General features: G+C 71.8%; 102 protein-coding genes, 1 pseudogene and 1 riboswitch. Of the genes and pseudogenes, 47 read left to right on the forward strand and 56 right to left on the reverse strand.

Annotated features, from left to right (window positions below):
* Nucleotides 1–339: 339 nt before the first annotated feature.
* Complete coding sequence (cofE, locus tag EW117_RS18770) at nt 340–1128, reverse strand: coenzyme F420-0:L-glutamate ligase (protein WP_129788243.1); 789 nt, start codon at nt 1126–1128, stop codon at nt 340–342.
* Nucleotides 1129–1285: 157 nt separating this feature from the next.
* Here cofE and EW117_RS18775 point away from each other — a divergent pair, with 157 nt between their 5' ends.
* Nucleotides 1286–2833 (forward strand): serine/threonine-protein kinase, encoded by a 1548-nt coding sequence (locus EW117_RS18775; RefSeq protein ID WP_165362771.1) that lies wholly within the window; start codon nt 1286–1288, stop codon nt 2831–2833.
* 44 nt (nt 2834–2877) lie between these two features.
* Here the strand turns inward: EW117_RS18775 and EW117_RS18780 are convergent, their stop codons facing one another.
* Nucleotides 2878–3870, reverse strand: a complete 993-nt coding sequence (locus tag EW117_RS18780; RefSeq protein ID WP_277986478.1) for a TIGR03557 family F420-dependent LLM class oxidoreductase — start codon at nt 3868–3870, stop codon at nt 2878–2880.
* Between the two features lie 251 nt (nt 3871–4121).
* Between EW117_RS18780 and EW117_RS18785 the strand changes: the two genes are divergently transcribed.
* The 3 genes from EW117_RS18785 (at nt 4122) to EW117_RS18795 (ending at nt 6676) form a co-directional block, all read left to right on the forward strand.
* Nucleotides 4122–4370, forward strand: coding sequence for an alpha/beta fold hydrolase (locus EW117_RS18785; RefSeq protein WP_129788245.1), 249 nt, complete (start codon nt 4122–4124; stop codon nt 4368–4370).
* Entirely contained in the window at nt 4367–5017 is a 651-nt protein-coding gene (locus EW117_RS18790; RefSeq protein ID WP_129788246.1) for a class I SAM-dependent methyltransferase, read from the forward strand. The genes EW117_RS18785 and EW117_RS18790 overlap by 4 nt, the downstream gene beginning before the upstream one ends.
* A gap of 105 nt (nt 5018–5122) precedes the next feature.
* Nucleotides 5123–6676 carry a bifunctional AfsR/SARP family transcriptional regulator/alpha/beta hydrolase gene (locus EW117_RS18795; RefSeq protein WP_129788247.1) on the forward strand — a complete coding sequence of 518 codons (1554 nt, stop codon included), beginning with the start codon at nt 5123–5125 and terminating at the stop codon, nt 6674–6676.
* 24 nt (nt 6677–6700) lie between these two features.
* On the opposite strand, the gene EW117_RS18800 is transcribed toward EW117_RS18795, so the two are convergent.
* The gene (locus EW117_RS18800; RefSeq protein WP_129788248.1) at nt 6701–7582 is read right to left on the reverse strand and encodes a hypothetical protein; all 882 of its coding nucleotides are present in this window, start codon (nt 7580–7582) and stop codon (nt 6701–6703) included.
* A gap of 10 nt (nt 7583–7592) precedes the next feature.
* Nucleotides 7593–8378, reverse strand: coding sequence for a DUF6597 domain-containing transcriptional factor (locus EW117_RS18805; protein ID WP_129788249.1), 786 nt, complete (start codon nt 8376–8378; stop codon nt 7593–7595).
* Between the two features lie 125 nt (nt 8379–8503).
* Here EW117_RS18805 and EW117_RS18810 point away from each other — a divergent pair, with 125 nt between their 5' ends.
* Entirely contained in the window at nt 8504–12073 is a 3570-nt protein-coding gene (locus EW117_RS18810) for an ATP-binding cassette domain-containing protein (RefSeq protein WP_165362772.1), read from the forward strand.
* Between the two features lie 77 nt (nt 12074–12150).
* Complete coding sequence (valS, locus tag EW117_RS18815; protein ID WP_242504379.1) at nt 12151–14904, forward strand: valine--tRNA ligase; 2754 nt, start codon at nt 12151–12153, stop codon at nt 14902–14904.
* 108 nt (nt 14905–15012) lie between these two features.
* Here the strand turns inward: valS and EW117_RS18820 are convergent, their stop codons facing one another.
* The 3 genes from EW117_RS18820 to EW117_RS18830 form a co-directional block, all read right to left on the reverse strand.
* A complete protein-coding gene (locus EW117_RS18820; RefSeq protein ID WP_165362773.1) occupies nt 15013–15519 on the reverse strand; it encodes a DUF1877 family protein in 507 nt (168 codons plus the stop codon).
* A 175-nt stretch (nt 15520–15694) separates the two neighbouring features.
* Nucleotides 15695–16873 carry a baeRF2 domain-containing protein gene (locus tag EW117_RS18825; protein ID WP_129788252.1) on the reverse strand — a complete coding sequence of 393 codons (1179 nt, stop codon included), beginning with the start codon at nt 16871–16873 and terminating at the stop codon, nt 15695–15697.
* A gap of 200 nt (nt 16874–17073) precedes the next feature.
* Nucleotides 17074–17421: a chorismate mutase gene (locus EW117_RS18830; protein WP_242504380.1), complete on the reverse strand. Its 348-nt coding sequence runs from the start codon at nt 17419–17421 to the stop codon at nt 17074–17076.
* Between the two features lie 150 nt (nt 17422–17571).
* On the opposite strand from EW117_RS18830, the gene EW117_RS18835 reads away from it, so the two are divergent.
* A complete protein-coding gene (locus tag EW117_RS18835; RefSeq protein WP_129788253.1) occupies nt 17572–19407 on the forward strand; it encodes an AMP-dependent synthetase/ligase in 1836 nt (611 codons plus the stop codon).
* 205 nt (nt 19408–19612) lie between these two features.
* Here EW117_RS18835 and clpX read toward each other — a convergent pair whose 3' ends face one another.
* From clpX to EW117_RS18870, 7 genes are all read right to left on the reverse strand, one after another.
* Nucleotides 19613–20902, reverse strand: a complete 1290-nt coding sequence (clpX, locus tag EW117_RS18840) for an ATP-dependent Clp protease ATP-binding subunit ClpX (RefSeq protein ID WP_129788254.1) — start codon at nt 20900–20902, stop codon at nt 19613–19615.
* Between the two features lie 286 nt (nt 20903–21188).
* A complete protein-coding gene (locus EW117_RS18845) occupies nt 21189–21908 on the reverse strand; it encodes an ATP-dependent Clp protease proteolytic subunit (RefSeq protein ID WP_129788255.1) in 720 nt (239 codons plus the stop codon).
* A gap of 43 nt (nt 21909–21951) precedes the next feature.
* A complete protein-coding gene (locus tag EW117_RS18850; protein ID WP_422891198.1) occupies nt 21952–22590 on the reverse strand; it encodes an ATP-dependent Clp protease proteolytic subunit in 639 nt (212 codons plus the stop codon).
* A 232-nt stretch (nt 22591–22822) separates the two neighbouring features.
* On the reverse strand, nt 22823–24208 hold the full coding sequence (tig, locus tag EW117_RS18855) for a trigger factor (protein WP_129788256.1): 1386 nt from the start codon (nt 24206–24208) through the stop codon (nt 22823–22825).
* 244 nt (nt 24209–24452) lie between these two features.
* Nucleotides 24453–25310 carry a carbohydrate ABC transporter permease gene (locus tag EW117_RS18860; protein WP_242504381.1) on the reverse strand — a complete coding sequence of 286 codons (858 nt, stop codon included), beginning with the start codon at nt 25308–25310 and terminating at the stop codon, nt 24453–24455.
* Nucleotides 25307–26227: a carbohydrate ABC transporter permease gene (locus tag EW117_RS18865; RefSeq protein WP_242504382.1), complete on the reverse strand. Its 921-nt coding sequence runs from the start codon at nt 26225–26227 to the stop codon at nt 25307–25309. The genes EW117_RS18860 and EW117_RS18865 overlap by 4 nt, the downstream gene beginning before the upstream one ends.
* Entirely contained in the window at nt 26224–27528 is a 1305-nt protein-coding gene (locus tag EW117_RS18870) for an ABC transporter substrate-binding protein (RefSeq protein WP_129788258.1), read from the reverse strand. The genes EW117_RS18865 and EW117_RS18870 overlap by 4 nt, the downstream gene beginning before the upstream one ends.
* 181 nt (nt 27529–27709) lie before the next feature.
* Between EW117_RS18870 and EW117_RS18875 the strand changes: the two genes are divergently transcribed.
* The 4 genes from EW117_RS18875 to EW117_RS18890 are packed head-to-tail and all read left to right on the forward strand — an operon-like array spanning nt 27710 to nt 32165.
* Nucleotides 27710–28879, forward strand: a complete 1170-nt coding sequence (locus tag EW117_RS18875; protein ID WP_129788259.1) for an ABC transporter substrate-binding protein — start codon at nt 27710–27712, stop codon at nt 28877–28879.
* 13 nt (nt 28880–28892) lie between these two features.
* Nucleotides 28893–29768 carry a branched-chain amino acid ABC transporter permease gene (locus EW117_RS18880; protein WP_129788260.1) on the forward strand — a complete coding sequence of 292 codons (876 nt, stop codon included), beginning with the start codon at nt 28893–28895 and terminating at the stop codon, nt 29766–29768.
* Nucleotides 29768–31450, forward strand: a complete 1683-nt coding sequence (locus EW117_RS18885; protein WP_129788261.1) for a branched-chain amino acid ABC transporter ATP-binding protein/permease — start codon at nt 29768–29770, stop codon at nt 31448–31450. The genes EW117_RS18880 and EW117_RS18885 overlap by 1 nt, the downstream gene beginning before the upstream one ends.
* 1 nt (nt 31451) lies before the next feature.
* A complete protein-coding gene (locus EW117_RS18890; RefSeq protein WP_129788262.1) occupies nt 31452–32165 on the forward strand; it encodes an ABC transporter ATP-binding protein in 714 nt (237 codons plus the stop codon).
* Nucleotides 32166–32174: 9 nt separating this feature from the next.
* Here EW117_RS18890 and EW117_RS29485 read toward each other — a convergent pair whose 3' ends face one another.
* Together EW117_RS29485 and EW117_RS18900 are read right to left on the reverse strand one after the other, a co-directional pair.
* On the reverse strand, nt 32175–32363 hold the full coding sequence (locus tag EW117_RS29485; protein ID WP_165362774.1) for a hypothetical protein: 189 nt from the start codon (nt 32361–32363) through the stop codon (nt 32175–32177).
* Nucleotides 32364–32425: 62 nt separating this feature from the next.
* Nucleotides 32426–33469, reverse strand: a complete 1044-nt coding sequence (locus EW117_RS18900; protein ID WP_129788264.1) for a glycoside hydrolase family 5 protein — start codon at nt 33467–33469, stop codon at nt 32426–32428.
* Between the two features lie 227 nt (nt 33470–33696).
* On the opposite strand from EW117_RS18900, the gene cofG reads away from it, so the two are divergent.
* A complete protein-coding gene (gene cofG, locus EW117_RS18905) occupies nt 33697–36114 on the forward strand; it encodes a 7,8-didemethyl-8-hydroxy-5-deazariboflavin synthase CofG (protein ID WP_129788265.1) in 2418 nt (805 codons plus the stop codon).
* Nucleotides 36111–37598, forward strand: coding sequence for a flavin-containing monooxygenase (locus tag EW117_RS18910; RefSeq protein WP_242504383.1), 1488 nt, complete (start codon nt 36111–36113; stop codon nt 37596–37598). The genes cofG and EW117_RS18910 overlap by 4 nt, the downstream gene beginning before the upstream one ends.
* Before the next feature lie 59 nt (nt 37599–37657).
* Here the strand turns inward: EW117_RS18910 and EW117_RS18915 are convergent, their stop codons facing one another.
* From EW117_RS18915 to EW117_RS18925, 3 genes are read right to left on the reverse strand one after another with little or no spacing between them, the layout of a single operon-like run.
* On the reverse strand, nt 37658–38329 hold the full coding sequence (locus EW117_RS18915) for a response regulator (protein ID WP_129788266.1): 672 nt from the start codon (nt 38327–38329) through the stop codon (nt 37658–37660).
* Nucleotides 38326–39696, reverse strand: a complete 1371-nt coding sequence (locus EW117_RS18920; RefSeq protein ID WP_129788267.1) for a sensor histidine kinase — start codon at nt 39694–39696, stop codon at nt 38326–38328. Before EW117_RS18920 ends, EW117_RS18915 begins: the two co-directional genes overlap by 4 nt.
* Before the next feature lie 2 nt (nt 39697–39698).
* Nucleotides 39699–41765, reverse strand: coding sequence for a serine hydrolase domain-containing protein (locus EW117_RS18925; protein WP_242504384.1), 2067 nt, complete (start codon nt 41763–41765; stop codon nt 39699–39701).
* 241 nt (nt 41766–42006) lie between these two features.
* On the opposite strand from EW117_RS18925, the gene EW117_RS18930 reads away from it, so the two are divergent.
* The 15 genes from EW117_RS18930 to EW117_RS19000 all read left to right on the forward strand — a co-directional run bounded on the left by EW117_RS18930 (nt 42007) and on the right by EW117_RS19000 (nt 55867).
* Nucleotides 42007–42843: an alpha/beta fold hydrolase gene (locus EW117_RS18930; protein WP_129788269.1), complete on the forward strand. Its 837-nt coding sequence runs from the start codon at nt 42007–42009 to the stop codon at nt 42841–42843.
* 115 nt (nt 42844–42958) lie between these two features.
* Entirely contained in the window at nt 42959–43981 is a 1023-nt protein-coding gene (locus EW117_RS18935; RefSeq protein WP_242504385.1) for a proline racemase family protein, read from the forward strand.
* Nucleotides 43978–44922, forward strand: coding sequence for an ornithine cyclodeaminase family protein (locus EW117_RS18940; protein WP_129788271.1), 945 nt, complete (start codon nt 43978–43980; stop codon nt 44920–44922). Before EW117_RS18935 ends, EW117_RS18940 begins: the two co-directional genes overlap by 4 nt.
* 169 nt (nt 44923–45091) lie before the next feature.
* Nucleotides 45092–46363, forward strand: a complete 1272-nt coding sequence (gene urtA / locus EW117_RS18945) for an urea ABC transporter substrate-binding protein (RefSeq protein ID WP_129788272.1) — start codon at nt 45092–45094, stop codon at nt 46361–46363.
* A gap of 28 nt (nt 46364–46391) precedes the next feature.
* Nucleotides 46392–47273, forward strand: coding sequence for an urea ABC transporter permease subunit UrtB (urtB, locus tag EW117_RS18950; protein WP_129788273.1), 882 nt, complete (start codon nt 46392–46394; stop codon nt 47271–47273).
* On the forward strand, nt 47270–48349 hold the full coding sequence (urtC, locus tag EW117_RS18955) for an urea ABC transporter permease subunit UrtC (RefSeq protein ID WP_129788274.1): 1080 nt from the start codon (nt 47270–47272) through the stop codon (nt 48347–48349). The genes urtB and urtC overlap by 4 nt, the downstream gene beginning before the upstream one ends.
* Nucleotides 48346–49251 (forward strand): urea ABC transporter ATP-binding protein UrtD, encoded by a 906-nt coding sequence (gene urtD / locus EW117_RS18960; RefSeq protein ID WP_129788275.1) that lies wholly within the window; start codon nt 48346–48348, stop codon nt 49249–49251. Before urtC ends, urtD begins: the two co-directional genes overlap by 4 nt.
* Nucleotides 49251–49946, forward strand: coding sequence for an ATP-binding cassette domain-containing protein (locus EW117_RS18965; protein WP_129788387.1), 696 nt, complete (start codon nt 49251–49253; stop codon nt 49944–49946). Before urtD ends, EW117_RS18965 begins: the two co-directional genes overlap by 1 nt.
* A gap of 25 nt (nt 49947–49971) precedes the next feature.
* A complete protein-coding gene (locus EW117_RS18970) occupies nt 49972–50274 on the forward strand; it encodes an urease subunit gamma (RefSeq protein ID WP_129788276.1) in 303 nt (100 codons plus the stop codon).
* A gap of 8 nt (nt 50275–50282) precedes the next feature.
* A complete protein-coding gene (gene ureB, locus EW117_RS18975; RefSeq protein WP_129788277.1) occupies nt 50283–50687 on the forward strand; it encodes an urease subunit beta in 405 nt (134 codons plus the stop codon).
* Complete coding sequence (locus EW117_RS18980; protein WP_129788278.1) at nt 50687–52387, forward strand: urease subunit alpha; 1701 nt, start codon at nt 50687–50689, stop codon at nt 52385–52387. The genes ureB and EW117_RS18980 overlap by 1 nt, the downstream gene beginning before the upstream one ends.
* Before the next feature lie 9 nt (nt 52388–52396).
* Nucleotides 52397–53092, forward strand: a complete 696-nt coding sequence (locus EW117_RS18985) for an urease accessory protein UreF (protein ID WP_129788279.1) — start codon at nt 52397–52399, stop codon at nt 53090–53092.
* 52 nt (nt 53093–53144) lie between these two features.
* Entirely contained in the window at nt 53145–53900 is a 756-nt protein-coding gene (gene ureG / locus EW117_RS18990; protein ID WP_242504395.1) for an urease accessory protein UreG, read from the forward strand.
* 7 nt (nt 53901–53907) lie between these two features.
* Nucleotides 53908–54717, forward strand: coding sequence for an urease accessory protein UreD (locus tag EW117_RS18995; protein ID WP_165362775.1), 810 nt, complete (start codon nt 53908–53910; stop codon nt 54715–54717).
* A gap of 91 nt (nt 54718–54808) precedes the next feature.
* Nucleotides 54809–55867: a HoxN/HupN/NixA family nickel/cobalt transporter gene (locus EW117_RS19000; RefSeq protein WP_165362776.1), complete on the forward strand. Its 1059-nt coding sequence runs from the start codon at nt 54809–54811 to the stop codon at nt 55865–55867.
* A 1-nt stretch (nt 55868) separates the two neighbouring features.
* On the opposite strand, the gene EW117_RS19005 is transcribed toward EW117_RS19000, so the two are convergent.
* On the reverse strand, nt 55869–56255 hold the full coding sequence (locus EW117_RS19005) for a MarR family transcriptional regulator (protein WP_129788283.1): 387 nt from the start codon (nt 56253–56255) through the stop codon (nt 55869–55871).
* Nucleotides 56256–56344: 89 nt separating this feature from the next.
* Here EW117_RS19005 and EW117_RS19010 point away from each other — a divergent pair, with 89 nt between their 5' ends.
* The 5 genes from EW117_RS19010 (at nt 56345) to EW117_RS19030 (ending at nt 62151) form a co-directional block, all read left to right on the forward strand.
* On the forward strand, nt 56345–57400 hold the full coding sequence (locus EW117_RS19010; protein WP_129788284.1) for a substrate-binding domain-containing protein: 1056 nt from the start codon (nt 56345–56347) through the stop codon (nt 57398–57400).
* Between the two features lie 98 nt (nt 57401–57498).
* Nucleotides 57499–58839: an FAD-binding oxidoreductase gene (locus EW117_RS19015; protein ID WP_129788285.1), complete on the forward strand. Its 1341-nt coding sequence runs from the start codon at nt 57499–57501 to the stop codon at nt 58837–58839.
* A gap of 240 nt (nt 58840–59079) precedes the next feature.
* Nucleotides 59080–59235, forward strand: a riboswitch (cyclic di-AMP (ydaO/yuaA leader).
* Complete coding sequence (locus EW117_RS19020; protein WP_129788286.1) at nt 59236–60057, forward strand: C40 family peptidase; 822 nt, start codon at nt 59236–59238, stop codon at nt 60055–60057.
* Nucleotides 60058–60139: 82 nt separating this feature from the next.
* Nucleotides 60140–61570 (forward strand): purine-cytosine permease family protein, encoded by a 1431-nt coding sequence (locus tag EW117_RS19025; protein WP_129788287.1) that lies wholly within the window; start codon nt 60140–60142, stop codon nt 61568–61570.
* The gene (locus EW117_RS19030) at nt 61567–62151 is read left to right on the forward strand and encodes a cysteine hydrolase family protein (RefSeq protein ID WP_129788288.1); all 585 of its coding nucleotides are present in this window, start codon (nt 61567–61569) and stop codon (nt 62149–62151) included. Before EW117_RS19025 ends, EW117_RS19030 begins: the two co-directional genes overlap by 4 nt.
* A 25-nt stretch (nt 62152–62176) precedes the next feature.
* On the opposite strand, the gene EW117_RS19035 is transcribed toward EW117_RS19030, so the two are convergent.
* Nucleotides 62177–62821, reverse strand: coding sequence for a dihydrofolate reductase family protein (locus tag EW117_RS19035; protein ID WP_129788289.1), 645 nt, complete (start codon nt 62819–62821; stop codon nt 62177–62179).
* Nucleotides 62822–62966: 145 nt separating this feature from the next.
* On the opposite strand from EW117_RS19035, the gene EW117_RS19040 reads away from it, so the two are divergent.
* The gene (locus EW117_RS19040) at nt 62967–63947 is read left to right on the forward strand and encodes an ArsR/SmtB family transcription factor (RefSeq protein ID WP_207211937.1); all 981 of its coding nucleotides are present in this window, start codon (nt 62967–62969) and stop codon (nt 63945–63947) included.
* Between the two features lie 21 nt (nt 63948–63968).
* Here the strand turns inward: EW117_RS19040 and EW117_RS19045 are convergent, their stop codons facing one another.
* The 7 genes from EW117_RS19045 to EW117_RS19075 all read right to left on the reverse strand — a co-directional run bounded on the left by EW117_RS19045 (nt 63969) and on the right by EW117_RS19075 (nt 71259).
* Complete coding sequence (locus EW117_RS19045; protein WP_129788290.1) at nt 63969–64565, reverse strand: gamma-glutamyltransferase; 597 nt, start codon at nt 64563–64565, stop codon at nt 63969–63971.
* Nucleotides 64566–64754: 189 nt separating this feature from the next.
* Nucleotides 64755–65585, reverse strand: coding sequence for a helix-turn-helix transcriptional regulator (locus EW117_RS19050; RefSeq protein ID WP_207211938.1), 831 nt, complete (start codon nt 65583–65585; stop codon nt 64755–64757).
* Entirely contained in the window at nt 65582–66436 is an 855-nt protein-coding gene (locus tag EW117_RS19055; protein WP_129788291.1) for an SDR family NAD(P)-dependent oxidoreductase, read from the reverse strand. The genes EW117_RS19050 and EW117_RS19055 overlap by 4 nt, the downstream gene beginning before the upstream one ends.
* Before the next feature lie 128 nt (nt 66437–66564).
* A complete protein-coding gene (locus tag EW117_RS19060; RefSeq protein ID WP_129788292.1) occupies nt 66565–67350 on the reverse strand; it encodes a DeoR/GlpR family DNA-binding transcription regulator in 786 nt (261 codons plus the stop codon).
* Entirely contained in the window at nt 67347–68402 is a 1056-nt protein-coding gene (pdxA, locus tag EW117_RS19065; protein ID WP_129788293.1) for a 4-hydroxythreonine-4-phosphate dehydrogenase PdxA, read from the reverse strand. The genes EW117_RS19060 and pdxA overlap by 4 nt, the downstream gene beginning before the upstream one ends.
* A 23-nt stretch (nt 68403–68425) precedes the next feature.
* Nucleotides 68426–69739, reverse strand: coding sequence for a four-carbon acid sugar kinase family protein (locus EW117_RS19070; protein ID WP_129788294.1), 1314 nt, complete (start codon nt 69737–69739; stop codon nt 68426–68428).
* 2 nt (nt 69740–69741) lie between these two features.
* On the reverse strand, nt 69742–71259 hold the full coding sequence (locus EW117_RS19075; protein ID WP_207211939.1) for a GntP family permease: 1518 nt from the start codon (nt 71257–71259) through the stop codon (nt 69742–69744).
* Nucleotides 71260–71448: 189 nt separating this feature from the next.
* Here EW117_RS19075 and EW117_RS19080 point away from each other — a divergent pair, with 189 nt between their 5' ends.
* The gene (locus EW117_RS19080) at nt 71449–72342 is read left to right on the forward strand and encodes an SMP-30/gluconolactonase/LRE family protein (protein ID WP_207211940.1); all 894 of its coding nucleotides are present in this window, start codon (nt 71449–71451) and stop codon (nt 72340–72342) included.
* 206 nt (nt 72343–72548) lie between these two features.
* Here the strand turns inward: EW117_RS19080 and EW117_RS19085 are convergent, their stop codons facing one another.
* From EW117_RS19085 to EW117_RS19105, 5 genes are all read right to left on the reverse strand, one after another.
* Nucleotides 72549–73544, reverse strand: coding sequence for a DUF3039 domain-containing protein (locus EW117_RS19085; RefSeq protein WP_129788295.1), 996 nt, complete (start codon nt 73542–73544; stop codon nt 72549–72551).
* 70 nt (nt 73545–73614) lie between these two features.
* Complete coding sequence (locus EW117_RS19090; RefSeq protein ID WP_242504386.1) at nt 73615–74010, reverse strand: helix-turn-helix domain-containing protein; 396 nt, start codon at nt 74008–74010, stop codon at nt 73615–73617.
* Between the two features lie 101 nt (nt 74011–74111).
* A complete protein-coding gene (locus EW117_RS19095; RefSeq protein WP_129788297.1) occupies nt 74112–74606 on the reverse strand; it encodes a YbaK/EbsC family protein in 495 nt (164 codons plus the stop codon).
* A 144-nt stretch (nt 74607–74750) separates the two neighbouring features.
* A complete protein-coding gene (locus EW117_RS19100; protein WP_129788298.1) occupies nt 74751–75926 on the reverse strand; it encodes an alpha/beta hydrolase family protein in 1176 nt (391 codons plus the stop codon).
* A gap of 154 nt (nt 75927–76080) precedes the next feature.
* Entirely contained in the window at nt 76081–76653 is a 573-nt protein-coding gene (locus EW117_RS19105; RefSeq protein ID WP_129788299.1) for a TetR/AcrR family transcriptional regulator, read from the reverse strand.
* A 55-nt stretch (nt 76654–76708) separates the two neighbouring features.
* On the opposite strand from EW117_RS19105, the gene EW117_RS19110 reads away from it, so the two are divergent.
* Complete coding sequence (locus tag EW117_RS19110) at nt 76709–77530, forward strand: SDR family NAD(P)-dependent oxidoreductase (protein WP_129788300.1); 822 nt, start codon at nt 76709–76711, stop codon at nt 77528–77530.
* On the opposite strand, the gene EW117_RS19115 is transcribed toward EW117_RS19110, so the two are convergent.
* A complete protein-coding gene (locus tag EW117_RS19115; protein ID WP_242504387.1) occupies nt 77441–77950 on the reverse strand; it encodes a MerR family transcriptional regulator in 510 nt (169 codons plus the stop codon). The two genes, EW117_RS19110 and EW117_RS19115, sit on opposite strands and share 90 nt — an antisense overlap.
* A 488-nt stretch (nt 77951–78438) precedes the next feature.
* Here EW117_RS19115 and EW117_RS19120 point away from each other — a divergent pair, with 488 nt between their 5' ends.
* On the forward strand, nt 78439–80007 hold the full coding sequence (locus EW117_RS19120) for an RNA polymerase sigma factor (RefSeq protein ID WP_129788302.1): 1569 nt from the start codon (nt 78439–78441) through the stop codon (nt 80005–80007).
* 49 nt (nt 80008–80056) lie between these two features.
* Here EW117_RS19120 and EW117_RS19125 read toward each other — a convergent pair whose 3' ends face one another.
* On the reverse strand, nt 80057–81280 hold the full coding sequence (locus EW117_RS19125) for an ROK family protein (RefSeq protein ID WP_129788303.1): 1224 nt from the start codon (nt 81278–81280) through the stop codon (nt 80057–80059).
* A 126-nt stretch (nt 81281–81406) separates the two neighbouring features.
* On the opposite strand from EW117_RS19125, the gene EW117_RS19130 reads away from it, so the two are divergent.
* Nucleotides 81407–83068 carry a glycoside hydrolase family 13 protein gene (locus EW117_RS19130; RefSeq protein ID WP_129788304.1) on the forward strand — a complete coding sequence of 554 codons (1662 nt, stop codon included), beginning with the start codon at nt 81407–81409 and terminating at the stop codon, nt 83066–83068.
* 118 nt (nt 83069–83186) lie between these two features.
* On the opposite strand, the gene EW117_RS19135 is transcribed toward EW117_RS19130, so the two are convergent.
* Complete coding sequence (locus EW117_RS19135) at nt 83187–84032, reverse strand: sigma-70 family RNA polymerase sigma factor (RefSeq protein WP_129788305.1); 846 nt, start codon at nt 84030–84032, stop codon at nt 83187–83189.
* A 112-nt stretch (nt 84033–84144) separates the two neighbouring features.
* Between EW117_RS19135 and EW117_RS19140 the strand changes: the two genes are divergently transcribed.
* The 3 genes from EW117_RS19140 to EW117_RS19150 are packed head-to-tail and all read left to right on the forward strand — an operon-like array spanning nt 84145 to nt 85629.
* Nucleotides 84145–84663 carry a DoxX family protein gene (locus tag EW117_RS19140; protein WP_165362777.1) on the forward strand — a complete coding sequence of 173 codons (519 nt, stop codon included), beginning with the start codon at nt 84145–84147 and terminating at the stop codon, nt 84661–84663.
* Nucleotides 84660–85325 (forward strand): NAD(P)-dependent oxidoreductase, encoded by a 666-nt coding sequence (locus EW117_RS19145; protein WP_129788307.1) that lies wholly within the window; start codon nt 84660–84662, stop codon nt 85323–85325. The genes EW117_RS19140 and EW117_RS19145 overlap by 4 nt, the downstream gene beginning before the upstream one ends.
* A gap of 28 nt (nt 85326–85353) precedes the next feature.
* Entirely contained in the window at nt 85354–85629 is a 276-nt protein-coding gene (locus EW117_RS19150) for a hypothetical protein (RefSeq protein ID WP_129788308.1), read from the forward strand.
* A gap of 99 nt (nt 85630–85728) precedes the next feature.
* On the opposite strand, the gene EW117_RS19155 is transcribed toward EW117_RS19150, so the two are convergent.
* Entirely contained in the window at nt 85729–89142 is a 3414-nt protein-coding gene (locus EW117_RS19155; RefSeq protein ID WP_129788309.1) for a S8 family serine peptidase, read from the reverse strand.
* 496 nt (nt 89143–89638) lie between these two features.
* Here EW117_RS19155 and EW117_RS19160 point away from each other — a divergent pair, with 496 nt between their 5' ends.
* Nucleotides 89639–90178, forward strand: coding sequence for an SgcJ/EcaC family oxidoreductase (locus EW117_RS19160; protein ID WP_129788310.1), 540 nt, complete (start codon nt 89639–89641; stop codon nt 90176–90178).
* Here the strand turns inward: EW117_RS19160 and EW117_RS19165 are convergent.
* Nucleotides 90141–91583, reverse strand: a complete 1443-nt coding sequence (locus EW117_RS19165; RefSeq protein WP_129788311.1) for a sensor histidine kinase — start codon at nt 91581–91583, stop codon at nt 90141–90143. The two genes, EW117_RS19160 and EW117_RS19165, sit on opposite strands and share 38 nt — an antisense overlap.
* The gene (locus EW117_RS19170) at nt 91580–92335 is read right to left on the reverse strand and encodes a response regulator transcription factor (protein WP_129788312.1); all 756 of its coding nucleotides are present in this window, start codon (nt 92333–92335) and stop codon (nt 91580–91582) included. Before EW117_RS19170 ends, EW117_RS19165 begins: the two co-directional genes overlap by 4 nt.
* A gap of 121 nt (nt 92336–92456) precedes the next feature.
* On the opposite strand from EW117_RS19170, the gene EW117_RS19175 reads away from it, so the two are divergent.
* Nucleotides 92457–93182 carry an SDR family NAD(P)-dependent oxidoreductase gene (locus tag EW117_RS19175; RefSeq protein ID WP_129788313.1) on the forward strand — a complete coding sequence of 242 codons (726 nt, stop codon included), beginning with the start codon at nt 92457–92459 and terminating at the stop codon, nt 93180–93182.
* Between the two features lies 1 nt (nt 93183).
* Here the strand turns inward: EW117_RS19175 and fdxA are convergent, their stop codons facing one another.
* A complete protein-coding gene (fdxA, locus tag EW117_RS19180; protein ID WP_129788314.1) occupies nt 93184–93501 on the reverse strand; it encodes a ferredoxin in 318 nt (105 codons plus the stop codon).
* Nucleotides 93502–93822: 321 nt separating this feature from the next.
* Between fdxA and EW117_RS19185 the strand changes: the two genes are divergently transcribed.
* Complete coding sequence (locus tag EW117_RS19185) at nt 93823–94863, forward strand: TerC family protein (RefSeq protein ID WP_129788392.1); 1041 nt, start codon at nt 93823–93825, stop codon at nt 94861–94863.
* 117 nt (nt 94864–94980) lie between these two features.
* Here the strand turns inward: EW117_RS19185 and EW117_RS19190 are convergent, their stop codons facing one another.
* The 6 genes and pseudogenes from EW117_RS19190 to iolC form a co-directional block, all read right to left on the reverse strand.
* A complete protein-coding gene (locus EW117_RS19190; protein ID WP_129788315.1) occupies nt 94981–96075 on the reverse strand; it encodes a protein kinase family protein in 1095 nt (364 codons plus the stop codon).
* A gap of 54 nt (nt 96076–96129) precedes the next feature.
* Nucleotides 96130–97641, reverse strand: a complete 1512-nt coding sequence (locus EW117_RS19195) for a CoA-acylating methylmalonate-semialdehyde dehydrogenase (protein WP_129788316.1) — start codon at nt 97639–97641, stop codon at nt 96130–96132.
* A gap of 64 nt (nt 97642–97705) precedes the next feature.
* Complete coding sequence (gene iolD / locus EW117_RS19200; RefSeq protein WP_129788317.1) at nt 97706–99637, reverse strand: 3D-(3,5/4)-trihydroxycyclohexane-1,2-dione acylhydrolase (decyclizing); 1932 nt, start codon at nt 99635–99637, stop codon at nt 97706–97708.
* Nucleotides 99634–100644: a 5-deoxy-glucuronate isomerase gene (gene iolB, locus EW117_RS19205; RefSeq protein WP_242504388.1), complete on the reverse strand. Its 1011-nt coding sequence runs from the start codon at nt 100642–100644 to the stop codon at nt 99634–99636. Before iolB ends, iolD begins: the two co-directional genes overlap by 4 nt.
* Nucleotides 100641–101513: a Cgl0159 family (beta/alpha)8-fold protein gene (locus EW117_RS30850; RefSeq protein ID WP_207211948.1), complete on the reverse strand. Its 873-nt coding sequence runs from the start codon at nt 101511–101513 to the stop codon at nt 100641–100643. The genes iolB and EW117_RS30850 overlap by 4 nt, the downstream gene beginning before the upstream one ends.
* Before the next feature lie 126 nt (nt 101514–101639).
* A pseudogene (gene iolC / locus EW117_RS19210) lies at nt 101640–102590 on the reverse strand (5-dehydro-2-deoxygluconokinase); the annotation flags it as partial.
* Nucleotides 102591–102875: 285 nt separating this feature from the next.
* Here iolC and EW117_RS19215 point away from each other — a divergent pair.
* Complete coding sequence (locus tag EW117_RS19215; RefSeq protein ID WP_340641100.1) at nt 102876–104006, forward strand: transaldolase family protein; 1131 nt, start codon at nt 102876–102878, stop codon at nt 104004–104006.
* 126 nt (nt 104007–104132) lie between these two features.
* Complete coding sequence (locus EW117_RS19220) at nt 104133–104870, forward strand: GntR family transcriptional regulator (protein ID WP_129788318.1); 738 nt, start codon at nt 104133–104135, stop codon at nt 104868–104870.
* 69 nt (nt 104871–104939) lie between these two features.
* Here the strand turns inward: EW117_RS19220 and EW117_RS19225 are convergent, their stop codons facing one another.
* From EW117_RS19225 to EW117_RS19255, 7 genes are all read right to left on the reverse strand, one after another.
* Complete coding sequence (locus EW117_RS19225) at nt 104940–105947, reverse strand: Gfo/Idh/MocA family protein (RefSeq protein ID WP_129788319.1); 1008 nt, start codon at nt 105945–105947, stop codon at nt 104940–104942.
* Nucleotides 105948–105966: 19 nt separating this feature from the next.
* The gene (locus EW117_RS19230; protein ID WP_129788320.1) at nt 105967–106926 is read right to left on the reverse strand and encodes a TIM barrel protein; all 960 of its coding nucleotides are present in this window, start codon (nt 106924–106926) and stop codon (nt 105967–105969) included.
* A gap of 114 nt (nt 106927–107040) precedes the next feature.
* Entirely contained in the window at nt 107041–107913 is an 873-nt protein-coding gene (locus EW117_RS19235) for an oxidoreductase (protein WP_129788321.1), read from the reverse strand.
* On the reverse strand, nt 107910–109526 hold the full coding sequence (locus EW117_RS19240; RefSeq protein WP_129788322.1) for an MDR family MFS transporter: 1617 nt from the start codon (nt 109524–109526) through the stop codon (nt 107910–107912). Before EW117_RS19240 ends, EW117_RS19235 begins: the two co-directional genes overlap by 4 nt.
* A 101-nt stretch (nt 109527–109627) precedes the next feature.
* A complete protein-coding gene (locus EW117_RS19245; protein WP_129788323.1) occupies nt 109628–110290 on the reverse strand; it encodes a response regulator in 663 nt (220 codons plus the stop codon).
* Nucleotides 110287–111423: a sensor histidine kinase gene (locus EW117_RS19250; RefSeq protein WP_165362778.1), complete on the reverse strand. Its 1137-nt coding sequence runs from the start codon at nt 111421–111423 to the stop codon at nt 110287–110289. The genes EW117_RS19245 and EW117_RS19250 overlap by 4 nt, the downstream gene beginning before the upstream one ends.
* A gap of 175 nt (nt 111424–111598) precedes the next feature.
* A complete protein-coding gene (locus EW117_RS19255) occupies nt 111599–112573 on the reverse strand; it encodes a helix-turn-helix transcriptional regulator (RefSeq protein WP_129788325.1) in 975 nt (324 codons plus the stop codon).
* A gap of 94 nt (nt 112574–112667) precedes the next feature.
* Here EW117_RS19255 and EW117_RS19260 point away from each other — a divergent pair, with 94 nt between their 5' ends.
* Entirely contained in the window at nt 112668–113033 is a 366-nt protein-coding gene (locus EW117_RS19260; RefSeq protein ID WP_129788326.1) for a VOC family protein, read from the forward strand.
* Nucleotides 113034–113194: 161 nt separating this feature from the next.
* Here the strand turns inward: EW117_RS19260 and EW117_RS30670 are convergent, their stop codons facing one another.
* The 3 genes from EW117_RS30670 to EW117_RS19275 form a co-directional block, all read right to left on the reverse strand.
* Nucleotides 113195–113392 carry an ATP-binding cassette domain-containing protein gene (locus tag EW117_RS30670; protein ID WP_207211941.1) on the reverse strand — a complete coding sequence of 66 codons (198 nt, stop codon included), beginning with the start codon at nt 113390–113392 and terminating at the stop codon, nt 113195–113197.
* Between the two features lie 117 nt (nt 113393–113509).
* On the reverse strand, nt 113510–114409 hold the full coding sequence (locus EW117_RS19270) for a serine/threonine-protein kinase (protein WP_129788327.1): 900 nt from the start codon (nt 114407–114409) through the stop codon (nt 113510–113512).
* A gap of 8 nt (nt 114410–114417) precedes the next feature.
* Nucleotides 114418–114777 carry a hypothetical protein gene (locus tag EW117_RS19275; RefSeq protein WP_207211942.1) on the reverse strand — a complete coding sequence of 120 codons (360 nt, stop codon included), beginning with the start codon at nt 114775–114777 and terminating at the stop codon, nt 114418–114420.
* Nucleotides 114778–114953: the final 176 nt, after the last annotated feature.

A 114953-nucleotide genomic window follows, 5' to 3' on the forward strand; every position in this document is an offset into this window, starting at 1 on the left:
CGCCTGCGCCTGCGTCCTCAGCGGCGGCGTCACCATCCGCATCAGCGTCGGACACAACGTCGGCGTCGGCGTCGGACGCTGTCGAGGGCCGCGCGCCGGAGCCCGACTGGTCGGTCACCGTGACCCCGGAGGAACGGGACGATGTGCCGCCGGTGGCGCGAATGACGTCCCGTCGCCCCTCGCTGTAGGCCCGGCGGCCCTGGGAAATGTATACGCCCGCGCAGGGGTAACGGACATGTAGCAGTGCTACCTGTCCGTTACCGCCTCGCGGGCGTATACATTTCCCCGGCTCCACGTCGAGTCCCGGATCCGAGACGCGGGACGCGCAGCCCGGACCACTCAGCGGAAGTTCCCGCCGTCTGCCAGACCGCGGGCGTAGGCCTCCGCCGAGCCCTCGCGGAACAGGTCGTCGGCGCTGCCCCGGACCAGGACGCGGGCGCCCGGGCCGTCGTCGTCGGTCACGTGGTGGCCCATGCCGCGCACGACGGCGACGGCGCGTCCGCTCGACTTGCCCCGGACGAGCTCGGACGCCGCCGCGATCTCGTCGACGACGGCGGTGACCGTCACGTTGAGCGGGCGCCCGTGGGCGTCGGTGCTGCCGCGTAGGTCGTCGGTGGGCGTGATCCCGGCACAGCCGATCGCGATGTCGACGAGGGCGTCACGCCAGGGGCGGCCGGCCGTGTCGGTGACGACGACGCCGAGCCGCCGCAGGCCGAACCGCTGGCTCAGCGACGCCCGGATCGTGCGGGCCGAGACGTCCGGGTCCACGGGCAGAAGCAGGACCGTGCCCTCCGGGGTGTTGCTCGCGTCCACGCCCGCCGCCGCCATCACCAGCCCGAGCTTGTTCTCGACGATCCGCAGCGGCGGCAGGCCCGGGCGTTCGCGCTGCGCGACCACCCGGACGGTCTCGTCGGTGATGGCCTGCTCGCGGTCGTCGGCGTCCACCACACGCCCCTCGGCCTTGGACACGATCTTGGAGGTCACGACGACGACGTCGCCGTCACGCGGCCGGTCCTGCTCGTCCTGCGCCGCCAGGAGCCCGGCGATCAGCTCGCCGAGGTCATCGCCGGGAGTGATCTCGGGCAGCCCGTCGGGGGCCCAGACACTGAGTCGTTCCACGGGGACCATCCTCACACCATGACCGGGCGCGAGAGCCCAGCGTGGACATCCAGCGTCCGGTCGTGGCCGTTGTATCAAGGCGGTCGGCCAGGTCGGCGCGATACCCTGCCAGGCGTCCAAGCCACATATGTCTGATTCGCACTGCGATCGATGGGGGAAGCGTCCCGTGTTGCACGACCCGCCCGCCCAGAGGACGGTTCCCGTACCCGAGCCGGCGCCCTTGCGGCCGGGCGAGCCACGGACCATCGGACCGTTCCGGATCCGGAACCGCCTGGGCAGCGGTGGCATGGGCGACGTCTACCTCGGGACGGCGCGCCGCGAGCAGCAGGTGGCGATCAAGCTGATCCGGGGCGCGCAGCTGCACGACGACGAGTTCCGCTCGCGCTTCCGGCGCGAGGTGCGGGCCGCGGCCAAGGTGCGCAGCCGGTTCATCGCGAACCTGGTCGACGCCGATCCCGATGCCGAGCTGCCCTGGCTCGCGACCGAGTACGTTCCCGGGCCGACCCTCTCTCAGGCGCTGGCCGCGCACGGCCCCCTGTCGCGGGACGAGGTGTTCAGCCTGGTCGCCGGCGTCGCCGAGGCGCTGCACGCCATCCACCGCGCCGGGCTGGTGCACCGCGACGTCAAGCCGGCCAACGTGATCCTCGGCCCGGACGGTCCCCGCCTGATCGACCTGGGCGTGGTCGCCTCGCTCGATGCGACGCGGCTGACCATGACCGGGCAGCCCGTCGGCACCCCCATGTACATGGCGCCGGAGCAGGCCACGGGGAGCCGAGCGACGTCGGCCGCCGACGTGTGGGCGCTGGGCGCGCTGGCCTACTACGCCGCCACCGGCAACCACCTCTTCGAGGGCGATCATCCGGCCGTCGTGCTGTACCGGGTCTCGTCTGCGGACCCGTCCTACGAGGACACTCCCGCCTACCTGCGCCCGTTCCTCGACGCCCTCCTCGTCAAGGACCCGGAGCGCCGTCCGACGCTCGACGTGATCCTGCGCTCGCTCGGCGCTCCCGACCCCGCCGGCACCACGCTCCCCCTGGCCGAGCCTCGGCGGCTGCCCAGCGCCCGTCGCGACGCACCGCGGGGTGACGCATCACTGAGCGGCGCGGCGCGGGGCCGGCGACGGCGGACCAAGGTCGTCCTGAGCTCGGCGGTTGCCGGGACGTTGGTGCTGGCCGGGGCCGCGTTCGGCATCTGGACCTCGCTCAGCGGCGACGACCGGGACCCCATCGGCACCGGCCAGACGCTGACCACCGCATCGCCGCAGGGGAGCCCCGGTCCCCAGCCGTCGGGCGCCGTGGGCGCCGAGCCGGGAACGAAGCTGCCGGGTACGACCGCGGACGGAAGTCCGGCGCTGCCGTGGCCGCAGGGGACCGTGCAGCGCCTCAGCACCGACTCGTGCTGGCTGGTCAGCGTCGATCGGGTGCAGGGACGACAGGCCACGCTGACCGTCTCGTGCGATCAGACGGGGACCGAGGTGTACGGGCATCCGACGCCGAGCGCGTGGCTCCAGGTTTACGCCGTCGGGCAGGACGGGACCGTCGCGCCCAGCGTTCCCGCGGACGCCACGGCGACCGACACGTTCTGGTCGCAGGGCAATCTCACCGACACCGCGAGCGTGACCACTACCGTCACCCTTCCGGACGTCGGGCAGCTGGCCGCGGTGGCCGTGCAGAACAAGGACAACTCAGGCTGGCACTGGGACGCCACCGGCTGAGGCTCTCCGGAGCTACGGCTACGGCTCCAGGCACGCGCGGCAGGTCACCGCACCAGCTTGGGCAGCACGTCTCGGCCGAACGTCTCGATCCACTCGCGCTGGTTGCGTCCCACGTTGTGCAGGTAGATGCGGTCGAAGCCGAGGTCCACGTACCGCTGGATCGACGCCCGGTGCTCGTCGGGGTCGGCCGAGACGAGCACGCGGCCCTCGAAGTCCTCGGGGCGCACCATCCTGGCCAGCTGCGCGAAGTCGTGCGGCGAGCGGATGTCGGACCGCGGGAACCGCATGCCGCCCACCGGCCACTCCGTCAGGGCGTTCGTGACCGCCTCGTCGTGCGTGGGCGCCCAGGAAAGATGGAGCTGGAGCGCCTTCGGCATCTGCCCCGGATCACGGCCCGACTCGCGGGCGCCGTCGGCGAACCTGGTCAGCAGCGACGACATCCGCTCCAGGGGCGCCGCCTGTGTGATCAGGCCGTCGGCCGTCCGCCCGGCGCGGCGGGCGGTGACCGGACCAGCGGTCGCGACCAGGATCTCGGGCGCCGTCTCGGGCATGGTCCACAGCCGCGTCGACTCCAGCCTGAAGTACGTGCCGGCGTGCTTCACGTCCCGCCCGGCCAGGGACCCGACGAACAGCTTCTTGATGATCTCGACCGCCTCGAACATGCGGTTGATCCGCTCGGCTGCCTCGGGCCAGTACCCGCCCACCACGTGCTCGTTGAGCGCCTCCCCCGAGCCGACACCCAGCCAGTGCCGGCCCGGGTTCATCGCCGCGAGCGTCGCCGACGCCTGGGCCACCACCGCGGGGTGCCACCGGAACGTCGGCGCCGTCACCGGCCCGAGGTCGCCCGTCGTGTGCTCGGCCGCCGCCGCGAGCACGTTCCAGACGAACCCCGCCTGGCCCTGGTGCGGGGTCCAGGGCTGGAAGTGGTCGGCCGCCATGACGCCGGAGAAGCCGTGCGCCTCCGCGAGCGCCGCCAGCTCCACCGCCGTCCGGGGCGCGAACTGCTCGAGCATCGCGGCATAGCCGATATTCACCACGCCGAACACCCTAAGGCCCCGCGCAGGCGCCACTGGTTGTGGGCGCGATCGTTGCGCCTAAAACGGGCACATAGTCGCAACGATCGCGCCCACAACAAAGTTGGCTGCTGCTCGGCAGCCGGATGCAAGGCGGATGACAGTCGCGCGACAGGTGGGGCGGGGACCTTGGTGGCAGGCCGTTTCGAACGAGCACCACCAGAGGAGACATGATGCAGCGACGACCAGAGCCGGGCCGGGTGTAGCGCGACGGTGTGGGGATCGCGTACGCCAGGCTGCGCGGGCTGGCGGGCCACATCACCTGTCCGGTCCTGGTGATCCACGGCGACCGGGACGCCGTCGTGCCGCCCGCCTGGTCGGCCGCGCTCGCCGCGGCGCTGGACACCGCCGTCACTCCGCTGCCGGGCGCGGGCCACTGCCCCCAGGTCACCCGGGCCGCCCAGGTGAACACCCTGATCCGCGACTTCGCCACCGGTATCGAGACCGAGGGGGCGGCGGCATGAGCCGGCCGGAGCCGAGCGGGGAGCACAGCCTGAGCAACCCGGTCCGAGGGCGCCTGAACGCCGCCACGCTGCGCACGCTCGACCTCTATGCCCACCTGCTCGTCGGCGGGCGGAAGCAGGCCCTGTTCGCGGACCTGCCCGAGCGCGTCGTGGAGATCGGCCCCGGTACGGGCGCCAACCTGCGCTACTACCGGCCCGGCACCCGGGTCGTGGCGATCGAGCCGAACGTCCACATGCACGGCCCGCTCCGTGCCGCGGCACGTCGCCACGGCATCGACCTGGAGCTCCGCGCCGAGACCGCCGAGCGGATCGGGCTGCCCGACGCCAGCGTGGACGCCGCGGTGAGCACGCTGGTCCTGTGCACGGTGCCTGATCCGGTCGCGGCCGTACGGGAGGTACGGCGCGTGCTGCGGCCCGGTGGGCGGCTGCTGTTCGTCGAGCACGTCCGGGCGGACGGCGGTCATGGGCGCATGCAACGGCTGGCCGCCCGGCCCTGGCAGTGGTTCTTCGAGGGCTGCGACGTCCGCCGTGACACCGAACGCACGATCCGTGACGCGGACTTCGCCTCCGTGGACGTCCAGCGCTTCACCATGCGATCGGCGTTCCTTCCGATCAACCCGCAGATCGCGGGTACGGCCATCCGGTAGTGCCGGGCGCAGACCCCGGGCAGGCCGCCGGCGCACGGCTCGCGTCGCTGTCGACACCACATGAGACGATGACCGCACAACTACCATCAGCCAGGGACGCGGCGCATGAGGTTCTGGGTGCTCGGGTCGGTCGAGGCCGGCGATGCGGACGAGCCGCTTCCGCTCAGCCACCGGCAGCGCACCCTGCTGGCCGCGCTGTTGGCTCGTTCCGGCGAGGTCGTCTCGGCCGATCGGTTGGCTGACCTGCTGTGGGGTGATGCGCAACCCGCCGATCCGGTGGCCGCGCTGCACAGCCTGGTCTCCAGGCTCCGCCGGATGCTGGGCCCGGAGGTACTGGCGACCCGTCCCCCCGGCTACGCCCTGCGCCCGGACGAGGCGGAGATCGACGCCGTCCGGTTCGAGGAGCTCCTCGACCAGGCGCGGCAGGCGCCGCCTGCCGTGACCGTCAGCCTGCTCGACGAAGCGCTCGGGCTGTGGCGCGGCACCGCCTTCGCCGAGTTCGCCGACTCAGACGTGGCGAGGCTGGCGGCGATCCGCCTGAACGAGGCGCGGCTGGCTGCGGTCGAGGCCAGGGCCGCCGCACTGCTGGAGTGCGAGCGGCCGGCGGAGGCACTCCGGTCCCTGGAACCCTTCGTGGCCGAGCAACCGCTCCGGGAACGCGGCCGCGCCCTGCTGATGCGTGCGCTGTACGAGCTCGGCCGCCACGCCGAGGCCCTGCAGAGCTACCAGGCGTACCAGAACCACCTGGCCGACGAGCTCGGCCTAGAGCCGTCCGAGCCGATACGTCGGCTGGAGCTGGAGATTCTCCGGCACGAAGTCCTCGGCGCACCCGCGGACCCGCCGCCGCTCGCCGGCCTTCAGGCCCGCTACACGTCCGCCGGCGATCGGACGATCGCCTACGCCCAGATCGGCACGGGCCCACCGCTGATCGCGCTACCCGCCTGGGTCTCCAGCATCGAGGTGATCGCCTCCGGCCGGGACCCGCGCTCGTCGCTCCTGCAGCGTCTGGCCGGAAACACCCGCCTGACCCTGTACGACCGGTACGGCACGGGCCTGTCTCGCGGCGGCGTCCCCGGCGACTACGGCCTGGAGTCCAGCGTCACCGAGCTGGCCGCCGTAGTCCGCGCGATCGGCGGCCGGGCAAGCCTGCTGGCCATGTCGCAGGCGGGACCGGTGGCGATCGCCTGCGCCGCCCGCCACCCGGAGCTGATCGACCGCCTGATCTTCCTCGGCACCTACGCCAGCGGCCCGTCCGCGTTCGCCCACACCGACCTCAACCGCACCCTGGTCGACATGGTCCGCGCCCACTGGGGCCTGGGCTCCCGCCTGATGGCCGACCTGTACCGCCCCGGTGCCTCCGACGCCGCCGCGTTCCACTTCGCCCAGGTCCTGCGCGACTCGGCGCCCCGCGAGGTGGCGGCCGGCTACCTGGAGGCCGTCTACGACATCGACGTCTCCGAGCTCCTCCCCCAGGTCGCCGCACCTTCCCTGGTCCTCCACTACAACCACGACCACGTGGTCCCCTTCACGGGCGCCCACCAGCTGGCTACCGCACTCCCGCACGCCCAGCTGGTCCCTCTGGACGGCCCCTTCCACCTCCCCGACGCCAACGACCTGCCCACAGTGGTCACAGCCATCACAGACTTCCTCGAGTCCTGACCACCTGGGTCCGCTGACCGGCGTTCAAAGCCGACCGTGCAGCCGAAGGGACTGCAGCGCTCCGAGGGTGACGATGCCGCGCCACTCCACGGCTTGCCCCGGTGACCAGTGCAGGAAGGCGAAGTCCCACCCGCCGTCGTCCAGCTGCTCCTGCTCCAGCCGGTCGAGCTCCGCTGAGATCTGAGCTTCGGAGAACAGCGCCCGGCTGGGCGCGCCCGGCCTCGTGGAGAGCTCCAAGGGCCGGAGCTTCTCGTCCTCCTGGCCACCGTCGACGGGGATGGTCCCGTCCTCGCGCAGCAAGGGTCGCACCCGCTCGATCGCGGCGGCCGCGCGGTCCGGCTCGGGAACGGCGTCGAGGAAGTGGACGGCGAACTCGACCGTGTACCCGCCCACGAGAGCTTCCGCTCCTTCGATCTGTCCCCAGCACCAGGCAGTCGCGGCGTCGAGGAACGGGTGGTTCACCCCCAGCTCCCACAGGTGACCCGCGATCGCGTACGTGAGGAGGCCGTTGTCGCTCGGCTGGCTCATCCACGGCGCGGCCGGGTAGCCGACACCGGTCGGCAGCACGTGCGGCACCCGTCCGTCGGGCAGCGCCACGGAGGCCAGCCAGTCGGCGGTCTCGGTGACCAGCGGCGCGACCGCCGGGTCTGCAGCAGTGCCCAGCTCGGCGAGCACCTCGAGCGCTGTCAACGCACTCGAGACCTGGCTGTCCGGCCCGCGCAGGTCGGGCTCCAGGGCATGGCCCCATCCGCCGTCGTCGTTCCGGTAAGGACGCAGGGCGTCCAGAACACGTCCGCTCGGTCCGTCGTCGAACAGCGCCGCGAGGCGGTGCCGCTCCAGCAGGCGGGCGTCGTCGTAGATGAACCGCTTGGCGGCTCCGATGTCGATACTCGTTGTTGTGCTCATGACTCCGACGCTAGGCAGCGGTCAGGGCTGCGTCTTCCAGAAATCGGACGGGTGTGAGGCCGGTCAGGCGGCGCACCTCGTCGGACATGTGTGCCTGGCTCGCGTAGCCGGCCGCAGCGGCGCGCTCGGCGAGGGAGGACGGCGTGCCCCGCTCCGCGAGACCGGCCGATGCCGCGGTGCACCCGGCCATCGAGGCAGCCGCGGCGGTGGACAGCGCGATCAGCCGCCGCAGCCGGGCCACACGCCCCAGCATCTTGGGCCCGTAGCCGACGGCGTCCACGGTGCGCCGGTGCAGGTGCCGCTCGCTCACACCCAGGTCCCCGGCAACGCCTGAGATCCGCGAGCCGGGCACCCCGAGCCGCCGCGCGGCGGCCGCGACGAGCCCGTCACGCTCCGCCTTGCGCTGCAGCACCGTGCGCGCGAGCAGGTCCAGCCGCCCGGCCGGGTCGGCGACGCTGAGCGCGTCCGCAAGTGCCGGTCCGACGTCGGGCCAGACGTCGGCGAGTAGCACCCGCTGGTCGCGCACCTCCGAGGCGGGGATGCCGAGGACTGCGCCCGCCGCGCCCGGCCGCAGCCGGATACCGCTGGTGCGCGACGATGGCTCGGCGCCAGGTCCGGCGACCACCGGACCGGTGTCGGCGCCGACGACCACCAGCTCGCCGTCGAGCCGGACGATGTCCACACAGCCGTCCGGGATGATCCGCTGCTCGTGGCCCGGCGGCACATCGTGCTCCCACAGGCATGCGACAACCGGCAGCAGGCCGGTCGGCGGAGCGAGCTCTCGGTACGGGGTCACGTGAGCAACGCTACGGGGACCCCCTGACACTCGCCCGTGCCCGAGCACCGGGCCACCCGAGCGACCTGTGGGTCCGACGGGTCGTGGGCCGGTCGAGTGTCAGTGGCCGGTGGCAGAGTCGAGGCATGCCCCGCATCCCGGCTCGCCCGAGCCGTCGACCGGCCGCGATCCGCGATCAGCGCCACGACCCGTGGCGCCGTCGGGCGCTGCGAGTCGCCGCCATCGCGGTCCCGGCCGCGCTGCTGGCGGCCGGGGCCTCGTCGTACGCCGCGGTGGTCACGGGCCGGATGGCGGCGGACCCGGCCAGGGACACGCTGATCGTGCTCGCGGCGGTGAGCGCGGCCGTCGTCGTGCTGGACGCCGTGACCTGGCTGGTCGTGCAGCGCGCGGTGGCCCGCGCGGAGGCAACCCTGCGCTCCGACCTCGCCGCCGCGGCCCTGGGCCAGCCGCTGCCCGCGCTCGAGGAGCAGGCGGTGGGCGAGCTCCTGGACCGCGTGAACGGTGACCCCGAACGGCTCACCCGCGCGATCAGCGGCATCGGCATCACGCTCGGTCAGGCGGCGATCAGCCTGGTGGTCGGCTGGGTGGCGGCCGGCCTGGTGTGGTGGCCGGCGTGGGTGGCGTTCCCGCTGGTCGCTGCGGCCGTGCTGGTGTTCGCGCGCCGGTCGGCACGACCCTTGCGCGACCTGAGCCGCCGCAGCTCCGAGGCCGGTTCGGACCATATGGCGCAGTTCGAGGAGGCGGTGGCCGCCCGGGACGACCTGCGCACCGCCCACGGCCAGCGCTACGTGCTGCGCCGGTACGCCGAGCTGGCCGCGCGCCAGATCCGGCTCCGCGAGGAGTGGTCAGTGGCGTTCTCGCGCGTGCGGCTGCGTACCGAGCTGCCGCTGGACGCGCTGGTGGGCGCGGTCCTGGTGGGCGGGGTGTGGGCGGTCACCGGCGGCGCACTGGACGTCGCGCGGCTGGTCACGCTGTGGCTGCTGGTCACGGCGTTCGTCGGCCGCGTGGACGTCCTCGGCCGGCTCCTGCCGCGCGTCGAGGAGGCGATCGGCACCTTCCAGCGGGTGCGCGACCTGCTCGCGGCGCGCCAGGAGCCCGATGGTGGCGTGCCGTTCCCCGGCAGGGCCGGCTCAAGCGAGAGCTCCGGCGATGGCCGCCCTGCCGAGCCCCCATCCGTCCCGCCCACCGGGGTGGACGTAGAGCTGCGCAACCTGACCTTCGCCTACGGCGGCGGCTTCACCCTCGGCCCGCTGTCGCTGACCATCCCTGCGGGCAGCACGTGCGCCCTGGTGGGGCGAACGGGCTCGGGCAAGACGACGCTGACCAAGATGCTGTCGCGCGCGGTCGAGCCGCCCGCCGGGAGCGTCTTCCTTGGCGGCGGGGACATCACCGGGCTGGACGTGCACGAGCTGCGCACGCACGTCGGCGTGGTCGGGCAGCGCACCGAGATCCTGGCTGCGACACTCGCCGACAACATCACGCTCTGGGCACCCGTGCCGGCCGAGCGGGTCACGCAGGCGATGGACGCGCTCGGCCTGCGAGCCTGGGTGGAGTCGCTGCCGGACGGCCTCGACACGCGCCTGGGGCCGGACGGCGTGACGCTCTCGGCCGGTGAGGAGCAGCTCGTAGCCTTCGCCCGGCTCCTGGTCCGCGACGTCGACGTGGTGGTGCTCGACGAGGCCACGGCCCGCATGGACCCTGCGACGGCGGAGCGGGTCACGCTGGCCGCGCAGGCCCTCCTTACGGGGCGGACGGCGATCGTCGTCGCGCACCGGCTGCCCACCGCGCGGCATGCCGACGCCGTAGCCGTGCTCGACGGCGGCCGCCTCGTGGAGCACGGTCCCTGGGACCGGCTGGCGGCGTCGGACGGGCACTTCGCCCGGCTTGTCGCCGCGGCGGGGCTCAGGGACACGGGCACCGCGCCGGCTGGTGGCAGGCCGGCCGTCAGCGCCCGTACCAGCACCAGCAGTTCCTCGCGAGCGGACCGCTCGACCGCCGCGCCGCGGCGCACCTCGATGGTGCGGGCCGTGTGGAGCACCCTGCGTGCCCGGCCGCTCGGCCTGCTGCTCCCGGCGGTCGTCTGGGAGGTGACGGACTACCTCACCTCGACAGGGCTCGTCGTGGGATGGCTGTGGGCTTCGCTCGTCGTGGACCTGGAGCACGGTTCCACACCCTGGCTGCTGGCCTGCGCGATCCTCGCGGCGGTGGTCGCCAACACATTGCTGCCGATCACCGTCCGGCTGAGTAGCGCGCGCTGGTGGGCCGACTCGCGGCTGCGCCTGCGGCTCACCCTCCTGCGCGGACAGACGGCGCAGCGCCGGACCATCCGCGACGCCCCCGGCGAGATCGCGGCGCGAGCCCAGGAGGAGTACCGGCTCACGGGCCACACCCAGGCCTGGCGCGAGCTGCTCACGGCGCCGGTCACCCTCGCCCTGTTCGTGGTGCTGAGCGACAGCCTGCTGGCCGGTGCGATCGGGCTCGCCATGGCGGCGGTGATGTTCGCCACGCAGGTTCTGGGCAGCCGCTCGGTCGCGGCCGCCGCGCGGCAGGCGGGCGACGCCGCGGCTGAGCTGGGCCGCCTGCTCGGATCGGCCCTCGACTCCGTGCGCACCGTCAAGCTGGCGGCCGCCACGGACGGCGTGCTGGGACAGGTCGCGCGGGTCGACGGACGCCGGGTGCGGGCCTCGCTGCGTGAGGAGCAGACCAACTTCCTGGTCGGCCTGACCCCGTCCGTGCTGAGCCGCGCGGCGACGGTCCTCGCGTGGACGCTGCACCTGAACGGCACGTGGTCGCTGGCCACCACACTCCTGGTCAGCACCTCGATCGGCACGTTCAGCTGGATCGGGTACGGGCTGGGCGCCCTCGTGACGAGCGCCGCGTCCGCCCGGCGCTGGGTCGAGGTGACCTCCCGGTACGCAGGGACCGAACGTCTCGCGGACGTGCCCGACGACGTCGACCTGTTCGCGGGCACGGCCATCCCATCCGCCCCTGCCGGCGCCGCCCACCCGGGCACCCTGCGCGAGCTGCGCCTGGACGGCGTCAGCGCCACGCACGACGACGGCACCGTGGGCGTCGCGGGAGTCGACCTCACCGTGCGGCGCGGCGAGCTGGTGCTGGTCGTGGGCAGCGTCGGGTCCGGCAAGTCGTCCCTGCTCGGAGCTCTGTCCGGCCTTGTGGACGTCGGCGGACGCCTCATCTGGAACGGCACCGACGTCACCGATCCCGAGACGTTCCTGCGCCCGCCCCGCGTGGCGCATGTCGCGCAGGTGCCGCACGTGGTGTCGGGAACCGTCGCGGACAATGTGCGGCTCGACCACGACCGCCCGGTCGACGGTCCCGTCCGCGCTGCGGGGCTCGATCGCGACGTCGCCGAGGCGGGCGGCACCGGAACGGTCGTGGGACACCGGGGCCTGCGGCTCTCGGGCGGTCAGGTGCAACGGCTCGGCCTGGCCCGGTCGCTGGCCACGGGCTCCGACCTGCTCCTCGTGGACGATGTCTCCTCGGCCCTCGACGCCGTCACCGAGGCCGAGGTCTGGTCGGGCCTGCGCGCGGCCGGAACCACGGTGCTGGGCACGACGTCGCGCGCCGCGACCCTGGCCGTCGCCGACCGCGTGGTGGTGCTCGACGGCGGCCGCGTGGCCGCCGTCGGCCGGTGGCACGACCTGGCACCACGCTGGTCCCATCTGGCCGGCTGATCCGCCGCCGCAACCGCACCGGTCATCCTGTGGAAAACGTGCGCTTCGGCTTGCTCGAATCTGGGACACTGGTGCGCATGAGCATTCCTGCCTCCTCCGGGCCGACGGACCCGGCCGCGACCACACCCGCCCTCGACTCTCCGGCCGCCTCGGTAGCCGGCGCCGACGTCGTACGCGCGGTGGTCAAGGAGGTACCGGACAAGGTCAGCACCGACGGACTCGAGACCAAGTTCGACGAGCGCTGGAGCGCCGAGCAGACCTTCGCATTCGACCGCACCAAGACCCGCGACGAGATCTACTCGATCGACACCCCGCCGCCCACGGCGTCGGGCTCGCTGCACGTGGGGCACGTGTTCAGCTACACGCACACCGATATCGTGGCGCGCTACAAGCGCATGCGTGGCCTCGAGGTCTTCTACCCCATGGGCTGGGACGACAACGGCCTGCCCACCGAACGCCGCGTGCAGAACTACTACGGCGTGCGGGTCGACCTGTCGCTGCCGTACGACCCCGACTTCACACCGCCGTTCGAGGGCACCGGCAAGAGCGTCAAGGCCGCGGACCAGGTCCCGGTCAGCCGCCGCAACTTCGTAGAGCTGTGCGAGCGCCTGACGGCCGAGGACGAGAAGCAGTTCGAGGAGCTGTGGCGCCGTCTCGGCATCTCCGTGGACTGGGCCCAGACGTACCAGACCATCGGGGACAGCGCGCGTGCCACGGCGCAGCGCGCGTTCGTGCGCAACCTGCAGCGTGGTGAGGCCTACCAGGCCGAGGCACCGGGCCTCTGGGACGTCACGTTCCAGACCGCGGTCGCCCAGGCCGAGCTCGAGGCCCGGGACTACCCCGGCCACTTCCACAAGGTCGCCTTCCACCAGGAAAGCGGCGAGCCCGTCTACATCGAGACCACGCGACCGGAGCTGATCCCTGCCGTCGTCGCGCTCATCGCGCACCCTGACGACGAGCGCTACCAGCACTTGTTCGGCACCACGGTGAAGTCACCGCTGTTCGGTGTCGAGGTCCCGGTCCTCGCCCATCACATGGCCGAGCCGGACAAGGGCGCGGGCATCGCGATGTGCTGCACCTTCGGTGATCTCACCGACGTCCAGTGGTGGCGGGAGCTGCGGCTGCCGACCCGCTCGATCATCAACCGCGACGGGCGCATCACGCGCGAGGTGCCGGAGTGGCTCGCGGGCGGCCCGGGGGCCGGGCTGTTCGAGGCCGAGGTCGCCGGCAAGACGACGTTCAGCGCCCGTAAGGCGATCGTGGACGCGCTGGTCGCGTCGGGCGACATGCCGACCGAGCCGGTGGCCACCCAGCGCAAGGCCAACTTCTTCGAGAAGGGTGACAAGCCCCTCGAGATCGTGACCTCGCGGCAGTGGTACATCCGCAACGGCGGCCGCGACGCGGCGCTGCGCGAGGAACTGCTGGGCCGTGGCAAGGAGCTCGACTTCCACCCGGACTTCATGCGGGTGCGGTACGAGAACTGGGTCAACGGCCTCAACGGCGACTGGCTCGTCAGCCGCCAGCGCTTCTTCGGCGTCGCGATCCCGCTGTGGTACCCGGTCGACGCGAACGGCGAGGTCGACTACGACCACCCGATCGTGCCGGCCGAGGAGTCCCTGCCGGTCGACCCGACGTCGCAGGCACCCGCCGGCTACACGGAGGACCAGCGCGGCCAGGCCGGCGGTTTCGTCGGCGACGCCGACGTCATGGACACGTGGGCCACGTCGTCGCTGTCGCCGCAGATCGTCGGCGGCTGGGAGCGGGACAACGACTTGTTCGAGCGCGTCTACCCGATGGACCTGCGCCCGCAGGGCCAGGACATCATCCGCACGTGGCTGTTCTCCTCGGTGGTGCGGTCGCACCTGGAGAACAAGGTGCTGCCCTGGAAGAACGCGACGATCAGCGGCTGGATCCTCGACCCGGACCGCAAGAAGATGTCGAAGTCCAAGGGCAACGTCGTCACGCCGATGGACCTGCTCGTGGAGCACGGCTCGGACGCGGTGCGGTACTGGGCGGCCTCGGCCCGCCTGGGCACCGACGCGGCGTTCGAGGTGGGCCAGATGAAGATCGGTCGCCGCCTGGCGATCAAGGTCCTCAACGCCTCGAAGTTCGCTCTGTCGTTCGGCGGCGGCGCGGGTAGCGAGATCGCGCTCGACCCGGCGGCCGTGACGGTCGCTCTGGACCGGTCGATGCTGGGCGGCCTGGCGGGCGTCGTCGAACAGGCCACGGCCGCGCTCGAGACGTACGACCACACGCGCGCGCTCGAGCTCACCGAGACGTTCTTCTGGACGTTCTGCGACGACTACCTTGAGCTTGTCAAGGACCGCGCGTACGGCGCGGGTGCCGATTCGGCGGACGTCTCCCCGGATACGACGTCGGCCCGCACCGCCCTGGCGATCGCGCTCGACACCATGCTTCGGCTGCTCGCGCCGTACCTCCCGTTCGCCACGGAAGAGGTCTGGTCCTGGTGGCGCGAGGGTTCGGTGCACCGCGCGCCGTGGCCCGAAGCGGGGCCCCTGCGGGCTGCAGCTGGGGCTGCCGACCCGGCCGACCTCGCGGCGGCCGGTCACGCCCTCGCGGTGCTGCGCAAGGTCAAGTCCGAGGCGAAGGCGTCGATGCGTACGCCGATCGTGGCCGCGTCGCTGGCTGTTCCCGCGGGGTCGCTCGGCGCGGTCGAGACGGCGGTCGAGGACATCAAGGCCGCCGGCCGCGTCACCGGCACGCTCGAGCTCGTGACCACCAGTGAGGGCCAGGGCGACCAGGCCGTCCAGGGCGGCATGATCGTGACATCGAGCGAGCTGGGCGAGGCCCCGCCGCGCAACAAGGGCTGACCCCACTCTCTGCCGAGGTAGAACTGTGGCGAGGTAGAACTGGGGCGGGGGTCCTGATCAGCACCCCCGCCCCAGTCCTACCTCGCCACAGTTCTACCTCGGCAGCGGTCAGTTGAGCATCAGGACCACGGCGTCGCCGGCCTTGGCCGCCGCACCGTAGAACGCGGCGAGCTCGCCGTAGGCCTTACCGAGCCGCTCGGCGTCGGTCTCGGCCGCGTGCTCGCCCGGGTCCGGGCAGACGTCCTCGTCGCACACGTGGGCGGCGTCGGCGAGCGGTGCCAGGGTGTCGAACGAGGTGCCCACGAGGAACGCGGCGGCCTTCTCCACGTCCTCCGGTGACAGGTACCGCACCGGCTTGATCCCGTCGGCGGGACCCAGCTCGACGCCGCCCTGCACCGGGTCGACGGGCATGCCGCCGTGTACCTGCAGCACCGTGTGGAGCGGGCCCCACACGGTGCCGATGCTGAAATACCTCGCCTCCTGTGCCGGAAGGTCCATCTGGACCCATTCGCCGGCGAGCTCGTCGATGTGCTCGAGCGCCCAGGTCAGATCGGTCCGTGCCTTGTCGATGTCGTCGGCGGCAAGCCGCGCGTACTCACAATGAATCATCCCCATGGCCCGAGACCGTACCGATAATGCGTTTCCGTGTGTATGGGCAAAACGGACACATTCCAACGCAACAATTTCCCATACGCGGTAAAACGGAAATTCCATGCAGGCGGGCGTCCGTTCTGGGGTTTTGGTCCCCAGGCTCGGGCCGAGAATTCACACCGAATTCACGCGTGGGAGATCAGTGCAGCCGACGATCGTCGCCGGACATGCTCACGAGGGCCTCCGTGGGTGTGCCGTCGTCGCGCCAGCGGAGGGTCGCCGCGACGCCGTCCATGAGCTCGACGGAACCCTCGGGCGCGAAGGTCAGGCCGGCGTCCTGCCCGACCGCCGCGCGCACGAGTGCGACCGACGACGGCAGCTCCTCCAGCCGCTCCGTCACGCCGATGTCCTCGAGATCGGACCGAGACGCCGCGATGTGCATCGGGTCGGGGCCGATCCATAGCATGCGCCCGTTCCTCGGCGCATTGCCCGTGCCGTATTCCTCGGCCAGGACGAGCTCCTTGACCTGTCCGCGGGCAAGCACCGCGACGACGTCGTCCACCGAGGTCACGGCGTTCGACTCGCGACCCAGCTCCTGCCGCAGCTCCGCCAGCACACGTTCCCGACGCCGCTCCCGGTACGAGTCGAGCGCCTCGCCGACCCGCTCGGCGAACGCACCCTCGTGCACCCCGCCGCCGCGCCCGCCGCCCGGCACCTCGATCACCTTGTCCGCGGCCGGCGGCGTCAGCGCCGTGCGGGCCAGCGACACGGCCCGCTTGTCCCCCGTGAGCAGCACCAGCTCGGGCCTCGTCTCGGCCACGTGCCGCTCGATCTCTGCCGCGACGGCCGCCGCGTTGCGCTCCCACGAGTCCTCGGCGCGCGACTCGATGCGCGCCCGCTTCACCTCGTTGGACCCGGACTTCTCGATCTCGTCGTGCGGCGCCTGGAAGGTGCTGTGCACCTTGCCGCTCGGCCCCGAGCGGAGAAAGTCCGCCCCCTGCCGGTCCACCGCGACCTTGAGCAGCTCCACCGACTCGTCGGCGGCGAGCGCGGCCTGCAGCAGTGCGGGCACCGGCGCCCAGGAGCAGGTCGTACCGGTCGGCGGGTTGTTCACCACCCGGTCCACCAGCACTCCGGTGTCGTCGGCGATGACGACCCGGCCGTGCGGCCCCGGGACCCTCGTGGGCCTGAGCACCACCTCCGCGACGGCGTCCAGCACGGTGGCCGGTGCTCCTTGCTGCGCTAGCTCCTTGCGCGCCGCGTTCCATCGGCCTTCGACGTCGCGTTCGGCGGCCTGCTCGGACGGCGTCGCGTCCAGATGCAGGGTCACAAAGGGACCCGGGTGGCCGAGGAGGGGTTTGAGCCAGTCGATCTTCATTCGAACCTCCGCGTCTCCCGCCGAGGTCGAGGTGATGCCCTACCGCACACCTCGCCCCGGCGTTCCCTCCAGGAAACGACGAATTACGGGCGCGCGCCACCCCCGTGCCGGAATTGCTTGTGACCTGCACACCAAGTTCTTCCCACCCAAAGTTGGCCACTCATCCGCATTGGGTAAAGTCATACCAAGGGCTAACCTCTTCAAGCGTATGTGTCGACCTCAGGAAGGTTCTCGCCCTTGTGCTGGGCGGCGATCAGCTCGTGGTGGCGGATCACCTCGCTCACGATGAACTGGCGGAACTGTTCCGCGAAATCGGGATCGAGCCCCGACTCCTCCGCGATCCTCGTGAGGCGTGCGATTTGCTCCTGCTCGCGCGCCGGGTCCGCCGGGGGCAGGCCGCCGACAGCCTTGAGCTCGCCCACCCGCCGGGTCACCCGGAACCGTTCCGCCAGGAGATACACCAGCGCCGCGTCGATGTTGTCGATGCTCTCGCGGAGCCGGATGATCTCGGACGGCACCGGAACGCTGGTCGGTTCGTTGTCAGACACAGGAAGAGGCTATCTGCCCGAGGGTGCAACCAGCGAAGGCTGTTCCGACCTGCGACGTAGATCGGCTACAGTCTGCCGAGCAGGCACGCAACTTGGTGAATGCCCAGTACTGGGGCTTCACCTCTTCAAGACTTCAACGGAGAGCAGCAGATGACACTCGTCTCGTCGCCGGCCTTGGTGGAGGTGCCGGAGAGCACCAGCATCAACACAATCCTCAAGGACCGTGTGGCCCGCTCCGGAGACGAGACGCTCATCGAGCGGCGTGACACCGCCGACGGCCCGTGGATCAAGGTCACCGCCCGGCAGTTCGAGGACGAGGTGCTCGCCGTCGCGCGCGGACTCGTCGCTCGGGGCATCGAGGCCGGGGACCGCGTGGCGATCATGTCGCGCACCCGGTACGAGTGGACGCTCGTCGACTTCGCCATCTGGGCCGCCGGCGCGGTGGCCGTGCCCGTCTACGAGACGTCGTCGCCCGAGCAGGTGCAGTGGATCCTTTCGGACGCCGACGTCCGACTCGTGATCGTCGAGTCCGGCGCGCACGCCGAGACGGTCCGGAGCGTGCGTCAGCACCTGCCGACCCTCGCGGACATCCTCCTCATCGACGACGACGCCGTGCTCGACCTGCGCAAGGCCGGCACCAACCTCTCCGCCGGCATCGTGACCCAGCGGCGCGACGCCGTCCGCCGCGACGACCTGGCGACCATCATCTACACCTCCGGCTCCACCGGCCGGCCCAAGGGCGTCGAGCTCACACACGGCAACTTCGCGCACCTGGCGATGAACGCCGCCGTCGGCATCCCGGAGCTGCTGCGCGCCGAGAACGCCCGCACGCTCCTGTTCCTGCCGCTGGCGCACGTGTTCGCGCGCTACATCGAGGTCGCGACCATCGCCGGCCAGGCCGTACTGGGCCACGCCCCGGACATCAAGAACCTCGTCGCCGACCTCGGCACGTTCCGCCCGACCTACCTCCTGGCCGTGCCGCGCGTGTTCGAGAAGGTCTACAACAGCGCCGAGCAGAAAGCGTCCTCGGGCCTCAAGGCCAGGATCTTCGCGTGGTCCGCCCGGGTCGCGGAGAGCTACTCGCGGGCCCTGGACACGCCGTCCGGCCCGGACAGGGCGCTGAGGACGAAGCACACGATCGCCGACCGGCTCGTCTTCAGCAAGCTCAAGGCGACCATGGGCGGCCAGCTCCAGTGGGCGGTCTCGGGCGGCGCGCCGCTCGGCGAACGCCTCGGCCACTTCTTCCGTGGCTCGTGCGTGACCATCCTGGAGGGCTACGGCCTGACGGAGACGACGGCCCCGACCTCGGTCAACCTGCCGAACCAGACGGTGATCGGCTCGGTGGGCCCGGCCTTCTTCGGCACGGACATCGGCATCGCCGACGACGGCGAGGTGCTGCTGCGCGGCCCGCACATCTTCCGCGGCTACCGCAACCAGCCGAAGCTGACCGCCGAGACGTTCGTGGACGGCTGGTTCCGCACCGGCGACCTGGGCCGCCTCGACGAGCACGGCCACCTGCACATCACGGGCCGCAAGAAGGAGATCATCGTGACCGCCGGGGGCAAGAACGTCGCCCCGGCCGTCCTCGAGGACCGTATGCGCGCCCACCCGATCGTCAGCCAGGTCGTCGTAGTCGGTGACCAGCGTCCGTTCATCGGCGCCCTGGTCACGCTCGACGCCGAGATGCTGCCCGGCTGGTGCGCGGCGAACGGGTTGCCCAAGCTGTCGGTCGACGAGGCCCGCGTGCACCCGAAGGTGCTCGCCGAGCTCGACAAGGTGGTCGCCCACGCGAACGAGGCGGTCTCCAAGGCGGAGTCGATCCGCAAGATCACGGTGCTCGACCTCGACTTCACCGAGGCCAACGGCTACCTCACGCCGTCCATCAAGGTGAAGCGCGCCAAGGTCCTCGCCGACTTCGCGGGCACCGTCGACGCTCTGTACGGCGCCCCTGTGGCAACGGCCCATCCGGCCGCCAACCACCACTAGCCCCCGCGAGGTAGAACTGCAGCGAGGTAGAACAAGAGCGAAGTAGAACAAGAGCGAAGTAGAACTGGAGCGCACCCTCAGGATGCGCTCCAGTTCTACTTCGCCAGAGTTCTACTTCGCCCTGGTCCTACCTCGCTGCAGTTCTACCTCGCCAGGGTTCTACCTCGGCGGACGGGAGGGTTCGCTGCTGGGAGGTGTGTTGCGGTCAGGCGCTCTTCTCGCGGGGCTGGCGGCCCCGTACCGGGCTCTTGCGCGGCACCACGGTCGGGTTCACGTTGTCGAGCACCACGTCGCGCGTGATGACCACGCGTTCGACGTCGTCGCGGCTCGGCACGTCGAACATGACCTGCTGGAGCACCTCTTCCATGATGGCCCGCAGACCGCGCGCGCCGGTGCCCCGCAGCAGGGCCTGCTCCGCGATGGCGCCGACGGCGGGCTCGTCGAACTCGAGCTCCACGCCGTCGATCTCGAACATCCGCTTGTACTGCTTCACGAGCGCGTTCTTCGGCTCCGTGAGGATCCGTACCAGCGCGTCGCGGTCCAGCGGCGAGACGGACGCGATGACGGGCAGGCGGCCGATGAACTCGGGGATCAGGCCGTACTTCTGCAGGTCCTCGGGGCGGACCTCCGCGAACAGGTCCTCGTCGATCGCGATGGACTCCATGGGGGCGCTGAAGCCGATGCCGCGCTTGCGGGACCGGGCGGCGACGATGTCGTCCAGCCCGGCGAACGCGCCGGCCACGATGAACAGCACGTTCGTCGTGTCGATCTGGATGAACTCCTGGTGCGGGTGCTTGCGCCCGCCCTGTGGCGGCACCGATGCGGTGGTGCCCTCGATGATCTTCAGGAGCGCCTGCTGCACCCCCTCGCCGGACACGTCGCGCGTGATCGACGGGTTCTCGGCCTTGCGGGCCACCTTGTCGACCTCGTCGATGTAGATGATGCCCGTCTCGGCCTTCTTGACGTCGTAGTCCGCGGCCTGGATGAGCTTCAGCAGGATGTTCTCGACGTCCTCGCCCACGTAGCCGGCCTCGGTGAGGGCGGTCGCGTCGGCGATGGCGAACGGCACGTTGAGCATCTTCGCGAGCGTCTGTGCCAGATAGGTCTTGCCCGTGCCCGTGGGGCCGATGAGCAGGATGTTCGACTTGGCGATCTCTACCGGGTCCTGCTCGTCCGGGCTGATCGACCGGCCGGCCTCGCCGGCCTGGATCCGCTTGTAGTGGTTGTAGACCGCAACGGCCAGGGCGCGCTTGGCGGGGTCCTGGCCGATGATGTACTGCTCGAGGAAGTCGAAGATCTCGCGGGGCTTGGGCAGCTCGGTCATCCCCAGCTCGGCCGCCTCACCGAGCTCTTCCTCGATGATCTCGTTGCACAGCTCGATGCACTCGTCGCAGATGTACACGCCCGGCCCGGCGATCAGCTTCTTCACCTGCTTCTGCGACTTGCCGCAGAAGTTGCACTTCAGCAGTTCCGCGCCGTCACCGATTCGCACCACTACCTGTCTCCTCGCCTTGTGCACCCTCACGGAGTCCCGCACAGGCCGGCTGACCCAGCAGATCCGCAACGTCGAGCGGTCTCAGATCCATTCCACACCACCTGTGGCTCGTTGTCAGCCCGGCGACCCGGCGGGTCGCACGACCGACTTTCACCACATCATGACAATTTTGTCATGTTCTGTGCAGCGAGTCCCACAATGCCCGACGCCGGGGCTTGCCGTCCACCGGTAATGGTGGACCTGCCCCGGCGCCGGGAAGTGGTCTCGACGGAACCGAACGCAGTGGTCAGCTCGTCACGACCGCGACGGGCTTGCGCGACTCCAGCACCTCGTCGACCAGGCCGTAGTCCTTGGCCTCGGCGGCGGTGAGGATCTTGTCGCGCTCGATGTCGTTGCGCACCTCTTCCTGATCCTTACCGCTGTGGAACGCGAGAGTCTTCTCGAGCCACTCGCGCATGCGGATGAGCTCGTTCGCGTGGATCTCGATGTCGGAGGCCTGCGCGTAGCCGCCGCCCTCCATCGCGGGCTGGTGGATCAGCACGCGCGAGTTCGGCAGCGCCAGGCGCTTGCCCGGCTGGCCGGCGGCCAGCAGCACCGCCGCGGCCGACGCCGCCTGACCCAGGCACACGGTCTGGATCTGCGGCTTGATGAACTGCATGGTGTCGTACAGCGCCGTCATGGCCGTGAACGAGCCACCCGGCGAGTTGATGTACATCATCACGTCGCGGTCCGGGTCCTGGGTCTCCAGGACCAGCAGCTGGGCCATGACGTCGTCGGCGGACGCGTCGTCGACCTGGACACCCAGGAAGATGATGCGGTCCTCGAACAGCTTGGTGTACGGGTCCTGGCGCTTGAAGCCGTACGCGGTGCGCTCCTCGAACTGCGGGAGCACATAGCGGGCGGACGGCATGGCGCCGGCGGTGGCATACGGCAGCCCCATGCCCGAGTGGGCACGTGCGCCGGCAAGGCGCTCTGCGGCTGCGACGAACTGGGCTTCAGGACTCACGGTGGTCTCCTCGCGATAAAGGTCTGTATGCGTTTCCGGGCGGTCAGCTGTTCATGCCGCCGCCGCCGGAGACCGACGCGGCGCTCTCCACGACGTGGTCGATGAAGCCGTACTCCAGCGCCTCAGGGGCCGTGAACCAGTTGTCGCGGTCGTTGTCCTTGATGATCGTCTCGAGCGGCTGCCCGGTCTGCTCGGCGGTCAGCTCGGCCAGCACCTTCTTCATGTGCATGATGAGCTGCGCGTTGATGCGCACGTCGGTGGCTGTGCCACCGATGCCGCCCGAGGGCTGGTGCATCATCACGCGAGCGTGGGGCGTGGCGTACCGCTTGCCCTTGGCGCCCGACGACAGCAGGAACTGACCCATGGAGGCCGCCATTCCCATCGCGACGGTGGCGACGTCCGGCTTCACCCACTGCATGGTGTCGTAGATCGCCATGCCGGCCGTGATGGAGCCGCCAGGCGAGTTGATGTACAGCCAGATGTCCTTGTCGGGGTCCTCGGCCGCGAGAAGCATCATCTGCGCGCTGATCGCGTTCGCGTTCTCGTCGCGCACCTCCGACCCCAGCCAGATGATGCGCTCCTTGAGCAGCCGGTTGTAGATGGAGTCGTTGAGCCCGAAGCCAGCACCCTCCGTCCGTGCTACCGGCCCAGCATCCATCCGCAGCAGATCGTTCACGTCCATCTCCTCGGTTCTGACTCTCGTCTTTGGACCACGTCCTACGACGTCGTGTCGCTCGACCCTAACGTGCCTCAGCCCGCCGGAACTCCTGATTCGGCGCCGTTTTCGCCTACAGCGCACCGGTGCTGCCCACGGCGAAGTCAGGGGGTACGCAGACGGCGGCCCGCACCCCCGCGCGGAGGGTGCGGACCGCCGTCCGGCGTCATGCTCGAAGCCCTCTCGGGCCCGGTGTGTGTCAGGCCTTCGCGGGCTCCGGCGCCTCCGGGGAGGCCTCGGCGCCCTCGGCCTCAGCGGCCTCCTGGGCCTGGGCCATGGCGTCGTTGAGCGCGGCCTGGGCCTCGTCGGCCTCGGTCGAGCCGATGAACTCGCTCAGGTCGACGACGTTCCCGTCGGCGTCCTTGACCTCGATCTGGCGCAGCGCGACCGCGAGAGCCTTCGAGCGGGCCACCTCGCCGACCATGGCGGGGATCTGACCGCCCTGCTCGAGCGTCTGGATGAACTCGCTGGGCTCCATGCCGTACTGCTGCGACGCGCTCACCAGGTACTCGACGAGCTCACCCTGGCTCACCTGCACCTGGAGCTTCTCGGCGAGGGTGTCCAGCAGGATCTGGTTCTTGATCGCCTTGGTGGCGTCCTCGGTGACCTCGGCGCGGTGCTCGTCGTCCTCCAGGCGGCTCTCGGACTCGAGGTGGCGGTGCACCTCGGCCTGGACCACGCCGGTCGGCACGGGGACCTCGACGGTCTCCAGGAGCTTCTCCATGAGGGCGTCGCGGGCGGTGACCGCCTGGTTGGAGGTCTTGATGCCGGCGACCTGGGTCTTCAAGTCGTCCTTCAGCTCCTCCAGCGTGTCGAACTCCGAGGCGAGCTGGGCGAAGTCGTCGTCCACCTCGGGGAGGTCGCGCTGCTTGACCGAGGTGGCGGTGACGGTGACGTCCGCCTCCTTGCCCTCGTGGTCGCCGCCGGCCAGCGGCGCCTTGAACGTGGTGGTCTCCTCGGCGGACAGGCCGGTGAGCGCCTCGTCGAGGCCCTCGAGCATGTTGCCGGAGCCGATCTGGTACGAGACGCCCGACACGGAGTCGACCTCCTCGTCACCGATGACGGCCTTCAGATCGATGACCACGTAGTCGCCCTCGACGGCCGGGCGGTCCACGCCCACCAGGGTGCCGAAGCGCTCGCGCAGGGCTTCCATCCGCTCCGCGACGTCCTCGTCCGTGACCTGCGAGGACTCGACGGTCAGGTCGACGTCGGCCAGGTCGGGGAGCTCGATCTCGGGGCGCACCTCGACCTCGGCCGTGAACTTCAGCTGGCCCTCGCCGGCCTTGGCCGGGACGTCGGTCACGTCGATCTCGGGCTGGGCGAGCGGACGCAGGTCGGTCTCGCCGAGCGCGTCACGGTAGAAACCGGAGAGGCCGTCGTTCACGGCGTGCTCGATCACGGCGCCCCAGCCGACCCGCTGGTCGATGATGCGCGGGGGAACCTTGCCCTTGCGGAAGCCGGGGATGTTCACCTGCTCCGCGATGTGCTCGTAGGCGTGATCGATGCTCGGCTTGAGCTCGTCGTAGTCCACCTCGACGGTCAGCTTGACCTTGGTGGGCTCCAAGGTCTCGACGGCGCTCTTCACTTCGATGGTCTCCAGAATGTCGGGGGTGCGCGCACGCCGGCGTACTGCGTCCCGGGTGGCGCGGGGATGCTCAACTCAGTTGCAGCTGCTCGCTGACAGCCGTGTGCGGCAGGCGCACGGGCAACCCGTCAATGGTACGCCCCACGACCTCAGGCGCCGAATGCAAGCTGGTGGCGTGCCGCACACCGGCCAGCCTCCCACGACCGTCCTCGTTCACCGTCCGTGTTCGCCCCGAGCACAGCCGTCAGCGGCCCATCCCCGCGGTCAGACCGGCGACGATCTGCCGGGTCGCCACGAGGAACAGCACCACGAGCGGCAGCGTGGCGATGACCAGCCCCGCGAACAGAGTGGACCACGACGTCTGGTACTCCCCGAAGAACGTCGTCAGGCCCACGGGCAGCGTGTACTGCGCCCGGTCGCGCACGAGGATGAGGGGGTAGAAGAAGTCGTTCCAGATGGGCACGAAACGGAAGACCACCACCGTCGCGACAGCGGGCCGCACGAGCGGCAACAGCACCGACCAGAAGGTCCGCAGCGGGCCGGCGCCGTCGATCCGGGCGGCGTCCTCCAGCTCGTCGGGGAGCTGGCGCAGGAAGGTGGCCAGCACGAACACCGAGAACGGGATGGACACCGCCGCGTAGACCAGGATCAGGCCGGTCCGGGTCGAGGCGAGCCCGATCGTGTCAAGCAGGTAGAAGATCGGCACGATCATGAGGAACACGGGCATCATCAGGCCCGACACGAAGACCTGCTCGATCACGGCCATGAGCCGCGAGCGTGACCGAGCCAGCGCGTAGGCGGCAAGCAGCGAGACCGCGGTCGACAGGGCCACCGACGCCGTGGTGACGAGCACCGAGTTGAGGAAGTAGGTCGAGAACGACGCCTCGACCCAGGCCTCGCGGTACGCGTCGAGCGACGGGCTGACCGGCAGCCCGAGCGGGTCGGCCACGAGCTCCTGGTCGGACCGGAACGAGTTCCAGACCATGATCAGCAGGGGCACCAGGGCGACGACGGCGTAGCCCCACAGCACGACGTTCACCGCCGCCCGGTTCACCAGCACGCGGGCGGTGCCGGGACCGCGGACGGCCGCGTAGCGCCTCACGTGAGCCCCCGCTCGACGTGGCGGAACCACCGCGTGAACAGCACGGACACGCCGACGATCACGACGAACAGCACGATCGCCACGGCAGACGAGATGCCGATGGCGTTGGACGCCCCCGAGTTGAACGCCGTGCGGTAGAAGAGGAGCGACATGACGTCGGTCGCGCCCGCCGGGCTGCCGTTAGACCCGCCCAGGGCGTACGGGATCGGGAACGCCTCCATGGAGAAGATGAACGTCAGCACGCTCACCGTACCGATCACGGGCAGCAGCATCGGCAGGGTGACGTGCCAGAACCGCTGGCGGGAGCTGGCGCCGTCGAGCATCGCGGCCTCCTCCATCGTCGGGTCCAGCGACCCGAGCGCGGCGCCGTAGATCAGGAGCGGGAACCCTACCCACTGCCAGGCCGTCACCAGCACGACCACCCACAGGGCGGTGTCGGGGTCACCGAGCCAGGGCTGGGCCACCGACTCCAGGCCGACGGCGCGCAGAGCGGCGTTCACCGGGCCGAACAGCGGCGAGAGCAGCAACGACCACAGGTAGCCGACGACCAGCGGCGAGACCAGGTACGGCATCGTGTACAGCACCTGGAACAGGCGCCGGAGCCGGTCCCGCTTGTGCAGCGCGTACGCGAGCAGCAGACCCACCGAGTTCTGCACCACCATGGCGCCGGCGAACAGGAGCCCGTTGTGCGCGAACGCGCGGGGCAGCTGGCTGCGGTACGGCTCGGTCGTCAGCAGCGCGACGAAGTTGTCCAGCCCGACGAACGCTTCCTGCGCGGTGCCCCGCCAGGAGAACAAGGAGTACGTCAGCGCGGTCGCCATCGGGTAGAGCACGAAGACGGCGAACAGCGCCGCCGCGGGCAGCAGGAAGAGCAGTGCTACGGGTGTGGGCAGCGCCGCTGTGCGACGGCCGTTCACTCGCCCGGCGTCCACCAGGCCGACAGGCCGTCCTGGATGATGCCCGCGGCTTGCTCGGCGTCGGCGTCGCCGAGGAACAGCTTCTGCCCGGCCTCGCCCATCAGGTCGGTGCCGACCGGGTCGCCGTAGCGGAAGTCCACGAGCAGCAGGTAGGGCGCGGGGTTCTCCTGGTACAGGTCCCACATCTCCTGCTGGAGCGGGTCCGAGAACTCGACGCCGGGGATCGGCGAGAACTGCTTGAGCTCGTCGGCGACGAGCTGTCCGAACTCGGGCGTGGCCAGCCAGTTCAGGAGCGTCTCCGCCTCCTCGGGGTGCTCGGTGGTCGCCGACAGGCCCCAGTTGCCGTCCGCGTACCCTGCGCTCACCGGGTGGTCCAGGGCCGAGCCGGGCGGCGGGGGCACCTGGAACACGCCGAGGTCGAGGTCCGGGTTGGCCTCCTGGAAGAAGGCCTGCTCGTAGGAGCCGCCCGCGAACATCGCGGCCTGCTCGGAGGTGAACAGCACCTGCGCGTCCGTGTACGGCACGCCGGTCACGTCGTCCGGCATGTACTTCTGCAGGTCCTTGAACGTCTGGAGCGAGTCCACGTACGCCGGGTCGGTGAAGTCGGTGTCGCCGTCGCGCAGCGCCTGCTGGAAGTCGGCGCCGCCGTACTGGGCGGCGGTGAGGGCGTCGTGCACGGTGGGCACGAACCAACCGTCGCGCGCGCCGACCGCGAGCGGCGTGACGTCCTTCTCCAGGAGCGTCTCGTTGAGCGCTATGAAGTCGTCCCAGGTCTCGGGCTCCGCCAGCCCGTTCTCCTCGAAGATCGCCGTGTTGTAGTAGACCTGGATCGTCTGGGTGGCCAGCGGCACGCCGTAGACGGCGCCGTCCTCACGGCTGCGGGCGCCGTCGAGGATCGCCTGGTCGAAGTCGCCGAGCGCCGGCACGAGGTCCTCCAGCGGCTCCAGGTTGCCGCCCTCGATGAGCGGCTGGAGCAGGCCGTAGGAACGCACCTGGGCGATGTCCGGCCCGTCCGAGCCGGTCAGGCCCGTCCGCAGGATCTGGTCGTACTCGGTGTTGAGGTGGGCCTGGAAGTTCACCGTGATGCACGGGTTGGCCTCCTCGAAGACGTCGAAGATCTGCTCGTAGGTCTTGACGTCCTCGGTGCGCCAGGACCAGACATCGAGCGCTACCGCCTCGCCGTCGCACCCCTCCCCCGCGGCCGCCCCGGGTTCCGGGCTGTCCGACGACGGCGCGCAGGCGCCGAGCGTCAGTGCCACGGCGGCTGTGGTGAGACCTGCGAGGGCGGTTCGGCGGTTCATGAGCCGGACGCTGCCGTTCCGGGGTCGGCGTGTCAAGTATTTGCGCTGTGTCGAAATGTCGTGTCTCCGTTCGGCATTCGTGCCAGAATTTCCCCCGCTACTGGCTCGTACGGCTACTTGTTCCGAAGTCTCTGTTTGAAGTTCTACCGAAGCAAACGCATTCGTCCACCTGGAGACCCGCATGCCGCACCGTGCACTCGCGCTGTTCGCCGCCACCGCCCTGACCGTCACGCTCACGGCCTGCACCGCGGAAGGCGGGGGCGGGACGGACGGCGGCCTCGTCGGCGAGGGAACCGGCGAGGACTGCACCATCGGATCCCCCGTGCCGGTGGGCGCGGCGCTCAGCCTCACGGGCGCCGCGGGCAGCTACGGCGAGTCGCAGCAGAAGGGCCTGGAGCTGGCCGCCGAGCAGCTGAACGCCCAGGGCGGCGTCGAGTACGAGCTGACGGTGGAGGACGACCAGACGGACCCGCGGCAGGGCATCGCGGTCTTCGAGCAGCTCACGGCCGAGGACGGCGCGAGCGTGATCATCGGCCCGACCCTGTCCACCGGCGCGTTCCAGGCTCAGCCGATCGCGCAGGAGGAGGGCGTGCCGGTGCTGGCCATCTCCAACACCGTCGACGGCATCACCGCCCAGGGCGACTACATCTTCCGCGACTCGCTCACGGAGTCGCAGGTGATCCCGCGGACCGTGGCCGCCGCGAAGGCCGAGTACGGCCTGGAGAAGGTGGTGGTCATGTACGCGAACGACGACGCCCTGGCCGAGGCCGGCGGTGAGGTGTTCGCCGGTGCGCTGGACGCGGAGGGCATCGACGTGGCCGACACCCTCACCTTCTCGGTGGCCGACACCGACTTCCGCGCGCTGCTCACCGAGGCCAAGGCCGCCGACCCGGACGCGCTGGTCGTGTCGAGCCTGATCGAAGCGGCCATCCCGCTAGTCACGCAGGCCCGCGAGCTCGGCATCGACGTCCCGATCATCGGTGGCAACGGCTTCAACAACCCCAAGCTGATGGCCGACGCCGGGGACGCCGCAGAGGGCGTGGTCGTCGGGGCCGCCTGGAACTCCGAGTCCGAGAGCCCCGAGAACACGGCGTTCCTCGCCGACTTCGAGGAGAAGAACGGGACCCAGCCGGACCAGTTCGCCGCGCAGGCGTACACGGGCCTCATGCTGATCGATCAGGCCGTGCGGTCCTCGTGCTCCGGCGAGCGGGACGCGATCAAGGAAGGCCTCGGGGCCATCGAGGGTGTTCCGACGGTGCTGGGCGAGCTGACCATCAACGACGAGCGGGACGCCGAGCACGAGGCAGTGGTGCAGGTCGTCGAAGACGGCAAGTTCGCCGTCCTCGAGTGACCGCGCGACCGCCATGCAGCAACTTCTGAACGGGCTGTTCATCGGCTCGATCTACGCGCTCTTCGCCGTCGGCTTCGCGCTGGTGTTCGGCATCCTCGACCGGCTGAACCTGGCCCACCCGGCCGTGTTCGCGGCGTCCGCCTTCATCGGGATCGAGCTGGTCACCGTGGGTGGGCTGCCCTTCTGGGCGGCCCTGCCCGCGGTCGCCGTCGTGGGGGCGCTGCTCGGCCTGATCGTGGAGCGGGTGGCGTTCCGGCCGCTCAAGGGCCGTCCCGACGCCCACTTCGCCGGGCTGATCTCGTCGATCGCCGTGGCGGGCATGCTGATCGCGCTGCTCCAGTGGCGCTACGGCGCCGAGACCCGCCGCTTTCCCGCGGACGCGTTCCCGGCCACGCGGTTCGACGTGCTCGGCGCCCAGGTGACGCTGCTGCAGGTGGTGATCGTCGCCGTCTGCCTCACGCTCGTGGTCGGGCTGACTTGGCTCGTCGCCCGCAGCCGGCTGGGGCGCGGCATGCGGGCGGTCGCGGAGAACCCGACGGCGGCCCGCGTGCTCGGCGTGAACGTGGACCGGGTCACCGCCACCACCTTCGCGATCTCGGCGGCGCTCGGGGCGGTCGCCGGTGCCCTGTTCGCGATGAACGTGAACTCCGCGCAGCTCGGCATGGGGTCCGCGATCGAGCTCAAGGGCCTCGCCGTGATCGTGGTGGGCGGCATGGGCTCGCTGCCCGGCGCACTGGTCGGCGGCCTCCTGCTCGGGGTGTCCGAGGTGTTCGCCGTGCAGTACCTGGGTTCGGCGTGGCGCGACCTGATCGCGTTCGCGCTGCTGTTCGGCATCCTGCTGCTGCGGCCGCAGGGCCTGTTCGGCGGACGTCGGGCACGGCAGGTCTGATGCTCACCGAGTCCACTGTCACGTTCATCGCGCTCGGCGCGATCTTCGCGTTCTCCTTCTACGCGGTGCTCAACGCGGGCCAGCTCAGCCTGGGACAGGCCGGCTTCGCGTCGGTCGCCGCCTACACGTCGGTGCTCGTCGCGCCGGACCCCGACGTCGTTGGCGACGTCCCCGCGCTCCTGGTCGCCCTCGCGATCGGCATGACGGCGGGCGCGACAGCCGCCGTCGTGCTCGGACTGCCGACCATGCACCTGCGGGGCGTGTTCCTCGCCATCGCGACCCTCGGGTTCGCCGAGGCGGTGCGGATCTTCGTGCTCAACGCCGAGTGGACCGGGGGCGCGCAGGGCATGTCCGTGCCCAAGGTGGTCACGCCCGCCATCGCCTGGATCGTGCTCGCCGTGGTCGCCTACTGGTTCTGGCGGTCCGCGCCCACCCGGTACGGGCGGGCCCTGGAGGCCATCCGCGAGGACGAGCTCGCCGCCGGCGCCATGGGCATCGACGTCGGGCGGCACCGGCTCGGGGCGTTCGTCACGGCAGGCGCCGTGGCTGGGCTCTACGGCGTGCTGTGGGCCTACACCGTGCGGCTGGTCGGACCCGCCGACTTCGGGTTCACCGCCGCCATCGACGGCCTGGTCACCGCCATGGTCGGCGGCACCACCGTCTTCGTCGGACCCGTGCTGGGCAGTACCTTCCTCACGCTGGTCCCCGAGATCCAGCGCGCCCTGGGCGTCGAGGCCGGCTGGATCCGGCCGTTCGTCGCGGGGTTGCTGCTGCTCGTCGTCATCCTGTTCCTGCCCGGCGGCCTCGCCGGGCGGATTCCCCGCCGGCTGCGGGTCCCGGACATCGCGGCCGACGCCGACAGCGGCGGCGCCGACGGAGAGCACCCGGAGCTGCGCACGCGCGTGCACGCGCCACGCGGCGACGTCGTCGTACGGCTGACCGGGCTGAGCAAGGACTACGGCGGCGTGCACGCGGTCCGCGACGTCGACCTGGAGATTCACAGCGGCGAGCTGCTCGGGCTGATCGGACCCAACGGCGCCGGCAAGACGACCCTCGTGAACATGATCAGCGGGCTCGTGCCGCCGTCGTGGGGCGAGGCGAGCGTGCTCGGCGTGACCGCCGGACGCACCCCCGTGCACCGGGTCGCCGCCGCGGGTGTGAGCCGCACGTTCCAGCACTCCAAGCTGTTCGGCAGGCTCTCCGCGCTGGAGAACGTGCTGGTGGGCGGGCACCTCGTGACCCGGCCGACCCTGGTCCGGCGGTTGCTCTGGCTGCCCTCGGCACGCCGCGACGAGCGCGCCGCGCTCACCCACGCGGCCCGGTGCCTGGACCGCGTCGGCATGCTGGACGCGGCCACCACCCGGGCCAACGCCCTGTCGTACGGCGACCAACGGCGGCTCGAGATCGCCCGGGCGCTCGCGGCCGACCCGAGCCTGCTCATCCTCGACGAGCCGGCCGCCGGGATGAACCAGGTTGAGGCGGGCGAGCTCGCCCGCCTCATCCGCTCGCTGGCCGATGACGGCCTCGCCGTGCTGCTGATCGAGCACAACGTCGGGCTGGTGCGGCAGATCTGCGACCGGGTGGTGGTGCTCGACTTCGGCGAGGTCATCGCGTCCGGCGTGCCGTCGGACGTCGCCGCCGACCCGCGCGTGGTCGAGGCGTACCTCGGGACGGAGGCCTGACATGACCGAACCCGTGCTCGAGGTGGAGCGCCTGTCCGTGCGCTACGGCCGGGTCGAAGCGGTGCGCGACGTGTCGTTCAGCGTGGCGGAGGGCTCGCTCGTGACGCTCGTCGGCGCGAACGGCGCCGGGAAGTCGACGATCATCAACGCGGTGTCCGGCATCGTGCGGCCGCACGGCGGGCGGGTCCGGTTCCGCGGGGCCGACATCACACGAGCTCCCGCCCACAAGCTCGTGGCGCGGGGTCTGGTCCAGGTGCCCGAGGGGCGGCAGATCCTCGCCTCCCTCACCGTCGCCGAGAACCTCGCGATGGGCGGCTGGCACCGCGGACGCGCGGCGTCCCGCACCATCGACGAGATGTATCAGCGGTTCGGCGTCCTGGCGGAGCGGCGAGACCTGCCTGCCGGGACGCTGTCCGGCGGCGAACAGCAGATGCTCGCGATCGCCCGGGCGCTGGTCGCGGAGCCGGTGCTGCTCCTCCTGGACGAGCCGTCCATGGGCCTGGCGCCGCTCGTGGTGAACGAGGTGTTCGACGTCGTGGAGCAGATCCGGGCGGCCGGGACCACCGTGGTGCTCGTGGAGCAGAACGCGCGGCGCGCACTGCGCGCCGCCGACCAGGGGTACGTCCTGCGCACGGGCGAGGTGGTCCGGTCGGGCCCGGCGGCCGAGCTGCTGGCGGACGACGACGTGGTGCGCGCCTACCTCGGCACGGCCTGAACCAGCCGCTCAGCGGCCGTTTGTCACGTTCCGCGCGATCCGCCAGGCGTCGGACAGGTCCGGGAAGTCCGCCTTGCGGACGGGCACGCAGAGCGCGTCGACGAGGGCGGCCGGCAGATGGCGGATCAGCAGGCCTGTGTACTGCGCGGCCCACGGCCCACGGTTGCGCGGCACGATGTGCGGCGGCCCCGGGCCCACCTCACCATCCGGCCGTCCGGGTTCTGCGACACCCGACCGGCAGGCGCGCAACGCCGACGACCTCAGAAGTCGTCCGGCGTCCTGATCCGGTCGCGGATCCACGCCCCGGCCTCCTTGAGCCGGTCCGTCCCGAACGAGCCGCCCGCGCAGGTCCCCTCCGTGAAGACCGCGCCCGACCGGTGATCGTCGGAGAAGTTCCAGTTCACCCAGCTGATCTTCTTCGAGGCCGCCAGGTCGAGGTACCGCTGCGACATCGCGAAGTCGTTGGCGCCCTCGCCCGCGTAGTCCTGGGTGCCGAACTCCGTGATGAACATGGGGATCCGGTCCGCGGCGCGGGAGAGCGCGTCCAGGTACTCCTGCCCGTGCGACGCGGCGTAGAAGTGGAACGTGTACATCACGTTCGAGGCGTCGACCGGGTCGTTCACGACCTCGGACTCGTCCGAGCCGTCGGAGACGCCCAGCGAGGACCAGGCTCGTGTGCCCAGCAGGACGACGGAGTCCGGGTCCTGCGCGCGGATCACGGGGACGATCTGCTCGTGGTAGCTCATGATCGTCTGCCACGACACCCCGTTGGGCTCGTTCGCGACCTCGTAGATGATGTTGTTGTTGCCGTTGTTCCGCTCGGCGATGGCGGTGAAGAACGCCTTGGCGCGCTCCAGGTTGAAGTTCGGGTCGCCCGGATCGAGCATGTGCCAGTCGACGATGGCGTACAGGCCACGCGCCGTGAGCATGTCGATGTAGTCGTTCACCAGGGCGGTGAACCGCGCCGGGTCGGTCTCGTAGCCGTCCTCCTGGACGTAGGTCGAGATCCGCATGACGTCGGCGTTCCAGTCGTACGCGAGAGTGTCGAGCGAGGCGTCGGTGAGGCACTGCGAGTACCACTGGGTGCCGTGGCTGCTCATGCCGCGCAGCTGGATCTCCGTGCCGTGCTCGTTGCACAGGCGGACGCCGCACACGCTGAGCTGGCCGTTCGCCTCGACGGGGGTTGCCACCTGCGGCGCGTCCTCGACGGCGTTGGCGGGCAGGAAGGGAGCGAGGGCTGCTCCGAACGCCAGCATCGCGGCCGTGGCTACTGCGACGATGATCGGAGCGCGGCGCGAGACCATGTGGGACCACCTCAGTTCGTGGACAGAGCCGAAGCAGGTTGCGTCTGCGCTGCCTGCTGGTCACAAGGACGCTAGCAAGATGCCTGGTCGCACGACATGCGGGATTCCCACACCGTGCGCACAGGACCGGGACGCGAACCCACGGAGAACCCCGCCGTCGGATGACGTAGTGTCGCCGGGTCCCCTCCGGACCATCCCGATCCGGTTCCAGCACCCGAGGTGGGCCCATGACAGTTCCCCTGACCCTGCGCACGCCCTCGCACAGCGCTGACCAGCCGCAGGCCCCGGACCATCAGGTCCTCGACGCGGCTCTCGATCGCCTGGAGGAAAGCGCTGGCACACCCGACCGGGCGGACGCCGAAGTACTGCTGCACGCCCGCGACGCCGACCTCGACCGGCTCCTCGCCGTCGCGGGCAGGCGGCGCGACGCCGGCCTGGCGGAAGCCGGCCGTCCCGGCGTCATCACGTACTCGCGCAAGGTGTTCGTCCCGCTGACGCACCTGTGCCAGGACCGGTGCCACTACTGCATCTTCGTCCAGACGCCGGGCAAGCTGGCCAAGGCCGGCATCTCGCCGTACATGGAACCCGAAGCGGTCCTGGAGGTGGCCCGCCAGGGCGCCGAGCTGGGTTGCAAGGAGGCCCTGCTCACCCTCGGCGACCGGCCGGAGAACCGCTGGCCCGTGGCCCGGCAGTGGCTCGACGACCACGGCTACGCCTCGACCCTGGACTACGTGGGTCACATGGCTCGCCTGATCCTCGACGAGACCGGCCTGCTGCCGCACCTCAACCCCGGCGTCATGTCGTGGGCCGAGCTGCAGCGGCTCAAGCCCGTGGGCCCGTCCATGGGCATGATGCTCGAGACGACGTCCTCGCGGCTGTGGACCGAGAAGGGAGAGGCGCACTTCGGCTCCCCCGACAAGGACCCGGCCCTGCGGCTGCGCGTGATCGACGACGCCGGACGGTCCCGCATCCCGTTCACCACCGGCGTCCTGCTCGGGATCGGCGAGAACTACGCCGAGCGCGTGGACTCGATCCTGGCGCTGCGGTACGCGCACGCCCGGCACGGCCATGTGCAGGAGGTGATCGTGCAGAACTTCCGCGCGAAGTCCGCCACGGCCATGATGGGCGCCGCCGACCTGGAGACGCAGGAGTACGCGGCCGCCGTCGCCGTCGCCCGGGTGCTGCTCGGCCCGGGGATGCGCGTGCAGGCGCCGCCCAACCTGACCGACGCCGCCGAGCTCCAGCTGCTGGTCCGCGCGGGCATCGACGACTGGGGCGGCGTCAGCCCCCTCACGCCGGACCACGTCAACCCCGAGCGTCCCTGGCCGCACATCGAGGACCTGGCGCGGCTCACCGCCGAGGGCGGGTACACGCTGCGCGAACGCCTCACCGCGCACCCGCACTACCTGCGCGAGTCGCGGGACGGCGCGGACTGGCTCGACGACCGCCTCCGCACTCACGTCCTGTCCCTGGCTGACGACTACGGCCTGGCCCGCCACGACGCCCTCCTGGGCGCGTTCCCGGCCTCGGGTCCGGCCGCGGAAGACGAACTGACGTCGGCCGCCCCGGCGTACGACCACCTGGCCGGCCCGGTGAACCCGGGGCGCGGGACGACGTCGGGCAGGCTGGGCGGGCTGCTCGCCGACGTCGAGGCCGACCCTGCCCGGGTCGACGACGCCGGCTGGGTGGAGCTGCTCGGGGCGGACGGCGCCGACCTCGAGGAGCTCGCGGCGCTCGCGGACCAGGTGCGGCGGGAGCGGGTCGGCGACGCCGTGACCTATGCGGTGAACCGGAACATCGACGCGTCGCTCGGTCTGCCGCCCGAGCGGGTCGCGGAGCTGGCCGCCGAGGCCGTGGCTCTCGGCGCCACCGAGGTGTGCGCGCAGGGCGCGCCACCCGTCGAGGCAGGGCCGGAGGGCTACCTCGACCTGGCCCGGGCGATCAAGCAGGGCGGGCCAGGGCTGCACCTGCACGCCTTCCGCCCGGCCGAGCTGGCCGACGGCGCCACCCGCGCCGGGCTCCCCCTGGCGGACTGGCTGACGGCGCTGCGCGAGGCCGGCGTCGACACGGTGCCGGGCACGGGCGCGCGGATCCTGGACGACCGGATCCGGGACACGCTCACGGGCGGGACCGACATCTCCGCCGAGCGCTGGGTCGAGCTCGTCGCCGCCGCCCACACCGCGGGCCTACGGTCCACGGCGACGATCGTGTACGGGCACGTCGAGTCGGCCCGCGACCAGGTGCGACACCTGCGCACGCTGGCCGCCGTCCAGGACAGGACCGGCGGGTTCACCGAGCTCATCCCGATGCCGTGGCTGGCGTCGGAGTCGCCCGTGCCGGTGCCCGGGGCCCGCATGGCGACCCTGCGCGAGAGCCGCGCCCTGCACGCCGTGGCCCGGCTGATGCTCGCCGGGCGGATCGACCACGTGCAGGCCGCGTGGACCAAGCTCGGGATGCGCGGGGCGCAGCGGGTGCTCGCCGGCGGCGCCGACGACCTGGGCGGCGTGCTGCTCGACGGCGTCATCGACCCGGACGCCGGACCCGAGCAGGGGCGCGAGCTGACGGTCGCCGACGTGACGCGGCTCGCCGCCGAGCTCGGCTGCCCGGTCCGGCAGCGCACGACCACGTACGGGCAGGTGGGGTGATACCGACGTCTGATGACGTACGGGCAGGTCGGGCACCGGCCGAGCACGTCGACGTCGCGGTGGTGGGCGCGGGGCTCGCCGGGGTCGGCCTCGGCGCCCGCCTGCGGCGTGCCGGACGCACCGGCTTCGCACTCCTGGAACGCGCCGACGACGTCGGCGGGACCTGGCGCGACAACGTCTACCCGGGTGTCGCGTGCGACATCCCGAGCGCCCTGTACTCGTACTCGTTCCTGCCCCAGCCGGCCTGGTCGCGGGTGTTCGCGCCGGGCGCCGAGATCCACGAGTACGTCCGGGACGTCGCGCGGTCCGAGGGCCTGGCCCCGCACCTGCGCCTCGGCACGGAGCTCACCGGCGCCCGCTGGAGCGAGGACGAGGCGGCGTGGCGCCTGACGACGACCCGTGGCCCGCTGACCGCGCGCGTGCTGGTGACGGCGGTGGGCCGGCTCAGCGAGCCGCGCGTGCCCGAGATCGCGGGGCTCGGCACGTTCCCCGGCCGGGTGTTCCACTCCGCCCGCTGGGACCGCGACCTGCCGGACGGGCTGCGGGTCGGCGTGGTCGGCACCGGTGCGAGCGCCGTCCAGCTCGTGCCGGAGCTGGCTCGCCGGGCGGCGTCCGTCGTCGTGCTCCAGCGCACGCCGCCGTGGGTGCTGCCGCGGGGCGACCGGGCGTACGCACCCGACGAACCGCGACCCGACCGGGCCGAGCTCTCGGAGGAGGCCGACCGGCTCTTCGACGCACGCATGGCCGGCACGACGGCGGAGGCGGCGCTGCGGGAACGGGCCGAGACGCACCTGCGGGCCCAGGTGCCGGACCCGGCGCTGCGCGCGCTGCTCACGCCCGACTACGCCGTCGGCTGCAAGCGTGCGCTGTTCAGCGACGACTGGTACCCGGCCCTCCAGCAGCCGCACGTGACGCTCGAACCCAGCGCCCCTGTCGCGGTCGAGGGGTCGACCCTGGTCGCGGCGTCGGGGGCCCGGTACGAGGTGGACGTGCTGGTGCTGGCGACGGGGTTCGAGACGACGCGCCCGCCGTTCGCGCACCTGGTGGCGGGCCGGGGCGGGCGGACTCTCGCCGAGCACTGGGCCGGCGGCATGACCAGCCACGGCTCCACGGCGGTGCACGGGTTCCCGAACCTGTTCGTGCTGGACGGGCCCAACGCGGGGCTCGGCCACCACTCCGCCCTGGAGGTGATCGAGGCGCAGATCGGCTACGTGCTCGGCGCGCTCGACCACCTGGACACGGCCGGCGGGCCGCTGGAGGTGTCCGCGGCGGCCGAGGCGGCATACACGCGTGAGGTGGACGAACGCGCCACGGGGACGGTGTGGCTGCGCGGCGGGTGCCGGAGCTGGTACGTGGACGAACGCTCGGGGCGGCTCACGCTCCTGTGGCCCGGCCGCGCGGCCGAGTACCGCGAGCGGTTCGGCGTCTTCGACCCGGTCCCGTTCGCGCCGGACGGCGTCGCCGTGGGGCCGCAGCGCAGATGACCATGCACGTGCTGCCAGGCCGGCGCCGATCCTGGCAGCACGTGCACGGTCCCCCGCCGTCAGCCGCGCGGGGCGAGCCCGTTCTGGTAGGCCCAGACCACGGTCTGCAGCCGGTCGCGCGTGCCGACCTTCGCCATCGCGCGCCCGAGGTGCGACTTCACGGTGCTCGTCTCCACGACCAGCTCCTTCGCGATCTCCGCGTTCGACAGCCCGCGGGCGAGGTGCCGCACGATCTCGGCCTCGCGTGCCGTGAGCTGCGCCGCGAGGTCCGACGTTGGTACGGGCGGAGCCTTGCGCCGAGCGAACTCGGTGATCACGCGGTGCGTCACCGTCTGGTCGATGAGGCCGTGCCCGTCGGCGAGCCGGCGGACGGCGTCGATCAGCTCCTCCGGCTCACAGTCCTTGAGGATGAACCCGGAGGCGCCGGCCTCCAGGGCGCCGAACACGTACTCGTCGAGGTCGAAGGTGGTCACGACCAGCACGGCGGGCGTCGTCCCGCCCTCCGGGCCCGTCCCGCCCGCGACGATCTCCCGGGTGGCGGCAAGTCCGTCGCCGCCCGGCATACGCACGTCCATGCAGACGACGTCGGGGCGATGCTTGCGGGCGAGCTCGACCGCCGTCGGACCGTTGGAGGCCTCGGCGACCACCTCGATGTCGTCGGCCTGCTCCAGGAGGAACCGGAATCCCGCCCGGACCACCGCCTGGTCGTCGACGAGCACGACCCTGATCATTCCTGTCCTCCTTCGACGGGCGCCGCAGCGCCCGGCACAGTGTTCACAGGCTCGTGGTGCAGCGGGAGCGCCAGCCGGACCCGCCATCCGCCGGACGGCGTGGCACCGGTCGTGAGCGTCGCCCCCACCAGGTGGGCCCGCTCCCGCATCCCGACCAGTCCCATGCCCTGCCGGGCCGAGCCCGCCGAACCCGCGGCGGCTGCCCCGGCGGCCGGCCCGTTGACGACCTCGAGCGAGACCTCCCGCTCCCCGAATCGCACGGCCATCCGCACCGCGGCGCCCGGGGCGTGCTGGCGGGCGTTCGACAGCGACTCCTGCGCCACGCGGTAGAACGCCGCGTCCGCGATGGGAGCCAGCTCGCGCGGCCGGCCCTCGCGGACGAGCTCCACGGTGTCCCCCAGGGCGCGCGCGGTCCGCACGAGCCCGTCGAGCGCGCCGAGCCCGGGCGGCGGGGCGTCGTGCCCGTCGTCGCCGGGTCCGCCTGCGCCGGGTCCGCCGGCGCTCGGACGCTCCCGGAGCACCCCGACGATCAGGCGCAGGCTCTCCAGCGTCTCCTTGCCCTGTCCACGAATCCACGCGGTGCCTGCCTTCGCGGCCTCCGGATCGCTGTCGATCTGCCGTTCGACGGCGGCCGCCTGCACGACGAGCCCGGACAGGTGGTGGGCGGCGACGTCGTGCAGCTCGCGGGCCATCCGCGACCGCTCGGCGAAGATCGCCGCCTGGGTGGTCGCCTGCTGAGTCCGCACCAGCTCTGCGGCCCGGAGGCGGAGCAGCTCGACGTAGTGGCGGCGGGTCGCCACCGCACCACCGACCAGGGCGCTGACCACGTAGGTACCGATCCCCGCGGCAAGGTGGTTGGCGGCCGGCAGCAGCAGGTTGTTGCCGGACACGAGGGCGGTCACCGCCGCCGTCAGGACGCCGACCGGCACCGCCGCGCCCGTGACCGCCAGGGCCTGGCGGGCGGGCAGCAGCGTGCCGATCGTGTATCCGGCGATGACCTGCGGTATGCCACCGACCGACAGGTCCGGAGGCGAGGCCGCGATGATGACCACCTGGCAGGCCACCACGAGCACCAGGCAGAGGACCGTGCGGGTCCGGCGCAGCACCAGCGGCACCGCCTGGGCGCACGTGGCGACCCCGAGCACGACGCTCTGCGCCGGACCGACCGTCAGGTCCTCCGCCTCCAGCACGTACTCGAACAGCACCACCAGCATGCCCGCCGTCAGCAGCGTCACGACGGCGGCCAGCAGACCGTCCCGCGCGAGCACGCCGGTCACGCCGAGCCGGGTGAGCAGCGCGTCCAGCCGGCTGGCACGCGGCGGGACCGCGACGTCGTCGAGCACCGTGGTGCCGTCCGTGGTGGGCATCGTCAGTACGATACCGACGGCGCGAGCAGGCGGAACTCGAAAGCGAACCAGGCAGCGCCGGCCAGCGCGAGCAGCACCAGCACGCTGCCCAGGACCCGGGCCCAGCCATGCCGGTTCCGGACGGCGGAGACCACCTGCAGGGCCGCCGGGACCAGGCCGAGCACACCGATCGCCTGCACCACCTGGAGCTGTCGCAGCGAGGCGACCGGGACGTCCTGGAGGCTCATGACGGTCAGGACGGTGATGGTCCAGCCCGCCAGGGCGAGCACGGTGCTGACTGCCGCGACCTTGGTCAGGATCCGGACGCCCCGCCCCGTGCGCTCCGGGCGCAGGTGCACGGTGCCCTCGGGAAACGAGCGGCGCCGCACGCGGCGCACGATCGCGCCGACCGGCCAGGCGACGGCGGTCACGATCAGGATGAGCGCGGACACGCCGAGTACCGGGAGCGCCACGCCCGGGGCGCGTTCCGGCTGTGCGGGCAGCATGGTGAAGGCGCCCTCGATCCCGATCGCCTCGACGGCGCCGTCGGCGACGCGCGCCGCGATGACGCGCTGGCCGCCGACCTCACGCCAGACCCACGGCTCGATCTCCTCGTACAGGGCAGGCGAGTCGCTGAGGGGGCCCGGCGTGATCAGCAGCCGGCCGTCCTCCCGCGCGGTGATCTGCGTGGTGCTGAAGGCGTCCATCGAGGCCAGGAAGGTGCTCTGCATGCCGCGCGCGGAGACGTAGCTGCCCTCGGCGACGGCGGCGTGGTCCTGGGCCGTGGCGTCGTCGACGGTGCCGGGCGCCGTGGCGGACTCCTCGGGGAAGTAGCGGTCCGTGAAGCCGTGCAGCACCGCGTCGCGCAGCTCCAGCGTGGCGAGCCCGCTGCTGCCCGTGCTGTTGAACGAGACGAAGATGCCCGTGCGCTCCTCGGGGTAGATCTGCAGGTGGGAGTGGAAGTAGTTGGTGTCGCCGCCGTGGCCGAGGATCCGGTGGCCGTTGCGGCTCTCGTCGAAGAACCCGAGCGTCATCCGGGGCCCTGCCGCCAGGTTGCCCAGCGCGCCCTCGTCGAGCGCCGGGTCGTGCATCAGGTCGAGCGTCCCGGGCTCCAGGATCGAGCCCGTGCCGGGCTCGCCGAGCTGGGCCAGCATGAAGCGCGCCATGTCCGGCGCGGAGGCGGTCAGCGCCCCCGCGGGCGGCGTCCCGACGATCTCGAACGGTCCGGGGGCGTCGGCCGACGTCGGGTATCCCTGGGACATCCGGTCGTGTAGCGCGCCGGGCAGCGGCTGCTCGAAGGTCGACGACGTCATGCCGGCGGGCGTGAGGATGTTGCGCTGCACGTACTCCTCGAACGGCACGCCGCTCACGTGCTCCACGATGTAGCCGACCAGCGAGTTGCCGTAGTTCGAGTAGGCCGGGACGGTGCCCGGCTCGTAGACCTGCTCCGGTGGCTCCTCCGCCAGCTCGTCACGGAGGACCGGCGACTCGTCGCCGGAGCCGATGAGACCGCCGAGCCGCTCCTCGAAGCCCGCGGTGTGCGTGAGCAGGTGCCGGAGCGTGATGGGCTGGTCGAACCTTCGCGGGACGTCGAAGTCGAGGTACTCCGCGATGTCGGTGTCCAGGTCGACGTCGCCGCTCTCCACGAGCTGCATGACGGCGGTGGCGGTGAACAGCTTGGACACGGAACCCGGGCGGAACAGCGTGCTCTCGGGATCGACCGGCACCGGCTCGCCGCCCGCGGTGCCCGTGTCGGCGTTGCCGTAGCCGCGGGTCGTGACCACCTTGCCGTCGTCGACCACGGTGACGACGCCGCCCGCGATGCCCGCGCTCTCCAGGGCGTTCGGCAGCAGGCCGTCGAGCCAGGCGTCGACGTCGGCCCGCTCCAGGGTGTGCTCGCCCGCGGGGGCCGAGATCGGCGGGGGCGGCGTCGGTTCTACGGCGGTGGCGGCGGTCGCGGCGCTCGCCGGCGCGGCGGCGACCAGGCTGACCGCCAGGATTCCCAGGGCGGCGAGCGCCGCGGCGCCGCGGCGTCGGCCGTGCGAACCGTGGGCTCTGCCGGGGCGGTGCGTGGCGCCGTCTGAACGCATGGTGGTTGTGTGGTCGTGGGACGGGAACATCGTCGCGCTCCTCGCGCTCGGCAGGTGTTCGGGCTGGTCCGGAGCCTTTCCTCCGGACGACCCAAGCCTGTCGAGATGCCTGTTTCGGCACATCGCCCGCGAGCATGCACTCGATCTACGACCTTTGGTGGAGGTGGGCGCGCCCGTTTGCTACGTTGGCAGGCATAAGGAGCTAACCTGGCTTTTGACCCTTACTAGGAGGAGGCTGACCATGACGACACGGACCGAGGCCCGGACGTGGAGGCCCGATCAGCGCATCCGGGTGTCCGGCGGCGAGGTCGCGGCGGGCGTTTTCGGCGAGGGCCCACCCGTCGTCCTGGTGCACGGCACGCCGGCCTGGTCCTACCTCTGGCGCGGGGTCGTCCCGCTGCTGGCGCGCGAGCACACGGTCCACGTGTGGGACCTCCTGGGCTTCGGCGACTCGCGCCTCGCTCCCGACGCCGAACCCACGATCGCCCGCCAGGCCCGCACGCTGGCCGAGCTCACCGAGTACTGGGGCCTGGACACGCCCAGCCTGGTCGGGCACGACATCGGCGGCGGGATCGTGACCCGGGCGCACCTGGTCGAGGGGGTGCCGGTGCGCCGGCTCGCCCTGATGGACGCCGCGGTGCTGGGCCCCTGGAACACACCCTTCACCGAGCACCAGCAGCGACACGCGGACGTCTACCGCACCATGCCCGCCGACATCTTCGGCGACCTGATCGCGGCGCGGTTCCGCACGGCCACCCATCGCCCGATGTCGCCGGAGGTCGCGGCCGCCTACCTGGCACCGTGGGCCGGCCACGCGGGGCAGCAGCGCTGGATCGACCAGGTGAGCGCCGTCAGCTTCGAGGACACGCGCGAGGTGATGGACCGCTTGGACGAGATCACCGCTCCGACCCTGGTGCTCTGGGGCGACCAGGACCAGTGGCTCGACCTCACGACCGCCGACCGCCTCGCCGCCGCGATTCCCAGCGCCGTCCGGAAGAACGTCCCGGCGGCGGGGCACTTCGCCGCCGAGGACAACCCGCGCGCCGTGGCCGAGGCGCTGCTGCGCTTCCTGGCCTGACCGTGAGCGGGGGCGCCGACGGCGGCAAGAATGACCATGCACCTGCTGCCAGGCGGAGGCCGGTTCTGGCAGCAGGTGCATGGTCAATTCCGACAGGATGCCGCAGGATGACGGCGTGATCACGCAGACCGTCGCCACCACCGATTACCACACCGCCGGGGAGCCGTTCCGGATCGTGGCCGAGTCTCCCGTGCCGCTGCCCGGCGACTCGGTCGCCGACCGCCGGGCCCGCGCCCTGGCGAGCCCGGCCGCCCAGGAGCTGCGGCGGACCCTGTGCTCCGAGCCGCGTGGCCACGCGGACATGTACGGCGGGTTCATCGTGCCGCCGGACGACGACGGCGCCCACCTGGGCGTGCTCTTCTGGCACAAGGACGGGTTCTCGACCGCCTGCGGGCACGGCACGATCGCCCTGGGTGCCTGGGCCGTCGACACCGGCCTGGTCCCGGCGCCCGACGACGGCGCGGCCGACGTCGTCGTCGACGTGCCCTCGGGGCGGGTCACCGCACGGGTGCACCGGGCCGGCGGGCGCACGGTCGGCGTCGACTTCGTGAACGTCCCCAGCTACGTGCTCGCCCGCGACCTGGCTGTGCCCACCTCGTGGGGCGTGGCCTCGGCGACCCTGGCCTACGGGGGCGCGATCTACGCGAGCGTGGACGCGACGAGCCTCGGCCTGTCCGTGGACCCGGCGAACTACGCGGAACTCATCGCGGTCGGCCGCGAGATCAAGCACACGCTCGACGACGAGGGTCTGGCCGTTCATCCCACTGACCCGCGCCTCAACGGGGTGTACGGCACGATCCTGCACGAGGAGCTGGGCTCCGGGGACGACTCGACCGTGCACCAGCGGAACGTGGCGGTGTTCGCCGACGGTCAGGTCGACCGGTCGCCGTGCGGCTCGGGCACGGCCGCCCGGCTGGCCGTACTGGCCGACGAGGGTCGGGTCGGCGTCGGCGGCACGACGCTCCTGCACGAATCGATAGTCGGTTCGACCTTCACCGGCGCCGTCGTCGGCACCACGCGGGTCGACGATCGTCCGGCGGTGATACCCCAGGTCACCGGAATGGCGTACCGCACGGGGGAACATCGGTTCGTGGTCGACGGCGCCGACCCCCTCGTGCCCGGGTTCGTGCTCCGGTGAGCGCGCCCCTCGTGCTGGGCGCCGCGGCGGTCACCGCCGCCTGCCCGCCCGCCGACGCCGTCGCCGCGATCCGAGCCGCCCTGCGCGACGGGCTGGACCCCTCGGTAGACCTCCCGCGCCAGGCCGTCCCGCTGGCGGCCGGCCAGTTCCTGCTCATGCCGTCGGACGGCGGCGGCGACCGGAGCCACGTCGGCATCAAGGTGGCCACGGTCGCGCCCGCCAACCCCGAGCGCGGCCTGCCCCGCATCCAGGGCTCCTATCTCCTGCTCGACGCCGCGACGCTGGGCGTCGTCGCCGTGCTGGACGGCATAGCGCTGACCACGCTCCGCACGCCCGCCGTCTCCGTCGCGGCCGTGCTGGACCGGCTCCTGACGGGGACGGCACCGCTACGCGTCGCCGTGTTGGGCTCCGGTCCCCAGGCACACGGCCACGTCGCCACGCTCGCCGGCGCCCTGGCGGGCCACCGCACGCCCGGCCCGGTGGCCCAGCTCGTCCGGGACCCGGGCCGGGCGGCCCCGATCGACGGCGCGCGCCTCGTGCAGCTCGGCGCCCCGGACTCGGACGACGCCCTGCGGGCCGCCGACGTCGTCGTCTGCGCGACCTCGGCGCGCGAGCCGCTGTTCGACGCCGGGCTGATCACGGACACAGCGACCGTGATCGCCGTCGGCTCGCACGAGCCCGACGCCCGGGAGCTGCCCGCGGACCTGCTCGCACGCGCAACTGTGGTCGTCGAGGACCCCGGCGCCGCCCTGCGCGAGGCCGGCGACGTCGTCCTCGCGATCGCGGACGGCGCATTGACCGCCGCGGACCTGGTGCCGATGCGCGACGTCGTCACCGGCGCCGTCCGCCCCGATCCGGCGCGGCCGCTGGTCTTCAAGAGCACGGGCATGTCCTGGGAGGACCTGGTCGTGGCCGAGGCAGTGCTGACCGGCGCGCGCTGACCCGGCAGCGCAGGTCACGGCCCGGTACCCAGCCGAAACACGAGGGCCCCGAGGGAAACACGAAAGTTACCGCCGAAGAACGGGAGTGACATCTCCGTCCACTTAGGTTCATTTGAACCTAAACGGTCGGCCCACCCCGGGCCGTCGGCCATGAAACGGAGCATCCCCCATGCGTCTTCGGTCCACGTCGCCCCACGGCGCGACGCGTCTGAGCACCGTCACGCTCGCCGCTCTCTGCGTCATCGCCCTGAGCGCCTGCGGGGCGCGGGTCGACGCCGGCAGCCCCGGCGCGTCCAGCTCCGCCGAGAGCTGCGTCGACACGTCAGGCGACACCGTCAAGATCGGCTTCCTCAACTCGCTGTCGGGCACGATGGCGATCTCGGAGCAGACCGTCCACGACTCCCTCCAGCTCGCCGCCCAGGAGATCAACGCTGACGGCGGCGTGCTCGGCAAGCAGCTCGAGATCGTCTCGGAGGACGGCCAGTCCGAGCCCACCGTGTTCGCCGAGAAGGCCGGCAAGCTCATCACCAGCGACTGCGTCGCGGCGGTGTTCGGCGGCTGGACGTCGGCGTCCCGTAAGGCGATGCTGCCGGTGTTCGAGGCCCAGGACTCCCTGCTGTTCTACCCGGTGCAGTACGAGGGTCTGGAGTCCTCCCCGAACATCTTCTACACGGGCGCCACGACCAACCAGCAGATCGTGCCCGCGCTCGACTACCTCGCTGAGCAGGGCACGAAGTCGCTGTTCCTGGTCGGCTCGGACTACGTCTTCCCGCGCACGGCGAACAAGATCATCAACGCGTACGCCGAGGCCCACGACATCGAGATCGTCGGCGAGGAGTACGCGCCGCTGGGCCACACCGACTTCTCGACGATCGTCAACAAGGTCAAGTCCGCCGACGCCGACGCCGTGTTCAACACCCTCAACGGCGACTCCAACGTCGCGTTCTTCAAGGAGTACAACAACGCCGGGATATCCGCCCACGACATGCCCGTCGTCTCCGTGTCGATCGCGGAGGAAGAGGTCGGTGGCATCGGCGTCGAGAACATCGAGGGCCAGCTCACCGCCTGGAACTACTACCAGACCGTGGACAGCCCCGCGAACAGCGCGTTCGTCGAGGCCTTCAAGGCCGAGTACGGCGAGGACCGCCCCACCTCCGACCCGATGGAGGCCGCCTACACCTCGCTGTACCTCTGGAAGGCGATGGTCGAGAAGGCCGAGTCGTTCGACGTCGACGACGTGACCGCCGCGGCGGACGGCGTCACCTTCGACGCCCCCGAGGGCGAGGTCGTCGTCAACGGCGACAACCACCACATCGCCAAGACCGCCCTCATCGGCAAGATCGGCGCGGACGGCCTGATCCACACCGAGTGGAGCTCGCAGGAGCCGATCGAGCCCGACCCGTTCCTCGAGGGCTACGACTGGGCCGACGGGCTGTCCTGACCAGGCCCCGGGAAGAAACGGGACCCGCATGGACATCATCGCCCAGCTCTTCGCCGGACTGAGCCTCGGCTCCGTCCTCCTCCTCGCCGCCCTCGGGCTCTCCCTGACCTTCGGCCAGATGGGCGTCATCAACATGGCCCACGGCGAGTTCATGATGGCCGGCGCCTACACCGCGTTCGTCGTCCAGGGTGTGATCGGCGACGCCGGGATCAGCCTGCTCGTCGCGCTCCCGCTGGGCTTCCTCGTGGGCGGCCTGCTCGGCCTGCTCCTGGAGGCCACGCTCATCCACCGCATGTACCGGCGTCCGCTGGACACGCTGCTCGTCACCTGGGGTGTCGCGCTCGTGCTCCAGCAGGTCGCGCGGGACGTGTTCGGCGCGCCCAACGTGGACGTCCGTGCACCCGCCTGGCTGTCGGGCGCCGTCGAGATCGGCGGGCTCGCGCTGCCCCGGACCCGCCTGTTCATCCTGGCGCTCGCGATCGTGTGCGTCGTCGCCCTGGCGCTCGCCCTGCGCGCCACGCCGCTCGGCCGGCGCATCCGCGCCGTCGTGCAGAACCGGGACCTGGCCGAGGCGTCCGGCATCTCGTCGCGGGGGACCGACCGGGTCACGTTCTTCGTCGGGTCGGGGCTGGCCGGCATCGCGGGCGTCGCGCTCACGCTGCTCGGCTCGATCGGGCCGACGCTCGGGACCAGCTACATCGTCGACGCGTTCCTCGTCGTCGTGGCCGGCGGTATCGGCCAGATCAAGGGCACGGTGATCGCGGCGACGGCGCTGGGCCTGATGCAGGCGTTCTTCGAGTACTCGACCACGGCGTCGGTCGCCAAGGTGCTCGTGTTCGTCGCGATCGTGGCCTTCCTGCAGCTACGCCCCCAGGGACTGGTCTCGGTCCGGACGAGGAGCCTCGCATGACCGTCCTCAACGCACTCGTACGGCCGGGCCGCACCCGCACTCTCGCGGCGTTCGGCCTCGCGGCGGCGCTCCTGCTGCTCGCGCCCGTGGTGCTCAGCCCGTTCCGCCTCGACCTGCTCGCCAAGTTCCTCTGCCTCGCGATGGTCGCGGTCGGGATCGGCCTGGCGTGGGGCCGCGGCGGGCTGCTCACCCTGGGCCAGGGGGTCTACTTCGGCCTCGGGGCCTACCTGATGGCCATGCACCTCAAGCTGGCCGACGCCGGCCCGGGCGGCGTCCCGGACTTCATGCTCCTGTACGGGACGGGACAGGTGCCGGGCTGGTGGGAGCCGCTGCGGTCACCGGTCTCGGCGATCCTGCTGATCCTGGTCGTACCTGCGGCGCTGGCCGCGCTCCTCGGGTGGGCAGTGTTCACCCGCCGCGTGCGGGGCGCGTACTTTGCGATCCTGTCCCAGGCGCTGGCCGCGGCTTTCGCCATCCTGCTCATCGGCCAGCAGCAGACGACAGGCGGGACCAACGGGCTCAACGGGTTCCGGGCGTTCTTCGGGTACGACCTGGCCGACCCGGTCAACAAGCAGATGCTCTACCTGATCGCTGCGGGCGTGCTGCTCGTGATGGTGGCCGTGGTGCGCCAGCTGACCGTCTCCCGGTTCGGGGAGCTGCTGGTCGCCGTCCGCGACCAGGAGGACCGCGTCCGGTTCCTCGGCTACGACCCCGCGGCCGTGAAGGTCGTCGCCTACGTCGTCGCCGCGGTGATGGCGGCGGTCGGCGGCGCGCTCTTCGTCCCGATCGTCGGGATCATCTCGCCGGCCGACGTCGGCGTGGTGCCCTCCATCGGCTTCCTCATCGGGGTGGCGATCGGCGGGCGCGCGACCCTGCTCGGCCCGGTGCTCGGGTCGATAGCGGTGAGCTGGGCGCAGACGTCGATCTCCGAGCAGTTCCCGTCGGGCTGGATCTACTTCCAGGGCGCCCTGTTCATCCTCGTCATCGCCTTCCTGCCCGGCGGTCTGGCGTCGGTCGCCGGCACGCTGCGGCGTCGTCCTGCCGTGGCGGGCCTTTCCGAGAGGAGCCCCGCATGAGCGACCTGTCACCGGCGGCCGCGCAGCCGGAGACCGAGATCGACCTGGCCGCGGCCGAGGCGCTGCTCGGGACGGACACGAGCCGGTTCCGGCACGACTACCTGGAGATACGCGGGCTGCGCGTCGAGTTCGACGGCTTCGTCGCCGTGCGCGACGTCGACCTCACGGTCACACAGGGCGACCTGCGGTTCCTCATCGGCCCGAACGGAGCGGGCAAGACGACGCTCATCGACGCCGTGACCGGCCTGGTCCGGGCCTCGGGCTCAGTCGCCTTCGGCCGGACCGAGCTGCTCGGGCGCAGCACGCACCGCATCGCGCGCGCCGGCGTCGGGCGGACGTTCCAGACCGCCAGCGTGTTCGACGAGCTGACGGTGCTGCAGAACCTCGACATCGCGGCCGGCGCGCGGCGTGGGCCGCTGACCCTGCTGCGGCGCCGGCCGGGCACGCCGGAGGCGGTCGAGCACGCGCTGGAGACGGTGGGCCTGACGGCGCTGCGTGACGTGCCCGCCGGGGTGCTCGCACACGGCCAGAAGCAGTGGCTGGAGATCGGGATGCTGCTCGTCCAGGACGCCCACCTGCTGCTGCTCGACGAGCCCGTCGCCGGCATGACGCAGGCCGAGCGCGAGGAGACCGGCCAGCTGCTGCGCCGCATCGGGTCGCAGCGGGTGGTGGTCGTCGTCGAGCACGACATGGAGTTCCTCCGGTCGTTCGCCGACTCCGTGACCGTGATGCACCAGGGGCGCGTGCTGGCGGAGGGCACGGTGCAGGAGGTGCAGAACGACCCGGCGGTCGTCGAGGTCTACCTCGGCGCCCCGGCCGCGGCGTCGGACGGCGCCGCGGCGGGCGCCACCGCGGGCGCCGTTACGAGCGAAGCCGCCACGAGCGAAGGAGAACTCCCGTGATGCTGGAGCTGACCGGCGTGACCTCGGGCTACGGCCGCACGACGGTGGTGCACGACGTCGACCTGACCGTGCCCGACGACGCGCTGACCGCCGTGCTGGGCCACAACGGCGCGGGCAAGACGACGCTGCTGCGGGCCGTGCTCGGGCTGCTGCCCGTGCGGGCCGGTACGGTCCGGCTCGCCGGCGACGACGTCACGGGGCTCGCGCCGCACCAGCGCGTGCGGCGCGGCATCGCGTACGTGCCGCAGGGGCAGCAGTCCTTCGGGCTGCTGAGCGCACGGGAGAACCTGCAGGTGGTCGCGGACGCCTACGGACGGGCCGGCCGGCGTCGGACCGACGAGGCGCTCGACCTCTTCCCCGCGCTCCGGGACCTGCTCGGGCGGCAGGCCGGGCTGCTGTCCGGCGGGCAGCGGCAGCAGCTCGCGATCGCCCGGGCGCTCGTGACGGGTCCGCGGCTGCTCGTCCTCGACGAGCCGGTCGAGGGCATCCAGCCCAACGTCGTGAGCGAGATCTACGCCGCGATCTCGGCCCTCACCTCGGCGGGCGGCCTGTCGGCGCTGCTCGTCGAGCAGCACATCGGCTACGCCGTCGAGCACGCCGCCGAGTTCGCGGTGCTGGCCTCGGGCCGCGTCGCCCACCGCGGCCAGGGCGGCCCGACCGCCGCCCTGGAAGCCCGCAAGGCACTCACCCTATGACCCCCCGTCATTGGTTGGAGGGGTCGTGCGGCTGACACCTGGCGATGTCGAGAAGCTGCTGCTGGCCACAGCCGGGATGGTCGCGCGCGACCGCCTGGCGCGCGGCGTGCGGCTCAACTACCCGGAGTCCGTGGCCCTGCTGTCCTGCTGGGTCATCGAACGGGCCCGCGACGGCGCCGACGTCGCGACGCTCATGGACGCCGGCCGCGAGGTCCTGGCCCGCGAGCAGGTCATGGACGGCGTCCCGGAGCTGCTCACCGACGTCCAGGTCGAGGCCACGTTCCCCGACGGTCGCAAGCTCGTCACCCTGCACCACCCGGTCCAGTAGGAGGCCCCATGTCAGCCCACACGTCCACGGGACCGGGTGCCGTCCGGGTCGCGCCCGGCCGCATCGAGATCAACGCCGACCGCGCCCCGCACGAGCGCTTGCGCCTGGTCGTCCTGAACACCGGCGACCGGCCGGTCCAGATCGGCTCCCACCTGCACCTGCCCGACGCCAACAGCGCCCTGGAGCTCGACCGAGAGGCCGCGCACGGGTTCCGGCTCGACGTGCCGTCGGGCACGTCGCAGCGGTTCGAGCCCGGCGCGAGCCGCGAGGTCGACGCGGTCGCGATCCGCGGCGCGCGGCGCGTCCCGGGCATCCAGCGCGGCAAGGCCGACGGCGGTGCGCTTGGTCTTGCCGCCGAGGCCCCCGGCCGGCCGCCGGCCCCGACGTCCGACGACGAGCGAGAGGAACGCTGATGGCGTGGGTGGACCGCGAGCGCTACGCCGCGCTGTACGGCCCGACGGTCGGCGACCAGGTGCGCCTCGGCGACACCGACCTGTGGATCGAGGTCACCGAGGACCGGACGGCCGGCGGCGAGGAGGCGGTGTTCGGCGGCGGAAAGTCGATCCGGGAGTCGATGGCGCAGTCGACCCGCACCCGCGCGCAGGGGGCGCTGGACACGGTGATCACCAACGCGATCGTCCTGGACTGGTGGGGCGTGGTCCGGGCCGACGTCGGGGTGCGTGACGGGCGCATCGTCGCCCTGGGCCGCTCCGGCAACCCGGACATCGCCGACGGCGTGCACCCCGGCCTGGTGATCGGGCCGTCGACCGACGTCATCTCCGGGGAGGGCCGGATCCTCACGGCCGGCGCCTTCGACGCGCACGTCCACCTGCTGTCGCCGTCGCAGCTGCACGAGGCGCTCGCCACGGGCATCACGACGGTCGCGGGCGGCGGCACCGGCCCGTCCGAGGGGTCCAAGGCGACGACGGTGACGGGCGCGGGGCATCTGCGGCACATCCTGCGAGCCCTGGACCCCGTGCCCGTCAACGTGCTGCTGCTCGGCAAGGGCAACACGGTGAGCGCCGACGCCCTGGCGGAGCAGGCTCTGGCCGGCGCGGGCGGTTACAAGATCCACGAGGACTGGGGCGCCACCCCGGCCGCACTGGACGCCGCGCTGCGCGGGGCCGAGGAGTGGGGACTGCAGGTCGCGCTGCACTCGGACTCGCTGAACGAGGCTGGGTTCGTGCAGTCGACGGTCGACGCCATCGGTGGCCGCTCCATCCACGCCTTCCACGTCGAGGGCGCGGGCGGCGGGCACGCGCCCGACATCCTGACGATCGCGGGCCTGCCGCACGTCATCCCCGGCTCGACCAACCCGACGCTCCCGCACACCGTGAACACCGTGGCCGAGCACCTCGACATGCTCATGGTGTGCCACCACCTGAGCCCCGCGGTGCCGGAGGACCTGGCGTTCGCCGAGTCCCGCATCCGCGCCACGACGATCGCGGCGGAGGACGTGCTGCACGACATGGGCGCGCTGTCGATCACCTCGTCCGACGCCCAGGCGATGGGCCGCATCGGCGAGGTGGTCACCCGCACGTGGCAGGTCGCGCACGTGATGAAGCACCGCCGCGGCGCGCTGGGCAGCTCGGAGCCGGCCGACAACGAGCGCGCCCGACGGTACGTCGCCAAGTACACGATCAACCCCGCGATCGGCCACGGCATCGACGCCCAGGTGGGTTCGGTGGAGGCCGGCAAGCTGGCCGACCTCGTCCTGTGGGACCCGCGGTTCTTCGGCGTCCGGCCCGATGTGGTGCTCAAGGGTGGCGTGATCGCGTGGGCCGCGCTCGGCGACCCGAACGCGTCCATTCCGACACCGCAGCCGGTGCTGCAGCGGCCGGCGTTCGGTGACGCGATTGCGAGCGACCTCTCGCTGGCGTTCGTGGCCCCGGCGGCGATCGAGGACGGGCTGGCGGACCGCCTCGGCCTGCGCCGCGAGCTGGCGGCCGTGGCCCCGACCCGCGACGTCGGGAAGGCGGACATGCGCAACAACGACGTCCTGCCCCGGATCGACATCCGGCCCGACACGTTCGAGATCCGGGTGGACGGCGACCTCGTCGAGCCGGCGCCCGCCGTCCGCCTGCCGCTCGCCCAGCTCTACTCGATGTTCTGACGGCCGCCGATGACCACACCCCACGCCCTCTCGGTGGCGATGCTGCTCGCCGACGCACGCCTGCCCAGCGGCGGGCACGCGCACTCGGCAAGCCTCGAGCCCGCACTGCTGGGCGGCATGCCGACGGCGTCGGTGCCCGCCTGGCTGGTCGGGCGGGCGACGACCGTGAGCCTGGTCGAGGCGGGCACCGCCGTGGTGACGGCGCGGCTGCTCGCGGAGGTGTCGGACGGCGGTTTCGGGCTCGCCGACGTCGTCCGGGCCTGGGCGGCACGGACGACGGCGCCCGCGCTGCGCGACGCCGCCCGCCTGCTCGGCCGCGGGTACCTGCGGCTCGCGCGCACCCTGTGGTCGGACGCCGCCGCGGTGCGGGCGCTCGTCGCGCACGACGCCGCCCACGGGCCGCTACCCCGAGCGATCGTCCTGGGGGCGATCGCCGCAGCGACCGGCCTGCCCGCCGCGGACACCGTGCGCCTCACCGTGTACGACGACGCCCAGACGGCGGCGTCGGCCCTGCTCAAGCTCGAACCGCTCGACCCGGTCACGCCCGCGCACTGGGTCCTCGAAGCCTGCGCCGCGGCGGAGCAGCACGTGCTCCGCGTCGCGGCGTGCACCACCCCGGAGGACATCCCGGCCTCCGGTTCCCCGCAGACCGAGGGCTGGGCGCAGGCCCACGCCCTCCTGAGCCAAAGGTTGTTCCGTGCCTGATTCCGCCCTTGATCCCGTGTCCGCTCCTGCCCCTGCGCCGTCTCCGGCTCCCGTGCCTGCCGGCGGCCGAGCCCCCGCCGCCCGTGCCCTTCGCCTGGGGGTCGCCGGCCCTGTCGGCGTCGGCAAGTCGTCCCTGATCGCCACGGTGTGCCGAGCGCTCGGCGCCGAGCTGCGCATCGGCGTCATCACCAATGACATCTACACCGACGAGGACGCCCGGTTCCTGCGCTCCGCCGGCGTGCTCGAGCCCGAACGCATCCGCGCCGTGGAGACCGGCGCCTGCCCGCACACCGCGATCCGCGACGACGTCACGGCGAACCTCCTGGCCACCGAGGACCTGGAGCGCGACTTCGACCCGCTGGACCTGGTCATCATCGAGTCCGGCGGGGACAACCTCACCGCCACGTTCTCCCCCGCGCTCGTGGACGCCCAGATCTTCGTGCTCGACGTCGCCGGCGGCGGCGACGTGGCGCGCAAGGGCGGCCCGGGAATCGGCCGCGCCGACCTCCTCGTCGTCAACAAGACCGACCTCGCGCCGCATGTGGGCGTGGACGTCGCCCAGATGGTCTCCGACGCGTCCGCGGCGCGCGAGAACCGCGCGGTCGTCGCGCTCTCCCGCAGCGACGACGCCTCGGTCGCCCAGCTGCGCGCCTGGGTGCTCGGCGTGCTCGACAGCTTCCGCGCGGGCGCGCACGTCGCCCAGGACCCCGGCCCCATGGCACCGCACTTCCATGCCGACGAGGACGGCGGCTACGTGCACAGCCACGACGACGACGGCCGGGCGCACGACCACGCGCACACACACTGACCGGCCGATGCCGCGCACAGCTGTACCGGCGCCGTCAGGCCGGCCCGTCGTCTCGGGTGCGGCCACCGCGCGGGTGACCCGGGTCGCCGTCGAGCGCCCGGCGGGGTTCGGCGCGCCCGTACGCGTCCGCACCTCGGACGGCCTGCTGGCGGCACGGATCGTCTCCCGCGACGGGGCGCACGCGGAGGTCGCGCTGGTCGCGGGCGGCGCGATGCTGCTCGGCGGCGACCATGTGGTCGTCGCCGTCCGGGTGGAGGCCGGATGCGCGCTCACCCTGACCGACGTCGGCGGCACCGTCGCGTACGACGGCGACGGCCAGGACTGCCGGTGGGACGCCGACGTCCGCCTCGGTGACGGGGCCGCCCTGTTCTGGGCGGGGCTGCCATTCGTCGTGGCCACCGGCGCGGACGTGCGCCGGACCACGACGGCGCGCCTCGGCGCCCGGGCCCGCCTCACCCTGCGGGAGACCGTGGTGCTGGGGCGGTCCGGCGAGCGCGGCGGCCGCATCGTGCTGCGCACCGACATCGGGGACGACGTCGGGCCGATCCTCGTCGAGGAGCTCACCGCAGCGGGCGACCACCCGGTCCCCGGCGTCCTCGGCGACCACCCGGTGATCGACACGCTCGCCGTCGTCCAGGGAACCGGCGCGGGATCACCCGGCGAGCACGCCCCCACCACGGCCGAAGCCGAGGCCGCACCCCACCTCCGCGACGCGATCACGCTCCGGCTGGACCGCGGCGGGACCCTCACCCGCTGGCTCGGCTCGGCCACGCACCTCAGCCCCATAGATCCGGACCATGATTCAGCAGGCCGATGAGTACCGCGCCGATGAGTACCGCGAAGCCCCGGAGTCAGGGCTGTGCCCACCCGCTGAACGGGAACCAGGAACGCCAGCCCCCGGAGGACAGATGACCGCCAGCACACCCGCCGACCAGCACCCCGGCCGCCCGCTCCGGCGTGAGCGCCGCAGCGTGACGATCCCGGTCATCGTCGCGCTCCACGTCGCCGGGATCGGCGGCCTGGCCGCGGCCCTCCTCGCGGACGGCGGCACCGGGGCGATCACCCTGGCCATGGGCCTGGCGGCCTACGCGCTGGGCCTCCGCCACGCGTTCGACGCCGATCACATCGCGACCATCGACAACACGACCCGCACGCTGGTGCGCGCCGACCGGGACGCGCGCGGCGTCGGGCTCTGGTTCTCGCTGGGGCACTCGACGGTGGTCCTCGGCGCCGCCCTGCTCCTCGCGCTCGGCGTCAACGCGCTGGCCCCGATGCTCGGCGACGAGTCGTCACCGCTGCGCAGGGCCACCGGCGTCTGGGGGCCGCTCGTCTCGGGGACGTTCCTGCTGGCGATCGCGGCCGTCAACGTCGTCATGCTGCGCCACGCGCTGCGCGGGCACTCGCACCAGCACACCGGCGGGCCGGTCACATGGGCTCTGCGCCGGTTCGAGTGGTCCACGGACAAGCCCGGCCGCATGTACGTCGTCGGGCTGGTGTTCGGGCTCGGGTTCGACACGGCGACGGAGATCGGGCTGCTCGCGATCACGGCGTCCGCGGCCCTCGGCCAGGTCCCGTGGTACTCGGCCCTGCCGCTCGCGGTCCTGTTCGCCGCGGGCATGTCCCTGCTGGACTCGGCCCAGGGCGCGGTCGCCCGGCGTGTCTACACCCATGCAAGCTCCGGCGAGGCGAGCTCCGGCCAGGCGGGCGCCGGTGTCGCGCGGCCGGCTCGCGCCCGGGTGCGCTACGACGTCGTCGTCACGGGGGTGTCGGCACTGGCCGCGCTAGGGATCGGCCTCGTGACCCTGGTCCAGGTCGCCGTCGAGCACGCCCCGTGGCTCGGCTGGCTCCCAGGAGCCTCCGTGAGCCTCGAGCCCTACGGCGCCGTGCTCACGGTGGTGCTGCTGGTGGCCTGGGGGATCGGCGCCTACCTCACCTCTCCCCGACGAAACGGCAGTTCGACGGCGTAGCTCAGCCCCGCGCCAGCCGCGCCGTCAGCCGGGAGAGCACGTCGCGGCCCCGCGACGAGAGGTAGACCCGGATCACGCGCCGGTCGAACCCGTCGACCTCGCGGTAGACGAGGGCCTTGGTCAGCAGGTCGTCGACCCGGCGGCCGAGCGTCGCCTTGTCGGCGAGCACGGCCTCGCGCAGCTGGGACATCGTCAGGCCGTCGCCCGCGCCCAGGGCGTCGAGGACCAGCCACTCGTCGAGCGTGTAGCCCTCCGGGCCGAGCACTTCCGCGGCGTTCCGCGCGGCGCGTCGCGCCGCCAGCACAGCCTCGCGCAGCAGGGTCGCCGACATCGCGTCGTCCACGTCGGTGTGGGGCGTAGCCGTGACCGTCTCGGTGCCAGTCCGCATGAGCGCGTGCCCTTCCTGTGTGCTCGTACACTACCCGCCAACACAGGCCGAGCCCAGAACGGAACGGGCCCATCACGGGACGGGGCGTCATGTCGGACTTCGTCATCGGAGCCCTCCTGCACTTCCAGGGCCCCGGGGGCATCTACGGCCCGTCGTGCCAGGCCGTGACGGAGCTGGCCGTGGCGGAGCTGAACGCGACGGGCGGGATCCTGAGCCGTCCGGTGCGCGCCGAGTTCCTCGACGCGGGCCAGATGCTCCCGGTACTGCGGCGTCAGGTGGCCAGGGTGCTGACCGCCGGCAGCATCCACGCGCTCACTGGCTGGCACACGTCGGCCGTGCGCAACGCCGTCGTGCCGCTGGTGCAACGCCGCGTGCCCTACGTGTACCCGGCCGCGTACGAGGGCGCCGAGACCAGGCCCGGCCTCTACGTCACCGGCGAGGTTCCCTCGGCCCAGCTCTTCCCCGCGATCTCCCGGCTCCGGGCGGAGCTCGGGGTGCGGAGCTGGTACGTCGTCGGGGACGACTACGCCTGGCCGCGGCGCACGTTCCAGGTGCTGTCCACGCAGGTCACGTCGCTCGGGGTGGAGTTCGCCGGCGCCAGGTTCCTCAACGAGCACGGGGCGAGCAGCGCCCAGCTGGGCGGCGTCGTGAACGACATCGAGGCCTCGGGCGCCGACGGTGTGCTGATGCTGATGGTCGGGCAGAACGCGGTCCGCTTCAACCGGGCGTTCGCCCGGCAGGGCCTGGACGAGCGGACGGTCCGCCTGAGCACGCTCATGGAGGAGAACATGCTCATGGGCAGCGGCACGGGCGGCACGGCCAACCTCTACTCGACAGGTGGCTGGTTCCGCAGCCTCGCGACGGACGGGGCGCTCGACCTCATCGGGCGCTACACCGCCCACCACGGCGTGCACGCGCCCGCCGTCGGCGCCGCGGCCGAGGCCTGCTACGAGGGCATCTTCGCGCTCCGCACCATCGTGGAGCGGGCCGGGAGCGCGGCCGTGACGGCCACCGACCGCTCGGTCGACGGCGTCGTGTACGAGGGACCGCGGGGTCCCATGCGGTTCCAGGGCAACCACGCCGAGCACCGGCTCTATCTCGCGCGCGCCGAGGGCTTCGACTTCGATCTCATGGGCGAGCTGTGATCCAGGCCACATCGCCGTCCGGTCACATCGACAAGAGCTGACGAGTCACTCCTTCGTCCGGCACGGCACGCGGCCGGCTCCTGCGTGGAAGGAATGTCATGAGCTCAGCACTTGAATCCTTTCGCCGCGACTTCGGCGGCGACATCATCGAACCGGGCGACGCCGAGTACGAGGCGGCCAGCCGCTCGGTGGTCACCACGGGCAGCCCGGCCTACGTCCTGCGCCCCGCGACCGTCGCGGACGTGCAGACGGCCGTCGGGTTCGCCGCCGGCACGGGGCTCCCCCTGTCCGTCCGCGGCGGCGGCCACAGCTTCCCGGGCTTCGGCACCAACGACGGCGGCGTCGTCATCGACCTGAGCAGGCTCGCCGACGTCGACCTCGTCGATCGCGAGCGCCACATCGTACGGATCGGCGGCGGCGCCACCTGGGGCCAGGTCGCGGCGGCCCTGGCCCCGCACCACCTGGCGATCTCCTCGGGCGACACCAAGAGCGTCGGCGTCGGCGGGCTGACGCTGAGCGGCGGCATCGGCTGGAAAGTCCGGAAGTACGGCCTGGCCCTCGACAGCGTGGTCACCGCCGAGCTGGTCACGGCCGACGGCGAGGTCGTGACCGCGAGCGCCGAGGAGAACCCGGAGCTCTTCTGGGCGATCCGCGGTGGCGGCGGCAACCTGGGGATCGTGACCGCGTTCGAGTTCGCGGCGCACCCGACGACGGACGTCTTCTTCGGCAAGGTCACCTTCCCGGCGTCGGAGGCCGTCGAGGTGCTGCAGGGCTGGGCGAACCATCTCCGCACGGCCCCGGAGGAGCTCACCTCCATCGCGAGCCTCGCCAACCCGTTCGCGGGCGGCCACGAGGCGCCGGTCGAGATCCACGTCGCCTTCGACGGCGACGACGAGGCGCTCGCGGACCGGGCGATCGACCCGATCCGCCGGCTCGGGACGGTGGTGGACGACGACGTCGCGCTGACGGCCTACGCGGACGTGCTCGTGGAGGGCGCGACGCCGCCGCCCGGCATCCAGCTGGTCGCGCGGAACGCGTTCGCGGACCGGGAGCCGGTGCCTGAGGTCCTGCAGATCCTCGCCGAGGTCGGGACGTCGCCGGGTTCGCCGATGATCGCCGTCCGTAGCGTCGGTGGCGCGGTGTCCCGGGTCGCCGACGACGCCACCGCCTACGCCCACCGCCAGGCGGAGCTGATGGTCGTGACGGTCACCGGCGGGCCGAAGCCGGTCATCGAGGCCGCGCGTCCCGGCCTGGACGCGCTCTGGGGAAAGCTCGCGCCGCACGTGAACGGCGCCTACGCGAACTTCCTCGCGGCGGCCGGGGCGGAGGACGTGGCGGCCGTCTATCCGGCGGAGACGTATCGCCGGCTCGCGGCGGTCAAGCGGCAGTACGACCCGAACAATCTGTTCGCCCGCAACCACAACGTCCGGCCGGCATGAGCAGGCCGTTGTAGACCCGTCGCGGACCAGCGCGAACGCGGGCGCCGTCCCCGGGCGGGGGCGGCGCCCGCGTGGCGCGGAGTGACATAGCCCACGTTGGATAACCGGGTCAAGCCGGACATATGCATACCGGCCGACCGTAACGCGATTGTGACTTTTGGGCCGTCCGGGGTTACGGTCGGTGCCGCTCGTGGGAAATCCACGGGTTCTCGAGGCGGACGCCGAGCCCTGTCACCGCCCCCGAGATCTGCACCGACCAGACGACAGGGACGGGGGAACCACGAATTCGGGCACCTACGGTGCCCTTGGGGTGAAGCCGCACCAGCACGACGCGGCCGGGTCATTCTCCGATCCGAATCCGACAGCTCACCTCGTAGGCGTCCGGAGAACAGACACGTGACTACTCGCACGCCTGGGCGCCATCGTGCTGCCCGCAAACCGATCACCCCGCTGACTCCCATCTCCCGTGCCGCGGCGCGGGGCATCTCCGGCGCCGCTCGCCGCGGCGCCCTCGTGGCGGCCGGTTCGGGCCTGGTCGTCACACTGCTCAGCGTCCCCGCCGACGCCGCACCCGTGAGCGACCAGGGCACGGCCACCGCCGAGCTCGACATCGTGACCAAGACGTCGCAGGCCGCGGTCGAGAAGGCCAAGGTCGAGCAGACCTCTGTCGAACAGGCCGCGGCGGTGCAGGCAGTGGACACGGCACCCGCGGTGCAGGTCGCCGAGGACAGCAAGTTCACGCTGGAGACCGGGACCATCAAGGTCACCCCGGCTCCCGAGCCTGAGCCTGAGCCCGAGCCCGTCGTCGAGCCCGAGCCCGTCGTGGAGGAGGTCGCCGCCGAGCCCGTGGCGGAGACCGTCGAGGAGGCCGCACCGGCGTCCACCTCGGGATCCGCGATCGTCGACATCGCCATGCAGTACCTCGGTGTGCCGTACGTCTGGGCCGGCTCGACCCCCGCCGGGTTCGACTGCTCCGGGTTCACGTCGTACGTGTACGCCCAGGTCGGCATCGACCTGCCGCGCACCTCCTCGGAGCAGCGCTACGCCGGCACCGTGGTCTCGGCGGCCGAGGCCCAGCCGGGCGACCTCATCTGGACGCCGGGCCACATCGCCATCTACGCGGGCGACGGCATGCAGGTCGAGGCCCCGGTACCCGGTGAGACCGTGCGCCACACGCAGATCTGGCAGTCCAGCCCGACGTACATCCGCGTCGCCTGACACCCGCCGATCGACACGAGGGCCCGCACCACCACGGTGCGGGCCCTCGTGCGTGTCACAGGCGGGTGGCAGGATCATTGCCATGACCGCTCCCGCCCCGACAGCAGTCGAGACCAACGCCCTCAACACCATCGACGAGTCCGAGCGACGCGGGTCGCCACGGGACCTGTTCTGGCCGTGGTTCGCGGCCAACGTGTCGGTGCTGGGGCTCGGCTACGGCTCCTACCTGCTCGGGTTCGGCGTCTCGTTCTGGCAGGCGGTCGTGATCGGCGCAGTCGGCATCGTCGCGTCGTTCCTGTTCTGCGGGTTCATCTCGTTGGCCGGCAAGCGCGGCTCGGCACCCACGATGGTGCTGTCGCGCGCGGCGTTCGGCGTGCGCGGCAACAAGCTGCCCTCCCTGCTGTCGTGGATCCTCACCGTGGGCTGGGAGACCGTCCTCGTGGCCCTGGCCACGCTCGCGACGTCGACCGTGCTCGGCGCCCTGGGCTGGGGCGGCGGCACGATCACCAAGGTCGTGGCCCTCGTCGTCGTGGCGGGCGTCGTGGTCGTCGCGGGTGTCTTCGGGTTCGACCTCGTGATGCGGCTGCAGGTGGTCATCACCGTGCTGACCGCCGTCCTGACCGTCGTCTACATCATCCTCGTGGCCGACCACATCGACTGGGCGACCGTCGCCGCGCTCCCCGCTGGCGGCTCGCCGGAGGTGATCGGCGGTCTCGTGTTCATGATGACCGGCTTCGGCCTGGGCTGGGTCAACATGGCCGCCGACTACTCGCGCTACCTGCCGCGCTCCGCGTCCGGACCGCGGATCGTCGGCTGGACCACCCTGGGCGCGTCGCTGGCCCCGGTGGTCCTGCTCGTGTTCGGCCTGCTGCTCGCCGGCTCCGACCCGGTGCTGAACGAGGCCATCGGCGCCGACCCGATCGGCGCCCTGTCCACGATCCTGCCCACCTGGTTCCTCATCCCGTTCGCCGTCGTGGCCCTGGCCGGGCTGATCGGCGGAGCCGCGCTCGACATCTACTCCTCGGGCCTGGCGCTGCTCTCCCTCGGCCTGCCCGCGCCGCGCTGGGTGGCGGCTGCCATCGACGGTGGGCTCATGGTGATCGGCGCGGTCTACGTCGTGTTCGTCGCCGACTCGTTCATCGGGCCGTTCCAGGGCTTCCTCATCACGCTCGGCGTTCCGGTCGCCGCCTGGTGCGGAGTGCTGCTCGCCGACATCCTGCTGCGCCGCCGCGACTACGCCGACGCCGACCTGTACGACGCCGGCGGCCGGTACGGGGCCGTGAACTGGTCCGCGGTGACCCTGGTGGTGGGCGGCACCGCCGTCGGCTGGGGGCTGGTGACCAACACCTACGCCCCGTGGCTGGCCTGGCAGGGCTACCTGCTCGGGCCCCTCGGTGGCATCGACGGCACCTGGGCTTTCGCCAACCTGGGCGTGCTCGTCGCCCTGGTCATCGGCTTCTTCGGGACCCTCCTGCTGACCGCCCGCGCGGTGCGCCGCCAGGAGTCGCGATGACGGCGCCCGACGCCGCCGTCGGGCCGCCCGGGCCGGACGCCGCGCTCGTCGTCATCGACATGCAGGACGTCTTCGCCCGCTCGTCGAGCCCCTGGGCCGCGCCGGACTACCCCGGGGCGCTCGCCGGGACGCGCCGCCTGCTCCCCGCATTCGCGGGGCGCACGGTCCTCACGAGGTACATCGCCCCCACGGTGCCCGACGGCGCCTGGCGCGCCTACTTCGACCAGTGGCCGTTCGCCCTCGTGCCCGAGAACGACCCGCTGTACGAGCTCGCCGGCCTGGCCGACGTCGCCGCCTCCGGCGCGCCCGTCGTCACCCGCACCACGTTCGGCAAGTGGGGCCTGGAGCTCGCGGAAGCCACACGGGACGCCGGAGAGCTCGTGCTCGCGGGGGTCGCCACCGACTGCTGCGTGATCTCGACGGCGCTCGCCGCCGCGGACGCCGGCCGCCGGGTGCTGGTGGTCGCCGACGCCTGCGCGGGGTCGACGGCGGAGAACCACCAGCGGGCGCTCGACATCATGCGGCTCTACGCGCCGCTGATCGAGGTGACCTCGGTCGAGGATGTCCTAGCGGTTGACTAGCATTCAGGTCGCCGGCCCTCGGGCGTCAGCCTTCCGTACGCGTGAACGTCAGATGCGTGACACCGCTGGGTGAGGAGACGGCCTCGACGTCGAAGTCCTTCTCCAGTCCTTCCAGGCCGTCCCAGAGGCGAGAGCCGCGGCCCAGAAGAATCGGCACCAGGACAACGTGCAGCTGGTCGATCAGCCCGGCGGAGAGGAACTCGCGGATGATCGTGGCACCGCCGCCGATGCGCACGTCCTGGCCATCAGCTGCCTCACGGACCTGCTTGAGCACTTCCTGCGGAGTGCCCTCGATGAAGTAGAAGGTAGTCCCGCCCTCCATCTCGATCGGCTCGCGGGCGTGGTGCGTGAGCACGAACGTCGGCGTGTGAAACGGCGGGTTCGGACCCCACCAGCCCTTCCAGTCCGGGTCCTCGTGCCATCCGGGCGGGCCGAACTTGTTGGCCCCCATGATCTCGGCTCCGATCCCCGGATCGAACTGCCGGGCGAAGGCGTCGTCGACGCCGCCGCTGCCGCCGGGCTCGTCAGCGCCGCGCCACCACCGGGTGGCGAACATCCACTCGTGCAGCCGTTCGCCGGCATGGCCGAAGGGGGTCTCCCGGGTCTGGGGCTCACCGGTGCCGAACCCGTCGAGCGAGATGGCGAAGCTGGTGACGCGAGTGCGTGACATGGCTGGTGCTCCTTCCGTTGGCGCTGGATTTCGGCTGAGGTCGAAACGTGCGATCGACTCTGGCCGAAGCGCTGAGACGCGGCGAGACTTTTAGCGTGAGCTAAAGGTGTGCTGCTTGCAGCCAGGGCGTCGAGGAGACCTGAGAGTGATCGAGTGGCGGATGCGCACCGAGGACGTCATCCGGATCAGGTTCGCCTTCTCACCGCTGATGGAGCTCGTGCTGAGCCTCATGGCGTTGCGTGCGCCCGGGGAACACTCGGTGCACCTGCCGTGGGTGCGGGCGACCCGTCCCTTGGTCGCCGGGCTCGACCTGGCCGAGGTGTTCGCACTGGTTCCGGTGCACGGTTGGATGGCCGACTTCATCTCCTTCACCCCGACCGAACCACAGCCCGACATCACGACCGAGCTCGATACGGTCCGGCGTACCCCGCCGCTGCGAGTGATCTCTGACCTCGCCGATACGGCAAACGTGCCCGACGAGGTGGCGGACCGGATTCGCGCGGACCCTCGAGCCGCCGTGGCTCGCCTCGCCGACACGCTCGAGACCTACTGGGACACGGCGCTGGCCCAGCATTGGCCGAGCATCCTGCGACTTCTGGAGGCCGACGTGTGGTGGCGGTCGAAACGCCTGGCCGACGGCGGCTTGCAGGCGCTCTTCGACGACCTGCACGAGTCCGTCAGCCTCCACGGAGACCGCCTCTCCGTGGTGGATCCGGTCGACTGGAGTGGCGAGCTGACCGGCACCGGGCTGACGCTGGTGCCACACGCGATGGGCTGGCCCTCGGTACGCAAGATGACCGGTCGGCGCAAGCCCTGGTCGACCGACGACCGATATCAGCCGATGATCGCCTACCCGGCTCGCGGTGTCGCCACTCTGTGGGAAACCACGCCACCGCCCCCACCTGAAGCGCTGGCGGGCCTGATCGGGCGAACCCGTGCCACCATCCTGATGGCTCTCGCGGAGCCTGCGACCACGACCTCGCTCGCCGGCCGGCTGGGGCTCACCCCGGGAGGTGTCAGTCAGCACCTGTCGATCCTGAGTGCCAGCGAGCTCGTCGCCCGGACACGAGTCGCCGGGACGGTGCTGTACAGCAGGACCACGCGAGGCGACGCCCTGGTCGGATGACCCCGCCGGGACTCACCCGGGTTAGCCCCGGCCCACGACGAAGCCCGCCGAACGGCGCTCGTCCGCGAAGCTGCTCACCCGGCCCGCGCCCCAGTCGATCGCGAGCGCCTGCACCGAGCCGTAGCTGGGCCGGGCCACCTCGTCGGTCACGACGACGTCGTAGCCCATCTGGCCCATCGCGCCGGCGAGCTGCGGGGTCTCCAGCCGCAGCTCGCCCGCGGTCAGGTAGAACCGGCCGGCGCGGACGGCGATCTCGAGCGGCTGGCCGTGGAGAGCCCAGCGGGCGACGACGTTGGCGATGGTGCTGGGTACCTGGCGGCCGCCCGGGGTGCCGAGCACGAGCACGGGCCGCTGTCGCGCGTCGAGCAGCATGGACGGCGAGCTCCAGGTCACGGAGCGGCGCCCCGGTTCCGGCCGGTTCGCCCCGTCGATGCCGATGCAGGCCACGACGACGAAGAGCACGGATGCCCGCCCGTAGGGCAGCAGGTAGAGGCGCTGGAGGAGGGACTGCGAGCCCACCGGCCCGACGTTGATGACGATCATCCCGACGAGGGCGAGCCCGCGCGCGGCATCGATGCCGGCGAGCCTGGGATGCCTTGCTCCAGCAGCCGCCCTCACGGCCGTGCGCCGAGCCAGGCGGAGCGGCGCACGCGACCCGGCCGCCCTGCTTCCGGACTGCCTTTTGTCTTCACGTCATGATGACGCCGCCCGACCCACCATCCGTTGCATGGGGACGGAACCGCTCACACACCGTTCACGCCGTGCGTGGGGTTTCTTTCGGCGGGGTTTCGTTCGGCGTCGTCCCGTTCAGCGGCCCCTCGGGCTGACGCCCAGCCCCTGCCGGTGCAGGCGGCGGACCTGCCGCGGGTCGATGCCGGCCAGCTCCGCCACGGACGCGACGGTCGCGCCGTCCCGGGCGAGAAGACGGCGCAGCCGCTCGGCCCGCACGGCGGCGACGTACCGGTGCGGCGTCACGCCCACCGTGCGCGTGAAGGCCCGCAGGAAGTGGTACGGGCTGAGGTGGACGGCCGCCGCAAGGTCGCCGAGCGTGTGCCGGTCGAACGGCGCGCCGTGCACTCGATCCGTCACCGCACGCGTCCGAGCGTGCCCCAGGACGCCGGGCGGTTCCCGCCGCACACCGCCGCGGCCGGCGCCGCCACGGCGGGCGGTCGCGAGGTGCGCGAGCAGCACAGTGACCAGCTCCTCCGTGGCCTCCGCCGTGACGCCGTCGGTCAGCAGGGCCCGGCGGGCACGGGCCGACGCCGCCCAGATCACCGGGTCGCGCCCGGTGGTGCGATAGGACTCGTGGGTCTCCCACGAGATCCCGTGCTCCGCCGCCGCCCTGGCGAGCGCCGCGGGGCTCGGGACGATCTCCACGCTCTCGCTCGGTTCCCGGGTGCGCAGCCACGCCAGGGGTCGCGCACCGTTGACACCGACGGTCCCGGGCCGCAGGTCCAGCATCCGGGCCTGCTCGTCGTCGTGGCGCACCCAGGCGTCGGCGTGCCCGGTGAACGTGACGCCGACGGCGAACGGCGCGCTCTCGCTCGTGAACGTGTCCGCCTCGTGCGCGGGAAGGACTGCGTGCACGAACCGCCCCGCGGAGTGCTCGGCCACGCGGACGGCGGCTACGCCGGTCACGATGTGCCGACCGGGTCCAGGTCGGTCGACCTGGAGACCTCGGCCCACTCCGCCAGCTCGGCGCCCAGCCGCTCCAGCCGGGTGCCGATGCCGCCGTGCGCGTCCGCGCCCAGGACCAGCCGCGTCGGTGCCCGCTCCCCCGTGACGACCGCGTGGATGGCCGCTGCCGCCTTGGCCGGGTCACCCGGCTGGGTGCCGCCGCCCGTGGCCACGTATTCCCGGGTGGGGCCCACCGTCCCGGAGTACTCCGGCATCGCCGCGGACACGACGGCCGCCGAGCTGTCGAAGAGCCCGGTCCGGAACGCACCGGGCTCGACGATCACGAACCGCACCCCGGGCAGCTCGTCGACCAGCGTCTCGGTCAGGCCCTCCAGCGCGAACTTCGTCGCGCAGTAGACCCCGAACCCGGGCATCGTCACCTGGCCACCCACCGACGACAGCTGGACCACAGCCCCGCTCCCCTGCCGGCGGAAGTGCGGCAGGACGGCGCGCGTCAGCGCGACCGGCCCGAAGAAGTGCAGCTCGAAGAGGTTCCGCAGCTCGTCCTCGGTCGTCTCCTCCAGGGCACCGACCTGCGTCCGGCCGGCGTTGTTCACGAGCACGTCGATCCGCCCGTGCGCCGCGACCACGTCCCGGACCACGGCGTCGGCGTCCGCGAAGGACGACGAGCGCGCCACGTCCAGCGCGAGCGGCACGAAACGGTCGCCGTACGCATCGGCGAGCCCGCGCAGCCGGTCGGCCGACCGCGAGGTGCCGACCACCGTGTCGCCGCCGTCGAGGGCCGCACGGGCGATCGCCTCGCCGAATCCCGAGCTGGCCCCGGTCACCATCCACACACGCGCTGCGGACATGGCTGCTCCTCCCCCGGGCACGGCCCGGTCCACTGGTTACGCCTCGAGCCTAAGCATCCAGACGTCCGCCGACGAGGACGGAAGTTGCGGTTGTACCCGGCCGGCCGCGCCAGCCGTAGCGCGAGGGATCACTCCTCCGGTGCCTCCACCGACTCCACGACGACCCCCGCGTCCCGGTACCGCCGCAGCACCACGTCGTCCTGCTCGTCCGTGACGAGGGTCCAGCCCGCCGGGAGCGGCGCCCACGCGGGCACCGCGCCCCGGGCTAGCTTCGTGGAGTCGGCCAGCACGACGGTCCGGCGGGCGCGACGGGAGGCCACCTCCTTGACCTGCGCCTCCAGCGCCGTGGCCTCCCCCACGCCGTCCACGGGGTCGACGGCGTCGACGCCCAGGAATGCGACGTCCACCATGAACCGCTCCAGCGCGACCGTGGTCAGGGGACCGATCATCCCGTGGCTCTTGGTCGTGACGCTGCCGCCGATCACCACGACGTCGAGCCCCGGCGAACCGGCGAGCAGCAGCGCGATCTCGAGCCCGCGGGTCAGCACCGTGAGCCCGGACCTGCCGCGGAGGTGCTCGGCGAGCTGCCCGGTGGTCGAGCCGGCGTCCACGAAGACCGTCCCGTCGTCGGGCACCAGCTCGGCAGCGCGCCGGCCGATCGCGATCTTGGCCGGCAGCTGCACCCGCATGCGCTCCGCGAGTGCCCGCTCGTGGAAGCTGGACTCCGTCGTCGCACCGCCGTAGGTGCGCATGACCAGCCCCTCGGCGCCCAGGCGGGCGAGGTCGCGGCGCACCGTCGACTCGGAGATCGCGAGCGCCTCGGCCAGCTCCTCGACGCGCGTGGTGCCGCCCCGGATGAGCGACAGCAGCTCGTCGTGGCGCGCACGGGTGCTGCTGCGCAGCGACTCGTTCACGCGGCGCCCACACCCGGCCGGTACGCGGCGCGGATGCCGTCGACGAACGGGGCATACTCGACCGCCGCGAGGTAGGCGGAGCTCATGGTCCCGGCGTCGGCGACCCCCTGGCCCGCGATGTCGAAAGCGGTGCCGTGGTCCACCGAGGTGCGCAGGATCGGCAGGCCGACGGTGACGGAGATGGTGCCGTCGAAGTCGAAGGTCTTGGCCGCGATGTGGCCCTGGTCGTGGTACTGGGACAGGACGCCGTCGTACCGCCCGGTGAGCCCGTGGTGGAACACGGAGTCCGCGGGAATGGGCCCGGCGACGTCCAGGCCGAGCGCCCGCGCGTCCGTCACGGCGGGGGCGAGGTGGACGATCTCCTCATCGCCGAATGCGCCGTTCTCCCCGCCGTGCGGGTTGATCGCGGCGACGGCGAGGCGGGGCGACGGGACGCCGAACACCTCGAGCGCCTGCGCGGCCCGCCGGATGGAGCCGAGCTGGGTCTCGCGCGTGATCTTGTCGAGCGCCTTGCGCAGCGACAGGTGCCGGGTGGCGAAGAAGATCCGCAGGTGGTGGCCGGCGGCGTGGGTGTTGCGCACCACAAACATCGTGTCCTGCTCGGTCACCCCGGTGAGCGCGCCGAGCATCTCGGTGTGCCCGAGGTGCTCGCTGCCGGCCGCCCAGATGGCCTCCTTGTTGATGGGACCGGTGACGACGCCGCTGATCGCGCCGTCGAGCGCGGCCTGCGTGGCGGCCTCGATGGCGACGACGGCGGCGCGGCCGGCGCGCGCGTCGACCTGGCCCCAGGCGGGCAGGTCCGCGCCGAGCACGCCGATGTCGAAGACGTCGACGACGCCGGGCCCCGCGGGCTCGGTGTCCCACGAGCTCACGGCCCGCAGCTCGACGTCGAGCCCGAGCGCGGCCCTGGCCCGTTCGAGGGCGCCGAGGTCGCCCACGGCGATGCCGTGGTGCGCCGGGTCTCCGGCGTGCTGCGCCAGGGTGGCGAGCGTGATCTCCGGGCCGATGCCGACGGGATCGCCGACGGTGAGGGCGAGGACGGGTCGGGTCATGGTGTTCTCTCCTTGCGTGTTCATCAGATCCTGATCTGCGGGACGGCGGTCCGCACCCAGCGGGCGCGCAGGGCGGCGGCCTGGGCGAGGTGGTCGAGGCAGGCGACGGCGGCGTCGGGACCGCCGACGAGCCCTCCCTTGGTGGCGATCGGCAGCCCGTCCCAAGGACCGCCGACCACCTCGCCCGCGACCGCCAGCGGGACCACCTCGTCCTCGACGGCGATCCCGCGCCCGCCGAGGGCGGCGAGCACCGCGGCGGTGACGTCGCCGCCGGTCGTGTACAGGCCGTCGACGGCGTGGGCCTCGAGCGCGCGGCGGGTGATCCGGCCGAGCGCGGGCGCCAGGGCGGCCGACTCGGCGGGGCTCAGCGGCTCGACGTCGCCCTCGGCGAGCGCGGTGGCGAGCAGCACGATGGTTCCGGAGCCGGCGCCCGCTATCGCGTCGGTGAGGCGGCGGGCGGTGGCGTCGACATCCGGTACGGACCCGCCGTCCCGCTCCACGACGACGACGTCGCGCTCGGTGATCAGCCGCTCCAGCTGGGTGCGGGTGAGCCGGGTGGCCGACCCCGAGACCGCGAGCAGCGGCGCGCCGGACGTCTCACCGACGGGTAGCAGCGCCTGCGCGAGGGCGAGCGAGCCCGGCCCGGGGTCGACGCCGGCCCACAGCAGGCCGGGTTCGGCGGCGGCCACCGCGGCGGCGGCGCGCGCCAGGCGGTCCAGGTGGTCGGTGGTCAGGGCGTCGCCGATGACGACGTCGGCGCGGGCGGCGTCGCGCACCGCCGCCTCGAGCCGCTCCTCGCTGCCGGTGACGACCGACAGCGGGACCAGCGCCGTCGTCAGGCCGGTCCCCCGGGTCAGCGCGTCGGCCACGGACGACGAGCGCACCGGTGAGCGGACATCACGCGCGAGCTCCGTCTCCTCCAGGCGCACGCCGTCCAGGAGCTGGTTGCCCTCGACGGTGTGGCGGCCGGCCGCGGGATGCGCGGGCAGGCAGAGGCCGACGACCCGCCGTCCGGACAGCTCGCGCGTCGTGGCGAGCACCGCCGCGGTGGCCGGCCCGACGTTGCCCCGCAGCGTCGTGTCGATCCGCGAGCTGACCAGCCGCACCGGCCACCCGGCCCGCACCACCCGGCCGGCGACGTCGGCCGCTTCGTCCGGGGACGCGTGCCGGGTGTCCGTCGTCGCGACGAGCACATCGAACCTGCTGTGGAACTCGGCGATCGCCTCCCAGTGCTCCGACCGGCTGACCGTCACGGCCCGCCGTCCGGCTCGGGCGAACCCGGCGGCCGCCGCGTTGGCGCCGGTCAGGTCGTCGGCGACGACGAGGATGTCCGCCATCGTCAGCCCACGACCAGGCTCAGGACGAACAGCAGCGGGATCGAGCCCGCCCACACGGCCGTGGTGATGCCCGACCAGCCCTTCAGGGCGGCCGTGCCCTCCAGCCCGGTGAACCGGGTGACCACCCAGAAGTAGGAGTCGTTGAAGTAGCTGAACACCATGGATCCCGTGGTGCAGGCCATCGCGGCGAGCAGCGGGTCGATCCCGAGCGGCTCCAGCAGGGGCGCGGTGACCGAGGCGGCGGTCACCATGGCGACCGTGCCGGAGCCCTGCGCGATCCGTACCAGCGTGGCGACGAGGAACGGGACGAGGAACACCGGCAGGCTCAGCGACGCGATCGCCTCGGCGAGGGCGTCGCCGACGCCGGAGTCGCGCAGCACGAGGCCGAAGCCGCCGCCCGCGCCGGTGATCAGCAGGATCAGCCCGGCCGACGACGCCGCCTCCGCGAGCCACGTGTGCACCGTGTTGCGCGGCGTCCAGCGCGGCAGCAGCACGTAGACCGCGAGCAGGATGCCGATGACCAGGGCGATCACGGGGTTGCCGACGAACGCGAAAGGCACCGTCCACGACGACACCTCGTAGTCCCCGCTGAGCACGCCCTGCTGGTTGCGGTCGATCGCCGCCGTGACCGTGTTCGCGACGATCAGCAGCAGCGGGACCAGGAGCGGCAGCGATCCGACGAACGCGCCGACCGTGTGCGGCGGCTGCCCGGCGGGAGGCTCGCCGAGGGCGGACGGGCGCTCGGCGGGCTCGGCGCCGTCGTTCCGCGAAGTAGAGCGTGTGTCCGCGGCGTCGACCCCCGTGCCCGCGGCACCGCCGGCGGACTCGTCGCGCGCGCCGGAATCACCGCCGACGAGGACCGCCGTCCGGCCGTAGACGGCCTCTCGGACCGCCGGCACCAGCCGGTCCTCGAGCTGCGGCCCGACCCAGCGGGCGTACAGGATGACGACGGGCAGCAGGATCACAGTGAAGACCAGGCCGGTGAGGATCACCAGGCCGAGGTCGGCGCCGAGCAGGCCCGAGACGGCGAGCGGGCCCGGCGTCGGCGGGACCATGTGGTGCGTGAGCGTCATGCCGCAGCCGAGCGAGAGCGCCAGGGCGACGTAGCCGCCGCGCTTGACCCGGGCGATCGAACGGGCCAGCGGGTTCATGATGACGTAGCCCGAGTCGCAGAACACGGGGATGGACACGAGCGCGCCGACGCTGCCCATCGCCCACTCCTCGCGGCCCTTGCCGAAGGCGCGCAGGAACGCGCGGGCCAGGCTGTCGGCGGCACCGGAGACCTCGAGGATCTTGCCGATCCCCACGCCGAGGCCGATGACTATGCCGATCGAGGCGAGCGTGTCGCCGAAACCCGTGGTGATAGAGCTGATGGTGTCGAGCAGCGGCTGCCCGGCGACAGCCCCCGTCACGACGGAGGCGAGGATGAGCGCGACGAACGCATCCAGACGGGTGCGCAGCACCACCACGATGATCGTGGCGATGCCGAGCAGGAGCGCGAGCAACAGTTGGAGATCCACGACAGTCCTTCCTTGGACCGGGGACGACGTCGTCGTTGACGCCGCCCTGTGACCGAACAACGCAAGCATGCGGTCTCGTGCTGACTGAATCAAGCAGCAAAGTTGCGCAGTTAGGGCAGCACCGAGACGGGCGCGATGATGGTTCCCGCCCGCCTGCCGCGGGCGGGAAGCCGGACAAAGGAGTCAGACGTGACAGCGACCAGGATCCGCGTCCAGTGGGAACGCCGCGACGAGCGGTTCTCCCCCGTCCGCGGGGACGCGTTCGCCGAGGTGCTCTACGACGAGGGCAGCTGGCTCGAAGGGCCCGCCTATTCGCCCGCCTGGCGCACGGTGCTGTTCAGCGACATCCCGACCGACCGGGTGCTGGCGTGGGACGAGGCCACCGGCGCCGTCGGTGTCTGGCGCAGCCCGGGCGGCCACGCGAACGGCCGCACGATCGACCGAGCGGGCCGGATGCTCCAGTGCGAGCACAGCACTCGGTCGGTGACGCGCACCGAACCCGACGGCACCGTGACGGTCCTGGCCGATCGCTGGGAGGGTCGGCGCTTCAACAGCCCGAATGACCTGGTCGAGCACAGCGACGGGAGCGTGTGGTTCACGGATCCGGCGTACGGCATCGACAGCGACTACGAGGGTTACCGCGCCACGCCCGAGATCGACGGCTGTCACGTCTACCGCCGGGACCCGGACGGGTCGGTCACCCGGGTCGCCGACGACTTCGGCCGCCCCAACGGCCTGGCCTTCTCCGCAGACGAGCAGACCCTCTACATCGTCGACAGCGAGCTGCGGCACCTGCGCCGGTTCGACGTCGGACCCGACCGGTCCCTCTCCGGCGGCGACGTGTTCGCCACGTGCCACGGCGGCGGCTTCGACGGCATCCGGTTCGACGACGCCGGCCGGCTCTGGGCGGCCGCGCACGACGGCCTGCACTGCTTCGACCCGGACGGCACGCTGCTCGGCAAGCTGCTGCTGCCGGAGGTCTGCTCGAACCTGACCTTCGGCGGGGCCAAGCACAACGTGCTGTTCGTGACGGCGACGAACATGCTGCTGTCGGTCCGGGTGAGCGCGACGGGACTCAAGTAGCTCGCCGGAAGTCCGTTTCGAGAACAGGATCTGGCATGGTTCTGACGCGATACCCATGCCAGATCGGGTGCTGTCAGCGGACTTTCAACCAGCCCGGCTTTCAACACCCTCCGCCCGGCCAACAGTGCTGATCATGGTCGGCGTCCACTTCCCGCCGCTGTCGTTCGTCGTCCAGCCGCCGGTCGTGTTGCTCGCGGCTGTGCTCATCACCGCGGCGGGCGTCGCGATCCGCATGCTGGGATCTCGACATACCGCTGCTCGCAGGTCGAACAGATGCCTAATCCTTCGTGGTCCTGGGTAGGTACGAAGAAGACGCCGCAGAGGGCGCGCACGGCTTTGCCCTCAATGGTGTGACCAGCAAGGTGTTGACGATGCGCGTAATGGCTGTGCGTGCCGGGCACGGACTCGCCGAGCTCGTTCTCACCCACGAGTCGTTCGAGCTGGCCAATTCGCGCAGTGAACGTGTCTGGCTCCGCGATCGTCATGAACGAGTTCCTGTCACGGTCCCAGCCCTGCTCGGGAGGGTTCAGTGAGATCAGGACACGGATTGTCGCCTGCCAGAGCAAGTTGCTCCCTGCGAACGCCGACTCCGGGGAGAGTTCGAGTTCGATCTCGTCAGCTTCGTAGCCGTCATCACGAATCCGCGCGACACTCAGAGCAAACTGCGCAATTGGCGCCTTCTCGTGGCGCGGATGACGAATGACTCCGCTCGTTGCTCCACCGTCATGGACGACGCGTAGAGCCTCCAGCATCTGCGACTGCAGCACCAGCTCCCACTCGGTGATCATTCGAGCAGCCGTCTCCTGCCTCAGCAGGCGCCAGTCCGCCTCGGTCGGCAACCACCGATCCGTACCCTCCGCATCGTTCGCCTTCTTGACACGCACGTAGAAATCGTCGTGGTCCTGGTGCTCCCCCTTGGCAAGGCCGGCAACGACCAGCCAATTGACATTGGTCTCGGAGTCTTGCCACACCCCGCCTCGCCACTGCCCCGCCTTGATCTCGAGCAGCCGCAACCGTGTGCAGCTCGCAATCGTGCCGACGAAGTTATCCGAATCCGCGTCGTGAGCGAACGACGTGGCGGCCTTTGTGATGATCGGGTGGGGCAGTTCAGAAAGTGGATGCAGCTGACCAAGGTCACCTTCGGCAAGTGCCCGCGCGGGCAGCGGCGAAGACCAGCCGGAAGTCAGGTCTTCCGACAGCATCTGAAGTGTGGGACGGGCTCGTCGGCTGTGCACCCGTCAATGATGAGGGTGGACAGCCGACGAGGCGCGGTCAAAGGTCGAGGGCAACTTCGTCGATCGCATCAGCGCGAGTTCGCTCTTGGTTGGCAAATCTCTCCGCGAGCTCGCGACGATCGCGCTGACGCTGCGCCTCGAACTCGACGAGGTCGCTCACACCGATGCGTCGATCACGCCCGACGCGGTGGAATGCGATCTCGCCTCGATCCAGGAGCTTGTACAGGTGCGTCCGACTCATGCCGAGCCGCTCAGCGGCCTGGTTCGGAGTCAGCACGGCGTCGATGTCAACAACCGAAAGCTGCGCACCGTCACGCGCGGCACGGCTCAGAGCGAGCAGCGCATCACGCAACTCAGGGCCGACACTCGTCCGCGCAAACTCCTCAAGCACGTCAAGCTGTGCTGCTGGGATGTTGGCCGTCTCGATAGTCATCACACGAACCGTTCTACAGATGTCACATGTGGCTCACATGTCACAGATGACTCTAGCCACTGCAGGTCTCGCTGACAAGACCGTTCCTTGTCACACGGGATTCACTGATCCTCCGGCGCCACCGCCGTCGCCGTCCCGCCCGTGACCCGGACCAGCTCGTCGAACGTCGTCGGGAACACCGTCTTGGCATGCCCGGCAGCTGCCCACACCTCGTCGTACGCGGCGAGCGCCGTGTCGACGTAGGTCGGCACGGGCGCCGGGTGCCCCACCGGCGCGACGCCGCCGATGACCTGGCCGGTCGCCTCCTTGACCTGCTCCTTCGAGGCGCCCGTGATGGTCGCGCCCACCTGCTCTCCCAGCCACGCCGTGTCGACGCGGTGCGATCCGGACGTCAGCACGAGGGTGGGCACGCCGTCGAACAGGAACAAGAGCGAGTTGGCGATCTGGCCCACGGTGATGCCGAGGCGCTCGGCGGCCTGCGCCGCGGTGGTCGCGGCGTCGTCCAGCCAGCGGACCTGACCGGTAGCGCCGGCCTCGGCGAGCGCGGCGGTGACCTTCTCGACGGCCGGGTGATTCGGTACGCCCTGGTTCGACATGCGGGCGATAGTAGGCACGGAATCGTCCCGGCGTCTGCCACATATCCGCCCACCGTGCGATTGTGCCCGGAACTCACGCCATGAGGGTTCCGGGCACAATCGCACGGTAAGCAGGCAGGCCGAGGGTAACCGACCAGCGGACAGTCAACCCCGGAATTCGACCTCCGGGTACGCGTCCGAAGGGCCGTCCAGCAGCGGCGAGCTCATCCCCCGCAGGTGGCGGTCCAGGAACGCGCCCGCGTACGCGTTGGTGATCTCGATGCCCCGAGCGCCACCGACGAACTCGCCCGGCAGCGGCATCCCGAGCTGTTCGAGGAGCAGCAGCTGGTCGGTGAACGAACTGTGGTTCGCGGTCGGGATCTGCAGCCACTGACCCGCACCCAGGCGGGCGAGGTTGTCCGGCCAGTCGGCCCCGTCCTTCGCGGGCGGCTCGTGCGAGGCGCTGCCCAGCATGAGGAACGGCCGGTCCATCCCGGTCTCGGGGAAGTCCAAGTGGAACGTGCCGTCCAGGTTGATCCCGGCGTCCACGCGCGGGTCGTCCACGATTGTGACCGCGGCGGCCGCGCCACCGAGCGAATGGCCGACGACGGCGATGTGCCGCGCGTCGATCGTCGGCGCGTAGCGCCAGAGCCGGCCGTGGGTCAACTCGTCCAGCACGAAGCCGAGGTCGACGGACCGCCCCTGCGCGACCCACGCGCCGAGTTCCGTGCTGTCCTCGCGCTCGCAGAGCAGGCAGCCCGTGACGCGACCGTCAGGGAACTCCACGCCTCGGGCCTCGTAGGTGTGGTCGACGCCGGCCACGACGTAGCCCCGGGACGCGAGGTCCTCGGCGAGCGACGTCAGCGACTCGCGGCTGAGGCTTGCCCCGGGCGAGAGCACGACCAGCGGCCTCCGGCCGGGCAGCGCCCGGGCGCGGTCGGAGGAGTGTGTCTCGACGGTCGTCAGGATGTCGGGCGCCACCGGTAGCCCGGCGCCCTTGACGACCGCCGCAGAGACGGCTTCCGTCGTGTACGGCGCGGGCTCGCGATTCGGCACCGCCGGGTACCAGAGCGACACCATGAGCTCACGCCGTTCCTCGGGTCGCCATGGGTCGGCACGCTCTTCGTCGACGAGGTGGATCGGCGTCATGCCGACGGGCAGCGGCCCCGTCGGCTCGGGCAGGGTGAGAGTCGGCACGTCGCCGGACGACGGCGCGGCGGCCGACGTCGGGCCGCCTGCCGTCGCGCCGGCCGCGATCGCGACGGGCGCGGCGACCGCGGCGCAGGCCACAAGTGCTGTGGCGACGAGAGCTGACCGGACCATGCGTCTGGGTGTCTGCATACCTGCGATATTTCACGATCCCGACCGGAGGGCCAAGGGGTCCCGGACGGTTCCAGGGACACGCCCGGGAAGCCCCTGACCTGCGCCGACGAAGGAGTCGGGGTTGCCCCCAAGGTTCGGAGCCCGGAACAGCGAGCGCGTCGGCGAAGACTGACTACCGCAGCACCCCGCGCACGACCTGCTCCGCGAGCCGCTGCTGGAACCCCGCGTCCGTGGTGTCGGCGCCCGACATCGAACGGCCGAGCACCCCGAGCAGCAGCGCGCCCATCGCCGCGTTGCCCGCGTCGGCGACGTCGTCCGCGGTGAAGACACCGGACTCGGCGCCCTCGCTTAGGAGCTCCCGCAGCGGGCCCGCGATCCACGTGTCGTTCGCCTCGAGGACCTCACGCATCCGGAGGGTTCCGCCGAGGGCGCCGAGCAACCCGGCGCAGATCCCGGGACGGTCACCGAGGAACTGGGCCAGCGTCGCCACCATCGTGCGCAGCCGCTTCTCCGGCGCGGCGCCGGGATCGACCGCCGCCCGCACGGCCTCGGCTCCCTGCTGGGCGTGCGAGGTCAGCAGGAAGGCGAGCAGGTCGTCGCGGCCGGCGAAGTAGTAGTAGAGGGTCGCGCGCGAGGCGCCCACCAGCACGGCGACGTCGGCCAGCCGGGGTGGTGGGTCGCCGAGGAGGATCTGCTCGCTGACATCGAGCAGCCGCCCGGCCAGGTCCGGTGGTGGGGTCTTCACGCCCGTCAGTCTACGGATCTTGTTTTGGACTCCAGTCCAGACTAGAGTCCAAACCATGATCCAGATAACGTCATACGGTCCATGGGCAGTCATCACCGGAGCCTCCTCCGGCATCGGCGAGGCGTTCGCCAACCAGCTCGCGGCCTCAGGCCTGAATCTCGTGCTCGCCGCCCGCTCCGCCGACAAGCTCGAAGCATTGGGGGCCGCCCTGTCCGCGAGGCACGGCATCTCGTACCGGGTGGTCGCCGTCGACCTGAGCCTCCCGGACGCCGCCGCGACCCTGATCGAGGCGACCGAAGGCCTCGACGTCGGCCTCCTGGTGTCGAACGCGGGCACCGGCGTCCCCGGCCGGTTCCTCGACCAGGAGATCGCCGACCTGCGCCGCCGCATGATCCTCAACGCCGGCTCGCACCTCGAGCTGATCCACGCGTTCGGGAGGCGGTTCGTCGCCCGGGGCCGCGGCGGGATGGTGCTCGTGTCCGCACTGGGGGCGGCGCACGGGATCCCCAACCTGGCGCAGGACAGCTCGGCGAAGGGCTACCTGCTCCACCTCGGCGAGATGCTGCACCACGAGCTCGCCCGGGACGGCGTCGCCGTGCTGGTGGTGATGCCGGGCAACGTCGATACGCCCATCATCGACACCCTCGGGGTCGCCCGCACGGACCTGCCGATCCGCCCGCAGCCGGTCGACAAGGCCGTCCGGGAGATGATCACGGCGTTCCTCAAGGGCCGGCCGACCCTCGTCCCCGGGCGGATGATGCGAGTCATGGTCCGGCTGTTGCCGCGCTCACTGGCCATCACGACGAACGGCAGGATGCTCGGGAAGGCGGCCGACAACATCGCCGAGCGCGCGCGGGTCCGAGCCCAGGCCGGCTGACGCGCCGCCCCCGCGCAGCCGTTCCGCCACGGTGGGCCCCTGCCCGGCCGTCCCGTCGACGATGTCCTGGACGTGTGCGCGGAAGTTGGGGCACGCGGCGATGTCGTGGGCGCGACATTCCAGGGCGTGGCGGGTCATCTCGCGGGAGTGCGCCATCTCGGCCATGCGCGCCTCCAGGTCCGCGATGTGCGCCTCGAGGATCACGTGGCGGTCATAGGCGCCGCCGTCGAGCAGCACGCGAATCTGCTCCAGGCTCATGCCCGCGGCCTTGCTGCGCATGATCGTGGCCACGCGGAAGGCGTCGTCAGAGCCGTAACGGCGGCGCCCCGCGCCGTCGCGAGCCGGGTCGAGCAGGCCCATGGACTCCCAGTGGCGCAGCACGTGGGTCTCCAGGCCGAAACGTGCGGCGAGGTCGCCCACCGACCAGACGGTTCGGTCTCCGGAAACAGGGTGTGACTTCATGTTGACATGAAGTCACAGGCTGGGCGCCGCCGCAAGGCCTCTGCCAGGACAGGAACCCTGATGCCCGTCATCTCCGGACCGATCTCGGTCGAGGAGAACCCGGAGTTCGTCGTCGACGAGCTGTTGCGTTTCCTTGACAGGGTTCTGCAACAACGTCGGAATTGACGGCGGGCCGCGAATAGCGACGAGCGATACCACGGCACGCCTCGGCCTTTTCACCTCTCTCCGACTGGGGGTGTGAGCCGGTCTTTCCGTATGCTGAGGGGCGTTGGGATGACGCAGAACGCCGCATTCTGGGTCATTCGACGCAAGGTTCGCGTGCGGGTTAATTGGCGCCTATACGCCTTTTGTCCGGAAGGCGTCGTTGCCGCCAGGCCGGGCGAGCCTGGCGCAATTTCCAGCACCGAGAACGCAGCTGAGTGCAGATCAGTCGGAGGTGAGTGCGCGTGAGTACCGCGGGTGGTGGCCTGGGTGTGGATGACTGGATCGCGCATCGCCCCGGCATCGTGCGCTCGGTCGCCGCACGCGTGCCCGGCATCGACGCCGAGGAAGCCACCAGCCGCGCCCTGGAGAAGATGGTCCGCATCGTCTCCACCGGCGGCACCATCAACGACCCCGCCCCCTACTGGCGACGCGCCGCGGTCAACGAAGCCATCTCCATGACCCGCGAAGCCGGCCGCGCCCACCCGGTCGAGGACGACACGCTCGACGGCCTGACTCCCCCAGCCGCAGGCGCCGAGCTGGACGCCGAACGCCTCGCCGACGTCACCATGCTCCGCACCGCCCTGTCCGACCTGGCCGACGACGACCGCCAGATCCTCCTCGAACGACACGTGCACGACAAGGCCGTCACCGACATCGCCACCGGCCTCGGCGTACGACCCCACGCCGTGACCATGCGGCTACGCCGCGCCGAGGAACGCCTCGCCGGAGCATTCGCCGCCGCCCACGCCCAAGCCGTCAACGAACCAGAGTGCCGCACCACCCGCGCCGCCATGCACGACTACCTCAAGGGCCGCCTGCTGCCCCGCCGCCAGCGACGCCTGGAAGTCCACATGGACGGCTGCACCGAATGCACCCGCGCCTTCATCGACGTCCGTGAAGTGTCCTGGATGCTGCGTGACTACGGCCAGCACCTCATCGGTGGCGCTCTGGTCACCGGAACGGTGGGAGGTGCGACCGCCGGGACCGGGATCGCCGTGGGTGCGGGCGTCGCCGTGGGCGCGCAGCCGCGCACCTTCGGGAGGAAGGAGACGACGGTGGCGGCGGGCGTGCTGGTCGCGCTCGCGATCGGCGGCGCCGCGGCCGCGCACCTCAGCAACCAGACCGACCAGCCGACGCCGCAGGCCGTCGTGGACCTCAGCGGGGGCGGCACAGGCCCGGTCGAGCCACCCGCGCAGGACCTGCCGCCGTCGATCCCGCCCGCGGATCCCGAGCCGCGTCCGGCGACCACGCCCAAGGACGACCAGGCACCAGCGCTCGAACCGGTCACGACGCCCGAGCGGGACGCGGCCGACTCGGCGCCGGCGGCCGAACCCGAGGCCGAGGCTCAGACGGAGCCCGAGCCCGCCCTGGAGCCGGTCGGCACCGCCCCGGAGCCAGAGCCCGCGGACCCGCCGGCGGAGCCTGCACCGGAGGAGCCCGCTGCTCCGCCCGCTCCCGAGCCCGCCCCGGAACCTGAGCCGAAGCCGGAACCGGAGACACCGCCCGCGCCGAGCCCGCCCCAGGGACAGCCGATGAGCGGCCCGCCCGGCAACCCGGGCAACGACCACGGCAAGGGCCCGTCCAAGGACAACGGCCAGGGCCCTGGCAACGGAAACGGGCACGGGCACGGGAAGGGTCCGGGTAACGGGAACGGCAAGGGACACGCGCCGGACGGCGTCGACGCCCAGGGAACAGACCTCGGCGAACATCTGACGAGCCTGCTCGCCCTCCCGAGCATCGCCGGCACACCCGGCGTCCTGCTGCTCGACGGCCTGCGGAGGCGCCGCCGCCGACGCGGCACCGCAAGCTGACTCGCGTTCAGCAGCCCGCGACGCCCGCAGACCTGGCCGCGCCGACGACTCACTCCGCCGTCCGTAGCGCGAAGTGGAGCGCGTTCGACCGCACGTGCTCGAGCGCGAGGCTCGACGCGCCGACGATCACCGCGTCCGCGCCGAACGACGACGCGACCAGTTCCGGCGCCGGTGGGTGCACCATGCCTTCGAGGATGTTCGCGGTCCGGCGCAGCAGATCGCCGACGACGGGTGCGACGCCGCCCGCGATGATGATCCGGTCGACGTCGAGCATGCCGTCGATGACGGCGCAGACACGCGCGAGCCGGTCGGCGAGGCGGTCGACGACGGCGATCGCGCCGACGTCGCCGTCGTCCGCCGCGGCGAACACCATGGGCGCGTCGATCGCGCTCGACGGCAGGCCGCGCAGAGTGCTGCCGGGCGGCAGCGCGCCCGCCTCGTGCGTGTCCCGACCCCAGGAGCGGGCCAGGAAACCGATGCCGTTCGCGGAGCCGACACCGGCGACGTACTCGAGCAGGCGCATCTCGCCTGCCCCACCGTGGCTTCCGCGCACCAGCGCGCCGTCGACCACGATGCCGGCGCCGAGGCGCTCGCCCGAGAGGAGCGCCGCGAACGACCGGACGCCGCGCCCGGCGCCGAGCGCACGCTCGGCGAGCGCCGCGAGGTTGGCGTCGTTCTCGACGGTGGTATGCCATCCGCGCGCGCGGAAGTGGGCGGCGAAGCCGGGGTTCATGCGCGGCCAGAACTCGTCCTGCCCGGGCGGCGACGTGCCCTCGATGTCCGTCGGCGCGGGCACGCCCACGGCAATCGCCAGCACGCGCGACGGATCGACACCAGCCGCGGCGAGCGCCTGCGCGATGCAGGCGTCGGTGACCGCGAGCCGGTCCTGCGCGTTGTCGTGCTCGAGATCGAGGGGGTGCGCGTGACGCCCGATCTCGACACCGCGCAGGTCGGAGACGGTCGTGAGCACGCGGTGCTGGCCGGCGTCGACGCCGATCACGTACCCGGCGTCGGAGCGCAGCTCGTAGAGCCGGGCCGGCCGGCCCTTCGCCGTGGCCGCGGCGGCCTCCGCGGCGCGCTCGACCTCACGCATCCAGCCGAGCTCGATCAGCTCACCGCACCGGCTGATCACGGTGGAGCGCGTGAGCCCGGTCGCGTCCATCGCCTCGCTCGCCGTGAAGACGTCGTGGGCCCAGGCGTACTCGAGCACGCTCTCGGTGTTGATGCGGCGCAGCAGTCCTGACGACGAGGCGTTCTGCAGTGGTCGGCTCACCCTTGACCCCTTTCGTACTCCCGATTAAATATAGTGCTTGGATAAACTCCCGGCTGCCAGCCGGCACCACCCAGGGCACGATCGAATGACTGACCACCGACCACGACCGCAGAGGACCCAGCTCCCGTGACCAGCACTCTCAACACAGACCAGCTCCTCGTGGACGACGCCACGTGGTGGCGGCAGGCGGCCGTCTACCAGATCTATCCCCGCAGCTTCGCCGACGCGAACGGTGACGGCATCGGCGACCTGCGCGGCATCATCTCCCGCGTGCCCTACCTGAAGCGCCTCGGCATCGACGCGGTATGGCTCAGCCCGTTCTACCCCTCGGCGCTGGCCGACGGCGGTTACGACGTCGCCGACTACCGCGACGTCGACCCGAGGATCGGCACGCTCGACGAGTTCGACGAGATGGTCGCCGCCCTGCACGCGGCGGGCATCCGGGTCATCGCCGACATCGTGCCGAACCACTCCTCGGACGACCACGTGTGGTTCCAGGAGGCGCTCGCCGCAGGGCCGGGCAGCCCGGAGCGTGCGCGCTACATCTTCCGCGACGGCCTCGGCGCTGACGGTTCCCGGCCGCCGGCCGACTGGACGAGCATGTTCGGCGAGCCCGCGTGGACGCGCGTGCCCGACGGCCAGTGGTACCTGCACCTCTTCGCGCGGGAGCAGCCGGACTTCAACTGGGACAACGAGGACGTCCGCGAGGACTTCCGGAAGACCCTGCGGTTCTGGTCGGACCGGGGCGTCGACGGGTTCCGCATCGACGTCGCGCACGGCCTCACCAAGGAGCTCGGCGAGTCCCTGCCCTCGCAGGCCGAGATCGACGCCATCACCGAACCCGGTGCGCACCCGCTCTGGGACCGCGACGAGGTGCACGAGATCTACGCCGACTGGCGCAAGGTGTTCAACGAGTACACGCCGCCGCGCATCGCGGTGGCCGAGGCCTGGGTCACGACCCACCGGCGCCCCCGGTACGCGAGCGCCGAGGGACTCGGGCAGGCGTTCAACTTCGACCTGCTCGAGGCCGACTTCGACGCCGAGCAGTTCCGCACCATCATCACCGACAACCTGGCGCTGTCCGCGGCGTCCGGCTCGTCGACGACGTGGGTCTTCTCGAACCACGACGTCGTGCGGCACGCCACCCGCTACGCCCTGCCGCCGCGCAACGGGAGCACCACCGTGAAGCAGGGGCAGGAGTGGCTGCTCTCGGGCGGTACGGCACCCGTGGCCGACGTCGAGCTCGGCCTGCGCCGCGCCCGCGCCGCGACGCTGCTCATGCTCGGCCTGCCGGGCAGTGCCTACCTCTACCAGGGTGAGGAGCTCGGCCTGCCGGAGGTCGCCGACATCCCGGCGGCCGAGCGCCAGGACCCGGCGTTCTTCCGCAACCCCGGCGTCGACATGGGGCGCGACGGCTGCCGCGTGCCGCTGCCGTGGACGCGGGAGGGCTCGTCGTTCGGGTTCGGCCCGGCGGGCGCGCACCTGCCGCAGCCCGCGGGTTTCGGCGAGCTGTCGGTCGAGGCCCAGGACGGCGTGCCCGGCTCGACGCTCGAGCTCTACCGCGCCGCGCTCGCGCTGCGCCACGAGCTGCAGGCCGCCGAGACGCTGGAATGGGTGCCGTCGCCGGCCGACGTCGTGCGCTTCGCGCGCCCGAGCGGCTGGCAGGTCGTGACCAACTTCGGCACGGACCCGGTCGCACTGCCGGACGGCGAGGTCCTGCTCACGAGCGGCCCGCTGGCCGGCACCCAGCTCCCGGCCTCGACGACGGCCTGGATCCGCACAGCCTGACCCGCCACCCACCGGACCGTGTGGTCCGCGAAGTAGAGCGCCTGTCCGGGTCTGCCCGGCACACCCGGGGAGACCCGGACAGGCGCTCTACTTCGCGGACCTCGTTGACAGCGGGCGCTCAGCGCAGCAGGACCGTGTGGATCGCCGCGACCAGCCCGTCCGTGATCAGCAGGCGGATCAGCGCCACCGGGTCGCCGTCCCGCGTGGCCACCACGGCCATCCCGTCGTCCAGGGCCAGCGGCGCCAGGGTCCAGCCCGAGCTCGGGCCCAGGTAGCGCAGGGATCCGGCGGCCACCCGCTCCGCGCCGGTGTCGAACCCGACACGCTTGCCGCGGACGGTCGCCCAGCCTGAGACGTCGGGGTGCAGCACCCGGGCGAGCGCATGGAGATCTCCCCCGGCGCACGCCGCGATGAAGCTGTCCACAACGTCCTGCAGCTCGGGGTCGATGCGGGGCGCCTCCGGCGTCGGGCCGGACTCCCGGATCGCCCGCCGGGCGCGGCTGGCGAGCTGGCGGACGGCGGCGGGCGTCCGGCCGACCGTCTCCGCCACGCTGTCGAACGGGATCCCGAACACGTCGTGCAGCAGGAAGGCCGCGCGCTCGCCGGGCGTGAGCTGCGCCAGCACGACGGACAGCGCGCGCCGGATCTCGTCGTCCAGGGTGACCCGGTCGGCCGGGTCCGGTGCGTCGGCGACGGCGTCGAAGCTCCATGCGGTGGGGTCGTGCGGCGCCGACAGCCGCCCGTGCGCCGAACCGATCCGGTCCAGCGCGAGGCGCCGCACCACCACGACGAGCCATCCGCGCAGGTCCCGGATCTCGCCGACGTCCTGGGCCGTGAGGCGCGCGAACGCGTCCTGCACCACGTCCTCGGCTTCGGTGGGGTCGACGAGGATCCGGTTCGCGACGGCGAGCAGGTAGGCCCGGTCGTCCCGCGAGGCGGCGGCTATGCGTTCGGTTTCGCTCATGCGCACAGGACGATCGTGCCCCCTCCGGTGTGACAGTCACATCCGAGCACAGTGGTTCGTCCTGTCCCCGCACCGGCGGACAGCCCGTCCGCCGACGAACCCAAGGAGCACCATGCTCACCACCACCCTGTGGGCGGCGCAGATCATTCTCGCCCTGTATTTCCTCTTCGGCGGCTTGCCCAAGGTCCTCGGCCGCGGTATCGACCGCTGGCTCGGGTTCGACGACATCCCGCGCCCGGTGACAATCCTGATCGGCGTCGCAGAGCTTGCCGCGTCGGTCGCGCTCGTTCTCCCGCTGCTCCTGGGCGGCTTCGAGTGGACCACGCCGCTGGCCGCGGTCGGCCTCGCGGTCGTCACGCTGATGGCGACCGGCTTCCACATCCGGGCCGGTGAGTGGCTGCCCGGGCTGGCGACCACGCTCTGGGCGATGCTCGCTGGCGCGGTCGCCGTCGGCCGCTGGGACCTCCTGGCGACCGGACCGTCACTGGGGGCCGATCTCCTGGTGGCCGTGATCGCCGTCCTCGTAGTGGCGATCGTCGTCACCCTCGTCGTGGTCTTCCGGATGCCCGCGCCATCGCGTGCCGAGGCGCGCGACGCGGCCGTCCGCTCCATCGAAGGAACACACGTATGAAGCTCGCGATCGTCGCGGCCACGGGTGGCGTGGGCCGACACCTCGTCGACCAGGCCCTCGCCGCCGGACACTCGGTCACGGCCCTCGTCCGCAACCCCGCGAAACTCCACCGGCCGGTCCGCGCGGCCACGGTCGATCTTGCCGCGCCCGACCCGACAGCCCTGCGCGCCGCACTCGTGGACCAGGACGCCGTCCTGTCGTGTCTCGGCCCGCGCGGCGCCGGCGAGTACGGGATCGTCGAGCCCGGCACCCGGGCACTCGCGCAGGCCATGCACGACGCCGGTTGCCGCCGCATCGTCGCCGTCAGCGGCTCAGGGGTCTCCACGGTCCCGACCCCGAGCCGGCCGAACCCGCCCCGGCGGGAACCCGGAGCCGGCTTCTGGAACCGGTACATCGCGACGCCGCTGGGCCGACGTGTCCTGGGCGCCCACTTCGTCGATGTCGCCATGATGGAACACGTGCTACGCACGAGCGGGCTGGACTGGACCGCCGTCCGGCCGCCCTACCTGAGTGACGGGCCGGTGACCGGCCGGTATCGGACCGCGGTCGGGCACAGCGTTCCCGGCGGCGTGCGGCTGTCACGTGCGGACACAGCCCACCTCATGCTCCGAGTCCTGGACGACCCGACGATGATCGGTCAGGCGGTCGGCGCCGCGAACTGATGCTGTCGTACGCGCTCATCGGGGTGAGGTGAGCGCGGACGGCGTTGATGTGGTCATCGCCTGGCGCCGGGAGGACAACCACCCGCTGCTGCACGCCCTCATCGAAGCCACCCAGACAGCAATCCGCACCGTGATCCCAAGAAAATCGAGCAATCAACCCGTTGTCAGGAGGACCGAGTCCGCCGTGACAACGATCAGGTTCTGGACCATCGCCACCGACGGCCAGGAGCAGGCCTACCTCATGACCGGAACTGACGAGGGCGGCAATGACTTCACCCGCCGCGGCAGTCTTACCAAGAACTGATCACACGACGCGAGGTGGCCGCCCGCCCCACGGGTGGCCACCTCGCGCCCGGAAGGCGCCCTGACGGGAGGGTGTGCCAGGACGCCCTTCCTGCCTCGATCAGTCGACGGCGTACGCCCGGACGACCGTCTTGGCGACCGACGCACCCGCCTCGTCCCACGCCTCGACCTTGAGCGAGACGTGCTCGGTGCCGGCCGGCGCCTTGACCGTCGCGTCGTAGATGCCGTCACCGGTCCTCGTCACCTTGGCCTGGTGCCAGGTGCCACCGTCGTCGGCCGACCACCAGAAGCGGGCGCCCTCGACCTGCGACATGTCGTAGGCGCCGTCCTGGTAGCCGACGGCGACCCGCACCCGGGTGGTCCCGGGCGCGGAGCCCGACGGCTTGAGCCCGTGGACCCGCCAGGTCGTGTCGAGCAGCGGCGGGACGGCCTCGTCGGCGACGTCGGACCGCGCGTGGAACTTCCACTGGGAGGAGACGCTGGTGGCGAGCCGGTACGCGGGGTCGCCGGGCGTGCTCTCCATCAGCATCCGGTAGTCCGCCCCGCCCTCCGGGACGACGGGGTAGGCGTCACCGCCCTCGTCGTGGATCAGCTCACCGTCCTGCCAGACCCGTAGCCGCTGCTTGACGTCGGCGCCCCACAGCACACCGCCGTCGTCGTCGACCCGAGGCCACGGGCCGAGCCAGAGCTCGCCACCGCGCTGCTCGATCGGCCCTTCCGCGTAGATCCCCGCGCTCAGCACACCCGCGGCCAGCCCCTGCCGGGCCCGGCCCGGCTCGCTCCAGATGTGTCGCTCAGCCTCGGCGAGCACCACGCCCACGCCGTCCTCCTGAATCTCGGACCGGAGGTACCACCGGCCCGGCAGCGCCGTCAGGTACTCGGTGCGCCGCGTGCCGACGGGGACCGGCTCCACCGCGCCGCCGGCGATGATGGTGCCCGGCTCCCAGTACATGCGCTCCGCGAGGTGGGTGTCGCCGACCGAAGCGCCGTACGAGGTATCGACGGCGACCGTCGTGCGGCGGTCGCCCCGCAGGGCCGGAACCTCCACGCCCTCGCTGTGGTGGGCGAGGTCGTAGCGGTAGGGCGCCACCTCGTCCCCTGTCGTGGGCGCGAGCAGCGTCGCCTGGACGATCGTGTCGTAGTCGCCGTGGGTCGCGGCGGGTACCGGGGTCAGGGCGAGGTCCGTTCCCGGCCCATACATCACGTTGACCCCGGCGTAGGCCCATTCCGCCGAGTCCTCCGTCTCCACGGAGAGGCCCAGGGACGCCAGCTCGGCCGGGCGGTGCGTCGAGGTCGTGACCTCCTCGGCGGTCGTCCCGTCCAGGAGCACCTCGGCGTCGGCGGTGGCGTCGACCTCGGCGTTGCTCAGGAACAGTGCGCCGGTGACCTCACCCTCCTCGCCGAGCGTCTCGATGAACGCTACGGGGCTGTAGACGCCGGGGATGACGCGCGCCGTGGCTACCCCATCTTCGAAAAAGAGGTTCGTACCGAAGACCCCGCCGTTATCGGGATCCAGCTTGATCGCGGCGCCCCACGTGTCCGCAGTGACGGGCTCGCCCGCCCGGTCGACGGCGCGCACCGTGAGGTTCACGTACTCGCGCTCCTTGGCCCAGCCGACGGGCGTGCGCACGGTGGTGCCGTCCGTCCCGGTCGCGACGAGTGTCCCGCCGATGGCACCGATCGCGCCCGGGCCGTCGGCGACCGTCACGTCGACCGATGCGGTCCCGCCCGCCGGCACGACGACGGAGTCCGCCGACAGGGTGAGCGCGCCGGCGACGTCGGTGCCCTCCGAGTCGGCGACGTCGGCCGCCAGGGCGAGCGTGACGTCGTTCGAGCCCCCGTTCGTGTAGGTCACGGTGCCGTTGGCCGACTCGCCGTCGTGCGGCCACGAGAAGGTGCCGAACGAGACCGACGGCGTGGCCGTGACCTCCTGCGCGATGGCGCCGGGGACGGTGATCCGGCCCGCGCCCTCGGCCCAGACGTCCGCGCCCGTCGGCTCGGCCGAGCCCATCAGCGCGGACTTGAGCGCCGTCGCGTCGAGGTCGGGCCGGGCCTGCTTGAGCACTGCCGCCGCGCCCGCGACGTGCGGGGCGGCCATGGAGGTACCGCTCAGCGCGACGTGCAGGTCGTCGACGACGTCGCCCGCCGTCGTGCCCGCGGCCCGCGCGGCGACGATCCCGTCACCCGGCGCGACGACGTCGGGCTTGAGCAGCCCCTGGTCGGAGCCGCCGCGGCTGGAGTAGACGGTGACGTCGTCGGCGTCGTCGACAGCGCCCACCGTGAGGGCCTTCGCCGCGATGCCGGGCGAGCCCACGGTGCCCTCGCCGAGCTCACCGTAGTTGCCCGCGGAGATGACGAACAGCGTGCCGTACTGGTCGGTCAGCTCGTCCACCGCTACGGCGTCCGGGGACGGGACGTCGAAGAACAGGCTGCCCAGCGACAGGTTCACGACGTCAGCGCCCTCCGCGGCCGCCCACTCCATGCCCTCGATGACGCCGGACAGCGAGCCGTCGCCGTTGTCGTCGAGCACCTTGCCGACCAGCAGGTCGGCGTCCGGTGCGACGCCCTTGTTCACGCCGTCGGACGCCTCGCCCGACCCGGCCAGGATCGAGGCGACGTGCGTGCCGTGGCCGGCGCCGTCGGTCACGTCGCCCTTGCCGGTGAAGTCGCGCTCGCCGACCACCGCCTCGTCGAGGTCGGTGTGCGTCGCGTCGATGCCGGAGTCGAGCACGGCGACGGTGACACCCTCGCCGGTGAAACCGGCCTCCCATGCCTCGGGGGCGCCGATCTGCGGTGTGGAGTCGGCGTCGGAGGCGCGGACGGGCTGGTCCAGCCAGACGTGGCCGATGGTGCCTGTTGTTGCCTTGGTCGAGACGTCCGGGCCGGCCGGAGGTACGGGCGCCGCGAGGGCTCCGAGCAGCTTCGCCGCCCGACCCTTCGGCAGGACGTCGGCCACCGCGCCCACCGATTCCAGGTTCCGGTCGGGCGTGATGCCCGACGCCGCCCAGTTCGGCTTGGCTGGTGCGGCGGCGCGGATGCTGTCGTCCGGAGAGCCGGCGGTGTCCTCGTCGTCGGTGGCTGCGGCTGCCTCGGCGGCGGCCGCCGTCTGGACGATGACGGGCAGCGAGTCGCGCGAGGCGTCGTCGTACCCGGCCTCGACCAGGCCGGTCACGTCGAACAGCGCGCGGTCCAGGCGGCTGGGCACAAGCTGCGCGACGTCGCGCGGGATGACGTAGAGGTGGTCCCCCTCGCGCTGCTGGAAGAACGCCATGTGCTCGCGGCCGGGGCCCGGCTCGACCGTCGCCGCGGTCGAACCGTCGGCCGCGGTGTGCACCGTGACGACGTCGCCGGTCAGCAGCGTGACGGTCGCCGGCCGGCCCTTTGTCGCGACTGTCGAACGCTCCTGCTCGTGGTGCGGTGCCGGTGTGTCCTGCGGGACGGCCGCGGTCGCCCACGTTCCCCCGCCCAGGGTGATCGCCACCGCGACCGCCGCTGCACTTGCTCTCTTGCGCATCGGGTTTCTCCCGTCCGAGTCGAGCGCGCCGCCTGTGCGGCGCCACGGCATTCAGACGCACGGGATGGGACGGGAGGTTGCGTGACCTGCGGAATTAGTCCGGGTTGGGGTCCAGACGGCGGCGACTTCGAGGACGGGCGTGACGATGTCCGTGACCTGCTACCAGGCCGGCGGCTCGTGTGGCGAGCTGAGCGCGAGGTCGGGAGAGCGGTCGAGCAGAATCCTGAATACGATCTGCAGCTCGGCCCGGGCCAGCGCGGCGCCGAGGTGGAGGTGCACCGCGACGAGTTCGGCGCTACCGGGACACTCTCCAGCTGATGATCGAGACGGTGGCGACGGGCCTCACCCGCTGAATCTTTCCGAAGCCCTGTACGCACGCTGCATCTCCGTTGCACAGCCGTTTCCCGGCCCCCGGGGAGGGTGGAACCACTCCCGATCGAACCCGGGAACGGCCTCCGCCACAGGAGGTCACGGCCTTCCACTCACTGGAGTTGTGATGCAGTCCCAGACCGAAAAGCCCCGCCGGATGCGTGAGCGAGTCGGCCTCGTCGCGATCACCGCAGTCCTCACCACCGCCGCCACCGTGGGCATCACCGGCATCGCCACGGCCGACGACGAAGGAACCGCCGACGGGCCCGGCAAGGAGCCCACGGAGAAGGAGATCACCGCCCTGTTCGACGAGTGGAACAGCGCGCTGCAGACCGGTGACGCGCAGGCCGTCGCCGACCGCTACGCGCCCGACGCGGTGCTGCTGCCCACGGCCTCGGCGCAGATCCGCACCGACCGCGACGGGATCGTCGACTACTTCGAGCACTTCCAGGAGAACGACCCGGTCGGCGAGAAGACCGAGACGGTGGTCACCGTGCTGGACGAGAACACCGCGATCGACGCCGGGACCTACGTCTTCACGCTCACCGACCCCGAGACCGGCGAGGTCCGCGAGGTCACCGCGCGGTACACCTACGCGTACGAGAAGATCGACGGCGACTGGCTGATCGTCAACCACCACTCCTCGGCGACGCCGGCCGAAGGCTGATCCGCACGCACAGGCCGCCCCGCCGCTCCGGACCGCCGCCCGAGGTCGCGCGGTCCGGAGCGGCGGCGTCCCACAGGGTGACGGTGCCACCGTCGTCGGTCACGAGCTGCTTGACGATGGCGAGCCCGAGGCCCGAGCCGGAACGGCCCGTGAGCCCCTGGCCCCGCCAGAACCGGTCGAAGGCGCGGGACTTCTCGGCGTCGGACATGCCAGGACCCTGGTCGAGGATCTCCAGCACCACCTCGTCGGGACGGGCCTCGGCCTGCACTGTGATGGTGCCGCCGTCCGGGGACACCTCCAGGGCGTTCGACAGCACGTTGTCCAGCACCTGGTCGAGGTGGCCGGGACTGGTCTGTACCTGCAGCCGGTCGTCGGGATCGTCCAGCAGCGTGATCGTGACGCCGCGCTCGTCGGCGGCCGGCTGCCAGACGGCCAGCCGGTCCCGCACGATGTCGCGCAGCGGCAGCGGCTCAGCCGCGGTCACCTGGGCCTCCGCCCGGGCCAGCACCAGGAGCCCGTTGACGAGGCGGCTCATCCGTACGACCTCGGCGGTGGCCTGTTCCACGTCTTCCGTCACGTACGGGTCGTCGACGCCGTCCGCGATGTTGTCCAGGGACAGGCGCAGCGCGGTGAGCGGCGTGCGCAGCTGGTGCGATGCGTCGGCGACGAAGATCCGCTGCGCGGCGACCAGGGTGTCGAGGCGCTCGGCGCCCTGATTGAGGGTCCGGGCCAGGGTCTGCGTCTCGTCCGGCCCGGTGACCGGCGAGCGCGCCGTCAGGTCGCCGTCGCTGAACCGGCTCGCCATCGCGTTGAGCTGGCGGAGCGGTCGGGTCAGCCAGCGGGCCGCCAGGTAACCGAGGCCCGCGGCGACCACCAGCACTCCCCCGGCGAGGACCGCCCGGAACCCCCAGATGGTCCAGAACCGGTCGGTGAGCTCCTCGGTCGGGAAGCTGACGCGGACGGCGCCCACGACCTGGCCGTCGCCGTCGCCGTCGCCGTTCCCGGCCCCGGCCTGCGCGCGGGCCGGGACGGTGATCACCAGGTGGGGTCCCCAGAACCAGGAGGATCCCCAGTCGGTGGTCGGCTTCCCGTCGCGCAGGGCCCGGTCGACGGCGGTGTCCCGTTCGGGCCGGGGCAGGCCCGGCACGGCGCCGCCGTCCGCGTCCACGGCCTGGACCGTGCTGTCCGTCTCGACGGCGTACGCCCCGGCCATCTGCACCAGCGCCGCGCGCGAGGCCGCGTCCCCGCCGCCGAGCAGCAGCGCCATGGTGGTCGCCTCACGCTGCACCGAGGCGTCGGTGTCCCCGCGCAGCTGGCCCGTGAGCGTCACGGCCACCGGGACGGTGAAGGCGGCCAGGGCGACCGCGACGAGCAGCACGTAGCTGACGATCAGCCGGCGGATCACGACGCAGCTGCCCCGTCCTCGACGATCTCCAGGCGGAACCCGACCCCGCGCACCGCGTCGATCGTGATCGCCCCGGCAAGCTTGCGCCGCAGCGCCGCCACGTGGACGTCGAGGGTCTTCGTCGGCCCGAACCAGTGGGCGTCCCAGACGGCTTCCATGATCTGCTCGCGGGACATCAGTGCGCCCGGCTCCTCGGTGAGGAAGGACAGCAGGTCGTACTCCTTGGGCGTCAGCGCCACCTGTTCGCCGTCCAGGCGGACCCGGGCCGCGCGGCGATCGATGCTCAGCCGCGAGCCGTACCGGTCCGGCCCCGGGGCGTCGGCCGCGCGCGACCCGGGCCTGCCGGGAGACCCGGGCCGCTGCGCCCGGCGCAGCACCGCCCGGATCCGGGCGATGACCTCCCGCACGCCGAAGGGCTTGGTGACGTAGTCGTCCGCGCCGAGCTCCAGGCCCACGACCCGGTCAGCCTCGTCGCTGCGGGCGCTGATCACGATGATCGGCACGTCGCCGCGCTCGCGCAGCGCCTTGCACACGTCCAGGCCCTCGGCGTCGGGCAGCCCGAGGTCGAGCAGCACGACGTCGTAGGGCGCGCTCTCGTCCTGGGCGTCACCGGCCCGGGTGTCGACGGCGTCGACCGCCGTCAGCGCCGCACGCCCGGTGGTGACCCACTCCACCGTGAAGCCGTACCGCACAAGACCGCGCCGGAGTGACTGGGCGACCGGCTCGTCGTCTTCTACCAGGAGTACGCGCACGGGTGAACCCTACGGTTCATGCAGAGTGGTGGATGACGGGTGGCTCTGTCAGGACCTCCCTCACCGACAGGACCCGGCTTAACGTGGGAACCGTGAACCAGACCACGCATGGCGTGCGATCGTGAGCCGGATCCTGGTCACCGGCTCCGCTGACGGGCTGGGCCGCGCGGCGTCCGACACGCTCCTGTCGCAGGGGCACGAGGTCGTCGTGCATGCCCGCAACCCGAGCCGGGCAGAGGCCCTGAGCCAGCTCGTCGACCGGGGCGCGCAGCTCGTGGTCGGCGACTTCACCGACCGGGACGCCGTGCGCGGCATCGCCTCCGAGCTGGCGGACGCCGCCCCGCTGGACGCCGTCATCCACAACGCCGGGGTGTGGAGCGGCCGGGCCGTCATGCCGGTCAACGTCATTGCCCCGTACCTCCTTACGGCTTTGCTGCCCGGGCCCCGTCGCCTCGTGTACCTGAGCAGCGGCTCGCACCACAGCGGGCATCCCGTGCTCGACGGGGTCGACTGGTCGGGGCGCACGCCCGGCTCGTACGGCGACAGCAAGCTGTTCGTCACCGCCCTGTCGGCAGCGGTGGCGCGCCTGCGCCCCGGAGTGCTGAGCAACGCCGTGGATCCGGGCTGGGTGCCCACGCGGATGGGCGGGCCGGGCGCCCCGGACGACCTCGAGCAGGGCCACCGCACCCAGGAGTGGCTCGCCACCAGCGACGACCCGGAGGCGCTGACCTCCGGCGGCTATTGGTACCACCGGGAGCGGCAGGAGCCGCATGCGGCCGCCCACGACACCGCCTTCCAGGACCGGCTCCTCCAGGCACTCGCGCAGGAGACCGGCACCCCGCTCTGAATCACATCTGCGGCGGCAGGGCGGCCACCACCGGGTGGTCATACGGCAGGACGCCGGTCCGGGCGGCTCCGCCCGGGGAGCCGATCTGGCCGAAGAACTCGACGTTGACCGCGTAGTAGCCCTGCCAGTGCTCAGGAACGTCGTCCTCGTAGTAGATCGCCTCGACCGGGCAGACCGGTTCGCACGCCCCGCAGTCCACGCACTCGTCGGGGTGGATGTACAGGGACCTCGCGCCCTCGTAGATGCAGTCGACGGGGCACTCGTCGATGCACGCCCGGTCCTTCACGTCCACGCAGGGCTCGGCGATCACGTAGGTCATCGGGCTGGGCCTTCCGGTTCGGCTCTCACTTCCGACCACCGTAGAACCTCAAGTTACCTTGAGGTCAAGCGGGACGAGGAGCTGGACCCGTGCTCGCCGTGCCGTCGCGCGTTTCGCCCAGTGGGTGCCGTAGTATTCGTTGTGCGGGGGGAGTACTTCCCAAACATCATCCGGTCATTACGGCGCACCAGCGACCTCGGGTGGCGACCTTGCTGCTGTCTGCAAGGTGAAGGAGACCTCGGAGCCATCTACTACGGAGACTCCTTGCTCACCACCATCACAAGCGCGTCCTCTGCCGTGACCTCTGTGGCCACCCCCACCATGTGGGCAGTCACCATTCTCGCGGTATTGGCCCTCATCGCCGTGGACTTCCTCATCACGAGACGCCCGCACGAGGTGTCCATGCGTGAGGCCCTGGGCTGGAGCGCCTTCTACATCGCCCTCCCCCTCGCCTTCGGCGGGTGGATCTGGGCCACCTTCGGCTCGCAGATAGGCGTCCAGTACCTCACCGGGTATCTCGTCGAGAAGTCGCTGTCGGTCGACAACCTGTTCGTGTTCATGCTGCTGCTCACCGCCTTCGCGGTACCGGCGGCACTGCAGCAGCGTGTGCTCCTGCTCGGCATCGTCGGCGCCCTGGTGCTCCGCGGCATCTTCATCGCACTCGGAGCGGCCGTCCTCGCCAACTTCAGCTGGGCGTTCCTCCTGTTCGGCGCGATCCTCCTCGTGACGGCGGTCAAGATCCTGCTCGACCAGCTCCGCGGCAGCGGCCACGACGTGGACGTCTCCACGATGCGCTCCGTCCGGCTGATCCGCCGCTTCATGCCGGTCACCGAGGACTACCGCGGGCCTCGGCTCTCGGTCCGGGAGAACGGGCGGCGGATGCTCACCCCGCTGGCGGTCGTGGTCGTGGCCGTCTTCGCGACCGACATCGTGTTCGCGGTGGACTCGGTCCCCGCCGTCTACGGCATCACCAGCGACCCGTACCTCGTGTTCGCGACCAACGCCTTCGCCCTGCTCGGCCTGCGCGCCCTCTACTTCGTGCTCCAGGGTGCCCTGAGCAAGCTGGTCCACCTCGGGTACGGTCTCGCGACGATCCTCGCGTTCATCGGTGTCAAGCTCGTGCTGCACTGGGCCCACGGCATCTGGACGAGCGTCCCGGAGATCCCCACGCTTCTGTCGCTCGGCGTGATCGTCGTCGTCCTCGCCGTGGTCACCATGACCAGCCTTCACGCCACCCGGCACGACGGCGGCACGCAGGCGTCGGCGCACGTCGTGGACCTCGGCCGACGCTCGCCGGACGACGCGCCGCGCCCGGCCGATCTCGACGAGGCACCGAGCACGTCGAAGCCTGAGCGCCGGTAGCGGGCGCGCGTAGTCGAACCCGCGCTGGCGGCGGTCGCCGGGTTCGCCTGCTGCCGCGACCGGGGAACGAATATGCGTGCGAGGGGGTAACGGAGAAGGAGCAATGCTCCCTCTCCGTTACCCCCTCCCACGCGTCATGGTTTCCTGCGGCGTCAGACCGGCGCGGCCGTGCGCCCGGCGGATCGCCTCCAGCGGGTACGGGGTTGCCCGGCTCTCCCGCTGGAACTCGCGATAGAAGTCCCCGACCACCGCGGCGACCGGCGCGTAGCGGACCAGAAGGGCCGCGACCGCCGCCGGAGCCCCCTCCGGCGACACCCCCTCGGCGCACGCGCGCACGAACGCCCGGCGTTCCTCGGGTCCGTACCCGTACACCGCGACGGTCAGCCAGTTCACCAGGTACGTGGCCGTGTAGTCCCGGTCGTAGCCGCGGTGTTCGTCGAAGAAGTCCGCTTCTCCCCGCGTGAGCTCGAAGCGGGAGGAGACTGCGAGACCGTAGTCGGCGAAGAAGAGCCGCCTGCCGTCAGTCAGGATGTTCTGGAAATGGACGTCGAAGTGCAGCAGCCCGCGGGCGTTCATGAACGAGATACCGGCTTCCAGCTCGTCGTCCACCAAGGCGCAGGCCCGCTCGGCTGCCTCGTCACCGGCCTTGATCTGGACGTCGAGCCAGTCGTGCAGGCTCTGCGGGATGTACTCCAGGAACAGCATGAGGCTCGCCGAGGACTGCTGCAGGGCCTCGATCCGGCGGCGTATTCCCGTGCCGCCACCCCAGTAGGCGACAGCCCGTTCCACATCGGCCAGCTCCTCGGGAAGCGGCTGGCCGGCGTCCGGCAGCACCCGCCAGTGGTACATCAGGGGGAAACCCTCGTAGTCCCCCGCGATCACCCAGTTCGTCGTCATGGTGTGCACCGCGAGCTCGCGCCAGCCTCCATTTCCCGGGCCGCCGATGGTGCCGACGCCGTAATGGCAGAAGACCGGCAGACCGAAGAGATCAGCCGTGGAGCGAACGTTCTCGGGTCGTAGCTCGAGATCGGTCAGGCGCACCTGCTTGACGAAGACCGGGGTTCCTTCGACCTCCAGCAGGACCGTCTTGCCGCCGATGCCGAACCCGATCGGTGTGCCGGCGTCCACGAGCCCACGCAGTCTGCGGTCGCTGCACAGCGACAGCGCCGTGGAAACGGCTCCGTGTGCGGCCAGGCGTGCACCGCGGGACATGTCAGGGCTCGTCAAGTCTGCCTCCGGCCGGTCAGGGGTCTGCCGGTCGGCAGACTACTTGCTGGCGTCGCCCGAGAAGTGGAACGAGGCGTCGCCGCGCAGGTCACCGTGAGCGCGGTGCGGCCAGCGCTGCGTGACCACCTTGCCGCGGGTGTAGAACGCGATGCCCTCCGGCCCGTAGACGTGGCTCTCGCCGAACAGCGAGTCCTTCCAGCCGCCGAACGAGTGCCACGCGACGGGCACCGGGATGGGGACGTTGACGCCGACCATGCCGACCTTGACGCCGCGCTGGAACGTGCGAGCGGCCTCGCCGGACGACGTGAAGATCGCGGTCCCGTTGCCGTACGGGTTCGCGTTGATGACCTCCAGGGCCTCCTCCAGGCCCGAGACGCGGACGACGTCGAGCACGGGGCCGAAGACCTCCTCGCGGTAGACCTCGTGCTCGGTCGCGACCCGGTCGATGACGGTGGGGCCGACGAAGAAGCCGTTCTCGTGGCCGGGCACGGTGTACCCGCGTCCGTCAACGACGATCTGGGCGCCGTCGCGGTCGGCCGAGCTGATGAGCCCCTCGATGCGCTCCTTGGCGGCGGCTGTGATGACCGGGCCCATGTCGGCGCCCGGCTCGTCGCCCGCCCCGACCTTGACCGCCCGGGCCTTGGCGGCCAGCTTCGCGACCAGCTCGTCGGCGACGGAGTCCTCGACGACGGCGACGGACAGCGCCATGCACCGCTCGCCGGCCGCGCCGAACGCCGCGGCGGTCAGGTGGTCGACGGCGTCGTCGAGATCGGCGTCGGCCAGCACGACGCCGTGGTTCTTCGCGCCGCCGAGCGCCTGCACCCGCTTGCCCTCGGCGGAGGCGGTGGCGTGGATGTACTTGGCGATCGGGGTGGACCCGACGAACGAGACCGCGGCGACGTCGGCGTGGTGCAGGAGCGCGTCGACGGCCTCCTTGTCGCCCTGGACCACGTTGAACACGCCGTCGGGCAGGCCTGCCCGCTGCCACAGGTCGGCCAGGAACAGCGAAGCGGACGGGTCGCGCTCGGACGGTTTGAGCACGAACGCGTTGCCGGTCGCGATCGCGACCGGGCTCATCCACAGCGGCACCATGACCGGGAAGTTGAACGGCGTGATGCCTGCGACCACGCCGAGCGGCTCGCGGAACGAGTAGACGTCGACGCCGGTGGCCGCCTGGTCGGAGTACTCGCCCTTGAGGAGGTGCGGCAGCCCGGTCGCGAACTCCACGACCTCCAGACCGCGCCCGATCTCGCCGGCGGCGTCCGAGACGACCTTGCCGTGCTCGCGGCTGACCAGCCGCGCCAGCTCGTCGGTGTGCTCCGCGAGCAGGTCGCGGAACCGGAACAGCACCGCTGCGCGCTTGCTCAGGGAGTACTGCGACCAGGTGGCGAAGGCCTCGGTGGCGGAGGCGACCGCGCGGTCGACGTCGGCGGTGGTGCCGAGGCCGAGGGTGGCGATCTGCTCGCCGGTCGCGGGGTTGAGGACCGGCTGCGTGCGCTCGCCGGAGCCCTCGACGGGCTTGCCGTCGATCCAGTGCGTGATCAGGGACATGATGCTCCTCGTCGTTCGAACGTCGTCAGAAGGTCGTTGGGAGGCGGCGGGTGCGGGTGCGGCGTCAGAGGTACGGGCGCTGCGGGGCCCGTGATCGGTCGTACTCGGCGCGGGCGCCCCGGGTGCTGTCCAGCGTGGAGACGCCGCTCACCGGCACGTCCCACCAGGCCGAACCCGGCGGGTTGGGCCCGTACAGGTCGGTCTCGACGTGGATCAGCACGGGCCCGTCGCCGGCGGCCGCGGTCCGGTAGGCGTCCTTGAAGTCCTCGACGCCCTTGGCCACGAGCACCTCCAGGCCGAAGCTCTCGGCATTGCGCACCAGGTCCAGCGGCACCGAGTCGCCGTCGAGCAGCCCGGTCTCCGGGTTGCGCATCCGGTACCGGGTGCCGAACCGCTGGGAACCGTGCGACTCCGACAGCGCGCCGATCGAGGCGAACCCGTGGTTCTGCAGCAGGACCACGATCACCTTGATCCGCTCGGAGACGATCGTCGCCAGCTCCTGCGGCAGCATCTGATACGTGCCGTCCCCCACGATCGCCACGACCTCACGGTCCGGGGCGGCGAGCTTGGCCCCCATCGCAGCGGGGATCTCGTAGCCCATGCACGAGTAGCCGTACTCCAGGTGGTACTGCGCCGGCGTCCGCGCGCGCCACAACGCCTGCAGGTCGCCGGGCATGGACCCGGCGGCGTTGATCAGGATGTCCTCGTCGTCCATCAGCTCGTTCAGGGCGCCGAAGATCTCGGTCTGCGCCGGCAGCGGGCCGTGTCCCAGGTGGTAGCAGCGGTCGGTGACCTCCTGCCAGTCGGCCACCTCTTGGGCCGCCTCGGCGCGGTACTCCTCGCTCGTGGAGTACCCGGACAGCGCCTGGGTGAGGGCGCGCAACCCCTCGCGGGCGTCCGCGACGACCATCTCCCCCGCGTGCTTCGCCGCGTCGAACGCCGCCACGTTCAGGTTGACGAATCGCACGTCCGGGTTGCGGAAGGCGGTGTGGCTCGCCGTCGTGAAGTCGGTCCAGCGGGTGCCGACGCCGATCACGACGTCGGCGGTCGCGGCCAGCGCGTTGGCGGAAGCGGCGCCGGTGGCCCCGACACCGCCGACCGCCTGCGGGTGGTCCCAGGCGATCGCGCCCTTGCCTGCCTGCGTGTCGGCCACGGGGATGCCGGTTGCCGCCGCGAAGTCGCGCAGCGCCTGGCTCGCCGCCGAGTAGACGACGCCGCCGCCCGCGACGACCAACGGCCGCTCGGCCGAACGGATCACGGCCGCCGCACGCTCCAGCGCGGCGGGCTCGGGCACGGGCCGGGCCACGTGCCAGACGCGGTCGCGGAAGAACTCGACGGGCCAGTCGAAGGCCTCGGCCTGTACGTCCTGCGGCAGGGCGATCGTGACCGCGCCGGTCTCGGCCGGGTCGGTCAGCACCCGCATCGCCGCCGGCGCGCTGGTCAGGAGCTGCTCCGGCCGCCAGATCCGGTCGAAGTACCGGGAGACCGGGCGGAACGCGTCGTTCACTGTCACGTCGGGGCCGCCCGGGTGCTCGAGCTGCTGCAGCACCGGGTCCGGCACCCGCGTGGCGAACACGTCCGACGGCAGCAGGAGCACCGGGATGTGGTCGATGGTCGCCAGCGCGGCGCCGGTGATCATGTTGGTCGAGCCCGGGCCGATCGACGCCGTGCACGCGAAGGTCTGCAGCCGGTCCCTGGTGCGCGCGTAGCCCACTGCCGCGTGCACCATGCCCTGCTCGTTCCGGGCCAGGTAGTAGGGCAGCTCGTCGGGACCGGCCTCGCCGGCCGGCACGCCGGCCGCCTCGGCCTCGGCGTGCGCCTGCAGCAGTCCCTGCCCGACGCCGGCGACGTTGCCGTGCCCGAAGATCCCGAAGGCCCCCGCGAACAGGCGCTGCGTGACGTCGTCGCGCTCGGTGTGCTGGTGGGCCAGGAACCGCACGAGGGCCTGTCCCACGGTCAGCCGGACTGTCCCGGGTTCGGATGCCGGCGTGCTCATGCGTTCTCCTCGATGCGGACGTCGTCGGAGCGGCGGGCCGATCCCGGGACGCGCCCCAGAGGCAGCCGGGTGTCGACCGGCTCGTCGTCCCAGGTGCCGCGGACCCAGTGGTGCGCGGGGTCGTCGACCGAAAGCCAGCGGCCGTCGTCGGCAGGGCCCGCCATGACATTCAGGTAGTACAGGTCGTAGCCGGGCGCGGCGACCGACGGCCCGTGATAGCCGTGCGGCACCAGCACGGTGTCGCCGTCGCGCACCTCGGCCAGCACGTCGATCGGCCGCTCGGCCGTGCCGTACACGCGGTGATAGCCGAGGCCCGGGCCGGACGGTCCGTCCGCGACCTGGAAGTAGTAGATCTCCTCCAGCTCCCGCTCCTCGTGCCCCGGCTCGTCGCTGTGCGCGTCGTGCTTGTGCGGCGGGTAGGAGGACCAGTTGCCGCCCGGGGTCAGCACCTCGCAGACCAGGAGGCGGTCCACCTCGAGGCTCGTGCCGATCGTGTAGTTGTGCACCTGCCGGCTGGCGCGCCCGGCGCCACGCAGGTCGACGCCGACGTCGGCCGCACGCAGCACCTGGAAGCCCCGCCGCCGTGCGGCGCGCGCCGTGGCGACCGCGACGCGCCCCCCTTTCTCCGCGGTGACGGTCAGCCGGGAGCCGAGCGGCACGTAGGCCGTGTCGGCCGGGCCGTCGAACACGGAGTCCCTGCCCGCCAGGTCGGCGCGCCTCCCGGTGTCGACGCCCCGGCCGGCGTCGAGGCCGACGGCGGTCACGCGCACGTCACCACGCAGCGGCACCACCAGCGCCTCGTCCCGCTCCAGCAGCACCTCGAGGCTCCCGCCGGGCGGTAGCTCGTGCACGGTCAGGCCGCTGTAACCCCACCCCGCCGACTCCGGCGTGACCGCCACGACCGGCCCTCCGAGCAACGCGTCGGGCGTACCCGCCCGCACCACCAGTTCCTTCGACACCGTCTCCTCCTCGTGCGCCGTCGCCGGGCGCTTCGTCGTCGCGCTCACAGCAGCTCCACCGCCCGGTCCACCGCACCCGCGACGTCGCCGTCCGGCGGGTAGAGCAGCGAACGGCCGATGACCAGCCCGCGTACCGACGGCAGCGACAGCGCCTTGGCCCAGCCGGCCACCGCCGCGTCCTGGTCCTCCGACACCTCGCCGCCCAGGATGAGGGCCGGCAGCGTCGAGGCGGACAGCACCCGCTCGATGTCCTCGACGACCGGCAGCTTCAGCCAGGTGAACGCCGAGGTGCGCCCCAACCCGGAGGCGATGGCGATGGACCGCATCACGGCGTCCGGGGACAGGTCGTTGCGCAGCCTGCCGTCGACCCGGTGCGAGATGAACGGCTCGACCATGGCCAGCAGGCCGCGCTCGGCGAGCTCGTCGACGGCGCGGGCGCTCGCCTCGAGCGTCGCGAGCGAGCCGGCGTCGTCCGGGTCGACGCGCAGCAGCATCTTGCCGCCGTCCAGCCCGGCCTCCTCGATCCCTCGCGCGTCGTAACCGGTGAAGCGGTCGTCGAGCTCGAACGACGAGCCCGCCAGTCCCCCGCGGTTCATCGAGCCGAAGACGAGCTTGCCGTCCAGGGCGCCGAGCGCCGCCAGCTCCTCGACGAGGTCCGCGGTGCCGAGGAAGCCCTCCACGCCGGGCCGTCCGAGCGCGACGGCCGTGCGCCGCAGCAGCTCGCCGCGGTCCGCCATCGCCATCGGGTCGTCGCCGACCGCGAGCGCCCCGCGTGCCGGGTGGTCGGCGGCGATGACGAGGAACCTGCTGTCCGGTGGAAGCCCCGGGTGCCGCGGACGTTCGCGGACCCGGTCGCGCAGCGCCCACGGGTCACGCAGGCGCAGCTCGACCACCTCGTCGGCGCTCCGGGTGGTCATGGCCCTCCGGGTTCTCTCGTGCTCGCTCGTGGTGACGACGGCGCTTGTCGCCGGGGCGGGGACGGACCGTGCGGCGGCGGGCTGCGCGGGTGCGCGGGCCGGCCAGGGCTCGGGCTCGGGCACCTCGCCGGTGCGGAGCAGGTGCTCGACCTCGGCCTCGGTGGGCATCGCCGTCGAGCATTCCCGCCGTGCGGCGACGACGGCGCCGGCGGCCGACGCGAACTCCACGGTGCGGCGCAGCGACCAACCGCTCAGGAGGCCGTGGCACAGCGAGCCGCCGAACCCGTCGCCCGCGCCGAGGCCGTTGACGACCTCGACCGGTGTGGGTGGGATCACCACCCGCTCCTCCCTGGTCTTGGCCAGCACCCCGTGGGGCCCCTGCTTGACGATGGCGATCCGCACCCCCGCGGCCAGCAGCGCGTCGGCAGCCCGGTCGGGGTCCTCCTCCCCCACTGCGACGAAGCACTCCTGGCGGTTGCCCGCCGCGATGGTCACCTGGGGCAGCACCTCCTGGATCCGGGTGCGCGCGGACTCCACGTCGTCCCAGAACGCCGGCCGGTAGTCGAGGTCGAGAACCGTGTGCCCGCGGCGTCCGCGCACCTGCAGGGCGCGGTGATGAGCGGACCGGCTCGGCTCCTCGCTCAGGCCGGTCGAGGTGATCCACAGCAGCCTGGCGGCGCGCACGGCGTCGGCGTCGACGTCCTCGGGCGTGATCCTGAGGTCGGGCGCGGTCGGGGCGCGGTAGAACCACAGCGGGAAGTCGTCCGGCGGGAAGATCTCGCAGAAGGTCACCGGGGTGTGCAGCTCGGGCACGACGACGACGTGCCCGTCGTCGACGCCGAGCCGGCGCATCTCACGGCGCACGTACCGGCCGAACGGGTCGTCGCCGACGCCGGTGAGCGTCGCCGCGGGGTGGCCGAGGCGCGCAGCAGCGACGGCGACGTTGGTCGGGCTGCCGCCGAGGTACTTGCCGAAGGTCTCGACGTCCTCCAGCCCGAGCCCGCTCTGCAGCGGGTAGAGATCCACTCCGCTGCGGCCGATCGTGAGCACGTCGGTTCCGCCACCCGGCGTCATCATGTGGCTCCTGCTCCCCGTCGTCGCGGATCGTCCTGCGCGGCACCGGCTCCGGCGCCCTCCGTGTCGAGCCTGCAGCATGCCCGAAGACTCGTCAAGTCTTTGTCCAGACATTCGGTCATTGACTTTGCAGCGCGAGCGGAGGGCCCTGCATTTGTCTGGACATTAGGTTGACATGCCCAGAATCCCAGGCTGTGATGGGAGGGTGCCAGGTCCGCGACGTCGTGGGCCCCGTGTGGCGCAACGCTGGTGTGACCGCACGCAGCGCCGTATCCGACGGAGGATCCCGTGACTCAGACCGCCGACACCGCGCCCCTGTCCCCCACCGCGTCCACGCTGACCGACACGGCACGGCGGGAGACGTCGCTGCTGCGGATGACCCGCGAGCACCCCACGACCGCTCTGTGGAACGACTCCGCCGACCCCGAGCAGCTGCGCCGCTCCATCGGCTTCGGCGCCGTCGGCGCCACCTGCAACCCGGTCATCGCGCTCGCCGCGATCACGGCGGACCTGCCGCACTGGACGCGGCGCATCACCGAGCTCGCGGCCGAGCGGCCCCGGGCCGGGGAGTCGGAGCTCGGCTGGGCGGTCGTCGAGGAGCTGTCCGTGAACGCCGCGGCCCTCCTGGAGCCCGCGTTCGAGGCACACCAGGGCCGCAACGGCAGGCTGTCGATCCAGACCGACCCCCGCCTGCACCGCGACCCGGCCGCGCTCGTCGCGCAGGCCGAACGGTTCGCGGCCCTCGCGCCGAACATCATCGTGAAGATCCCGGCCACGGCGGCGGGCATCGAAGCCATCGAGGAGGTGACCTTCCGCGGCATCAGCGTCAACGCCACGGTCTCCTTCACCGTCGCCCAGGCGACAGCGGTCGCCGAGGCCGTCGAGCGCGGGCTCGACCGCCGCACCCGGGCCGGGCTGCCGACCGAGCAGATGGGCCCGGTCGCCACGATCATGGGCGGGCGCCTGGACGACTGGCTGAAGATCGTCGCCCAGCGTGAAGGGCTCCTGTTCGAGCCCGGCGCCCTCGACTGGGCCGGCGTCGCCGCGCTCAAGCGCGCGTACGGCGTCTTCGCGGAGCGCGGCTACCGCACGCGCGTGCTGTCCGCCGCCTTCCGCACGCACCTGCACCTGTCGGAGCTCGTCGGCGGCGACCTGGTCATCTCCCCGCCGTTCGAGTGGCAGGAGCAGATCAACCGCAACGACCTGCCCCTTCCCGCCCGCATCGACGAACCCGTCGACGCCGGGATCATCGAGTCGCTCTCCCGACTCGACGACTTCCGCGCCGCCTACGAGCCGGACGGGTTGCGCCCCGAGCAGTTCGAGGCCTTCGGCGCCTCACGCCGCACGCTGCGCCAGTTCCTCGAGGCCGACGCCGCCCTCGACGCCCTCGTGCGCGACATCCTGGTCGCCGCACCCTGACGACCCGCGAGAGCGTCCTGCCGACCTGACAGGAGACCAGGTTGTCAGGATGTCCGGTCTAATGGACAACCTCGGCTAGAATCGGTCTCTGTCGTGGCCCGCCGCCGTCGCCGAGGGAGGCACACCGTGGCCCAGACCGTACGCATCAACCTGGACCGCTCCAGCCCGGTGCCGCTGTACCACCAGATCGCCACGGCTGTCGACGCGGCGATCGAGGACGGGACGCTCCAGCCGGGCGAGCTCCTCGAGAACGAGCTCGCACTGGCCTCGCGCCTGCGCGTCTCCCGCCCGACGGCGCGGCAAGCCCTCCAGGAGCTGGTCGACCGAGGCCGCCTCGTGCGCCAGCGCGGCGTGGGCACCCACGTCGCCCCCGCGCGGGTGCACCGGCCCGTCGAGCTCACCAGCCTGCACAGCGACCTGCTGCGCGAGGGCAAGAAGCCCTCGACCGAGATCCTGTCCTACGAGGTGGTCCCCGCGCCCGCCGACGTCGCCGAGGCGCTGGAGATCACCAAGGACGAGGACGTGGTCTCGTTGCGCAGGCTGCGGCTGGCCGACGGCGAACCCCTGGCCCTGATGACCAACTGGCTGCCGACCGCGATCGCGCCGTCGGAGGAAGAGCTGACCAGCCAGGGGCTGTACGACCTGCTGCGCGCCTCCGGCTCGCTGCCCAAGGTCGCGCGCCAGCAGATCGGGGCACGCACCGCGACCGCGGCCGAGGCCCGCCTCCTGGGCGAGCCGCCCCGGTCGGCGCTCCTGACCATGGAGCGCACCGCCTACGACTCCGCCGGCCGGCCGATCGAGTTCGGCCAGCACGTCTACCGCGCCTCGCGGTACGTGTTCGACACGACTCTCTTCGCGAGCTGACCACGGTCGCGAACCGACCACGACGAAGGGCGCGGCCACCCTCGTGACCGCGCCCTTCGTCGTGTGCCGTCAGGCGTACAGGCCCGGCCGGTCGATCAGGCTGACGGGAACCTGCTCACCATCGCCCAGCAGCGAGCTCACCCCGGCGTCGCAGACGACGGCGGCGGCGTAGCCGTCCCACGCGCTGGAGCCCGTGTGCTCGCCGCGGGCCACGGCGCTGATCCACTGCTGCAGCTCGGCGTTGAACGCCTCGTGGAACCGGTCGTTGTGGTCGCGGGTGACGGCGTTGCGCGAGCCCTGTGCGTCACGCCGGACCGTGCGGTTCTGGTCCGACAGCGTCACCGTCCCCTGCTCCAGCACCAGCTCACACTGGATGTCGTAGCCGTACCGGATGTTGACGAACACCTCGTCGTCGATCCACACGCCCGACTCGGTTCGCATGATGAAGACCACCGGGTCCTGCAGGTGCTCGAACCGGTTTCGGGTGCGCTTGGGCTTGTCCACCCGCACCTCGACGATCTCCTCGTCCAGCAGCCACCGCATCGTGTCGATCTCGTGGATCGCGGTGTCGGTGATCGCCATGGTCGCGGTGTACGTCTCGGGCGCCGTGGGGTTGCGGTGCCGGTTGTGCACGATCAGGGCCTCGCCGAGCTCGCCCGAGGCGAGCACCTGCTTCATCTCGTTGTACGAGCGGTCGAACCGGCGCATGAAGCCGACGGTCACCAGCTTGCGCCCGGCGGCCACCTCGGCGTCGATGATGCGCAGGCACGCGTCCGCCGTGGGGGCGAGGGGCTTCTCGCACAGCACGGGCTTGCCCGCCTCGATCGCCTGGAGGACCGACTCCTCGTGCGCCGGCCCGAAGCTGGTGACCAGCACGGCGTCGACGTCGTCGGAGGCGATCAGCTCGCCGCCGCTGCCGTGGACCTTCGCGCCGAGCGGCTCCGCGACCCGCGCCGCGTTCGCGGCGTCGATGTCGGTCACGGCGACGACGCTGCCGCCGGTGAGCTCCCGGGTGATCCGGTCGATGTGCGCCCGCCCCATGCCTCCGGGGCCGATGACCCCGATACGAACAGTCATGTCACAGCTCCTGTCAGGGTCAGCGCAGTCCGAGGCCGCAGTCGGCCAGGTACTCGCGGGTGGCGATGGCATTGGGCAGCGGGAAGGCCGGATCGGCCGGGTAGAGGTCCTGCTCGCAGATGACGTACAGGTCCTTGTTCAGGTCGGCCAGGGCGTCGATGAGCCGAGGCATGTCCGGCTCGCCGGCCGGCGGCGTCACCGAGGCGCCGCGTGCCACGGCCTCGCCGAACGGCCAGTCCTCCTCGTGCGCCTGCTTGACGAGGCCGGGGTCGAACGCCTTGATGTGCACGTAGGCGATCCGGTCGGGGTAGGTGCGCACCATCTCGATCGGGTCGCCACCGCCGTAGACGATGTGGCCCGTGTCGAGGCACAGGTTCACGTAGGACGGGTCGGTGGCGTCGAAGATCCGCGCGATGTCCTGCGGCGACTCGATGTGGCTGTCGCCGTGCGGGTGCAGCACCATCTTCAGGCCGTACTCGTCCTTGATGATCTGCCCCAGGCGGTTGGCGTTCTCCACGTAGAGCTTCCACGCCTCCGGCGTGAGCACGCGCTCGTCGGTCCACTCCCAGGTCTTGTCGTCCCGGAACAGCGGTGGCAGGTGGACGATGTACTCGGCGCCGACGGCGGCATGGGTCTCGGCGATCGCCCGGAAGGTGCGCTCGGTCTCCGCCCAGGCCTCGGCCTTGTGGAGCACTCCCCAGCCGGTGCCGGCGACGACCGTGAACCCGTGGTCGTCCATCGCCTTCTGCAGCGAGGCGGCGTCCTTCGGGAAGTAGCCGAACGGCCCGGTCTCCATGTACTCGAAGCCCGCTTCGGCCATCTCGCCGAGCGCCTTCTCCCACGGGATCTGTTTCTCGTCCTCGGGGAACCACACGCCCCACTGGTCGGGACAGACGCCGACCGTGAGCCGGCTGTAGCGAGGATCGATCGTGTTCCGGGCCCGGCTGGTCCGCGCCGACGCCGTCGTCTGACCTGTCATGCTCGACCTCTCTCTCCCGGCACACGCCTTCGAGCGCCGGCTCGCCTGCATGCGATTCTGTCGGCAGCCCTACGTCATGTCAAGCAATTGTCCTGACATACCTGCCCTGGGTGCTCACCGTGTTCCTCCCGAGAAGTCGGTGCCGGTCAGCTCCGCGGACACCGCCCACAGGCGCTTCGCCGCCTCGCGGTCGCTCGCGGCCGCCGTCCGCCCGACCAGTGCGGCTTCCCCGCGCATCCCGGAGAGCCCGTCCGGACCGGCGTAGCTGGCGCCGGGCAGGTCCCGGGTCGCGGCCAGGAGCGTCGGCTGTGCCCCGTCCTCCGTGCTCTGCGCGACGAGCTTGAAGAGCACCGGCCGAATCCGGGCTCCCAGGCCGGACCTGGGCCCGAGGTTCGACATCGCCAGGCCGGGGTGCGCGGCGTGCGAGCGTACGGGTGAGCCGGCCGCGTCGAGCCGCCGCTGCAGCTCCAGCGTGAAGAGCAGGTTCGCCAGCTTGGACTGGCCGTAGGCCCGTCGCGGGTTGTAGCTGCCCTCGAGGTACAGGTTGTCGAAGTCGATTCCCTTGACCCACCGGTGCGCGGCGGCCGAGACCGTCACGACGCGGTCGGTGATGTGCGGCAGCAGCAGGTTGGTCAGCGCGAAGTGGCCGAGGTGGTTGGTGCCGAAGTGCGTCTCGAACCCGTTTTTGGTACGCCCTTCCGGCACGTTCATCACGCCGGCGTTGTTGATCAGCAGGTCCAGGCCACCCGCCCAGGACGCGGCGAACTCGCGTACCGACGCGAGGTCGGAGAGGTCGAGCTGCCGCACCTCGGGACTGCCCGGAACGGTGGCCGCGGCTGCCTTTCCCTTGTCGAGGTCACGCACGGCGAGCACGACGTGCGCGCCGGCCCGGCCCAGGGCCTGGGCGGTTGGGAGGCCGATGCCGCTGTTGGCGCCGGTGACCACCGCGGTGCGGCCGGTCAGGTCCGGGATCCGGAGTGCGTTCACGGAAGCAGAGCTCTTTCGGTGGTGGGGATAGGGCTGGGGGCGTCAACCGGCGTCGTGCCCGGACCTTCCGGGGCGTCGGCCGGTTCGAGCGAGGCGCGCAGGGGTACCTCCTTGATGAACACCGCCAGCACGAGCCCGACGACGAGCATCGGGATGAGTGAGGCGAACACCGGGGTCAGGGCGTCGTTGTACGCCCCGACGACGAGGTCGCGGACGGCGTCCGGCATGCTGTTGACCAGCTCGGGCGTGAACGAGTTGGCATCCCCGGCCTGACCGCCCGGGAGCCGCTCGGCGAGCAGATCGGTCAGGCGGGACGTGAACAGCGCGCCGACGACCGCCCCGCCGAGCGAGGCGCCGATCTCGCGGAAGAAGTTGTTCGCGGCGGTGGCGGTACCGACCTGGCGGTCGGGGAACGAGTTCTGGACGACCAGGATCAGGATCTGCATCGCCAGACCCACTCCCGCGCCGAGCACGAAGAGGTAGGTGAGCAGCACCCAGAGTGCCGTGGTCGGCGTGAGCGTCGACAGCAGCCAGAGGCCGATACCGAGCACGATCATGCTGGCGATCGGCATCCACTTGTAGCGGCCGGTCCGGGCGGCGAGCTGCCCGGTCGTGAGCGCGGTCGTCATCAGGCCGACGATCATCGGGATCATGAGCAGCCCGGACGCCGTCGCATCGACCCCGGCAACCATCTGCAGGTAGGTGGGCAGATAGGCGATCGCGCCGAACATCGCCACGCCGATGAACAGACCCGCCGCGGTCGCCAGCACGAAGTTGCGGTTGCGGAACACCGCGAGCGGGATGATCGGCTCGGCGGCCCTGTGCTCGGCCAGGACGAACGCGGCGCTGCAGGCCACGGCCAGGGCGATGAGCGTGTTGATCGTCGGCGACCCCCACGCGTGCTCGGTGCCGCCCCACGAGGCGACCAGGATGATCGAGGTGACCGCGACCGCCATCGTGATCGTGCCCCACACGTCGAACCGGACCTTCGTGCTGTGCCTGGGCAGGCGCAGGAAGACGGCGGCCAGTGCGATGGCGGCGATGCCCAGGGGGATGTTGATCCAGAACGCCCACCGCCAGCCGATGCTCTCGGTGAACCAGCCGCCCAGCAGCGGCCCGGCGACGCTCGAGACGCCGAACACGGCGCCCATCACGCCCATGTACTTCGAGCGCTCCCGCACCGGGACGACGTCGGCGATGATCGCCTGCGACAGGATCATCAGCCCACCACCGCCGACGCCCTGGACGGCACGCGCCGCGATGAGCCAGGTCATGTCCTGCGCCAGCCCACCCACGACGGAGCCGACGAGGAACACGCTCAGGGCACCGATGAACAGGCCCTTGCGGCCGATCAGGTCACCGAGCTTGCCGTAGATCGGCATCATGATCGTCGCCGCGACGAGGTAGGCGGTGGTGACCCACAGCATGTGGTTCACGCCGTGCAGCTCGCCCACAATCGTCGGCAGCGCGGTGGAGAAGATGGTCTGGTCCAGGGAGGACAGCAGCATCGAGACGAGCAGGCCAGCGAACACGAGCAGGATGCGGCGGCTGTCGGCCCGGGCGGGCGCGGGGCCGCCGTCCCGAGGGATAGCTGGGGCAGTCGAGTTGGTCACGCCTTATGCTCTGCGCGCGTTCGCCGGCGGACGTCCCCCAGGCGCGGCATCCTGTCGTACCGCGAGCGCGGTACTCCCCGGTCAGGTGCCCGGGAGGCCGGTCAGGTGCCCGGGACGAGCAGGCCCGACTCGTAGGCGATGATGACGAGCTGCGCCCGGTCGTGGGCGTAGAGCTTGGCCATCGTGCGGTTCACGTGCGTCTTCGCGGTGTGCGGGGAGATGACGAGGTCCTCGGCGATCTCCTGGTTCGACCGCCCCCGGGCGACCAGCAGCAGCACCTCCCGCTCCCGGTCGGTGAGCTGCGCCAGCTCGGGCAGCGGACGCACGTCCGCGGGCGGCGTCGTGACGAACCGGTCGATGAGGGCGCGCGTGGCAACCGGGGACAACAGGGCGTCGCCGGCGTGCACGGCGCGGACCGCGCGGACGATCTCCTCCGGCTCCGCGCCCTTCCCGATGAACCCGCTCGCGCCCGCCCGGAGTGCGGCCACGAGGTATTCGTCCTCCTCGAACGTGGTGAGGACCAGCACCCGCGTGTCGCTCAGCTCCGGGGTGGCGCAGATCTGCGCCGTCGCGCCGATGCCGTCCAGCTCGGGCATGCGGATGTCCATGACCACGATGTCCGGGCGAAGCCGCACGGTCGCGGAGACGGCGGCGCGGCCGTTGACCGCCTCGCCGACGACCTCGATGTCGTCCTCCTCGTCGAGGATGTCCGTGACAGCCTGTCGGATCAGGGCCTGGTCGTCCACGACGAGCACCGAGATCATGCGGCGTCCTGCTTCGGCAACGGCAGTCTCGCGACCATCTCCCAGCCTCCGAGCGTCGGTCCTGCGTGCAGAGTGCCCCGCACCGAGGCCACGCGTTCGTGCAGCCCTGTCAGGCCGTGGCCTGGACCAGGATGCCCGACGGCGGTGCCTGCCGCTGTGGGTCGCGGGTTCGTGACGGTGACCGTCACGAACCCCGCATCCGCCTCGACCAGCACGTGGGCGCGATGCCCGGCGCCGTGCTTGTGGGCGTTGGTGAGCGCCTCCTGCACCACCCGGTACCCGACCACCCCGACCGTTCCGGACGCCCCCGCGAGGTCACCCTCGCGGCGCACCGTCACGTCCAGGCCGGCCTCGGCGAACCGCTCGACCAGCTCGTCGAGGCGTTCCAGCCCTGGCTGCGGCCCTCCCGTCTCGGCAGCGGGACCGTCGTCGTCCGAGCGCAGCATGTTGAGCAGGTCGCCGATCTCGGCCAGCACCGTGCGTGCGGCGCTCCGGATCGTCACGAGCGCGTCCTTGGCCTTCTGCGGCTTCGTGTCGATCGCGGAGGTAGCTGCGCCGGCATTGAGGCTGATCACCGCGATCTGGTGCGCGACGGCGTCGTGCAGATCGCGCGCGATCCGCAGCCGCTCCTCGGTCACCCGGCGGCGGGCCTCGGCCTCGCGGGTCCGTTCGGCGCGTTCGGCGCGCTCGGTGATCGCGACGATGTAAGCGCGGTGAGACCGAGCGCCGTCCCCCGCCGCGGTGGCGAACGCGACGAGCAGGCCGAACTGGAGCACCCGCGGATCGAACACGCTCCCGATCGTCACCGGCACGCTGATGGCCATGAGGGCCGCGGCCGCCAGGCCGCCCACGACCAGCCCGGGCGCGCGGGTGCTGCGGGTGGTGACCTGGAACGTCGCGACGGCGGTCGCGAGCCCTGCCCCCGGCGAGAGCGTCCCGGTCAACGCGGCCAGGCCGAACAGCGTCAGGCAGGCGATGAGCGTCGGCAGAGGCCAGCGCTTGCGCAGCGGGAGCACCACTACCGGCAGCAGGACGAGCACGGTCGCCGGCGTGCCCGTCGGCTGGAACACCGGCACCGGCGGAGGCAGCAACGCCGCGACGACGATCACCGCGCTCAGGACGGCGTCGTGCACCCATCGCCAGACCCTCGGACGAGGATCCGTACGACCCGCGGCGCTCTCCGTCCCAGGTATCACCGCCCCAGTATCTGCCGAGCGCGGACACAGGGGATCACTCTGTCGGGTCATCGCGAGTACCGCGATCGCGGTATGGCGCCCTGGTCTCGGGCGGCTCCCCGGCCGAAGGTCATCACGACGGCGCCATTGATGGCGGCGCGTAGTGGTCGGCGAGCTCGGTGGCGAGGTCGTGGAGGCGAGCCCTGGCCTCGGCGGGGTCGTGGACGGTGACGCCGCTCCCGAACGGCAGGAGCGTTCGCACGTCCTCCAGCTGCCGGAATCGGATGGTGACGGCGTGGCCGGTGGCGGACGTCCCGTGGCCGCCCCGCTCGACGAGTCGCTGACCGAGGACTCGTCGCGCTCGGTCGAGCTGTGTCGGATCGATGGTGGCGCTGACTTCGATGGCGTGGTCGTGTTCCCACTGCTCGACGAGAGCAGCAGCGACGGTGGCCAGGGTCTGGTTCTCGCGGGTACGTCGTGGGTCGTCGACTTCGTTCCACGTCGTGATCCGGTCGAGTCGGTACATCCGGGGTGCTCCGGCGCAGTCCGCGACGAGATACCAGGCGCCGGCCTTGGCCAGCAGTCCGTAGGGGTCCACGAGCAGGTCGCGAGCGTGTACCCCGCTCGAGCTGTGGTACTCGATCCGTAGCCGGCGGCCACGCCGTATCGGACCGATCAGCGAGGCCGGAGCAGCGCCATCAGCTCGCACCTGGAGCCAGGGACGGCTGTCCACCTGCACGATCTCGGTGAGTGGCAATAGCCCGTCGATCCGGCCTGCTCGGGTCACGGCGATCTTGGAGAGGGCACGCCGACTTTCGGCCGACGAGTCCAGTTCCTCGCGTTGCCTCTCGTCCAGCCCCGTGATCGACAGGTGATCCCGCTCGCTCGGCGTGAGTCGCGTCAGGTCGAGGGAAGACCCGGGCAACATGGTGACCCCGCCGTAGCGGCCCCGCTGGGCGGTCACCGGCAACCCAGCGTCGCGGAGCCAGTTCAGGTCCCGTGTGATGGTTCGCAGGGACACGCCGAGCGCCGAAGCAAGGTCGTGCGTGGTCACGGCATCCCGTGATTCGAGGATCAGGATCAGGGAGAAGAAGCGGTCCGGCGTCACGTGCCAACCTTTTCAAGTATTGCGCCATGATGCGGCGTACATTCCGGCCAGGCTGGTGGATGCGTTCAACACCACCCATCAGAAGGAAGACACCATGACCGCATCCGTAGTGTCCATCGTCTACGTGAACGACGCCCCGGCCGCAGCCCGCTTCTACGGCGACCTGCTCGACTCGAGCCCGTCCTTCGAGACTCCCGGATATATCGCTTTCGACCTGGGGCCAGGCGCTGACCTCGCCCTGTGGTCCGGCCAGTTCGAGGGCCTCTCACCCGAGGTCCCGCGGACCAGTGAGATCTGCCTTGCCATTGATGGCGGGTCCGACGAGCTCGACGCGATCTTCGCCTCATGGCAGTCCAAGGGCGTCGCGATCCTGCAAGAGCCTCGGGACCTGGGGTTCGGCCGCACATTCGTGGCCGCCGACCCCGACGGGAACCGCATCCGGGTTGCCCCACGGGACTGACGGACCGAGGAGCTACCTGTCGGGTCGGCGTCACGATCTGGACCGTGACGCCGACCCGACAGAAACACTCAGCCTGCCGGCAGCGATCTGCGCGCGCGCACTCCCGATGCGATGCCGCCCGAGCGGGATCACCAGCGGCGTGCCGCTGCGCGGGTCGCTGATCACGTCGCACGGCAGGCTGAACACCTCCTCGAGGTCGCCGCGGTCACCACCTCGCCGGGAGTGCCCTCGGTGACGATCCGGCCGTTCTTCATCGCGATGAGGTGGTCGGCGTAGCGGCAGGCGAGGCTCAGCTCGTGCAGCACCATGACCACCGTCTTGCCGCGGTCGCGGTTGAGGTCGACGAGCAGATCGAGCACCTCGATCTGGTAGTTGACATCGAGGAACGTCGTCGGTTTGTCAAAGCAAGGCTTCCTTACCGCGACGGAATAGTCCGACCTGCACCTGCTATGCGCCGGCCAGCGCTCTCCGCGCCGTCAGCGCACCCGGAACCCGCTGAGGACGGCCCGGGGCTGGCGCGCGAGCACCGGCTCGAGCGCCTCGGCGAGCTCGTGCGGCAGCGGGCGCTTCCCCGGGTCCTTGTCGAGGCCGGCACCGATGATCTCGACCACCTCGGCCGGCACCGAGCGCGGCATCTCCTCCGGATCGTCGACCAGTTGCGGGAACCGCGCCGCGACGTCGTCGGACGCCGGATCCCCCGACCGGAACGGCCGATACCCGCAGATTGCGTGGAACAGCGTGGCGCACACGCCCCAGACGTCGCTCGCGAAGCCGGGACGTCCCGTGGCCGGCGGGTCGCACTGCTCGGGCGCCATGTAGTCGTCGGTGCCGATCGCGTACTCGAGCTCCCGGGCGCTGTCGATCTGCCGCGCGACGGACAGGTCGATGAGCCGGGCGGGCGAGCCCATGATCACGTTGCTGGGCTTGACGTCCAGGTGGGTCCAGCCCACGCGCCCGAGGTAGTGCAGCGCGCCGGCGAGCTGGATGCCCAAGGGCAGGTACTGGTGCTCCGGGAGCGGCCCGTACCGGCGTACCAGCGTCGACAGCCGCGGCCCGTCGATGTGCTCGAGGACCAGGTGCGGCCGGTCGCTCTCGAGCTCGTACCGGAGCGCTCGCACGACGACCGGGTGGTTCACCGCCGCGAGCGCCGTGACCTCGCGCCGGAGCCCGCGCAGGCTCGTGCGGTCGTCGACCTGGCTCGGCCGCACGACCTTCACGACGACCGGACCGTAGGTGACGTCGTCGAAGGCCAGGTACGCCTCGTAGGACGACCCGCCGCCGAGCAGCCGCATCGCGGTCAGCTCGGCGGTGATCGGGTCGCCCTCCGAGAACGCCCAGGACTCTCCGGGCTCGGCGCCCGGCGTCTGGACAGCCATCGGAACCGTCATCGCCGCGTGTCGTTGCGCGTACGGTCGTTGGTGGAGTTGGCGCTCCAGTCGCGGACCAAGCCCTTGCGCGGGCCGTCGGCGGTCCGGTCCTTCGTCTTGTCACCGCGCGACCGGTCCCTGTCCCGGCTGACCGCGGTGTAGCGGCTGTTGGTGTTGTCGTTGCGCGAGCGGCTGGAGCCCGTTCCGCGCGTCGACTTGCTGGCGCGGCTGCGGGTCGTCGGGTCGTTGTCGTCGTCGTCCATCGTCACCACGACGCCGGCGAGCGCCTCGGGCCGCTTCGCGTAGACGTTGTCGGCGACGGCCGGTGCCGTCACGCCGACGAGCCCTGCCATCATGACCCCTGTCAGGCCTACCATCATCGACTTCCTCATGGTCTACACCCCTTCGTGTCGTGCCGGCGGGCGCCGGCTTGTTCTAGACAACACGCGGGTGGTGAGCCGCCGATGAGACGAGCGTGAGAGACCTCTCATGAGCCGCCGACGACAGGGCCGTCCCAGCTCCGGTACGGCATCGGCAGGACGTCCGGCGCGGC

Source organism: Promicromonospora panici (genome assembly GCF_900608595.1).
Classification (GTDB): domain Bacteria; phylum Actinomycetota; class Actinomycetes; order Actinomycetales; family Cellulomonadaceae; genus Promicromonospora; species Promicromonospora panici.

Excerpts from the sequence above, each read along its gene's own strand:
- EW117_RS30850 (WP_207211948.1), bottom strand. The coding sequence starts at position 101,513 with ATGACCACCCGGAGCGCCGACGAGGTGGTCGAGCTGCGCCTGCGTGAC.
- EW117_RS19110 (WP_129788300.1), top strand. The coding sequence starts at position 76,709 with ATGATCCAGATAACGTCATACGGTCCATGGGCAGTCATCACCGGAGCC.
- EW117_RS18870 (WP_129788258.1), bottom strand. The coding sequence starts at position 27,528 with ATGAACCGCCGAACCGCCCTCGCAGGTCTCACCACAGCCGCCGTGGCA.
- EW117_RS18790 (WP_129788246.1), top strand. The coding sequence starts at position 4,367 with ATGAGCCGGCCGGAGCCGAGCGGGGAGCACAGCCTGAGCAACCCGGTC.
- EW117_RS19185 (WP_129788392.1), top strand. The coding sequence starts at position 93,823 with ATGTGGGCAGTCACCATTCTCGCGGTATTGGCCCTCATCGCCGTGGAC.
- EW117_RS18825 (WP_129788252.1), bottom strand. The coding sequence starts at position 16,873 with ATGAAGATCGACTGGCTCAAACCCCTCCTCGGCCACCCGGGTCCCTTT.
- EW117_RS19055 (WP_129788291.1), bottom strand. The coding sequence starts at position 66,436 with ATGTCCGCAGCGCGTGTGTGGATGGTGACCGGGGCCAGCTCGGGATTC.
- EW117_RS19090 (WP_242504386.1), bottom strand. The coding sequence starts at position 74,010 with ATGACTATCGAGACGGCCAACATCCCAGCAGCACAGCTTGACGTGCTT.
- EW117_RS19085 (WP_129788295.1), bottom strand. The coding sequence starts at position 73,544 with ATGCTGTCGGAAGACCTGACTTCCGGCTGGTCTTCGCCGCTGCCCGCG.
- EW117_RS19030 (WP_129788288.1), top strand. The coding sequence starts at position 61,567 with ATGACGGCGCCCGACGCCGCCGTCGGGCCGCCCGGGCCGGACGCCGCG.
- EW117_RS18985 (WP_129788279.1), top strand. The coding sequence starts at position 52,397 with ATGACCACACCCCACGCCCTCTCGGTGGCGATGCTGCTCGCCGACGCA.
- urtA (WP_129788272.1), top strand. The coding sequence starts at position 45,092 with ATGCGTCTTCGGTCCACGTCGCCCCACGGCGCGACGCGTCTGAGCACC.
- fdxA (WP_129788314.1), bottom strand. The coding sequence starts at position 93,501 with ATGACCTACGTGATCGCCGAGCCCTGCGTGGACGTGAAGGACCGGGCG.
- EW117_RS19190 (WP_129788315.1), bottom strand. The coding sequence starts at position 96,075 with ATGTCCCGCGGTGCACGCCTGGCCGCACACGGAGCCGTTTCCACGGCG.
- EW117_RS19270 (WP_129788327.1), bottom strand. The coding sequence starts at position 114,409 with ATGGCTGTCCAGACGCCGGGCGCCGAGCCCGGAGAGTCCTGGGCGTTC.
- EW117_RS19070 (WP_129788294.1), bottom strand. The coding sequence starts at position 69,739 with ATGGCGGACATCCTCGTCGTCGCCGACGACCTGACCGGCGCCAACGCG.
- EW117_RS18965 (WP_129788387.1), top strand. The coding sequence starts at position 49,251 with ATGCTGGAGCTGACCGGCGTGACCTCGGGCTACGGCCGCACGACGGTG.
- EW117_RS19010 (WP_129788284.1), top strand. The coding sequence starts at position 56,345 with ATGTCGGACTTCGTCATCGGAGCCCTCCTGCACTTCCAGGGCCCCGGG.
- EW117_RS18880 (WP_129788260.1), top strand. The coding sequence starts at position 28,893 with ATGCAGCAACTTCTGAACGGGCTGTTCATCGGCTCGATCTACGCGCTC.
- EW117_RS18920 (WP_129788267.1), bottom strand. The coding sequence starts at position 39,696 with ATGCCCACCACGGACGGCACCACGGTGCTCGACGACGTCGCGGTCCCG.
- EW117_RS19225 (WP_129788319.1), bottom strand. The coding sequence starts at position 105,947 with ATGACTGTTCGTATCGGGGTCATCGGCCCCGGAGGCATGGGGCGGGCG.
- EW117_RS19135 (WP_129788305.1), bottom strand. The coding sequence starts at position 84,032 with ATGAGCGAAACCGAACGCATAGCCGCCGCCTCGCGGGACGACCGGGCC.
- EW117_RS19015 (WP_129788285.1), top strand. The coding sequence starts at position 57,499 with ATGAGCTCAGCACTTGAATCCTTTCGCCGCGACTTCGGCGGCGACATC.
- EW117_RS19100 (WP_129788298.1), bottom strand. The coding sequence starts at position 75,926 with ATGCAGACACCCAGACGCATGGTCCGGTCAGCTCTCGTCGCCACAGCA.
- EW117_RS18980 (WP_129788278.1), top strand. The coding sequence starts at position 50,687 with ATGGCGTGGGTGGACCGCGAGCGCTACGCCGCGCTGTACGGCCCGACG.
- pdxA (WP_129788293.1), bottom strand. The coding sequence starts at position 68,402 with ATGACCCGACCCGTCCTCGCCCTCACCGTCGGCGATCCCGTCGGCATC.
- EW117_RS19155 (WP_129788309.1), bottom strand. The coding sequence starts at position 89,142 with ATGCGCAAGAGAGCAAGTGCAGCGGCGGTCGCGGTGGCGATCACCCTG.
- EW117_RS19140 (WP_165362777.1), top strand. The coding sequence starts at position 84,145 with ATGCTCACCACCACCCTGTGGGCGGCGCAGATCATTCTCGCCCTGTAT.
- EW117_RS18900 (WP_129788264.1), bottom strand. The coding sequence starts at position 33,469 with ATGGTCTCGCGCCGCGCTCCGATCATCGTCGCAGTAGCCACGGCCGCG.
- EW117_RS18925 (WP_242504384.1), bottom strand. The coding sequence starts at position 41,765 with ATGCGTTCAGACGGCGCCACGCACCGCCCCGGCAGAGCCCACGGTTCG.
- EW117_RS19025 (WP_129788287.1), top strand. The coding sequence starts at position 60,140 with ATGACCGCTCCCGCCCCGACAGCAGTCGAGACCAACGCCCTCAACACC.
- EW117_RS18795 (WP_129788247.1), top strand. The coding sequence starts at position 5,123 with ATGAGGTTCTGGGTGCTCGGGTCGGTCGAGGCCGGCGATGCGGACGAG.
- EW117_RS19160 (WP_129788310.1), top strand. The coding sequence starts at position 89,639 with ATGCAGTCCCAGACCGAAAAGCCCCGCCGGATGCGTGAGCGAGTCGGC.
- EW117_RS18930 (WP_129788269.1), top strand. The coding sequence starts at position 42,007 with ATGACGACACGGACCGAGGCCCGGACGTGGAGGCCCGATCAGCGCATC.
- urtC (WP_129788274.1), top strand. The coding sequence starts at position 47,270 with ATGACCGTCCTCAACGCACTCGTACGGCCGGGCCGCACCCGCACTCTC.
- iolD (WP_129788317.1), bottom strand. The coding sequence starts at position 99,637 with ATGAGCACGCCGGCATCCGAACCCGGGACAGTCCGGCTGACCGTGGGA.
- EW117_RS18810 (WP_165362772.1), top strand. The coding sequence starts at position 8,504 with ATGCCCCGCATCCCGGCTCGCCCGAGCCGTCGACCGGCCGCGATCCGC.
- EW117_RS19245 (WP_129788323.1), bottom strand. The coding sequence starts at position 110,290 with ATGATCTCGGTGCTCGTCGTGGACGACCAGGCCCTGATCCGACAGGCT.
- EW117_RS18835 (WP_129788253.1), top strand. The coding sequence starts at position 17,572 with ATGACACTCGTCTCGTCGCCGGCCTTGGTGGAGGTGCCGGAGAGCACC.
- cofE (WP_129788243.1), bottom strand. The coding sequence starts at position 1,128 with ATGGTCCCCGTGGAACGACTCAGTGTCTGGGCCCCCGACGGGCTGCCC.
- urtB (WP_129788273.1), top strand. The coding sequence starts at position 46,392 with ATGGACATCATCGCCCAGCTCTTCGCCGGACTGAGCCTCGGCTCCGTC.
- EW117_RS19035 (WP_129788289.1), bottom strand. The coding sequence starts at position 62,821 with ATGTCACGCACTCGCGTCACCAGCTTCGCCATCTCGCTCGACGGGTTC.
- EW117_RS19275 (WP_207211942.1), bottom strand. The coding sequence starts at position 114,777 with ATGGTAGGCCTGACAGGGGTCATGATGGCAGGGCTCGTCGGCGTGACG.
- EW117_RS19145 (WP_129788307.1), top strand. The coding sequence starts at position 84,660 with ATGAAGCTCGCGATCGTCGCGGCCACGGGTGGCGTGGGCCGACACCTC.
- EW117_RS18995 (WP_165362775.1), top strand. The coding sequence starts at position 53,908 with ATGCCGCGCACAGCTGTACCGGCGCCGTCAGGCCGGCCCGTCGTCTCG.
- EW117_RS18915 (WP_129788266.1), bottom strand. The coding sequence starts at position 38,329 with ATGATCAGGGTCGTGCTCGTCGACGACCAGGCGGTGGTCCGGGCGGGA.
- cofG (WP_129788265.1), top strand. The coding sequence starts at position 33,697 with ATGACAGTTCCCCTGACCCTGCGCACGCCCTCGCACAGCGCTGACCAG.
- EW117_RS18890 (WP_129788262.1), top strand. The coding sequence starts at position 31,452 with ATGACCGAACCCGTGCTCGAGGTGGAGCGCCTGTCCGTGCGCTACGGC.
- valS (WP_242504379.1), top strand. The coding sequence starts at position 12,151 with ATGAGCATTCCTGCCTCCTCCGGGCCGACGGACCCGGCCGCGACCACA.
- ureB (WP_129788277.1), top strand. The coding sequence starts at position 50,283 with ATGTCAGCCCACACGTCCACGGGACCGGGTGCCGTCCGGGTCGCGCCC.
- EW117_RS19195 (WP_129788316.1), bottom strand. The coding sequence starts at position 97,641 with ATGTCCCTGATCACGCACTGGATCGACGGCAAGCCCGTCGAGGGCTCC.
- EW117_RS18820 (WP_165362773.1), bottom strand. The coding sequence starts at position 15,519 with ATGGGGATGATTCATTGTGAGTACGCGCGGCTTGCCGCCGACGACATC.
- EW117_RS19230 (WP_129788320.1), bottom strand. The coding sequence starts at position 106,926 with ATGACAGGTCAGACGACGGCGTCGGCGCGGACCAGCCGGGCCCGGAAC.
- EW117_RS18850 (WP_422891198.1), bottom strand. The coding sequence starts at position 22,590 with ATGGACGTGAACGATCTGCTGCGGATGGATGCTGGGCCGGTAGCACGG.
- EW117_RS19095 (WP_129788297.1), bottom strand. The coding sequence starts at position 74,606 with ATGTCGAACCAGGGCGTACCGAATCACCCGGCCGTCGAGAAGGTCACC.
- EW117_RS19005 (WP_129788283.1), bottom strand. The coding sequence starts at position 56,255 with ATGCGGACTGGCACCGAGACGGTCACGGCTACGCCCCACACCGACGTG.
- EW117_RS18885 (WP_129788261.1), top strand. The coding sequence starts at position 29,768 with ATGCTCACCGAGTCCACTGTCACGTTCATCGCGCTCGGCGCGATCTTC.
- EW117_RS18875 (WP_129788259.1), top strand. The coding sequence starts at position 27,710 with ATGCCGCACCGTGCACTCGCGCTGTTCGCCGCCACCGCCCTGACCGTC.
- urtD (WP_129788275.1), top strand. The coding sequence starts at position 48,346 with ATGAGCGACCTGTCACCGGCGGCCGCGCAGCCGGAGACCGAGATCGAC.
- EW117_RS18800 (WP_129788248.1), bottom strand. The coding sequence starts at position 7,582 with ATGAGCACAACAACGAGTATCGACATCGGAGCCGCCAAGCGGTTCATC.
- EW117_RS19000 (WP_165362776.1), top strand. The coding sequence starts at position 54,809 with ATGACCGCCAGCACACCCGCCGACCAGCACCCCGGCCGCCCGCTCCGG.
- EW117_RS19260 (WP_129788326.1), top strand. The coding sequence starts at position 112,668 with ATGACCGCATCCGTAGTGTCCATCGTCTACGTGAACGACGCCCCGGCC.